The organism is Agromyces kandeliae (genome assembly GCF_009674665.1).
GTDB classification, from domain to species: Bacteria; Actinomycetota; Actinomycetes; order Actinomycetales; family Microbacteriaceae; genus Agromyces; species Agromyces kandeliae.
Map to the genome: position 1 here is coordinate 393985 of NZ_WKJD01000012.1, position 113109 is coordinate 507093.

104 protein-coding genes (1 of these 104 only partly in view) are annotated in these 113109 nt (G+C 72.8%); 69 read left to right on the forward strand and 35 right to left on the reverse strand.

The window, feature by feature from the left end; translation table 11 throughout:
* Positions 1 to 35: 35 nt before the first annotated feature.
* The 8 genes from GJR97_RS08970 (at position 36) to GJR97_RS09005 (ending at position 8696) form a co-directional block, all read left to right on the forward strand.
* The gene (locus GJR97_RS08970; protein WP_154346120.1) at positions 36 to 965 is read left to right on the forward strand and encodes an NAD(P)-dependent oxidoreductase; all 930 of its coding nucleotides are present in this window, start codon (positions 36 to 38) and stop codon (positions 963 to 965) included.
* Positions 966 to 1036: 71 nt separating this feature from the next.
* Positions 1037 to 2044, forward strand: coding sequence for a LacI family DNA-binding transcriptional regulator (locus GJR97_RS08975; RefSeq protein WP_324613314.1), 1008 nt, complete (start codon positions 1037 to 1039; stop codon positions 2042 to 2044).
* A 264-nt stretch (positions 2045 to 2308) separates the two neighbouring features.
* The gene (locus GJR97_RS08980) at positions 2309 to 4069 is read left to right on the forward strand and encodes a glycoside hydrolase family 13 protein (protein WP_407643584.1); all 1761 of its coding nucleotides are present in this window, start codon (positions 2309 to 2311) and stop codon (positions 4067 to 4069) included.
* Between the two features lie 25 nt (positions 4070 to 4094).
* On the forward strand, positions 4095 to 5456 hold the full coding sequence (locus GJR97_RS08985; protein WP_154346121.1) for an extracellular solute-binding protein: 1362 nt from the start codon (positions 4095 to 4097) through the stop codon (positions 5454 to 5456).
* Between the two features lie 108 nt (positions 5457 to 5564).
* The gene (locus GJR97_RS08990; protein WP_154346122.1) at positions 5565 to 6551 is read left to right on the forward strand and encodes a carbohydrate ABC transporter permease; all 987 of its coding nucleotides are present in this window, start codon (positions 5565 to 5567) and stop codon (positions 6549 to 6551) included.
* A gap of 119 nt (positions 6552 to 6670) precedes the next feature.
* A complete protein-coding gene (locus GJR97_RS08995) occupies positions 6671 to 7534 on the forward strand; it encodes a carbohydrate ABC transporter permease (RefSeq protein ID WP_324613355.1) in 864 nt (287 codons plus the stop codon).
* A gap of 95 nt (positions 7535 to 7629) precedes the next feature.
* The gene (locus tag GJR97_RS09000; RefSeq protein WP_154346124.1) at positions 7630 to 8277 is read left to right on the forward strand and encodes a hypothetical protein; all 648 of its coding nucleotides are present in this window, start codon (positions 7630 to 7632) and stop codon (positions 8275 to 8277) included.
* A 53-nt stretch (positions 8278 to 8330) separates the two neighbouring features.
* Positions 8331 to 8696, forward strand: a complete 366-nt coding sequence (locus GJR97_RS09005) for a DUF2834 domain-containing protein (RefSeq protein WP_154346125.1) — start codon at positions 8331 to 8333, stop codon at positions 8694 to 8696.
* 2 nt (positions 8697 to 8698) lie between these two features.
* Here GJR97_RS09005 and GJR97_RS09010 read toward each other — a convergent pair whose 3' ends face one another.
* On the reverse strand, positions 8699 to 9259 hold the full coding sequence (locus GJR97_RS09010; RefSeq protein ID WP_195760647.1) for a TetR/AcrR family transcriptional regulator: 561 nt from the start codon (positions 9257 to 9259) through the stop codon (positions 8699 to 8701).
* 125 nt (positions 9260 to 9384) lie between these two features.
* Between GJR97_RS09010 and GJR97_RS09015 the strand changes: the two genes are divergently transcribed.
* The 3 genes from GJR97_RS09015 to GJR97_RS09025 all read left to right on the forward strand — a co-directional run bounded on the left by GJR97_RS09015 (position 9385) and on the right by GJR97_RS09025 (position 13592).
* Positions 9385 to 10194, forward strand: a complete 810-nt coding sequence (locus tag GJR97_RS09015; protein WP_154346127.1) for an oxidoreductase — start codon at positions 9385 to 9387, stop codon at positions 10192 to 10194.
* Positions 10195 to 10217: 23 nt separating this feature from the next.
* Positions 10218 to 10844 (forward strand): DUF1349 domain-containing protein, encoded by a 627-nt coding sequence (locus GJR97_RS09020; protein WP_154346128.1) that lies wholly within the window; start codon positions 10218 to 10220, stop codon positions 10842 to 10844.
* 75 nt (positions 10845 to 10919) lie between these two features.
* Positions 10920 to 13592: a cation-translocating P-type ATPase gene (locus tag GJR97_RS09025; RefSeq protein WP_154346129.1), complete on the forward strand. Its 2673-nt coding sequence runs from the start codon at positions 10920 to 10922 to the stop codon at positions 13590 to 13592.
* Here the strand turns inward: GJR97_RS09025 and GJR97_RS09030 are convergent.
* Together GJR97_RS09030 and GJR97_RS09035 are read right to left on the reverse strand one after the other, a co-directional pair.
* Positions 13582 to 14898, reverse strand: a complete 1317-nt coding sequence (locus GJR97_RS09030; RefSeq protein WP_195760648.1) for an FAD-binding oxidoreductase — start codon at positions 14896 to 14898, stop codon at positions 13582 to 13584. The two genes, GJR97_RS09025 and GJR97_RS09030, sit on opposite strands and share 11 nt — an antisense overlap.
* Before the next feature lie 192 nt (positions 14899 to 15090).
* Positions 15091 to 17229, reverse strand: a complete 2139-nt coding sequence (locus GJR97_RS09035) for a S9 family peptidase (protein WP_324613316.1) — start codon at positions 17227 to 17229, stop codon at positions 15091 to 15093.
* A gap of 143 nt (positions 17230 to 17372) precedes the next feature.
* On the opposite strand from GJR97_RS09035, the gene efeU reads away from it, so the two are divergent.
* From efeU to efeB, 3 genes are all read left to right on the forward strand, one after another.
* On the forward strand, positions 17373 to 18266 hold the full coding sequence (gene efeU / locus GJR97_RS09040; RefSeq protein WP_324613317.1) for an iron uptake transporter permease EfeU: 894 nt from the start codon (positions 17373 to 17375) through the stop codon (positions 18264 to 18266).
* A gap of 64 nt (positions 18267 to 18330) precedes the next feature.
* Positions 18331 to 19533, forward strand: a complete 1203-nt coding sequence (gene efeO, locus GJR97_RS09045) for an iron uptake system protein EfeO (protein ID WP_154346133.1) — start codon at positions 18331 to 18333, stop codon at positions 19531 to 19533.
* Positions 19533 to 20825: an iron uptake transporter deferrochelatase/peroxidase subunit gene (gene efeB, locus GJR97_RS09050; RefSeq protein ID WP_154346134.1), complete on the forward strand. Its 1293-nt coding sequence runs from the start codon at positions 19533 to 19535 to the stop codon at positions 20823 to 20825. The genes efeO and efeB overlap by 1 nt, the downstream gene beginning before the upstream one ends.
* A gap of 23 nt (positions 20826 to 20848) precedes the next feature.
* On the opposite strand, the gene pdxR is transcribed toward efeB, so the two are convergent.
* On the reverse strand, positions 20849 to 22309 hold the full coding sequence (gene pdxR / locus GJR97_RS09055) for a MocR-like pyridoxine biosynthesis transcription factor PdxR (protein WP_154346135.1): 1461 nt from the start codon (positions 22307 to 22309) through the stop codon (positions 20849 to 20851).
* Positions 22310 to 22386: 77 nt separating this feature from the next.
* On the opposite strand from pdxR, the gene GJR97_RS09060 reads away from it, so the two are divergent.
* The 5 genes from GJR97_RS09060 to GJR97_RS09080 all read left to right on the forward strand — a co-directional run bounded on the left by GJR97_RS09060 (position 22387) and on the right by GJR97_RS09080 (position 28108).
* Positions 22387 to 23106, forward strand: a complete 720-nt coding sequence (locus tag GJR97_RS09060) for a pyridoxamine 5'-phosphate oxidase family protein (protein ID WP_154346136.1) — start codon at positions 22387 to 22389, stop codon at positions 23104 to 23106.
* 411 nt (positions 23107 to 23517) lie between these two features.
* Positions 23518 to 23703: a hypothetical protein gene (locus tag GJR97_RS09065; RefSeq protein ID WP_154346137.1), complete on the forward strand. Its 186-nt coding sequence runs from the start codon at positions 23518 to 23520 to the stop codon at positions 23701 to 23703.
* 125 nt (positions 23704 to 23828) lie between these two features.
* The gene (locus tag GJR97_RS09070; protein ID WP_324613318.1) at positions 23829 to 26792 is read left to right on the forward strand and encodes a helix-turn-helix transcriptional regulator; all 2964 of its coding nucleotides are present in this window, start codon (positions 23829 to 23831) and stop codon (positions 26790 to 26792) included.
* Between the two features lie 93 nt (positions 26793 to 26885).
* Entirely contained in the window at positions 26886 to 27425 is a 540-nt protein-coding gene (locus GJR97_RS09075) for a glutathione peroxidase (RefSeq protein WP_154346138.1), read from the forward strand.
* A gap of 11 nt (positions 27426 to 27436) precedes the next feature.
* Positions 27437 to 28108 (forward strand): DUF2461 domain-containing protein, encoded by a 672-nt coding sequence (locus GJR97_RS09080; RefSeq protein ID WP_154346139.1) that lies wholly within the window; start codon positions 27437 to 27439, stop codon positions 28106 to 28108.
* 32 nt (positions 28109 to 28140) lie between these two features.
* Here the strand turns inward: GJR97_RS09080 and GJR97_RS09085 are convergent, their stop codons facing one another.
* Positions 28141 to 29676: a leucyl aminopeptidase family protein gene (locus tag GJR97_RS09085; RefSeq protein WP_154346140.1), complete on the reverse strand. Its 1536-nt coding sequence runs from the start codon at positions 29674 to 29676 to the stop codon at positions 28141 to 28143.
* Between the two features lie 151 nt (positions 29677 to 29827).
* On the opposite strand from GJR97_RS09085, the gene GJR97_RS09090 reads away from it, so the two are divergent.
* Positions 29828 to 30355 carry a DedA family protein gene (locus GJR97_RS09090; RefSeq protein WP_324613319.1) on the forward strand — a complete coding sequence of 176 codons (528 nt, stop codon included), beginning with the start codon at positions 29828 to 29830 and terminating at the stop codon, positions 30353 to 30355.
* Between the two features lie 3 nt (positions 30356 to 30358).
* Here GJR97_RS09090 and GJR97_RS09095 read toward each other — a convergent pair whose 3' ends face one another.
* The 3 genes from GJR97_RS09095 to GJR97_RS09105 all read right to left on the reverse strand — a co-directional run bounded on the left by GJR97_RS09095 (position 30359) and on the right by GJR97_RS09105 (position 33858).
* Positions 30359 to 30871 carry a hypothetical protein gene (locus tag GJR97_RS09095; protein ID WP_154346141.1) on the reverse strand — a complete coding sequence of 171 codons (513 nt, stop codon included), beginning with the start codon at positions 30869 to 30871 and terminating at the stop codon, positions 30359 to 30361.
* A gap of 88 nt (positions 30872 to 30959) precedes the next feature.
* Positions 30960 to 32702 carry a hypothetical protein gene (locus tag GJR97_RS09100; protein WP_154346142.1) on the reverse strand — a complete coding sequence of 581 codons (1743 nt, stop codon included), beginning with the start codon at positions 32700 to 32702 and terminating at the stop codon, positions 30960 to 30962.
* 232 nt (positions 32703 to 32934) lie between these two features.
* Positions 32935 to 33858, reverse strand: a complete 924-nt coding sequence (locus GJR97_RS09105; RefSeq protein WP_154346143.1) for a carbohydrate kinase family protein — start codon at positions 33856 to 33858, stop codon at positions 32935 to 32937.
* A 142-nt stretch (positions 33859 to 34000) separates the two neighbouring features.
* On the opposite strand from GJR97_RS09105, the gene GJR97_RS09110 reads away from it, so the two are divergent.
* On the forward strand, positions 34001 to 34678 hold the full coding sequence (locus GJR97_RS09110; protein ID WP_195760649.1) for a TetR/AcrR family transcriptional regulator: 678 nt from the start codon (positions 34001 to 34003) through the stop codon (positions 34676 to 34678).
* Positions 34679 to 34760: 82 nt separating this feature from the next.
* Here the strand turns inward: GJR97_RS09110 and GJR97_RS09115 are convergent, their stop codons facing one another.
* The 3 genes from GJR97_RS09115 to nucS form a co-directional block, all read right to left on the reverse strand.
* Positions 34761 to 37532, reverse strand: a complete 2772-nt coding sequence (locus tag GJR97_RS09115) for an immune inhibitor A domain-containing protein (RefSeq protein ID WP_324613320.1) — start codon at positions 37530 to 37532, stop codon at positions 34761 to 34763.
* 381 nt (positions 37533 to 37913) lie between these two features.
* Complete coding sequence (locus GJR97_RS09120) at positions 37914 to 38600, reverse strand: HAD hydrolase-like protein (RefSeq protein WP_324613321.1); 687 nt, start codon at positions 38598 to 38600, stop codon at positions 37914 to 37916.
* Positions 38601 to 38713: 113 nt separating this feature from the next.
* Positions 38714 to 39409 carry an endonuclease NucS gene (gene nucS, locus GJR97_RS09125; protein WP_324613322.1) on the reverse strand — a complete coding sequence of 232 codons (696 nt, stop codon included), beginning with the start codon at positions 39407 to 39409 and terminating at the stop codon, positions 38714 to 38716.
* Positions 39410 to 39475: 66 nt separating this feature from the next.
* On the opposite strand from nucS, the gene GJR97_RS09130 reads away from it, so the two are divergent.
* Positions 39476 to 40042 (forward strand): dihydrofolate reductase family protein, encoded by a 567-nt coding sequence (locus GJR97_RS09130; protein ID WP_154346146.1) that lies wholly within the window; start codon positions 39476 to 39478, stop codon positions 40040 to 40042.
* A gap of 9 nt (positions 40043 to 40051) precedes the next feature.
* On the opposite strand, the gene GJR97_RS09135 is transcribed toward GJR97_RS09130, so the two are convergent.
* Positions 40052 to 41359, reverse strand: a complete 1308-nt coding sequence (locus tag GJR97_RS09135; RefSeq protein WP_229276126.1) for an MFS transporter — start codon at positions 41357 to 41359, stop codon at positions 40052 to 40054.
* Positions 41360 to 41766: 407 nt separating this feature from the next.
* Here GJR97_RS09135 and tdh point away from each other — a divergent pair, with 407 nt between their 5' ends.
* From tdh to GJR97_RS09155, 4 genes are all read left to right on the forward strand, one after another.
* On the forward strand, positions 41767 to 42810 hold the full coding sequence (tdh, locus tag GJR97_RS09140) for an L-threonine 3-dehydrogenase (RefSeq protein ID WP_154346147.1): 1044 nt from the start codon (positions 41767 to 41769) through the stop codon (positions 42808 to 42810).
* A 2-nt stretch (positions 42811 to 42812) separates the two neighbouring features.
* Positions 42813 to 44006, forward strand: coding sequence for a glycine C-acetyltransferase (locus GJR97_RS09145; protein ID WP_154346148.1), 1194 nt, complete (start codon positions 42813 to 42815; stop codon positions 44004 to 44006).
* Positions 44007 to 44200: 194 nt separating this feature from the next.
* Positions 44201 to 44635 (forward strand): SRPBCC domain-containing protein, encoded by a 435-nt coding sequence (locus GJR97_RS09150; RefSeq protein WP_154346149.1) that lies wholly within the window; start codon positions 44201 to 44203, stop codon positions 44633 to 44635.
* A 54-nt stretch (positions 44636 to 44689) separates the two neighbouring features.
* Positions 44690 to 45766 carry a LacI family DNA-binding transcriptional regulator gene (locus GJR97_RS09155; RefSeq protein ID WP_324613323.1) on the forward strand — a complete coding sequence of 359 codons (1077 nt, stop codon included), beginning with the start codon at positions 44690 to 44692 and terminating at the stop codon, positions 45764 to 45766.
* 217 nt (positions 45767 to 45983) lie between these two features.
* On the opposite strand, the gene GJR97_RS09160 is transcribed toward GJR97_RS09155, so the two are convergent.
* From GJR97_RS09160 to GJR97_RS09170, 3 genes are all read right to left on the reverse strand, one after another.
* Entirely contained in the window at positions 45984 to 46745 is a 762-nt protein-coding gene (locus tag GJR97_RS09160; RefSeq protein WP_154346150.1) for a head GIN domain-containing protein, read from the reverse strand.
* A gap of 82 nt (positions 46746 to 46827) precedes the next feature.
* Positions 46828 to 48186: an MATE family efflux transporter gene (locus GJR97_RS09165; protein WP_407643585.1), complete on the reverse strand. Its 1359-nt coding sequence runs from the start codon at positions 48184 to 48186 to the stop codon at positions 46828 to 46830.
* The gene (locus GJR97_RS09170; protein ID WP_129233653.1) at positions 48186 to 48557 is read right to left on the reverse strand and encodes a YccF domain-containing protein; all 372 of its coding nucleotides are present in this window, start codon (positions 48555 to 48557) and stop codon (positions 48186 to 48188) included. The genes GJR97_RS09165 and GJR97_RS09170 overlap by 1 nt, the downstream gene beginning before the upstream one ends.
* Positions 48558 to 48656: 99 nt before the next feature.
* Here GJR97_RS09170 and GJR97_RS09175 point away from each other — a divergent pair, with 99 nt between their 5' ends.
* From GJR97_RS09175 to GJR97_RS09190, 4 genes are all read left to right on the forward strand, one after another.
* Complete coding sequence (locus tag GJR97_RS09175; RefSeq protein WP_324613324.1) at positions 48657 to 50033, forward strand: TrkH family potassium uptake protein; 1377 nt, start codon at positions 48657 to 48659, stop codon at positions 50031 to 50033.
* Positions 50026 to 50730: a potassium channel family protein gene (locus tag GJR97_RS09180; protein ID WP_229276131.1), complete on the forward strand. Its 705-nt coding sequence runs from the start codon at positions 50026 to 50028 to the stop codon at positions 50728 to 50730. Before GJR97_RS09175 ends, GJR97_RS09180 begins: the two co-directional genes overlap by 8 nt.
* Before the next feature lie 64 nt (positions 50731 to 50794).
* The gene (locus GJR97_RS09185; protein ID WP_154346151.1) at positions 50795 to 52801 is read left to right on the forward strand and encodes a M13 family metallopeptidase; all 2007 of its coding nucleotides are present in this window, start codon (positions 50795 to 50797) and stop codon (positions 52799 to 52801) included.
* A 94-nt stretch (positions 52802 to 52895) separates the two neighbouring features.
* Entirely contained in the window at positions 52896 to 53804 is a 909-nt protein-coding gene (locus GJR97_RS09190) for a serine hydrolase (RefSeq protein ID WP_407643586.1), read from the forward strand.
* A gap of 34 nt (positions 53805 to 53838) precedes the next feature.
* Here GJR97_RS09190 and GJR97_RS17870 read toward each other — a convergent pair whose 3' ends face one another.
* The 4 genes from GJR97_RS17870 to GJR97_RS09210 form a co-directional block, all read right to left on the reverse strand.
* A complete protein-coding gene (locus GJR97_RS17870) occupies positions 53839 to 54474 on the reverse strand; it encodes a TetR/AcrR family transcriptional regulator (protein WP_195760650.1) in 636 nt (211 codons plus the stop codon).
* An 18-nt stretch (positions 54475 to 54492) separates the two neighbouring features.
* Positions 54493 to 55794: an ABC transporter permease gene (locus GJR97_RS09200; RefSeq protein ID WP_154346153.1), complete on the reverse strand. Its 1302-nt coding sequence runs from the start codon at positions 55792 to 55794 to the stop codon at positions 54493 to 54495.
* Positions 55791 to 56501 carry an ABC transporter ATP-binding protein gene (locus GJR97_RS09205; protein WP_154346154.1) on the reverse strand — a complete coding sequence of 237 codons (711 nt, stop codon included), beginning with the start codon at positions 56499 to 56501 and terminating at the stop codon, positions 55791 to 55793. Before GJR97_RS09205 ends, GJR97_RS09200 begins: the two co-directional genes overlap by 4 nt.
* A 137-nt stretch (positions 56502 to 56638) precedes the next feature.
* The gene (locus GJR97_RS09210; RefSeq protein ID WP_154346155.1) at positions 56639 to 57949 is read right to left on the reverse strand and encodes a cyanophycinase; all 1311 of its coding nucleotides are present in this window, start codon (positions 57947 to 57949) and stop codon (positions 56639 to 56641) included.
* Positions 57950 to 58165: 216 nt separating this feature from the next.
* Here GJR97_RS09210 and GJR97_RS09215 point away from each other — a divergent pair, with 216 nt between their 5' ends.
* From GJR97_RS09215 to GJR97_RS09240, 6 genes are all read left to right on the forward strand, one after another.
* On the forward strand, positions 58166 to 59125 hold the full coding sequence (locus GJR97_RS09215; protein ID WP_154346156.1) for an ABC transporter substrate-binding protein: 960 nt from the start codon (positions 58166 to 58168) through the stop codon (positions 59123 to 59125).
* A 38-nt stretch (positions 59126 to 59163) separates the two neighbouring features.
* A complete protein-coding gene (locus tag GJR97_RS09220; protein ID WP_154346157.1) occupies positions 59164 to 60156 on the forward strand; it encodes an amino acid ABC transporter permease in 993 nt (330 codons plus the stop codon).
* Positions 60153 to 60959 carry an amino acid ABC transporter ATP-binding protein gene (locus tag GJR97_RS09225; RefSeq protein WP_154346158.1) on the forward strand — a complete coding sequence of 269 codons (807 nt, stop codon included), beginning with the start codon at positions 60153 to 60155 and terminating at the stop codon, positions 60957 to 60959. Before GJR97_RS09220 ends, GJR97_RS09225 begins: the two co-directional genes overlap by 4 nt.
* On the forward strand, positions 60959 to 62200 hold the full coding sequence (locus GJR97_RS09230; protein WP_154346159.1) for a M20/M25/M40 family metallo-hydrolase: 1242 nt from the start codon (positions 60959 to 60961) through the stop codon (positions 62198 to 62200). Before GJR97_RS09225 ends, GJR97_RS09230 begins: the two co-directional genes overlap by 1 nt.
* Before the next feature lie 20 nt (positions 62201 to 62220).
* On the forward strand, positions 62221 to 63096 hold the full coding sequence (locus tag GJR97_RS09235; protein WP_324613326.1) for a MurR/RpiR family transcriptional regulator: 876 nt from the start codon (positions 62221 to 62223) through the stop codon (positions 63094 to 63096).
* Positions 63097 to 63251: 155 nt separating this feature from the next.
* Positions 63252 to 65354 (forward strand): multicopper oxidase family protein, encoded by a 2103-nt coding sequence (locus GJR97_RS09240; RefSeq protein ID WP_229276133.1) that lies wholly within the window; start codon positions 63252 to 63254, stop codon positions 65352 to 65354.
* Here GJR97_RS09240 and GJR97_RS18220 read toward each other — a convergent pair.
* Together GJR97_RS18220 and GJR97_RS09255 are read right to left on the reverse strand one after the other, a co-directional pair.
* Positions 65342 to 66874 carry an alpha/beta hydrolase gene (locus GJR97_RS18220; protein WP_229276134.1) on the reverse strand — a complete coding sequence of 511 codons (1533 nt, stop codon included), beginning with the start codon at positions 66872 to 66874 and terminating at the stop codon, positions 65342 to 65344. The genes GJR97_RS09240 and GJR97_RS18220 overlap by 13 nt on opposite strands.
* Positions 66875 to 66931: 57 nt before the next feature.
* Entirely contained in the window at positions 66932 to 67336 is a 405-nt protein-coding gene (locus tag GJR97_RS09255) for an NUDIX domain-containing protein (protein ID WP_154346160.1), read from the reverse strand.
* 73 nt (positions 67337 to 67409) lie between these two features.
* Between GJR97_RS09255 and GJR97_RS09260 the strand changes: the two genes are divergently transcribed.
* Positions 67410 to 68711 carry an alpha-hydroxy-acid oxidizing protein gene (locus GJR97_RS09260; protein WP_154346161.1) on the forward strand — a complete coding sequence of 434 codons (1302 nt, stop codon included), beginning with the start codon at positions 67410 to 67412 and terminating at the stop codon, positions 68709 to 68711.
* Positions 68712 to 68745: 34 nt separating this feature from the next.
* Here the strand turns inward: GJR97_RS09260 and GJR97_RS09265 are convergent, their stop codons facing one another.
* Positions 68746 to 69522 (reverse strand): polysaccharide deacetylase family protein, encoded by a 777-nt coding sequence (locus GJR97_RS09265; protein WP_154346162.1) that lies wholly within the window; start codon positions 69520 to 69522, stop codon positions 68746 to 68748.
* Positions 69523 to 69718: 196 nt separating this feature from the next.
* Here GJR97_RS09265 and GJR97_RS09270 point away from each other — a divergent pair, with 196 nt between their 5' ends.
* From GJR97_RS09270 to GJR97_RS09295, 6 genes are all read left to right on the forward strand, one after another.
* Positions 69719 to 71104 (forward strand): glycine--tRNA ligase, encoded by a 1386-nt coding sequence (locus GJR97_RS09270; RefSeq protein ID WP_324613327.1) that lies wholly within the window; start codon positions 69719 to 69721, stop codon positions 71102 to 71104.
* 139 nt (positions 71105 to 71243) lie between these two features.
* On the forward strand, positions 71244 to 71759 hold the full coding sequence (locus GJR97_RS09275; protein WP_154346163.1) for a thioredoxin: 516 nt from the start codon (positions 71244 to 71246) through the stop codon (positions 71757 to 71759).
* A 16-nt stretch (positions 71760 to 71775) separates the two neighbouring features.
* Entirely contained in the window at positions 71776 to 72513 is a 738-nt protein-coding gene (locus GJR97_RS09280; protein ID WP_324613328.1) for a cytochrome c biogenesis CcdA family protein, read from the forward strand.
* Positions 72506 to 73285 carry a response regulator transcription factor gene (locus GJR97_RS09285; RefSeq protein WP_324613330.1) on the forward strand — a complete coding sequence of 260 codons (780 nt, stop codon included), beginning with the start codon at positions 72506 to 72508 and terminating at the stop codon, positions 73283 to 73285. Before GJR97_RS09280 ends, GJR97_RS09285 begins: the two co-directional genes overlap by 8 nt.
* A complete protein-coding gene (locus GJR97_RS09290) occupies positions 73282 to 74418 on the forward strand; it encodes a sensor histidine kinase (protein ID WP_154346164.1) in 1137 nt (378 codons plus the stop codon). Before GJR97_RS09285 ends, GJR97_RS09290 begins: the two co-directional genes overlap by 4 nt.
* Before the next feature lie 82 nt (positions 74419 to 74500).
* A complete protein-coding gene (locus GJR97_RS09295) occupies positions 74501 to 75523 on the forward strand; it encodes a hypothetical protein (protein WP_154346165.1) in 1023 nt (340 codons plus the stop codon).
* Here the strand turns inward: GJR97_RS09295 and GJR97_RS09300 are convergent.
* Positions 75520 to 76179, reverse strand: a complete 660-nt coding sequence (locus GJR97_RS09300; RefSeq protein WP_154346166.1) for a GNAT family N-acetyltransferase — start codon at positions 76177 to 76179, stop codon at positions 75520 to 75522. The genes GJR97_RS09295 and GJR97_RS09300 overlap by 4 nt on opposite strands.
* Before the next feature lie 88 nt (positions 76180 to 76267).
* Between GJR97_RS09300 and GJR97_RS09305 the strand changes: the two genes are divergently transcribed.
* Both GJR97_RS09305 and GJR97_RS09310 read left to right on the forward strand, forming a co-directional pair.
* Positions 76268 to 76849 carry a TetR/AcrR family transcriptional regulator gene (locus GJR97_RS09305; RefSeq protein WP_154346167.1) on the forward strand — a complete coding sequence of 194 codons (582 nt, stop codon included), beginning with the start codon at positions 76268 to 76270 and terminating at the stop codon, positions 76847 to 76849.
* 78 nt (positions 76850 to 76927) lie between these two features.
* Complete coding sequence (locus GJR97_RS09310; RefSeq protein WP_154346168.1) at positions 76928 to 77290, forward strand: hypothetical protein; 363 nt, start codon at positions 76928 to 76930, stop codon at positions 77288 to 77290.
* A gap of 128 nt (positions 77291 to 77418) precedes the next feature.
* On the opposite strand, the gene GJR97_RS09315 is transcribed toward GJR97_RS09310, so the two are convergent.
* Complete coding sequence (locus GJR97_RS09315) at positions 77419 to 78831, reverse strand: glutamyl-tRNA reductase (protein WP_324613332.1); 1413 nt, start codon at positions 78829 to 78831, stop codon at positions 77419 to 77421.
* Between the two features lie 55 nt (positions 78832 to 78886).
* The gene (locus GJR97_RS09320) at positions 78887 to 79594 is read right to left on the reverse strand and encodes a hypothetical protein (RefSeq protein WP_154346169.1); all 708 of its coding nucleotides are present in this window, start codon (positions 79592 to 79594) and stop codon (positions 78887 to 78889) included.
* 209 nt (positions 79595 to 79803) lie between these two features.
* Here GJR97_RS09320 and hemE point away from each other — a divergent pair, with 209 nt between their 5' ends.
* Together hemE and hemG are read left to right on the forward strand one after the other, a co-directional pair.
* Positions 79804 to 80964, forward strand: a complete 1161-nt coding sequence (gene hemE, locus GJR97_RS09325) for a uroporphyrinogen decarboxylase (RefSeq protein WP_154346170.1) — start codon at positions 79804 to 79806, stop codon at positions 80962 to 80964.
* A complete protein-coding gene (hemG, locus tag GJR97_RS09330; RefSeq protein WP_154346171.1) occupies positions 80961 to 82514 on the forward strand; it encodes a protoporphyrinogen oxidase in 1554 nt (517 codons plus the stop codon). Before hemE ends, hemG begins: the two co-directional genes overlap by 4 nt.
* A 187-nt stretch (positions 82515 to 82701) precedes the next feature.
* Here the strand turns inward: hemG and GJR97_RS09335 are convergent, their stop codons facing one another.
* The gene (locus tag GJR97_RS09335) at positions 82702 to 83094 is read right to left on the reverse strand and encodes a hypothetical protein (protein WP_154346172.1); all 393 of its coding nucleotides are present in this window, start codon (positions 83092 to 83094) and stop codon (positions 82702 to 82704) included.
* Positions 83095 to 83130: 36 nt separating this feature from the next.
* Here GJR97_RS09335 and GJR97_RS09340 point away from each other — a divergent pair, with 36 nt between their 5' ends.
* The 12 genes from GJR97_RS09340 to GJR97_RS09395 all read left to right on the forward strand — a co-directional run bounded on the left by GJR97_RS09340 (position 83131) and on the right by GJR97_RS09395 (position 93105).
* Positions 83131 to 83535 carry a phage holin family protein gene (locus tag GJR97_RS09340; protein ID WP_129234620.1) on the forward strand — a complete coding sequence of 135 codons (405 nt, stop codon included), beginning with the start codon at positions 83131 to 83133 and terminating at the stop codon, positions 83533 to 83535.
* Positions 83522 to 83815: a DUF3618 domain-containing protein gene (locus GJR97_RS09345; protein ID WP_154346173.1), complete on the forward strand. Its 294-nt coding sequence runs from the start codon at positions 83522 to 83524 to the stop codon at positions 83813 to 83815. Before GJR97_RS09340 ends, GJR97_RS09345 begins: the two co-directional genes overlap by 14 nt.
* Positions 83796 to 84482 (forward strand): GntR family transcriptional regulator, encoded by a 687-nt coding sequence (locus GJR97_RS18740; protein ID WP_154346174.1) that lies wholly within the window; start codon positions 83796 to 83798, stop codon positions 84480 to 84482. Before GJR97_RS09345 ends, GJR97_RS18740 begins: the two co-directional genes overlap by 20 nt.
* A gap of 25 nt (positions 84483 to 84507) precedes the next feature.
* Entirely contained in the window at positions 84508 to 85617 is a 1110-nt protein-coding gene (locus tag GJR97_RS18745) for a class I SAM-dependent methyltransferase (protein WP_324613335.1), read from the forward strand.
* 89 nt (positions 85618 to 85706) lie between these two features.
* Positions 85707 to 86216: an OsmC family protein gene (locus GJR97_RS09360; protein WP_154346175.1), complete on the forward strand. Its 510-nt coding sequence runs from the start codon at positions 85707 to 85709 to the stop codon at positions 86214 to 86216.
* A 58-nt stretch (positions 86217 to 86274) separates the two neighbouring features.
* On the forward strand, positions 86275 to 87009 hold the full coding sequence (hemQ, locus tag GJR97_RS09365) for a hydrogen peroxide-dependent heme synthase (RefSeq protein ID WP_154346176.1): 735 nt from the start codon (positions 86275 to 86277) through the stop codon (positions 87007 to 87009).
* On the forward strand, positions 87009 to 88295 hold the full coding sequence (locus GJR97_RS09370) for a ferrochelatase (protein WP_154346177.1): 1287 nt from the start codon (positions 87009 to 87011) through the stop codon (positions 88293 to 88295). Before hemQ ends, GJR97_RS09370 begins: the two co-directional genes overlap by 1 nt.
* Complete coding sequence (gene hemC, locus GJR97_RS09375) at positions 88292 to 89263, forward strand: hydroxymethylbilane synthase (RefSeq protein ID WP_324613337.1); 972 nt, start codon at positions 88292 to 88294, stop codon at positions 89261 to 89263. The genes GJR97_RS09370 and hemC overlap by 4 nt, the downstream gene beginning before the upstream one ends.
* Before the next feature lie 14 nt (positions 89264 to 89277).
* Positions 89278 to 90075 (forward strand): uroporphyrinogen-III synthase, encoded by a 798-nt coding sequence (locus tag GJR97_RS09380; protein ID WP_154346262.1) that lies wholly within the window; start codon positions 89278 to 89280, stop codon positions 90073 to 90075.
* A gap of 160 nt (positions 90076 to 90235) precedes the next feature.
* A complete protein-coding gene (hemB, locus tag GJR97_RS09385) occupies positions 90236 to 91231 on the forward strand; it encodes a porphobilinogen synthase (RefSeq protein WP_324613338.1) in 996 nt (331 codons plus the stop codon).
* Positions 91228 to 92580 (forward strand): glutamate-1-semialdehyde 2,1-aminomutase, encoded by a 1353-nt coding sequence (gene hemL / locus GJR97_RS09390; RefSeq protein WP_154346178.1) that lies wholly within the window; start codon positions 91228 to 91230, stop codon positions 92578 to 92580. The genes hemB and hemL overlap by 4 nt, the downstream gene beginning before the upstream one ends.
* A gap of 96 nt (positions 92581 to 92676) precedes the next feature.
* The gene (locus GJR97_RS09395; RefSeq protein WP_154346179.1) at positions 92677 to 93105 is read left to right on the forward strand and encodes a hypothetical protein; all 429 of its coding nucleotides are present in this window, start codon (positions 92677 to 92679) and stop codon (positions 93103 to 93105) included.
* Positions 93106 to 93129: 24 nt separating this feature from the next.
* On the opposite strand, the gene GJR97_RS09400 is transcribed toward GJR97_RS09395, so the two are convergent.
* The 5 genes from GJR97_RS09400 to GJR97_RS09420 are packed head-to-tail and all read right to left on the reverse strand — an operon-like array spanning position 93130 to position 97355.
* Positions 93130 to 93519 (reverse strand): DUF1304 domain-containing protein, encoded by a 390-nt coding sequence (locus GJR97_RS09400; protein ID WP_154346180.1) that lies wholly within the window; start codon positions 93517 to 93519, stop codon positions 93130 to 93132.
* Positions 93520 to 93547: 28 nt separating this feature from the next.
* Positions 93548 to 94378 carry an ABC transporter permease gene (locus tag GJR97_RS09405; protein WP_154346181.1) on the reverse strand — a complete coding sequence of 277 codons (831 nt, stop codon included), beginning with the start codon at positions 94376 to 94378 and terminating at the stop codon, positions 93548 to 93550.
* Entirely contained in the window at positions 94378 to 95280 is a 903-nt protein-coding gene (locus GJR97_RS09410; protein ID WP_154346182.1) for an ATP-binding cassette domain-containing protein, read from the reverse strand. Before GJR97_RS09410 ends, GJR97_RS09405 begins: the two co-directional genes overlap by 1 nt.
* A gap of 42 nt (positions 95281 to 95322) precedes the next feature.
* Positions 95323 to 96096, reverse strand: a complete 774-nt coding sequence (locus GJR97_RS09415; RefSeq protein ID WP_154346183.1) for an isocitrate lyase/PEP mutase family protein — start codon at positions 96094 to 96096, stop codon at positions 95323 to 95325.
* 56 nt (positions 96097 to 96152) lie between these two features.
* Positions 96153 to 97355: a cysteine desulfurase-like protein gene (locus GJR97_RS09420; protein WP_154346184.1), complete on the reverse strand. Its 1203-nt coding sequence runs from the start codon at positions 97353 to 97355 to the stop codon at positions 96153 to 96155.
* Between the two features lie 108 nt (positions 97356 to 97463).
* On the opposite strand from GJR97_RS09420, the gene GJR97_RS09425 reads away from it, so the two are divergent.
* The gene (locus GJR97_RS09425) at positions 97464 to 98549 is read left to right on the forward strand and encodes a serine hydrolase domain-containing protein (RefSeq protein ID WP_154346185.1); all 1086 of its coding nucleotides are present in this window, start codon (positions 97464 to 97466) and stop codon (positions 98547 to 98549) included.
* A gap of 51 nt (positions 98550 to 98600) precedes the next feature.
* Here GJR97_RS09425 and GJR97_RS09430 read toward each other — a convergent pair whose 3' ends face one another.
* Both GJR97_RS09430 and GJR97_RS09435 read right to left on the reverse strand, forming a co-directional pair.
* Complete coding sequence (locus GJR97_RS09430) at positions 98601 to 99596, reverse strand: SIS domain-containing protein (protein ID WP_324613340.1); 996 nt, start codon at positions 99594 to 99596, stop codon at positions 98601 to 98603.
* Positions 99560 to 100738: a phosphotransferase gene (locus tag GJR97_RS09435; RefSeq protein ID WP_154346186.1), complete on the reverse strand. Its 1179-nt coding sequence runs from the start codon at positions 100736 to 100738 to the stop codon at positions 99560 to 99562. The genes GJR97_RS09430 and GJR97_RS09435 overlap by 37 nt, the downstream gene beginning before the upstream one ends.
* A 120-nt stretch (positions 100739 to 100858) precedes the next feature.
* On the opposite strand from GJR97_RS09435, the gene GJR97_RS09440 reads away from it, so the two are divergent.
* Genes GJR97_RS09440 through GJR97_RS09455 form a run of 4 tightly spaced genes read left to right on the forward strand, consistent with a single transcriptional unit; the run spans position 100859 to position 104895 of the window.
* Entirely contained in the window at positions 100859 to 101962 is a 1104-nt protein-coding gene (locus tag GJR97_RS09440) for a polyamine ABC transporter substrate-binding protein (RefSeq protein WP_195760651.1), read from the forward strand.
* Positions 101963 to 101973: 11 nt separating this feature from the next.
* Positions 101974 to 102876, forward strand: coding sequence for an ABC transporter permease (locus GJR97_RS09445; protein ID WP_324613341.1), 903 nt, complete (start codon positions 101974 to 101976; stop codon positions 102874 to 102876).
* Complete coding sequence (locus GJR97_RS09450) at positions 102869 to 103732, forward strand: ABC transporter permease (RefSeq protein WP_324613342.1); 864 nt, start codon at positions 102869 to 102871, stop codon at positions 103730 to 103732. The genes GJR97_RS09445 and GJR97_RS09450 overlap by 8 nt, the downstream gene beginning before the upstream one ends.
* Positions 103729 to 104895, forward strand: coding sequence for an ABC transporter ATP-binding protein (locus tag GJR97_RS09455; RefSeq protein ID WP_154346187.1), 1167 nt, complete (start codon positions 103729 to 103731; stop codon positions 104893 to 104895). The genes GJR97_RS09450 and GJR97_RS09455 overlap by 4 nt, the downstream gene beginning before the upstream one ends.
* Here the strand turns inward: GJR97_RS09455 and GJR97_RS09460 are convergent.
* On the reverse strand, positions 104877 to 105485 hold the full coding sequence (locus tag GJR97_RS09460) for a TetR/AcrR family transcriptional regulator (protein ID WP_154346188.1): 609 nt from the start codon (positions 105483 to 105485) through the stop codon (positions 104877 to 104879). The two genes, GJR97_RS09455 and GJR97_RS09460, sit on opposite strands and share 19 nt — an antisense overlap.
* Before the next feature lie 118 nt (positions 105486 to 105603).
* Between GJR97_RS09460 and GJR97_RS09465 the strand changes: the two genes are divergently transcribed.
* The 5 genes from GJR97_RS09465 to GJR97_RS09485 are packed head-to-tail and all read left to right on the forward strand — an operon-like array spanning position 105604 to position 112519.
* Positions 105604 to 106965, forward strand: coding sequence for a glycosyltransferase (locus GJR97_RS09465; protein WP_229276136.1), 1362 nt, complete (start codon positions 105604 to 105606; stop codon positions 106963 to 106965).
* A complete protein-coding gene (locus GJR97_RS09470; protein WP_324613343.1) occupies positions 106962 to 108374 on the forward strand; it encodes an NAD(P)/FAD-dependent oxidoreductase in 1413 nt (470 codons plus the stop codon). Before GJR97_RS09465 ends, GJR97_RS09470 begins: the two co-directional genes overlap by 4 nt.
* A 13-nt stretch (positions 108375 to 108387) precedes the next feature.
* Positions 108388 to 109845, forward strand: a complete 1458-nt coding sequence (locus GJR97_RS09475) for an aminobutyraldehyde dehydrogenase (protein ID WP_154346189.1) — start codon at positions 108388 to 108390, stop codon at positions 109843 to 109845.
* A gap of 54 nt (positions 109846 to 109899) precedes the next feature.
* Complete coding sequence (locus GJR97_RS09480) at positions 109900 to 111393, forward strand: LssY C-terminal domain-containing protein (RefSeq protein ID WP_324613344.1); 1494 nt, start codon at positions 109900 to 109902, stop codon at positions 111391 to 111393.
* A gap of 31 nt (positions 111394 to 111424) precedes the next feature.
* Positions 111425 to 112519, forward strand: a complete 1095-nt coding sequence (locus GJR97_RS09485) for a serine hydrolase domain-containing protein (protein ID WP_154346190.1) — start codon at positions 111425 to 111427, stop codon at positions 112517 to 112519.
* A 34-nt stretch (positions 112520 to 112553) separates the two neighbouring features.
* Here GJR97_RS09485 and trhO read toward each other — a convergent pair whose 3' ends face one another.
* Positions 112554 to 113109: the 3' portion of an oxygen-dependent tRNA uridine(34) hydroxylase TrhO gene (gene trhO / locus GJR97_RS09490; protein ID WP_324613345.1), read on the reverse strand. The gene runs 344 nt beyond the window's last position; only the last 556 of its 900 coding nucleotides appear in the window; the start codon falls outside the window, past its right edge; the stop codon is at positions 112554 to 112556.

Below are 113109 nucleotides of genomic sequence, written 5' to 3' on the forward strand. Positions count from 1 at the left end.
GCAGCGGAGCCGTCCCCGACGTCGAGGAGGACGCGATGGCCGTGATCGGGTGGATCGGGCTCGGGCACATGGGCGGGCCGATGGCCGCCCATCTCGTCGAGGCGGGACACGAGGTCGTCGGCTTCGACGTCGATCCGGGCATGGCCGAGCGCGCGGCGGCCACGGGCGTGCGGGTCGTGACGGATGCCGCGACCGCGGCACGCGACGCCGACGCCGTGTTCACCTCGCTGCCGAGGTCCGAGCACTCGCGCGAGGTGCTCATCGGGGGAGCGGGCGGGCGGGTCGGCGTCTTCGACGTCGTGCGTCCCGACACCCTCGTGCTCGACACGTCGACCGTGGACGTCGCCACGTCGCGCGCGAGCCACGACGCGGCGTTCGTGCGTCGCCTCCGCTTCGTCGACGCGCCCGTGTCGGGCGGGATCGCCGGCGCCCACGCCGGGACGCTCACGTTCATGCTCGGCGGCGAGGAGGCCGGGACGGGCGAGGCCGCTCGGCTCGTCGAGCCCATGGCGGGGCACGTGTTCGTCGTCGGCGGGCCGACGTCGGGCATCGCGGCCAAGCTCGCCAACAACCTGATGCTCTTCATCACGCTGCAGGCCTCGTCGGAGGGCGCCCGGCTGGCGGAGGCGCTCGGGCTCGACCCGACCGTGTTCCACGACATCGCGACCGTGTCGTCGGGCGACTCGTGGCCGCTTCGCACGTGGTACCCGGTGCCCGGCGTCGTGCCGACGAGCCCGGCGAACCGCAACTTCGACGCGACGTTCACGACCCGACTCGCCGAGAAGGACCTGTCGTACGCGCTCGAGGCCGGCGAGGCCGCCGGGCTCGACCTCGCGGCGGGCCGGCTCGCCATGGAGCGGTTCAGCCGCCTCATCGACGAGGGCTACGGCGACCTGGACTGCAGCCTGGTCGTCAAGTACGTCGGCCGAGACGGCCGCACCCCGGGGTTCGATCCGGACGCGTAGGGCCGGCCGGCGCGACATCCGCCAACTCGATCCTGTCGAGTTCTTGCGCTCGTTCGCGTAGCATTGCCGCCGTGTCGAGGAGGCTGGCGGACGTCGCGCGCAAGGTCGGCGTGAGCGAGGCGACGGTCAGTCGCGTCCTGAACGGCAAGCCCGGCGTCTCGGCGTCGACGCGCGACGCGGTGCTCACGGCGCTCGACGTGCTCGGCTACGAGCGGCCGACGAAGCTGCGCGGCGAGCGGGCGAGGCTCGTCGGGCTGATGATGCCCGAGTTGCAGAACCCGATCTTCCCGGCGCTCGCCGAGGTCATCGGCGGCGGCCTCGCCCAGAACGGGTTCACGCCCGTGCTCTGCATCCAGACCGCGGGCGGGGTCTCCGAGTCCGACTACGTCGAGCTGCTGCTGCACCAGCAGGTCTCGGGCGTGATCTTCACGGGCGGCGCGTACACGCAGGCCGAGGCGAACCACGACCACTACGAGCGACTGCGCGAGCTGAAGCTGCCCACGGTGCTCGTGAGCGCCCCCGTCGACGGACTCGGGTTCTCGACGGTGTCGTGCGACGACGTCGTCTCGATGGAGCAGGCGTTCGGCCACTTGCTGCAGCTGGGGCACGAGCGCATCGGCATCCTCCTGGGGCCGCGCGACCACGTGCCGTCCCAGCGCAAGCACGCCGCGGCGATCGCCATGGCCGAGCGCCACGGCGTCGAGCTGCCCGACGAGTTCGTGGTGCACTCGCTCTACTCGCTGGAGTCGGGGCAGACGGCCGCGGCGAAGCTCCTCGCGGCCGGCGTCACGGGCATCGTGTGCGCGAGCGACCCCATGGCGCTCGGCGCGGTGCGGGCGGTTCGCCGCGCGGGCCTGCGCGTGCCCGAGGACGTGTCGGTCATCGGCTACGACGACTCGGCGCTGATGAACTGCACCGAGCCGCCGCTGACGACCGTGCGCCAGCCGATCGAGTCGATGGGCAAGATGATCATCGAGCTGCTGATGCGGCAGATGACGAGCGACGGCGTCACGGGCGACGAGGTGTTCTTCGCGCCCGAGCTCGTGGTGCGCGCCTCGACGGCGCCCGCCAGGCGCTGACCAGACCGGCGACCGGCGACCCGCGACCGGCGCCCCCGAGCCCCACGTGCGGTCGTCGGTGCTCGCCCTGCCGGATCCGGCGTTCGGTCGCGTCGTGCTGCCGACGCGCAAGCGAGCACCGCAATCGCGCGCAAGTCGTCGCAAACTTTTGGTCTGATGTTGAAAAGTTGCATCATCCTGTTGCTCTCATTACGTTGACGGGCATCGACGCCGTGGTCCACCTGACGCGGCGCGCCGACCGCCCACGACAGGAGCACGAACGCCGTGACCACGCCGCTCACCGAGGCCGCCGCCGCCGACGTCACCGTTCCCGCGGCCGCGCCCGCGCCGACCCCCGCGGCGCTCACGGCCGATCCGCTCTGGTGGCGGAGCGCCGTGATCTACCAGGTCTACGTCCGCAGCTTCGCGGACTCCGACGGCGACGGCACCGGCGACCTCCGCGGAGTCCTCGCGCACCTCGACCACCTGCAGGAACTCGGCGTCGACGCGCTCTGGTTCAACCCCTGGTACCCGAGCCCGCTCGCCGACGGCGGCTACGACGTCGCGGACTACCGTGACATCCACCCGGCGTTCGGCACGCTCGGCGATGCCGAGGAGCTCATCGGCGCGGCGCTCGAGCGCGGCATCCGCACCATCATCGACATCGTCCCCAACCACGTCTCCCACGAGCACCCCTGGTTCCGGGCGGCGCTCGCCGCGGAGCCGGGGAGCCCCGAGCGGGAGCGCTTCTGGTTCCACCCCGGGAAGGGTCCGAACGGCGACGAGCCGCCGACCGGCTGGGTGTCGAACTTCCAGGGCGGCACGTGGACGCGCACGACGAACCCCGACGGCACGCCGGGGGAGTGGTACCTGCACCTGTTCGCCCCCGAGCAGCCCGACCTCAACTGGAACCACCCCGACGTCCGCGCCGAGCACGAGGACATCCTCCGATTCTGGTTCGACCGCGGCGTGGCGGGCGTGCGCATCGACTCGGCCGGCCTGCTCATCAAGGACCCGGGGCTTCCCGAGGTGCCCGCCCTCGTCGAGCCCGGCGGACACCCGACCGAGGACCGCGACGAGGTCCACGACGTCTACCGCGCGTGGCGGCGCGTCGCCGACTCGTACGAGGGCACGCGCGTGCTCGTCGGCGAGGTCTGGGTGCCGGATGCCGCCCGCTTCGCGGCCTACCTGCGCCCCGACGAGATGCACACGGCCTTCAACTTCGACTTCATGGCCCGCCCGTGGGATGCCGCGGAGCTACGCGCCTCGATCGACCTCATGCTCGACGCGCACGCCCCGGTCGGTGCACCGAGCACGTGGGTGCTCTCGAACCACGACGTGACCCGTCCGGTCACGCGCTACGGACGCGAGGACTCCGGCTTCGCGTTCGCGCGAAAGCGCTTCGGCACGCCGACCGACCTCGACCTCGGAACCCGGCGCGCCCGCGCCGCGGCCCTCCTCACCGCCGCCCTGCCCGGCTCGCTGTACCTCTACCAGGGCGACGAGCTCGGCCTGCCCGAGGTCGACCTGCCTCGCGACGTCCTCGAGGACCCGATGCACTTCCGCTCGGGCGGAGTCGACCCGGGCCGCGACGGATGCCGCGTGCCGCTGCCGTGGCGCGGCACCGCCTCGCCCTTCGGCTTCAGCCCAGACGGCGCGCGTGCCGCACCGTGGCTCCCGCAGCCCGCCGAGTGGGCGGCGCTCAGCGTGCAGGCGCAGGAGGCCGACGCCGGCTCGATGCTTCGGCTCTACCGCGACGCGCTGCGCATCCGTCGACGCGAGCCCGGCTTCGGCGACGGCCCCATGGCGTGGCTCGACCTCGGGCCAGACGTGCTCGCGTTCTCCCGCGGCGACGACCTCGTCTCGGTCACCAACCTCGGCCGCACGCCGGTCGAGCTCCCCGATCACGAGCGGATCCTGCTCGCGAGCGCCCCGCTCGCGGGCGGCCTGCTCGCATCCGACTCGACGGCCTGGCTCCGCGTGCGGACCGGGACGGAGAGCCCGCGGGCCACCGCGGAACGCACCCACCTCCGCACCACCACCTGAACACAGCACCGAAAGGACCACGACAATGAAGTCATCACGCAGAATCGCGATCGCGGGCGTCACCGCGCTGGCGGTCGCGGGCGCCCTCGCCGGATGCACGTCTGGAAGCGGCTCGGAGGACGGCACGCTCGAGCTCCGCGTCGCGACCTTCCCGCCCGGAGCCGACCAGGCGGCGTACGACGCCTTCACCGAGCAGGAGGCGCAGTTCGAGGAGGCGAACCCCGACATCGACATCGTCGGGGTCGAGTACGAGTGGACGGCGCCGACGTTCGCGGCCCAGCTCGCCGGCGGCAGCCTCCCCGACGTCTTCACGGTCCCGTTCACCGACTCGAAGACGCTGCTCGAGAACGGCCAGCTCGCCGACGTCACCGACGAGGTCGAGGAGCTCGGCTACGCCGACAAGTTCAACCCGATCATCCTCGAGGAGGTCACCGACGCCGACGGACGGGTCTTCGGCTTCCCGCGGCAGGCGTACGCCAACGGCCTCCACTACAACCGCGCCCTCTTCGAGCAGGCCGGACTCGACCCCGACAGCCCGCCGACCACGTGGGACGAGGTCCGCGAGGCTGCGAAGCAGATCTCGGAGGCGACCGGCAAGGCCGGGTACGCGACCATGGCGACCGGCAACACCGGCGGATGGCAGCTCTCGGTGCAGGCCGACTCGCGCGGCGCGTCCCTGCAGACCGCGAACGGCGACGGCACCTATACGTCGACGATCGACGACGACGCCACGCGGGCGACGCTGCAGTTCCTGCACGACCTGCGCTGGGAGGACGACTCGATGGGCGCGACGTTCGACCTCGACTGGGGCACGATCAACCAGGAGTTCGCCGCCGGCAACGTCGGCATGTACACCTCCGGGTCCGACGTCTACACGGCGCTCGTGCGCGACTTCGGCATGGCCCCCGACGACTACGGCCTGACGGTCATCCCCACCGAGGACGGCGGCGGCGTGCTCGGCGGCGGCGACATCGCCGTGATGCCGCCGAACCTCGACGACGCCACGACGGCGGCCGCCGTGAAGTGGATCGACTGGTACTACATGCAGAAGCTGCTCGACGAGGATGCCGCGGTGGCCGATGCGAAGGCCCTCTCCGACGCGGGCCAGGCGGTCGGGACCCCGGTGCTGCCCGTGCTCGACCAGGCCACCTACGAGGAGTCGCTCACCTGGATCGAGCCGTATGTGAACGTGCCGCTCGACCAGATGGCGGGCTTCACCGAGGGCATCTTCGAGCAGACGCCGATCGGCGAGTTCAAGGGGCAGACGCAGCCGATCTACGCGCTCATGGACAACCTCGTGCAGGCCGTGCTCACCGACGAGAACGCCGACATCGACGCGCTCCTCGCGCAGGTCGACGCCGACGCGCAGGCGCTGCTCGACCAGTAGCCCCGCGAGGATGCCGCGGCCGCGACCTCCCCGCGCGGCCGCGGCATCCGCCCCCCACCCTCGCCGCCGCCCCGCGGCATCCGCCCCCCGCCCGAGCCAGGAGCACCGATGACGATGACCCGAGACCCGGAGGTCGCCGACGCGGCCGCCGACCGGCCGCCCCGGCCGCCGTCGGACGTGCCGGCCCACCGGAAGCGGCGTCGCACGCCGATGACCTGGCTCCGCGGCGGCGGACTGTCGAACCTCGCGTTCGTCGCGCCGATGCTCGTCGTCTTCGCCGTCTTCAGCTGGGGGCCGATCGTCCAGGCGGTCGTGATGAGCTTCCAGAAGACGAACCTCGTCTCGCCGCCGGTGTTCGTCGGCATCGACAACTTCGTGCGCGTGCTCTCCGACCCGAACCTCGGCACGGCCGTCGTGAACACGCTGTACTTCGCACTGCTCGCGCTGCTGTTCGGCTTCCCGCTGCCGCTGCTGCTCGCGGTGATGATGAGCGAGGTGCGCCGCGGCAAGGGGCTGTACAGCGCGCTCGCCTACCTGCCGGTCGTCATCCCGCCGGTCGTCGCGGTGCTGCTGTGGAAGGTGTTCTACAACGCCAGCCCCGACGGCGTGTTCAACACGATCCTCGGCTGGGTGGGCATCCCGCCGCAGCCGTGGCTGCAGTCGTCGGCCACCGTCATGCCCTCGCTCGTGCTCGAGGCGACGTGGGCCGCCGCCGGCGGCGCGATCATCATCTACCTCGCCGCGCTCATCGCCGTGCCGCCGGAGCTGTACGACGCCGCCGAGGTCGACGGCGCCGGCATCTGGCGCAAGATCTGGCACGTCACGCTGCCGCAGCTGCGCGGCGTGCTCTTCATCATGCTGATCCTGCAGGTCATCGCGACGAGCCAGGTGTTCCTCGAGCCGTTCCTCTTCACGGGCGGGGGGCCGAACAACGCGACCCTCACCATCCTGCTGCTCATCTACCGGTACGCATTCCAGAACAGCCTCGGCGGGGCGTACGGCGAGGCGACCGCGCTCAGCCTCATGCTCGCGATCTTCCTGGCGCTCCTCAGCTGGGCGTACTTCAAGCTCACCGAACGTTGGAGCACGAATTGACCGGCGCACCCGACCAGCCCCTGCTCGACCGCCCGCACGGCGCGGCCCCGCGTCCGCGCCTCCTCGGCCTCGCACGCCGCGGTCGCGCCGCATCGACCGACGAGCAGGGCGACCGCGGCGTGCTCTCGACCGCCGACCGCCGCCGCGGCAGCGTCCGCGCGTCGATGACGTTCGTGCACGGCTTCCTCTTCGTCGGGCTGGTCGTCGCGGGGCTCGGGCCGCTGCTGTGGCTCGCGAAGGCCGCGGTGACGCCCACGCAGGACACGCTCTCGCAGCCGTTCGCGCTCTGGCCGAACGGCGTCGACTGGGCGAACCTCGAGAGCGCGTGGAACGACATCCACATCGACCAGTACTTCCTCAACACGATCTGGGTCGCGGCGGGCTCCTGGTTCTTCCAGCTGCTCATCGCGACGACCGCGGGCTACGCGCTCTCGGTGCTGCGGCCCAAGTACGCGCCGATCCTCAACGCGCTCGTGCTCGCGACGCTGTTCATCCCCGCGGTGGTGCTGCTCGTGCCCCTCTACCTGACGATCCTGAACCCGCCCGTGATCGGCACGTCGCTGCTGAACACGTACTGGGCGGTGTGGCTCCCGGCGGCGGCGAACGCGTTCAATATCCTGCTCGTCAAGCGCTTCTTCGACGGCCTGCCGCGCGAGGTCTTCGAAGCGGCGAAGACGGATGGCGCGGGGCCCTTCCGGGTGTTCTGGTCGATCGTGCTGCCGATGTCGAAGCCCATCCTCGGCGTGGTGTCGGTGTTCGCGGTCATCGCGGCGTGGAAGGACTTCCTCTGGCCGTTGCTCGTGCTGCCGGACCCCGCCGTGCAGCCGCTGTCGGTGAGGCTGCCCGCGGTGCAGTCGCAGACCGAGCTCGACGTGTTCCTCGCGGCGCTCGCCATCTCGACGCTGATCCCGGTCGTCCTGTTCCTCCTGTTCCAGCGGCTCTTCCTCCGCGGGGCGGGCCTCGGGGGCGCGGTCAAGGGCTGAGGCGGGCCGCCGACCGGGTGCCGACGGCCGCGAGCTCGCGGCATCCGTTCACCTTGACCTCGGTACCCTCGAAGGGGCGACGCGAGGAGGTGCGGATGGGGGGATTCCCGTGGCCGTGGAGTCGACGCGGCCGGGTCAAGATGGCGCCGTTCGACCGCTCGCGGCTGCCCGAGGCGCGCCTCGCCACCTTCGACGAGATGCTCGAGGAGGGCATGCTCATGGCCGAGTCGGCCGGGCGGATGGCATTGAAGAACCGGCTGATCGTCCACGCGCTCCGCACCGACGAGCCGTTCTCAGACGAGCACGCCGCATCCGAGGCGCGAGCAGTGCTGTACGAACTCGTGCAGGAGGCCGATGAGGCCGCCGAGCACGTCGCCGACGAGCGCACCGCCGCGGGCAAGCGCGAGGGCCGCTCGCAGCACCAGCACGACTACCACCGGGACGACCTGCTCAACCTCCGCCGGCGTGAGAAGGTCTACGCCTCGGTCGCGAAGGAGCTCTGGAGCAAGCGGTCGGATGACGCCTACGTCGCGCACTTCGTCGAGCGCGCCCGCGAGGACGCCTGGCAGGAACTCGGCGCCGCGATCGAGCAGGAACTCGATCGCCGCTGGCCGCGCTACGACGAGGAGCCCGACTACGCCGAGCATCGCGCCGAGCGCATGTCCGACGTGGGCGGCGACCTCATGCGCGACCTCGCGCGGCGCGCGGCGCAGCGGGCCGTCGAGGCGATCCCCGAGTACTGACGCGCCCCCGCGGCATCCGTCGGCCGACCGGCCCGGACCGGCACACTGGGCGCATGACCCGTCACTGGACCCCGCTCGCCGTCGTCTACCTCGTGGCCGCCGTCGCGGGCCTCGTCGGCACCTGGACGTACAACGCGATCGCGATCGCCGAGCGGAACGACTTCGTCGGCGACCTGGTCTCGAGCGGCCCGGCGGTGTCGTCGATCACGACCGACCTGCTCGTGGTCGCGGTGGCCGGGAGCATCCTGATCGTCGTCGAGTCGCGCCGACTCGGGATGCGCTTCGCATGGGCGTACATCGTCGGATCGGCGTTGACGGCGTTCGCGTTCACGTTCCCGCTCTGGCTCGCGATGCGCGAGCGGCGGCTCGCGACGCTCCGGGACGCGCAGGCGGCGACGCCCGGGGCGCCGCGACCGTAGCGTCAGCGGCGCTCGAGCGCGGCGACCATGCGGGTCACGTCGCGGCGGACCCGGTCGCGGACGTCGACGCCCGTCAGGGACGGGCGGAGGCCGGCGGGCGCCTGCAGCCAGGCCGCGACCGCTCCCGTCACGCGTACGAGGAGCTCGGCGGGGGAGTCGTCGGCCGGGAGCGCCCCCTCGCGCTGCGCACGTCGGAGGGCATCGAGCTTCTCGCCGTAGAGCTCGAGCTCGCGTGGCGTCGGCTCGTGGGCCTCGAGGTTTCGGCGGGCCTGGAACCGCACGACCTCCGGATGGCTCAGGGCGTAGTCGAAGAGCGCGACGGCGTAGCCGGGGAGGTCGTCGGGCGTGAAGGGGACCTCGACGTGCACGCGCTCGATGACCTCGTCGGCGACCGCGTCGTACAGCCCCTCCTTGCTCCCGAAGTAGGCGTAGATCATGCGCTGGTTCGCCGACGCGGCATCCGCGATGCCGGCGATGCGCGCACCGGCGAAGCCGCCCTCGGCGAACTCGGCGAGGGCGGCATCGAGGATGCGGCGGCGTGTCTGTGCGGCGTCCCTGGCCACGCGGTTCCCCTTCCGTGGGTGCCGCGGACGGTGCGCGCGGCACAAGTAAGTAAGTGCTTGTTGACATTCTAGCCCACCGTGTCGTACCGTTGGTAAGCAAGCAGTTACTTATTCGGAGGATCACCATGGTCAAGACCGCTCTCGTCACCGGCGCCTCATCCGGCATGGGTCGTGAGATCGCGCTGCGACTCGCCGCCGACGGCTACACCGTGTACGGCGCCGCGCGCCGCGTCGAGCGCATGCGCGACCTGGCGGAGTCCGGCGTGCGCGTGATCGGCATGGACGTGACGATCGACGACCAGGTCGTCGCCGCGGTCGACCGCATCATCGCCGAGACCGGGCGCATCGACGTGCTCGTGAACAACGCCGGCTTCGGGCTGTACGGCGCCGTCGAGGACACCACGATGGAGGACGTCCGCTACCAGTTCGACGTCAACTTCTTCGGCGTGGCCCGCCTGACCCAGCTCGTGCTGCCGCACATGCGTGCGCAGAAGTCGGGTCGAATCGTCAACATCTCCTCGGTCGGAGGCGAGATCTACACCCCGCTCGGGGCCTACTACCACGCGACCAAGCACGCACTCGAGGCGTGGTCCGATGCGCTCCGGTTCGAGGTCGCGCAGTTCGGAATCGAGGTGGTGATCGTCCGACCCGGACTGATCGACACCGAGTGGTCGGCGATCATGGCCGCGCCGATACTGGAGCGGAGCGGGGACGGCGCGTACGCGCGCCTCGCCCACGTCGTCGTCTCCCGCAGTGGCGGTGAACTCGGCGGGTCGTCGCCGTCCGTGATCGCCGATGCCGTCTCGAAGGCCGCTTCCGCTCGCCGGCCCCGCACACGATATTCGGTCGGCCGTCTGGCCAAGCCGCTGATCGCGGCGCGACGAGTGCTCACCGACCGAGGGTTCGACCGCCTGCTCGCCGTCGCCGGTCGCTGACGAACGGGACTAGCGTTGGTCGCATGACCGACGCAGCTTCGGAGGGCCCCGCCGCCCCGTGGGATGCGGGACGCTGGACCCGCGATCCCGTCGCGGTCCGCGCGGACGGCGAGGGGATCGTCGTCGAGGCCGCGGAGGGGAGCGACTTCTGGCGGACGACCCAGTACGGCTTCGTGCACGACGACGGCCATGCGCTGCTCGGCCCGTGGCCGGCGGACGCCGCCGTCGAGGTCGCCGTCGACACGTCGACGCTCACCGGCCTGTACGACCAGGCCGGACTCTTCCTCCGCGGCGGCGACGAGCTCTGGATCAAGGCGGGCCTCGAGGTGACCGACGGCGTCCTCCACGTGGGGGCGGTCGTCACGAATCGCGTGTCCGATTGGTCGCTCGCCCCGGTCCCCGAGTGGGCGGGCGAGATCGTGACCGTGCGGGCGAGCCGGTCCGGGGTCGACGGCGACGCGGTGACGCTTCGCGCGCGTGCGGGCGACGGCCCGTGGCGCACCATCCGGGTCGCCCCGTTCGATGCGGATGCCGCGACCGCCGGACCGATGGCCTGCGCGCCGACGCGCGACGGCCTGAAGGTGCGCTTCACGGGGTGGGCGTTCGTGCCGGCCGACGTCGACCTGCACGAGGATCCTCCGGTCGCCTGACCGTCGCCGGGACGCGCGACCGGACGGGACCACGGTCCCGGTCCGCCTGGGCCGTCCCGCCTACGCTGGCCGCGCATGGACGAGCCGCGCGTCACGGAGCCCGCGGCATCGGGGCTGAGCAGCGCGGATGCCGCGGCGCGGCGCGCCCGAGACGGCGCGAACGTGCTGCCCGGCGCGAAGCGTCCGTCGGTGCTGCGCCGGCTCGTCGGAGAGCTCACGCACTTCTTCGCGCTGCTCCTGTGGGGCGCCGCGGTGCTCGCGTTCGTCGCCGGTCTGCCCGAGCTCGGCGTGGCGATCATCGCGGTGATCGTCGTGAACGCGATCTTCGCGATCGTGCAGCAGGCTCGCGCCGACCGCGCCGCCGACCGGCTCCAGGAGATGCTCCCCGCACGCGTCACGGTCCGTCGTGACGGACGTCGCCGGCAGGTCGACGCGGTGGACGTCGTCGAGGGCGACGTGCTCCTCCTCGAGAGCGGCGACCGGATCCCGGCCGACGCGGAGGCGGTCGCGGCGAACCGGCTGCTGGTCGACACGTCCATGCTCACGGGGGAGAGCGTCGCGGCGAGCGTGGAGCCGGGCGCCACGCTCTTCGCGGGCACGTTCGTGGTCGAGGGCGAGGCCCGGGCCCGCGTGACGGCGACCGGCGCACGGACCCGCCTGGCCGGCATCGCCCGCATGACGACCACGGCGACGCCGGACACGCCGCTCACGCGGGGCCTGCGCGGGGTCGTCCGCCTGACCGCCTCCATCGCGATCGGTGCGGGGCTGCTGTTCCTCGTGATCTCGATGCTCGTCGGCAACCCGCTGCAGGACGCCTTCGTCTTCGCGATCGGCGTCACCGTGGCGCTCGTCCCGGAGGCGCTGCTGCCGACCGTCACGCTCTCGCTCGCCCTCGGTTCCGAGCGGATGGCGCGACGCTCCATCCTCGTGCGCAACCTCGAGGCGGTCGAGACCCTCGGGTCGACGACCTTCATCTGCACCGACAAGACGGGCACGCTCACGCGCAACGAGATGACCGTCGTGCACGCGTGGACGCCGTCCGGTGAGCTCGCCGTGGAGGGAGGCGGGTACGGGCCGGAGGCCGTGCTCTCGTGGGTCCCGCCCGGCGCGGCCCCGCCTGTCCGGGAACTCGCCGTGGCCGCGATGCGCTGTTCGACGGGCTACGCCGAGGAGATCGCAGGCGGGTGGCGTCCGCACGGCGACCCGATGGAAGCCGCGTTCGACGCGCTCGCCCGACGGCTCGGCGTCGACACCGATGCCGACCGGCGCGCGACGCCCCCGGAGCTCCGGTTCCCCTTCGACCCGCAGCTCCGGCGCATGGCGGTCGTCCTGGCCGACGAGGTGATCGTGAAGGGAGCGCCGGATGCGGTGCTGCCGCGGTGCTCGGACGCCGATGGGACCGCCGGCGCGGCGCCCGCCGACGTCGCGGCCGTCGTCGACGACCTCACGGGTCGCGGGCTGCGCGTCATCGCCGTGGCGGCGGCCCCGCGCGCAGGCCGCACGCCGACGACGCAGCTCGAGGCGGAGGAGGGCCTGCGGCTGCTCGGCCTGCTCGCGTTGCAGGATCCGCCGCGCGACGGCATCGCGGACTCGCTGCGCGCGTGCCGTCAGGCGGGAGTCCGCGTCGCGATGATCACGGGCGACCACCCCGCCACCGCGCGGGCGATCGCCGACGAGGTGGGGTTGCGCTCGCACGACGCGCCCGTGCTCACGGGCGCCGACCTGCCCGCCGACGACCAGCACCTGGGTGCCGTGCTCGACCACGACGGCGTGGTGGTCGCACGCGTGTCACCCGAGGACAAGCTGCGCATCGCGCGCGCCCTCCGCGCGAGGGGTCACGTCGTGGCGATGACCGGCGACGGCGTGAACGACGCCCCGGCGCTGCACGAGGCGGACATCGGGGTGGCCATGGGGAAGGGTGGCACGGACGTCGCCCGAGAGGCGGCCGACCTCGTGCTCCTCGACGACTCGTTCGCCGGGATCGTGGCGGGCATCGAGCAGGGGCGCGCGACCTACGTGAACATCCGCCGGTTCCTCACGTATCACCTCACCGACAACGTCGCCGAGCTCACCCCATTCGTCGTCTGGGCGCTCTCCGGCGGACAGTTCCCGCTCGCGCTCGGGGTGCTCCAGATCATCGCCCTCGACCTCGGCACCGACACGCTATCTGCTGTGGCCCTCGGCGCCGAGAAGCCCGCGAAGCACCTGCTCGAGGGCCCGCCCGTGGGTGGACGACTCATGAACGCCACCGTGCTCCGCCGCGCATTCGGCGTGCTCGGCCCGCTCGAGGCGCTGCTCACGATGACGGCGTTCGTGGTGTCCCTCGTCGCGCTCGGATGGCGTCCGGGCGAGTCCTTCCCGTCCGGACCCGACCTGATGGCGGCCTCGGGTGCGGCGTTCATGACCGTGGTCCTCGCGCAGACCGCGAACGCGTTCGCGTGCCGCTCCTCGACGAGGTGGCCCGGGGCACTCGGATGGCTCACCAACCGGCTGCTCGTCGTCGGCGTGCTCGTGGAGCTCGCGTTCTCGCTCGTGGTGCTGTTCCAGCCCACGGTCGCCGGGATCCTCGGACAGGCGAATCCGCCGTTCGCGGGGTGGGCGGTCGCGCTCGCGTCGGTGCCGATCCTGATCGCGGTGGACGCGGCGGACAAGCACCTCCGTGCCCGGCACGTGCATCCGCACGCGGCATCGGCGGCGAGCGGCCCGCCGACCGCGCCCGAGCTCGGCGCGCCCTCGTCTACGGCGTGATGTGATGGCTCGCGCGGAACACGTCGCGGGGGTCGACCTCGCGCTTGACCGCGCGCAGGCGCTCCAGCGTCTCGGGCGGGAAGATCTCGGTCACGATGTCGGCGCCGAACTCGGGCGTGAAGTTCGAGTAGCGACCGTTCGTGAAGGCCATCGCGGCGTCGATGCCCTCGTGCGCCGCGGCGACCGCCTCGGGGGCCGCGTCGGCCGGTACCAGCCGGTTCACCGCGACGAGCGCCTGCCCGTCGCGTTGGGCGACGGCCGTGGCATCCGCCGGCACGCGCGAGAAGGCCCCACCGAGCGCCCTGAGCAGCAGCATCGTGTGGATCTCGTGGTCGAGCGTCGCGGCGAACGCATCGAGCGCGGCGTCGGAGAGGTCGGGCACGAAGCCGTTGCCGCCGACGAGCTCGAACGGCGGCTCGCCGGGCGGGGCGTCCTCGAGGAGGTCGCCGTAGCCCACCGGTGCCAGCGAGACGTGCGTGACGGACGGCAACGAGAGCAGGGGGCGAAGCAGGTGCCGGAGTTCCTCCTCGGAGCCCTGCAGCGCGACCACGAGCTGCGGACCGGCAGGCATCTCGGGCATGAGCGGCGGCATGACCATGAGCGTCGAGTTGAGCTCGTCGGGGCCGTCGCGCATGACGTCGCGCCAGGCTCCCAGCACCGCGCGCGCGTCGGACTGGTCGAACATCACCCGACCGCCGACGAGGCCCTCGACGTGCGCCGCCTGGTAGGTGAACCGCGTCGCGACGCCGAAGTTGCCGCCGCCGCCGCGCACCGCCCAGAAGAGGTCGGGGTGCGACTCGGCGTCGACCTCGAGCACCTCGCCCGCGGCGGTCACGAACTCGACCCGGCGGAGGATGTCGATCGTCAGGCCGTGCGTGCGGACCAGCCAGCCGATGCCGCCGCCGAGCGTGAGACCGCCGACGCCGACGTCGCGCGTGTCGCCGGAGGTCACGCCGAGGCCGTGAGGAGCGAGCGTCGCCGCGACGTCGCCCCAGTGGGCGCCGGCGCCCACGTGGACGAGCCCGTCGCCCGCGACCTCGATCGAGGAGAGCGCGGACAGGTCGATCATGACGCCGCCCGCTGCGGCAGGCGGGGAGCCGTGCCCGCCCGAGCGGACGGTCAGGGGCACGTCCGCCGCCACGGCGGAGCGGACGGCTTCGGCGACCTCGGTCGCGGAGGTCGGGCGCACGACCGCGTCGGGCGTGCCCTGGCCGGCGAAGACGTGGGCGCCGGCCTCGTACTCGGGGGTGCCGGGCGCGTGCACGCGCTGGGGCATCCGCTCACTCAGTTCGGTGACGAACGACATGACGGTCAGTCTGGGCCGGGCCGCCGACATCCGCGACCCCTGTTCAGGCGCCGCGCGTCGAGATCCTGCCGATCTCGGCGCGGTCCGTCCGGCTGGAGTGCGGTTTCTGGGGTGGAGGCCAGTCTCACACCGCACTCCACCCCAGAAAACGCACTCCAGCCGGACGGCGGCCGGCGTGAGCGGATGCCCCGGCTACTCCCCGCTCGGGTGTGCCCCCGCCGCATCGATGATCCAGGCGTTCGCGAACGCGCGCTCGCGCCAGGCCGCGTAGCGGCCCGAGACGCCGCCGTGGCCGGCCGCCATCTCGATCTTGAGCAGCGGATCGGCGCCCACCTCTCGGAGCCGCGCGACCCACTTCGCCGGTTCGACGTAGAGCACGCGCGTGTCGTTCAGGCTCGTGATCGCGAGGATGTCCGGGTACGTCACCTCGTGCACGTTCTCGACCGGCGCGTACGACTTCATGTACGCGTACACCTCCGGGTCGTCGAGCGGGTTGCCCCACTCATCCCACTCGATGACGGTCAGCGGCAGCGACGGGTCGAGGATCGAGGTCAGCGGGTCCACGAACGGCACCTCGGCGACGATCCCCGCGAAGAGGCGAGGGGCGAGGTTCGCGACGGCGCCCATGAGCAGCCCGCCCGCGGAGCCGCCCTGCGCGACGAGGTGGTCGGGCGTCGTCACGTCGCGGTCGATCAGGTGCTCGGCCGCGGCGATGAAGTCGGTGAACGTGTGCTTCTTGTGCAGCTTCTTGCCGTGCTCGTACCAGAGCCGGCCCATCTCGCCGCCGCCGCGCACGTGCGCGATCGCGAACACCATGCCGCGGTCGAGGAGCGACAGCCGCGGGATGCCGAAGCCCGGGTCGATCGCGTGCTCGTACGAGCCGTAGCCGTAGAGGAGCGTCGGCGCCGGCTCTCCGAGCGTGACGAGGTCGTGCCGGTAGACGAGCGAGATCGGCACCCTCGTGCCATCCGGCGCCGTCGCCCATTCGCGCTTCTGCGAATACCGCTCGGGGTGGTAGTCGCCGAGCACCGGCTGCTGCTTCCGCACCGTGCGGGTGCCGGATGCCACGTCGACGTCGATCACCATCGACGGCGTGACGAAGCTCCCGTAGCCGATCCGCAGCGACGGCTGCGTCCAGTCGGGGTTCGCGCCGACGCCGGCAGAGAAGAGCTCCTCGTCGAAGGCGAGCTCGTGCAGGGTGTCGTCGACCGTCACGTCGGCGGGGATGCCCTGCGGCGGCACCTTCGCGATCGCGACGCGGGGAAGCCCGTCGCGGCGGTACTCGAGCGCGACGAAGTCGCGGAAGCCGTGCGCGGCCTCGATGCGCATGCGCGGATCGTGGGGGAGGAGCATCCGCCGTTCGCCCTGCGGGTCGTCGGCCGCCACGCTCACGAGCTCGAAGTTCACCGCGTCGCCCTCGTTGTGGATGACGAGCAGGCGGTCCTTCCCCCCAGCGACGACGTGCTCGACGTCGTACTCGACGCCGTCGCGGCGCGGCCACACCACGCGGAACTCGCCCGTCGGGTCGTCGGCGTCGAGCAGCCACGACTCGCTCGTGACGTGCGAGCCGGCCTCGAGCACGAGGTAGCGGCGGCTGCGGGTGAGGCCGACGCCGAGCCAGAAGCGCTCGTCGGGCTCGTGGAAGACCTTCACGTCGGCGGAGGCGGGCGTGCCGACCTCGTGCCGCCAGACCGTGTCGGGCCGCCAGGCGTCGTCGACGGTCGTGTAGAAGACGTACCGCCCGCTCTGGTCGAAGAGGGCGCCCGCGGCCGTGCCGGGGATCTCGTCGTCGAACTCGCGGCCCGAGCCGGTGAGGTCGCGCAGGCGGATCGTGTACCGCTCGTCGCCCTCGACGTCGACGCCGAAGAGCAGCGTGGTGCCGTCGGCGGTCACGTCGAAGCTGCCGAGTGAGAAGAACTCGTGGCCCTCGGCCTCGACGTTGTCGTCGAGGAGCACCTGCTCGCCGGGGAGCGGCGAGCCGTCCTCGGGGACGGCGGGCGGCTCCCAGTCGTCGGCCGCGCGCGCGGCGACGCGGCAGTGGATGCCGTACTGCAGGCCCTCGACGGTGCGCGAGTAGTACCACCAGTCGCCCTCGCGCGTCGGCACGCTGAGGTCGGTCTCCTTGGTGCGGTCCTTGATCTCCTCGAACACCTGCTCCTGGAGGAGGGACAGGTGCCTGGTCTTCGCCTTCGTGTAGGCGTTCTCCTCCTCGAGGTGGGCGATGACCGCCGGGTCGTCCTTGTCGCGGAGCCATTCGTAGTGGTCGATCACCACGTCGCCGTGGTGGGTGCGTTCGGTCGGTCGCTTCTCGGTCACCGGAGGAGTCAGCACGGGGTCAACCGTACGCCGACCGGTCGCGCCGCGGCATCCGTCTTCGGTCGCGGGGGTTGCGGAGCATGACGTCCGTGTTGGCATCGGGGCGAAGTAAGGTTAGCCTAATCTCACTTCCACCGACCACGAACCAGAGGACCACCGTGCTCGCCACCTACCTGATCGGACTCCGCGAAGGCCTCGAGGCCGGGCTCATCGTCGGCATCCTCGTCGCGTACCTCGGCAAGCTCGGCCGGCGCGACCTGCTCGGCCGCATGTGGGTGGGCGTCGGCGTCGCGGTCGCCGTGGCGCTCGCGGTCGGCGCGGTGCTCACCTGGGGCCCGTACGCGCTCACCTTCGAGGCGCAGGAGATCCTCGGCGGCGCACTCTCGATCGTCGCGGTCGCGATGGTGACCTGGATGATCTTCTGGATGGCCACGCACGGCGCGGGCCTGTCGAAGGAGCTCCGCGGCCAGGTCGACGCGGCCATGGACCGGTCGTGGTTCGCGTTCGTGCTGATCGGTGCGCTCGCAGTCGGTCGCGAGGGCGTCGAGACGGCGCTGTTCGTGTGGGCGAACGTCGCCGGCGGCAGCGACCCCCTGCTCGGCACGCTCGGCGCCGTGCTCGGCATCCTGACCGCGGTGGGCATCTCCTGGGGCATCGCGCGCGGGCTCGTGCGCATCAACCTCTCGCGGTTCTTCACCTGGACCGGCGTCTTCCTCGTGATCGTCGCCGCTGGCGTGCTCGCCTACGGCATCGGCGACCTGCAGGAGGCCGGAGTGATCGCGGGTGGCGCCCCTGCATACGACCTCGTCGGGCTCGTGCCTCCGGGCTCCTGGTACGGCGCGCTGCTCACCGGCATCTTCAACTTCTCGCCCGAGCCGACCTGGGCGCAGGTGGTCGGATGGGTGCTGTACGTCGGCATCGTGCTCCCGCTGTACCTGCGCGTCATGCGGCACCGCCAGACGCCGAAGCCGGTCGGGGCGACGGATGGCGCGGCGCCCGCGCCGAACGCCGTGCGACCCTCCGCGTCCGCACGGGCCGTCCCCGCGTCCTGACCCGTCCGGGCCGTCACCGCGGCCGGACCGCGAACCACCACCATCACCACGACCAGGAGGTCGAATGACTCCCCGCGCCCTTGCGGCATCCGCCATCACCGTCGTCGCCGCACTCGCCCTGACGGGCTGCGTCGCCAAGGCCGACCTCGCCGCGGCGATCCCGGTGGCGATCACCGACGACGCGTGCGGCGTCGAGGTCGCGACCGCCGAGGCCGGCGCCCTCACCTTCCGCCTGACGAACAGCGGTTCGGAGGTGAACGAGTTCGAGGTGCTGGCTGACGACAAGCTGCGCATCGTCGGCGAGAAGGAGAACGTGGCGCCGGGGCAGACCGTCGACTTCACCGCCCACCTCGAGCCCGGCACCTACTACACGGCGTGCAAGTTCCAGCAGGTCGGCGCCCCCGTCGGCCTCGCCGAGTTCACGGTCACCGGCGAGGCGGGCGCGCTCTCCGAGGACCGCCAGGTGCTCGCGGACCAGGCCGTGACCGAGTACCTCGCCTACGTGCGTTCGCAGGCGGCCGAGCTGCTGCCCGCCGTCGAGGAGTTCGCGGCCGCCTACGCCGCGGGCGACGACGAGGCGGCACGTTCGCTCTACGCGACGACCCGCATCCCGTACGAGCGCATCGAGCCGACCGCCGAGGCGTTCGGCGACCTCGACCCCCAGATCGACTTCCGTGAGGTCGACGCCGTGGCCGACGGGCTCGAGTGGACCGGCTTCCACCGCATCGAGAAGGACCTGTGGCCGCCGGCCGCCGGCGACCTGAACTCCGACGGCCGGGACGCGTCGGCCGACTGGGCGCCGTCGACGCCCGAGGAGCGCCGGGCGTTCGCCGACCAGCTCGTCGCGGATGTCGCGGAGCTGCACGACCTCGTCACCGCCGAGGACTTCTCCGTGTCGCTCGACGCCATCTCGAACGGCGCCATCGCGCTCCTCGACGAGGTCGCCGCGGGCAAGATCACGGGCGAGGAGGACTGGTGGTCGGGCACCGACCTGTCGGACTTCGCGGCGAACGTGCAGGGGGCCGGCGTCGCGTTCGGCGCCGTGCGGGCGCTCGCCGAGACGACCGACGCGGGCGCCGAGCTCGCGGCCGGGATCGACGCGCGCTTCGACGACCTCGAGGCGGCGCTCGCCACGTACGGCTCGCTCGACGACGGGTTCGTCGACTACGCCACGCTGACCGACGCGCAGAAGAAGGGGCTCAGCGACGCCGTGAACGCGCTCGCAGAGCCGCTCTCGCAGCTGACCGCGACGGTCCTGGGGGCCTGATGGCCGAGCAGGCGCCCGCGCCCGGGTCCCGCGACGGGATCAGCCGCCGCGGCATCCTCGGCCTGTTCGGCGCCGGCGCGGCGGGCGCGGTCGTCGGGGCCGCGGGCGGAGCCGGGACCGCGGTGGCGGTCACGGGCGCGTTCGGCGGGCCCGAGGCATCCGCCGCCTACGACTTCCACGGAACTCACCAGGCGGGCATCACGACGCCGGCGCAGGACCGCCTGCACTTCGCCGCGTTCGACGTGAGCGACTCGCTCGACCGCGCAGGCCTCGTCGGACTGCTCGCCGACTGGACCGACGCGGCCGCCCGGCTCACGCAGGGACTCGAGGTCGAGGAGGGCGGCGCCGTCGGCGGGAGCGACCATGCGCCCCCGGCCGACACGGGCGAGGCGCTCGGGCTGCCTGCCGCGGGCCTCACGATCACCTTCGGGTTCGGCCCGACGCTGTTCGAGGACGCCGCGGGCGTCGACCGCTTCGGCATCGCCGCGCGCAGACCGCCCGCGCTTCAAGCGCTCCCGCGGTTCCAGGGCGACGCGCTGAAGGCGGAGTGGACCGGCGGCGACCTCTGCATCCAGGCGTGCGCCGACGACCCGCAGGTCGCCGTGCACGCGATCCGCAACCTCAGCCGCATCGCCTTCGGGCGCGCGAGCCTGCGCTGGTCGCAGCTCGGGTTCGGCCGCACGTCGTCGACGTCGACCTCGCAGTCGACGCCCCGCAACCTGTTCGGCTTCAAGGACGGCACCGCCAACGTGAAGGCCGAGGATGGCGAGGCGCTCGCCGAGCACGTCTGGGTCGACGCGGCCGACGAGCCCGCGTGGCTCGCGGGCGGGTCGTACCTCGTGGCGCGCAAGATCCGCATGGTCATCGAGAACTGGGACCGCGTGCAGCTCGGCGAGCAGGAGCAGCTCGTGGGCCGTTCGAAGGGCGAGGGCGCGCCGCTGTCGGGCGGGACCGAGTTCGCGGAGCCCGACTTCGAGGCGACCGGCGCCACCGGCGCGCCGCTCATGGCCGCGACCTCGCACGTGCGCCTCGCCCACGCGGCGTCGAACGGCGGCGTGAGGATGCTGCGCCGCGGCTACAACTTCGTCGACGGCAACGACCAGCTCGGCCGCCTCGATGCGGGGCTGTTCTTCCTGTCGTTCCAGCGCTCGCCCGAGCAGTTCGTCACGGTGCAGCGGAGCCTCGCCTCGGACGGGCTGAACGAGTACCTGAAGCACGTCGGTTCGGCGATCTTCGCGGTGCCGGGTGGCATCCGGCCAGGTGAGCACGTGGGGCAGCCGCTCTTCGCCTGACCCGCCGACGCCCGGCGCGGGCGTCAGACGGGTGCCTCGAGGGCGGCGCGCACGCGCGCGAGCGCGTCGGCGAGCCGCGAGTCGGGCGGCGAGGCGTAGCCGAGCACGATCCCCGACGGGCCGGCGCCCGGCACGGCCGAGTACTCGGAGAGCGGTGCCACGAGGACCCCGTCGTCGGCGAGCCGGGTGACGACCCGCGCGGCGACCTCGGGCGACGGCAACCCGACGACGGCGTGCAGCCCGCCGTCGAGGCCGGAGAGCGGGGCGCCGTCGATGCCGCCGAGGGCCTCGACCACGAGCGTGCGGCGGTGCGCGTAGTCGCGCTTCGCCGCCGCGATGTGCCGTCGCACGGCGCCGGTCGCGAGCAGCTCGGTCATCGCCGCCTGCGCGATGCCGGGCACGGGGCACGTCTCGTCGTCGCGGGCGGCGGCGACGGCGTCGCGCAGGCCGGGGTTCGCGGGCAGCACGAGGTAGCCGAGCCGCAGCCACGGCGTGAGCACCTTCGAGAAGCTGCCGATGAGCACCGCATGCCCCGAGCGGTCGAGCGAGGCGAGCGCGGGGAGCGGCGGCCCGACGTGGCGGAACTCGCTGTCGTAGTCGTCCTCGAGGACCAGTGCGTCGGATGCCTCGGCCCACTCGAGCAGCGCGAGCCGCGACGCGACCGGCAGCCGTCCGCCGAGCGGGTACTGGTGGCTCGGCGTCACGAGCACGGCATGGGGTGCGGGGCGGATGCCGCGGAGCGCGTCGACCTCGATGCCGTCGCGGTCGACCGGCACCGCGACCGTCTCGAGCGCGCCGCGGCGGACGAGCACGCGCCGCGCCGAGGGGTAGCCGGGATGCTCGACGGCGACGCGCGGGGTCCCCTCGACGAGGATCCGCAGCGCGGTCGCGAGGAGCGCCACGGCGTCGCTGGTGCCTGCGGTGACGACGATGTCGTCGGGCGAGCAGGTCACGCCTCGGGCGTGCCGCAGGTGCTCGGCGATCTCGGCGCGGAGGCGCGGTGCGCCGAAGTCGGGTTCGGTGTCGTCGGGCACGGCGTCGCGCGCGGCGGCGCGCCATGCCGCGCGCCACGCGCGCTCGTCGAGCCTCGCCGTCGACGGCCGGCCGGGCCGGAGGTCGAGCGCCGCACCGCGCTCGGTGATGGTGGTCCCCGCGGGTCCGGCGGCCTCCCGGACCGCAGCGACCGTCGACACGGGGGCCTCGACCGCGGGGGTGGGCGCCGCCGTCGGGGGTGTCGCGAGCGGTGCGACGCGGGTCGGCGCGCCCTGGCGCACCTCGAGGTAGCCCTCGCCGGCGAGCTGGTCGTAGGCGGCGACGACCGAGCTGCGGGCGACGCCGAGCTCGGCTGCGAGCGACCTCGTGGAGGGCAGCGGGTCGCCGGTCCGCAGCAGCCCGGTGAGGATGCCGCGGCGGAGCCCGTCGACGAGCTGCACGCCGAGCGGACGCGCGTCGTCGCGGTCGATGGTGAGCAGCGGTCCGTCCATCGCATCCTCCACTGGACTGCTCGAATGAACGAGAACTGGTCTGCTCACCATACCAGCTTCGCGCGCACACTGGTCGCATGACCAGCACCCCGAACCCCTCCGCCGGCCCCGCAGCTCCGGTCCGCCGCATCCGCCGCCTGCCCGACCGCGAGACCGTCGACCGGTTCGCACTCCACGAGCTCCTCGACGCCGAACTCGTCGGACACCTCGCGGTCGTCGCGGGGGGAGTGCCGGTCGTGGTCCCGATGGGCTACGCGCGCGTCGGCGAGCACGTCGTGCTGCACGGCTCGACCGGGGGAGGGTTCGCGCTCCGCGCGGCATCCACCCGCACGCCGGTCGCCTTCGCCGTGACCTCCCTCGACGGCCTCGTCTACGCGCGATCGCTGTTCGACAGCTCGATGAACTACCGCAGTGCGACCGTGCAGGGCGTGCTCGAGCCGGTGCCTGACGACGAGGCGGATGCCGCGCTGCTCGCGCTGTCCGAGCGGCTCATGCCGGGGCGCGCGGCGGAGGTGCGCGGCATGCGGCGCAAGGAGGTCGCCGCGACGCGCGTGCTCCGGCTCGCGCTCGACGACGTCGTCATGAAGCAGCGCTCGGGCGGGCCCTCCGAGGAGCCCGACGACGGCGAGGACCATGCGGCCTGGGCCGGCGTCGTGCCGCTCGTACGCCGATGGGCCGCGCCGATCGCCTCAGGGCTCACGCCTCCGGGCACGCCCGTGCCCGAATCGGTGCGCGCGCTGACGACGGCGCAATCGCCTCCGGCCACGCTCGACGAGGCGTCGGAGCCGGCCGCCTGAGGGCACCGGGCCGGAACCTCGGCCCCGAATACGCAGAACTGCCGATGGGCGAGGGATGGCTCAGGGAGCACCATCGTCGCATCGGATGGGTGCGGCCCGGACACCAGGACCACATCGAGACCCCAAGGAAGACACGGAAGGAGGTGCGTGATGTTCGCAGCGATGCTCATGCTCGGGCTCGTCACGGCATGGGCCGTGACCGCGTCGGTGATCCAGTTCCGCAAGGACGGATACCACCGCATGCCCACCCTGTCGCACTGAGGTCGGATCGACCCGGACATCCGCATCCGACCGAGCGGGGCCCTGAGGCCACCTCAGCGGCCCCGCACCACGGAAATAGGGACATCTCCCGATGAACCCGGGCCACCTCAGGGAGGAGTCTCGGACCATCACCCAGACCAGGAGGAGACCATGGACTACTCAGCGGGATTCGTCGCACAGCAGGTGCACGAGGTGAACCTGCTCGGCGCCGAGCAGCGGATCGCGCACGCGCGGGCCGCGGCCGAGCGCGAGGCCGAGTCGCCCGTCGTGGGTCGCAGCGCCCGCCGCGTCCGTGCGCCGCACCGCCGCTTCCACCTGCCGCAGTTCGCGCGGTGATCCCGATCACCCAGCGCGGCGCGGCGGAGCGATCGGCGGGCGCCGCCGGATCCGCGGACACCACGTCACGGCGTCGGCCCGACGGGGCCGGCGCCGTTGTCGTGGGTGCGTGGGACGATATGAGTGTGACCAGCTCTTCGTCGAGCCCCACGATGATCGCCCGCGACGCCGAGCTCGAGTGGCTCAACAGTCTCCTCGATGCCGTGCGCGTCGGCACGCCCGCGACGGCGGTGATCGGCGGCGAGGCCGGCATCGGCAAGTCCCGTCTCGTGTCCGAGTTCATGGCGGGGCTCGGGCCCGATGTCCGACTCGTGCTCGGGCAGTGCGTCGACCTCGGCGACGTCGCAGCGCCCTATGCGCCGGTGAAGGGTGCACTCCGGCAGCTCGTCGCCCAGGTCGGCGCGGAGGGCGCGCTCGACGCCGTCGGCCCGGGTCGTGCGGCGCTCATCGCGCTGCTGCCCGAGCTCGCGGCATCCGACGCCGTGACGTCGGGCGAGATCGTGATCACGCCCGGCGGTGCCGGGAGCGGCCAGCTCCACGAGGCCGTCGCGGTGCTGCTCGAGACCCTGTCGCGCGACCTCCCGATCGTCCTCGTCATCGAGGACCTGCACTGGGCGGATGCCGCGACGCTGGCGCTGCTGCGCTTCCTGCTCCGCTCGCTGGGCTCGGGTCGCCTGCTCATGCTGCTGACCTATCGCACCGACGACGTCACCCGGGGGCATCCGCTCCGCCTGTTCCTCTCCGAGGCCGAGCGCGACCGGTGGGTCGAGCGGCGGGAACTCGAGCGACTGAACGAGAGCGAGGTCCGTGCACTGGTCGCCACGCTCATCGACGACGAGGCGCCGAGCGACCGCGTGCTCGAGACCGTGTTCCGCCGCAGCGACGGCGTGCCGTTCTTCGTCGAGGAACTCGTGGGCATCGACGGGTGCCGCGACGAGGGCTTCGTGCCCGGGACGCTCCGCGACCTGCTGCTCGCCCGCTACGAGCGGCTCTCCGACGACGCGCAGGAACTGCTGCGGCTGCTCTCGACCGGCGGCGTGCGCGTGCCGCACGCCCTGCTCGCCGCGGTGTACCGGGGCGGCGACGAGGAGCTCGAGGCGGCCGCCCGTGAGGCCGTCACCTACGGCGTCCTCGTCATCGACGGCGACGACTACGCGTTCCGCCACGCGCTCGTCCGCGAGGCGATCCTCGCCGACCTCCTCCCGGGCGAGCGCGCCCGGTTCCACGCACGCTATGCCGAGGCGTACGAGGCGCAGGCCGCGGCCGCCGCGGGCGGGCGCCGCCTCGCCGCCGAGATCTCGTACCACTGGCTGGGCGCGCGCGACCCGGTCCGGGCCTTCCCCGCGACGATCCAGGCCATGCGCGAGGCGCGGGCCGCGGTCGCCTACGCGACGTCCGCGCAGCTCGGCGAGCGCGCCCTCGAGCTGTGGGAGACGGTCCCCGACGCCGAGCGGATCGCGGGGATGACCAAGCTCGAGCTGATGGGCCGAACCGCGTCGCAGCTCCGCCACGCCGGCGAGGGCGAACGCAGCCTCGCCCTGGTGAAGCTGGCGCTCGCCGAGTGCCCGCGAAGCGACCCGCAGTACCCGAGGCTGCTGCGCGACAAGGCGCTCTACCAGGCGAACATGGGCCGCGGCGGCTCCATCGCCATGCTCGAGGAGGCGCTCGCCGCGATCCCCGACGAGGGCGCCGACGAGGTCCGTGCGACGGTGATGACCGGGCTCGCCGGGCGGCTCATGATCGAGGCGCGCATCGACGAGTCCGTCGAGATGGCCGACGCCGCGTACGAGCTCGCCAGCGCCATCGGGTCGGCACGCTACGCCTCCGTCGCCATGAACATCAGCGCGGTCAGCCGCGCCTCGCGCGGCGAGGTCGACCGGGCGCTCGTCGACATCGAGCGGGCGCGAGAGCTCGCCGACGGAGACGGTGCCGCGCTGCTCCGGTACTGGGTCAACGCGTCCGACCTCCGCTACCTCGTCGGCGACTTCCCCGAGGCCGTCCGGCTCGCCGAGGAGGGGCTCGCGCGTGCCCGCGCGCAGGGCGTCGAGCGCAGTTCGGGCGTGATCCTCGCCTCGAACGCGGTCGACCCGCTGTTCGCGCTCGGCGAGTGGGAGCGCGCCGACGCCCTCATCGAGCGCGCGCTCGCGCTCGACCCGCCCGGGCCGGTCCGCACCTACCTCGAGCGTGCGAAGCTCTGGGCGCTGGTCTGGCGCGGCGATGCGGAGCACGCTGCCGAGGCCTTCCGCCGGCTCCGCCCCGCGATGGGGCCCGTGATGCAGGTCGAGATGCAGACCCGGCTGGCGGTCGGTCGCGTGGCCGTCGAGATCGGGCTCGCGGTCGGCGACCTGTCGCAGGCCTGGCGCGACGGGCGCGGCGTGCTGCACGAGGAGGTGCTGCCGCTCGCCGGCTACGCCGAGCCTCTGCTGTGGGCGCTCGCGCGGGTGATCGCCGCGGTGCGCGCCGACCCGGCACTGGTCTCCGAGGCCGAGGCCGCCGAGATCGTCGGCGCCGAGTCCGACGTGCGAGCGCTCATGGCGCGGCTGTCGTTCTGGCCGACGCATCCGATCTGGAAGGCCTTCGTCGACGCCGAGCTGACCCCGACCGAAGCGGCGTGGCGGGAGGCCGCGGAGCGCGCCACGGCCGAGACCGCCCCCAGGTTCCTCAGGCCGTACGCCCTGCTCCGCCTGGGCGAGGCGCTCCTCGATGCGGGCGATCGCCAGGCCGCGCGCGACATGCTCAAGGAGGCGTTCGACGGTGCGGTCGACGGCGGCGTCACGGCCGTGCAGACGCGCACCGCCCGCGTCGCGATGCAGGCGGGCCTCGCGCTCGACGGAGCGACGCACCGCGACACCCGGCAGGGTGCGGCGGGCGTCGCCGGAGCGGACGAACCGGCCGACGCGGTCGCCGAGCTGACCGCGCGCGAACGCCAGGTGCTCGACCTCATCGCCGAGGGCCTCAGCAACCGGCAGATCGGCGAACGGCTCTACATCAGCGGGAAGACGGCGAGCGTGCACGTCTCGGCGATCCTGCGCAAGCTCGGCGCGTCGAGTCGCACCGAGGCGGTCTACCTGGCGCGCGCGACCCGCTGACGCGGCGTCGGCTCGCCGGGCGGGTCGCGACTACGAGGCGGTTCCCAGCGCCCGGCGATAGCGTGGAGGCACCGAACCGAGGAGCAGCGACGCATGACCGAGCTCGAGACGATCCCGTTCCGCACGATGTCCGGCGAGACCCGCACGCTGGGCGACTGGGCCGGCCAGGTCAGGCTCGTCGTGAACGTCGCCTCGCGCTGCGGGCTCGCCCCGCAGTACGAGCAGCTCGAGGAGCTCCAGCGCACCTACGCCGACCGCGGCTTCACGGTGCTCGGCTTCCCGAGCAACCAGTTCCTGCAGGAGCTCTCCTCCAACGACGCGATCAGCGAGTACTGCCGGTCCACGTGGGGCATCACCTTCCCGATCCTCGACCGGGTGAGGGTCAACGGCCGCAGCGAGCACCCGCTCTACACCGAGCTGAAGCAGACGGCGGATGCCTCCGGCAGGGCCGGCCGCGTCGTGTGGAACTTCGAGAAGTTCCTCGTGCTCCCCGACGGCGAGGTCCGTCGGTTCCGTCCGACCACGGTGCCCGACGACCCGGCGATCATCGCCGCGATCGAGGCCGCCCTTCCCGACGGCGCGAGCCGCGGCCGCGGGCCGAACGCCGAGGCCGGCCGGACCGCGGCCGACTGACCGGGCGCATCATGACCGCCGATCGTCCGGCGCCAGGATCCGCCGCTCCCGGTGACCCGTTCGCGCCCGACGAGCGACTGTTCGGGCCCCAGGCGTTCGCGTTCTACGCCGAGCTCGAAGCGCACAACTCGCGCGACTGGTGGCAGGCGCATCGCTCCGACTACGAGCGTCACGTCCGGCTGCCGCTCGAACGGCTCGCCGCGATCGCGGGAGAACGCTACGGTCCGGCGAAGGTGTTCCGGCCGAACCGCGACGTCCGCTTCAGCGCCGACAAGTCCCCATACAAGCTGAACGGCGCGATGACCGCGGGCCGGGTCGGCGGCGTCTACGTGTCCATCTCCGCGGAGGGGTTGCACGCCGGGGGCGGGCTCTACGAACCGTCCCGCGCCCAGTTGCAGCGCGCACGCGAGGCGATCGCCGCCGACGGTCCGGCCGCGGTCGAGCTCGACGCGATCGTCCGGTCGCTCGGGGAGCGCGGGCTCGAGCTCGCCGGCCCGTTCCTCAAGACCGCGCCGCGCGGGTTCGATCGCGAGCACCCGCGCATCGAGCTGCTGCGGATGACGCACTTCGCCGGTCTCGGCACCCTCCCGCCCGAGGCGGTCATGGGCGACGTCGATCGCATCTGGCACGCGGTCGAGCCGCTGCTCGACTGGGTCGGGACGCACGCCGAGCCCGCGGTCTGAGGCCGACGGGGCGGTCGTCTCCGTGGCATCCGTCAGTCGACCGGAGTGAACCCCTTCGCGACGTCGATGATCAGGCGCGCGCCGTAGCCCGTCGCGCCCTTCGAGCGCCAGGCGTCGTCGCTCTCGGCGCTCATGGTCCCGGCGATGTCGAGGTGCGCCCACGGAGTGTCGCCGACGAACTCGGCGAGGAACAGCGCGGCCGTGGTGGCTCCGGCGTTCGTGCCGCCGATGTTCGCGATGTCGGCGACGTCGGAGTCCATGAGCTTGCGGTACTTGCGCACGAGGGGGAACTGCCACGTGGCCTCCGCGGTCGCGTCGCCCGCCTCGACCAGGCGGTCGACCAGCGGCTGGCTCGTGCCGAGCACGACCGAGTGCGTCTCACCGAGCGCGCGGAGCGCGCTGCCCGTGAGGGTCGCGATGTCGACGATCGCGTCGACGCCCTCCTCGGTCGCGAGGACGAGGCCGTCCATCATGACGAGCCGACCCTCGGCGTCGGTGTTCTTCACCTCGACGGTCGTCCCGCCCCTGGCGGTGAGGACGTCGCCGAGCTTGTAGGCGGACCCCGACGGCATGTTGTCGGTGCACATCAGCCAGCCCGTCACGCGCGCGGTGGCGCCGAGGTCGCGGAGCGCCGTGAAGGCGCCCAGCACCGCCGCGGCGCCGCCCATGTCCATCTTCATGAGCAGGTGCATCGGGTCGCTCGGCTTGAGGCTGATGCCGCCCGAGTCGTACATGATGCCCTTGCCCACGAGTCCGAGGTGCCCCGTCGCGTTCCCCTCGGGCAGGAAGTTCAGGACGATCATGCGCGGCTCCTCCGCGCTCGCCGCGTTGACGCCGAGGATGCCGCCGCAGCCGAGTTCGATGAGCTGCTCGCGGTCGAACACCTCGACGTCGAACCCGAAGCGTCCGCCCAGCAGCTCGGCGACCTCGCCGAGGTCGGTGGCCGTGAGGTGGCTGGGCGGCGTATTGGCCAGGTCGCGTGCGATCGCCGTCGCGCGGGCCGTGACGACGCCCTCGGCGATGCCGGCGGATGCCGCCTCCGCGTCCACGCCGTCCAGACGGAGCTCCAGGCGCTCGAGTGCGGGCTCGCGCGCCTCGGCCTTGAGCGCGTCGTAGCGGTACCGGCCGAGCAGCACGCCCTCGGTGAGCGCGCGCGCCGCGGCCGCGGCATCCGTCGACCCGATCGAGGGCACGCGCAGCCCGACCGTCGTCGCCTTCTTGACGGCCCGGACGAAGGCCGCGCCTGCGTCGCGGAGCACGGCATCCGTCGCCTCGGGCTCGGGGCCGCCGCCGACGACGATGATCAGGCTGTGGCCGGGCTGCGGAAGCATCAGGGTCTGCCCGGCCTTCGCCTCGAACCCGGCCCGGCCGAGCGCGTCGCGGTCGAGGCCGATGCCCTCGGGCAGATCGCCCTCGTCGAAGACGAGGACGCCGATCACGTCGAGTTCGGCGCCGCCCGTGCCGCCGCCGAACTCGTCGACCGCCGACACCCGCACGGCGTCGTAGGCCTCCAGCGACGGGACGGGCGAGAAGCCCTCGGAGATGAGCTTGACCGGGTTCCGCGTCATGATGATCCCTCCACAGGTTCGGGACCGACAGTATCGGCGGCGGGCCCGGCTCGGAAGGGATCGCGACGATAGACTCGGGGCGTACCCACGACCGCGACGTCCGGGCGGCGGTCGCCGCCCCCGGCGGTCGACGACGGCGACAGGCGGTGCGGTGGAGATCTTCGAGGGCTGGCCCCTTCCGGCGGCGATCGCCGTGCTGTTCCTGATCGTGCTGCTGCGCGCGGGCGGCACCTACGCCCTCGGTCGGGGCTCGCGCGCGGGGGTCAAGCGCCTGATCGAACGGCGCGGGCGGATGGCGCCGCAGCTCGCTCGCGCCGAGGCCGTGATCGAGCGGTTCGGGGCCCCGGTCGTGGCCCTGTCGTTCCTCACCGTCGGCTTCCAGACCGCGGTGAACCTCGCCGCCGGCGTGCTGCGGATGCCGCTCGTCAAGTACCTCCCCGCGCTCGTCGTCGGCGGGGCGATGTGGGCGACGCTCTACGGGGTCCTCGGGCTCGCGACGGTCAACGCGATCATCCAGGCCGCGCAGCGCGACCCGGTCGCAGCGCTCCTCAGCGTGTTCGCGGTCGCCGCGCTCCTCGTCCTGATCGAGCTCGCGACGCGGAAGGCGCGCGCCATCTCCGCTCGGCACGCCGACGCGGTCGAGCCGATCCTGCCCGACGACGCCGGCCGGGCGGAGTAGCGGTCAGCCCGCCGAGCACTGGTTGTAGTTCTGGCTGTTCCCGTCGCGGCGCTTCGTGACGAAACCGACGTTGTCGCCGTCGACGATAACCCCGGTGATGGCGGTGACGGTGGCGGTCACCGTGCCCGTCTGGTCCTTGCCGAGGCTGAAGGTGATCGTGAACTGCCCCGTGAACGTCGCCCCTGTGCCCGTGACGAGGTACGTCGTGCCGTTCTGGCTGGTCGGTACGAAGTTCGGGCTCGCCGTGAAGCCGCCCTGCCCCGAGTGGGAGAGCACGATCTGCACCTGCGACCCGGCCGGAAGGTCCGGCAGGGTGACGTCGATCCTGCCGGTCGCGCCGCTTCCGGCACAGCTGCCCACCACCGAGGCCAGTGTCGTTCCGCCGCTCGCGGCATAGGCCGGAGCCGGTGCCGCGATGAGGATGGCGGGCACGCTCCAGGCGGCCGCCTTCGTCACGGTTCGGCGGCTGATGCCGGGCGCACCGCCGGTCGTCGTCTGGGTGTCCAGGTCTTCCACGTTCGTCCCCCACTCGTCGTGACACGCGAAGTGGGAGTCTAGCCTCCGGAAGGGACCTCGGGGGAAGGGGTTGCACTGCCCGGCTTGCTCAGTCCTGCGTTCCGGCACCTCGTCCCGGGCCGGAGACGCCGGACGACTTCGCGCTCGTGCCGCCGGTCGATCCGGATCCGCCCGCCGTCACCGAGGTCGAGCTGTATCCGATCGTCAGGCCGTTGACAGAGCCGCGTACGGCGAAGTTCGCGGTGCCCGTGCCGTCCAGGACGCCCTGGATCAGGACGCTCCCGTCATCGAAGATGGTGAATTCCGCACCCGCTGGGCCGGTGACGGTGAGCGGCCGCCAGCCGGCGTCTCCAGGCTCGCCGACCGTGAACGACAGTCCGGCGGAGGGCTTGGCGGGGTCGGCGATCGGGGTGCTCACGCCGTCCCCGGGCGGCGGCGCCGGCGGGCTCCCCGGTTCCGGCTGGGGCGGGGTTGATGGGTCCCCGCCGGTCGTCGGGTCGTCGACGCTCGGGGCCGCCGCGCCGTCCGGCGACGAGGAACCGTCGGGCGCCGCGGCGTCCGGTGAGGCGTCGGTCGGCGGGGTCGTCGCTCCGCCGCCGTCCGGCGTCGGGCGCGGTTCGGCAGGGAGGTCCGTCGAGACGATCTCGGGGGGAGCCACGCCGGGCGGTGCCGCCGAGATGTCGGCCGCACCGCCATCGGCGCCGACGGCGGAGTCGAGCGAGCCGAGACCCGGCGTCCCACCGGAGATCGCGGCGACCACCACGACCGCCGCAGCTGCCGCCGCCAGCGTCGCCGACGTGGCGAGGAGGGCGCTGCGCGGCACGCGCGCGACGGAACGGGCGAGCTGTGCGACGCCGGTCCCGAATCCGCTCGACGCGGCACTCGCGGGTGATGCGCCGGACGTCGCGGCGGCCGTGGTTCCGGCGATCGCCCCCGCGGTCATCGCGGCGAGAACGGTGCGGCGGTCCTCGAGCGCCGGGATCGGCGCCACCACGGCCGCCGACGAGCCCGCGCGCGTCGCCTCGAGGAACGCGACGCCCGAGGCGCCGCCGAGCACGAGGAGCGGGACGAGCCCGACCAGCCGGTGGGCGAGCTCCGCCGCGGGCAGCGCCGCGGCGCGGCATCCGTCGCAGGTCCCGACGTGCGCCCGGACCCGACCCGGAATCCGCCGACCCGGAGCACCCGGGGCGCCGAGTTCCGCGAGCGCGCCGTCGCAGTCGCCGCCGGCGGGGACTGCGGCAGCGCGCTGTCGGATCCAGGCGTCGCGGATGCCCGCGTGGGTGGTGGCGACGAGCGCCTCCGTCTCGGCGGGCGTCAGCGCGAGTTCGGCGGCGAGTTCGACCGGCGGGAGCCCGTCGATCTCGGTGAGCCACAGCGCCTCCTGCGCAGCCGTGCCGAGCGACGTGAAGGCGACCGCGACGGCCTCGCCGTCGTCGAGGCCGGCCGGGAGGTCTGCCGCGTACCACTCCGCCGGAGCCACCAGCGCGGGCACGTGATCGAGGGTCGTCCCGCCCCGGCCGTCGGCGGCGGCGGCGGCCTCGCGCACCGCCGCGAGGACGTGCGGTCGCATCGCGCCGACGGGCGCGGCGGGGGCCAGGATCCAGGCGGAGAAGCGCGCCGCCGCGGCCTCGACGACGAACTCGACGTCGGCCGAACCCGGCGTCGCGCCGGCGGCGGCCGCCGCCGCAGGCTCGTGCCGATGCCAGAGCCGCGTCACCGCGAAGCCGTCGCCCGCTCTCGCCGACGCGATCAACCGGTCGTCGGTGGGGGTGGCGACGACGGGAAGCGCGAGTGGCGAGGTGGCCGGATGACCGCCGGCGGCATCGGGCACTGCCACTCCTCTCGTCGCACCGTTCGCGCGGGTCGGCGCGCGGCGTCCGACGCGGGTCTCGTGGTGCGCGCCGGGGGACTCGGCTCGCTTCCGGCGTGGCATGGTGCCGAGATCGGAGTTCTCTGGGGCGGAGCGCCGATCGGGGGTGCGCACCGTGCCGATGTCGCCATCAGCGGTTGGGGCGAGTCTACGACCCCGCCCCGGCACGCACGCAAGACCCCAGTTCGGCCGGTCAGCTCCCGAGCTCAGGAGACGGCGACCCGGTGCGGAGCAGCGCGCCCTCGTGGCGGACGGTTGCGGCGGCGATCGTCATCGCCTCGTCGAGTGCCGCCTGCCAGGCCTCCCGATCGGCCGGCATCCCGTCTCGGGCGACGTGGTGGACGATCGCCGCGAGCGTCGCATCCCCTGCACCCATCGTGTCGACGACCCGACCCGGAAGGTCCACGATGTCGACGTGGACGTCGATGTCGTCGTGGTGGACGTCGGCTCCCCGTCGACCGGCCGTGGCGAGCACCGCCGGTCGTCCGGGTCCTCCCGAGCGGAGCCGTTGCACGAATGCCTCGAGGGACTCGCGTGCGAGCAGCTCCGCGTCCTCGTCGCCGGCCTTGACGAGCAGCGACCGCGAGGCGACGTGCTCGAAGGCGGCGAGGAACGCCTCGCGGTCGTGGAGCATGCCCGCGCGCGGGTTGCCGTCGACGACGAGCCGCTGCTCGGGATCGTGCACTGCGTCGAGCAGCGCGTCGACCTGCTCGGCGTCGTCGAACGGATAGCAGCTCACGACGACGAGGTCGGCGTCGCCGAGCGCCTCGCGCGTCGCGGCGTCGAACGAGAGTCGACGGTGCTGCGCGGCATCGTTGAACACGTAGCGCGGTTCGCCGCCCTCGCTGCGGTCGGAGACCGCGCGGGACGTGCCGAGCGCCGAGGGGCTCTCGACGAGGCGCACTCCGAAGTCGGCCAGGAAGGCCCGGATCCGCGAGGCGGGTTCGTCGTCGCCGAGCATCGCCACGAGCGTGACCTGCTCGCCCAGGAGTGCGAGACCGACCGCGACGTTGAGGGCGGCGCCGCCGACGAACTCGCGCGAACCAGAGGGATCCCGCAGCTCGTCGATCAGGGCGTCGCCGACGACCGTGATCCGTGCGGCGTCCGGCTGCGTCATGCGCTCGACCTCCCCGTCCTGCGCCGAGGCACGCGTCGCCCGGCCGCTCGTCTCCAGCGTGGCACGCGTTCGCGTTCGCGTCCACGCGGCGAGGGTCGGTCGCAACACTGTACGGTGTGTCGAGTCCCCTACGGAAGGCCCCATGAGACCCGGACCCAGACGCAGCCTCACGCACGCGGAGATCCTCGACGCCGCATTCGAGCTGCTCGAGACGAAGGGCTTCGACGCGGTCTCGGTCCGCGGCGTCGCCGGCGTGCTCGGGCTCACGCCGACGGCGATGTACACGTACTACCCGAACAAGGGGGCGCTGCTCGCGGGCATGGTCGAGCAACTGCTCGGCAGGCTCGACACGAGCCAGGCGGATGTCCCGGCCGCGCCGCCCGCCCGCGCCCGCGTCGTCGCGCTGGCCGAGGGGCTGCGCTCGGTCCTCGTCGAACGGCCCGGCGCGGTGGGACTGCTCCTCGCGACCCCGCTCGACGGGCCCAACGCGCGGCGCCTCGACGAGCGCCTGCTCGCGACGTTCGCCGATGCCGGACTCGACCCCGTCGAGGCGGGCCGCGCGACGCACGCCGTGCGCGTGCACGTGCTCGGCGCGGTGGCGTTCGACGCCGCCGACGTGGCTGGCGCGGGCGAGGCGTCCGCGCCCGTCGTCACGACGCCGGCGACCGCGGCATCCGCGACGCTCTGGGACGACGCCGAGGCGTTCCCGCTCGGCGATCGGACGCGCGCGCTCGCGGACGACCCCGCCTCGCGGTTCGCCTGGGGCATCGAGCGCCTGCTCGACGGGCTGCTCGCGACCACGGCACCCGGTCGCGGCTGAGCCCGGCGCCGATTCACCCCGACACGCGACGAGGCGCCGACCCCTCGTGGGGCCGGCGCCTCGCCGGTTCAGGCTGTCTCGATCAGCCCGCCGACGGCGGGGTGACCTCGATCAGCGCTGCGGTGTTGCCGGTCAGGGCCTTCTTCACCGTGATGACGGTGCCGAAGCCCACGCCGTCGTCGGCCGGGTTGCCCGTGCCGAACGGACCGATCCCGATGTCGAGGCCGAAGTACTCCGTCGCCGGCGTGCCGTCGAAGTGGTACAGCGGCACCGAGTACGGCGCGCTGCCCACCGACGGGACGACCACCGAGGCGTCGCGGTCGCGGTAGTACAGCGAACCGGTCGGGCTCACGGCGAAGCCGGGGACCCAGCCCTGGTCGTCGGTGAAGGTGCTCACCGCGGGGAGGGCGGGGATCTCGGTGCAGTACTCCGTCTCGGGGTCGGCCAGCGTGAAGCACTCAGTGAAGGGGTGCGTCTCGGTCAGGCCGAACGCCGCGTTCGACGACTGCGCACGCGAGGGCATCACGTTCAGCGTCGTCGGGTCGGCGTCGGCCGCCGCGCCGGTGCGCTGCAGCGGGTCGAAGTGGCTGTCCACGATGAGCAGACCGCCCTTCGCACCGTAGCTCGGCAGGGCCGCCTCGTTCGAGATGATCTGGTTCGAGTTGCCGTACGTCGTGTCGCGGTACCAGACGAGGGCACCGGGCGCGTTGTAGGCGACCTTCTCGACCTTCCAGGCGCCGTCGCTGTAGACGGTGTTGTAGCCGTACTTCAGGCCCTCGTCGAAGCCGTCGAAGTTGCGCCACTCGACGAGGTAGTACTGCGCCTTGACCGAGGTGCCGGTGTCGATGCGCCAGCCGGGGCCGGTCGAGTCGACGAAGGTCGAGACCTCGTTCGTCCAGCCGTTGTCACCGGACTCGACGTCGTCGCTCCAGACCGTGGCGCCGTCGGCGACCAGCTCGAAGTCGTCGGCGAACCAGCCGCGGTCGAGGTAGGCCGCGTCCGTGGCCTGGCGGAGCCGCAGTTGCACCGAGGTGCCGGCGAACGGCGTGAGGTCCACGTAGTGGTGCTCCCAGCCGTCGGTGTGACCGGTGAGGCCGTACTTCTTGCCGCCGTAGTCGCCGAGGCGTCCCTCGGGGTCGCCGTAGGCGTCTCCGGTGCTGACCTCGGAGCCATCCTCGGCGTAGACCTTCTGCTCGTCCCAGGTGGCGCCGCCGTCGGTCGAGACCTCGATGAAGCCGAAGTCCCAGTCCTCCTCGATGACGTAGTCGTTCCACATCCAGAACTTCGCGTCGCCCGCGGCCGGAACGTCGACCGTGCGGGACAGGCGGATGTCGGCCCAGTCCTGGTCCGCGCCGGTGTACCACATGTTCTCGCCGCTGTGCGGGTCGGCGAGCGTGATCACCTTGTCGGGCAGGTTGACCTTGATGCCGTCCTGGGTGCCCTTCTTCGGGTTCGACGTCTGGCCGACCTTGATGGTCTGCATGTCGTCACCGGGGTTCACGACCTTGGGGTCCGCCCAGCCGAGCACCCACTTGTCCCAGAGGCCCATGTGGGTCGGCATCGACTGGAAGATCGGGCCCGAGTGCGAGCCCGACGACATCAGGTCCCAGAAGTCCACGTCGGAGCTGCCGGCGCCCGAGACGTCGTACAGGTCCGGCAGGCCGAGGTCGTGGCCGTACTCGTGCGCGAACACGCCGACGCCCGAGTCCTCGGGCTGCACGATGTAGTTCGAGAGCTTGAGGTCGGTGCCGGGGATGTCGGCGCCGCCGGGGACGGCCGACGAGTGCGCCCAGATGGCATAGGTGCCCTCTGCGCCGCCGCCGCCCGACTTGTCCTCGCCCGCGTGGACGAGCACGACGTGGTCGATCACGCCGTCCGGCTCGTTGTAGTTCCCGTCGCCGTCGCGGTCGCCCTGGTCCTCGACGTCGTAGTCGGCCCACGGGAAGTCGGGCTGCGCCGCGGCGAGGGCCGCGACCGCGTCGATCGGCAGCGCGTTCGCGCCGAGCGGGTTGTCGGGGTGGCCCTGCATGCCCTGGTAGGCCCCGGCCTCGTATTCGCCGTCGTCGTTCAGGAAGCAGCGGGTGGCGCCGTACCAGCCCTCGGAGTGCGGCATCGTGACCCACGGCGTCGCCTCACCGGTCACGGTGTAGGCGCCGCGCGACATCTCCTCGTACATCGACTTCATCGTGTAGCCCGAGATGTCGATGCCCGGCTCGCCGTCGGGGCCGGTCAGGTCGGGGCGCACGCGCTCCGTGATGCCCTCATCGGTGAAGAGCATCTTGTCGAAGTGCTCGGGGGAGAAGTCCTCGACCCACATCGAGTTGTTGTCCTCGAGCGGGTAGTCGGCAGGGTTCGGGATGTTGTTGTGCAGCGGGCCGTTGACGACCTCGCCGGGCTTGCACGTCGACGCGCCCCAGTACTCGGGCACCCAGCTGTCGGTGAAGTCGTCGTTCGCCTCGTCGTTGAACTCGATGAGGATCGTCAGGAGCTTGGCCTCCTGCGTCGACTTCGCCTGCTTGAGCGCCTTCGGGCTCTTGCCGGTCTTGATCGACTTGGCCTCGAGCTTCGCCAGGCCGCGCGCGGCGACCGGGTTGCCCTGGGCGTACTTCTTGTCGATCGCCGCGGACTGCTCGGCCACGGACCCGCTGATGGCGCCGCCCTTGGCGGCCGTGCCGTCGATGGCGACGTCGGTCGCCTCGTCGGTCTGGAACGCGGCCTCCGCCCGTGGTGCGGCGTAGTTCATGTAGTACTCGTCGGCACCGATGACGGGTGCCGGTGCGGCGGTCGCCGTGCTCGTTCCAACGGTCGCCAAACCGGCGGCCGCGAGTGCGAGCACGGGGATCGTCGCAACCACGCGACGACGCGCGCGGCTGGTCTTCCCTTGCATGTTTCTCCCTCCGAGTGCCCGTGGACGGTGACCACGGGACACGAAACGTCGTCCGCCGGTGGGCGGACGTACCCGGCATCCTGCCCCCCGCACGGGGGCGGAGGGAAGGGTCCGGAAGGGAGCAACCCCGAATCGTTGCTATCGAGGTTTTCTCGTGTTGGAGGGGTCGGTGCGACGGATGCTTCGACGCGCGAGGCGTGCGTCGAAGCATCCGTGACGGAAGTCGACCGCATGGGAATCCCGTCGACGGGCGCGGTCACGCACCCGCGCACGCGGTGTCCATGCGGTCCGGCCGGCCGGGGAGGGTCGTCGGCGAGCGGATGCCGCGCGGGCCGGAGCCCGGGGGGATCAGCCGATGAGCATGCTCCGCAGCTGGTCGGCCGAGTGCACGACCGCCAGGGCGTCCGCCGCCTCGGCGGGGGAGCCGTACCCCCACTCGACGAGGATCGTCGGCACCTGGTGCGCGGCTGCGCCGAGTGCGTCGTAGCCGCGGTCGCCGACCATCACGGGGTCGGACGTGTCGAGCCCGAGGTCGGCCAGTCGGCGCAGCGCCTCGGCGACGACATCGGCCTTCGTGCTGCGCTCCTCGTCGTCGCTGGCGCCGGCGACGACCGTGAAGTATCGGTCGAGGCCGGTGTGCGCGAGGACCGCGCGGGCCATCGACTCGGGCTTGCTCGTGGCGAGCGCGATCGGGAGGCCTGCGGCCTGGATCGCCTGGAGCACGCCCTCGACGCCGGGGAACACCGGGGAGTGCAGGAGGTGGTCGTCGTAGTGGTCGCGGTAGACGTTGAGCGCCTCCCACGCGTCGACGTCGCTGAAGCCCGCGGTCATGCGGAGGCTGTCGAGCAGGGGTGGGCCGACGTAGGAGCGCAGCGTCTCCTGGTCGGGCACGGGCGCGCCCATCTCGGTGAACATGTGCGCGAGGGAGTCCATGATCTCGCTCGCGGAGTCGATGATCGTGCCGTCGAGGTCGAACAGCACGGCGGACCATTCGCGCGGGGGCGCGACGGTGGCGGCGGGGAGGAGGGAAGTCACCGCGTCATACTAGGCGCACGAAATCCGAGGAACACTCGGGAATGCTGTGTGCCGGCTGAACGCGGGATCGGAGACGGCGCGGCGAGCCTCCCGCGGGGTCGACCGCGAGCGGGTCAGAACAGCCGCGCGTGGCCGCTCTCGACGCCCCGCATCGCGTCGTAGTCGAGCACCACGCAGCGGATGCCGCGGTCCTCCGCCAGCGTTCGCGCCTGGGGCTTGATCTCCTGGGCCGCGAAGACGCCCGTCACGGGCGCGAGCAGCGGGTCGCGGTTCATGAGCTCGAGGTAGCGGGTGAGCTGCTCGACCCCGTCGATGTCGCCGCGGCGCTTCAGCTCGACGGCGACCGAGCCGCCCGTGGCATCGGTCGCCAGGATGTCGACCGGGCCGATCGCCGTCATGTACTCGCGTCGCACCAGCCGGTAGCCGTCGCCGAGCAGCTCGATCTGCTCGGCCAGCAGCCGCTGCAGGTGCGACTCGACGCCGTCCTTCACCAGCCCCGGATCGACGCCGAGGTCGTGGGCCGAGTCGTGCAGCACCTCGTGGATCGACACGATGAGCTGGTCGGCGGTCTTCGCGTGCGTGACCTTCCACACCTCGGTCACGCCGGCCGCGCGCTGGTCGTCATCGGGCTCGGCGGCGGCGAGCGTGCACGGCGGGCTCATCCAGTTCAGGGGCTTGTAGCTGCCGCCGTCGGAGTGCACGAGCAGGCTCCCGTCGCCCTTCACCATGAGCAGGCGCGTCGCGAGCGGCAGGTGCGCCGAGAGCCGGCCGGCGTAGTCGACGGAGCAGCGGGCGATGACGAGACGCACCCGACGAGTCTACGTTGGACGTGAGGCGGGTCGCCGCGGGCGCGGCCCACGACGGACGGGGGCGCCATGGGGCGCGTGGTCTACGGCAACCAGATGTCGCTCGACGGGTACGTCGCCGACCGGGAGGGCCGCTTCGACTGGGCCGTGCCCGGCGAGGACGTGCACGCGGCGGTGAACGACGACCTGCGGAACGTCGGCACGTTCGTGCTCGGCCGCCGCGTCTGGGAGGTGCTCCGGGCGTGGGACGTGATGGACCTCGCCGACCAGGGCGACGCCGTGCGCGACTTCGCCGGGATCTGGGCCGCAGCCGACAAGGTCGTGTGCTCGCGCACGCTCGCGGAGGAGGATCTCGCCGACGCGCCGCGCACCCGGCTCTCGCGGGCCTTCGATCCCGACGAGGTGCGGGCGCTCGCCGCGGCGTCCGACCGCGACGTCGCCGTCGGCGGCCCCGAGCTCGCGTCGCAGGCGCTCGCCTCCGGCCTCGTCGACGACGTGTCGCTGCACGTGCACCCGGTCGTCGTCGGGGGCGGGACCCCGGCGTTCCCGACGCCCGTGCTGCTCGGACTCGAGCTCGTCGAGCAGCGCGGCTACGACGGCGGGGTCGTCGGCCTGCGCTACCGACCCCGCGCCTGAGCGCCGGCGTCAGCCGACCCGGCGGCTCCGCTCGCGCGCCGCGGGCGCGGCGATCCCGGCCATCGCCATCAGGCCGAGGAGGACGAGCATGCCGTTGAGGATCCCGAACCGTTCGCCGAGGAACCCGATGAGCGGCGGGCCGACGAGGAACGCGCAGTAGCCGATCATCGCGACCGCCGAGACGCGGGCCGCGGCATCCGCTCGGTCGGGGACGTCGGCGGCGGCCGACATGCCGACCGGGAACGCGAGCGAGCAGCCGACGCCCCAGAGCAGCGTGCCGACGAGGAGCATCCAGGGCTCGGTGCCGAAGATGAAGAGCGAGAGCCCGACCACGCCGATGCCCGCCATGACCTGGAGCACGATCACGCGGCCGAAGCGGTCGATGAACGGTCCGCCGAGCACGCGCGCCGTCGTGATGGCGATCGTGAAGACCGTGAAGACGGCGGCACCCGTCGTCGCGTCGAGCCCGTGGCCGTCGACCACGGCGAGCGCGATCCAGTCGTTCGCGCTGCCCTCGGCGAACGACATGCCGAGCATCACCACGCCGATCAGGAGGAGGCGCACGTCGGTCCAGACCGAGAGGCTGCGCCGGATGCGGACGCCGAGCGGCTCGCGCGGCGCGCCCGTGTGCGCATCGTCGCCGAGCTCCTCGCGGACCGGCACGTACCGGACCGCGACGACGACGCCGACGGCGATGAGCGCGGCGATCGCACCGAGGTGGATCGCGGTGGCGATGCCCAGGGCGGATGCCGCGGCCGCGAGTCCGGCGCCGGCGACCGTGCCGAAGCTGAAGAACGCGTGCATGAGCGGCATGACCGTCTTGCCGAGCTCGCGTTCGGCCTCGGCGCCCTCGACGTTCATCATCACGTCGACCGCGCCGTTGCCGAAGCCGAACAGCGCGAGGCCGAGCACGATCAGCGCGACGCTCGGCACCGCCGAGCCGCCGAGGCCGACCGAGACGAGGCCGAGCGCCGCCGTGGCCAGCACGCCGATCATGCCGAGGCGCGCGCCGAAGCGCGCCATCAGCCACGGGGCCGCGACGAGGCCGAAGATGGAGGCGATCGAGCCCATGAGGATGACGAGGCCGACGCCCTGCGTGCTGAGGTCGACCGCGTCGCGGATCGCGGGGATCCGCGCGACCCAGCTGGCCAGGCCGAAGCCCGAGAGGAAGAAGATCGCGAAGATCGCGTTGCGCCACGCGACCAGTTCGCCGCGGGGTCGGCCGGATGCCGCGGCGCTCGCTTCGGCGTCGTCGGTTCCGGGTGCGTGCTGGTCCTGCTCGCTCATGGTGTCCGCGTGGTCTCGGTGCTGCGACATTACTGCCTCGTCGTCGGGGTGGCTGCTCGCCGGGATCGATGTTCCGGGATCGAATCGATTCGATTCGAATCGATTCGATGATAGACCCGACCCCGCCCGCCGTGCAACCGCGACGCCGCGCTCGCGACCGTCGACACGCCGCCGAGGGTGAAACGGGGGCTACCGGATCGGCGCATCGCCGTGTGATGATGACCGCAATCGAGGACGGACGCCACCCGAATGGGGCGCCGTCCTCGTCCACGTTTCCGGCGACGGTCCCCCGTCGCCCCGTCGCCGCCCCGCGTCATCCGCTCGCCCCGATCGTTACGATGATCGGGTCACCTCGACGCGCGCCGTGACCCTCGGCGGGCGAGCCCGGCACCCGCACACCCCGCGTGGCGCCCGTACGAAGTCAGGACACGACGCCGATGAAGGCACTCTTCAAGTCCGCGCCCGGCGCGGGACTCGAACTCGTCGACCGACCGGAACCCGAGACGGGACCGGCCGACGTCAAGATCCGCGTGCTCCGCACCGGGATCTGCGGCACCGACCTCCACATCGAGAGGTGGGACGACTGGGCCGCCTCCGAGATCCGCACTCCGCTGATCCCCGGCCACGAGTTCTACGGCGAGGTCGTCGAGGTCGGCGAACTCGTGCACGACATCGCCGTCGGCGACCGGGTCTCCGGCGAAGGGCACATCGTGTGCGGCATGTGCCGCAACTGCCGCGCCGGCCGCCGCCAGATGTGCATCCGGACCAAGGGCGTCGGCCTCCACCGCGACGGCGCGTTCGCCGAGTTCGTGGTCATGCCGGGCGAGAACGTCTGGGTGCACCACGACGACGTCGACCCCGAGGTCGGCGCGATCTTCGACCCCTTCGGCAATGCCGTGCACACCGCGCTCGCGTTCTCGCTCGTCGGCGAGGACGTGCTCGTCACCGGTTGCGGACCCATCGGCCTCATGTCGATCGCGGTCGCGCGCCACGTCGGCGCCCGGTTCATCGTCGCGAGCGACGTCTCGCCGGCCCGCCTCGAGCTGGCCATGACGATGGGGGCGGATGCCACGGTCGACGTGTCGCGCGAGCGCGTGCGCGACCTCCAGCCGCGACTGGGGATGCGGGAGGGCTTCGACGTGGGCTTCGAGATGTCGGGCTCGTCCAAGGCGCTGCCCGAGATGATCGACAACATGAACCACGGTGGCCGAATCGCGTTGCTGGGGCTGCCGAGCGAGCCGTTCGCCGTCGATTGGGGCAAGGTCGTCACCCACATGCTCACGCTCAAGGGCATCTACGGTCGCGAGATGTTCGAGACCTGGAACTCGATGAGCGCGATGCTGCAGACCAGCCCCGTGCTGCGCGAACGCGTGGCATCCATCATCAGCGACCGCTACCCGGCGCGCGAGTGGCGCGCGGGCTTCGACGCCGCCGCCTCCGGCGGGGTCGGCAAGGTCATCCTCGACTGGACGGAGGTCTGAACATGTACGGATCCGTGAAGGACCAGCTGCGCGCCGAGCTCGACGAGATCGAGGCCGCGGGCCTGACCAAGCGCGAGCGGGGCATCCACGGGCCGCAGTCCTCGGAGATCGAGGTCGCGGGGCGCACGGTGCTCAACTTCTGCGCGAACAACTACCTCGGGCTCGCCGACGACCCGCGCATCGTGGCCGCTGCGCATCGCGGCCTCGACGAGTGGGGCTACGGACTCGCGAGCGTCCGCTTCATCTGCGGCACGCAGGAGCTCCACCTCGAACTCGAGCGCGCGGTCTCCGACTTCCTCGGCTACGACGACACGATCCTCTTCTCCTCGTGCTTCGACGCCAACGGCGGCGTCTTCGAGGTGCTCTTCGGGCCCGACGACGCGATCATCTCCGACGAGCTGAACCACGCGTCGATCATCGACGGCATCCGGCTGTCGAAGGCGCAGCGCTTCCGGTACCGCAACCGCGACCTGGCCGACCTCGAGGCGAAGCTGCAGGAGGCGTCGGGCGCGCGCCGCCGCGTGATCGTCACCGACGGGGTCTTCTCGATGGACGGCTACATCGCGCCGCTGCAGGAGATTTGCGACCTCGCCGAGCGCTACGACGCGCTGGTCTTCGTCGACGACTCCCACGCCGTCGGCTTCGTCGGCGAGCACGGCCGCGGGACGCCGGAGTACTGCGGCGTCGAGGGGCGGGTCGACATCACGACCGGCACCTTCGGCAAGGCGCTCGGCGGAGCCTCCGGCGGCTACGTCGCGGCCCGGCAGGAGATCGTCGACCTGCTGCGCCAGCGCGCGCGCCCGTACCTCTTCTCGAACACGCTCGCGCCGGCGATCGTCGCCGGCACGATCGAGGCGCTCCGGCTCGTCAGCGAGTCGGGCGAGCTGCGGCAGCGGCTGACGGCGAACGCGGCGCTGTTCCGCGAGCTCATGGCGGATGCCGGGTTCGACCTGCTGCCCGGAGAGCACCCGATCGTCCCCGTCATGTTCGGCGACGCGGCGCTCACCGCGCGCATCGCCGACGCGCTGCAGGAACGCGGGGTCTACGTGACGGCGTTCTCGTACCCGGTCGTGCCGAAGGGGAAGGCGCGAATCCGCGTGCAGCTCTCGGCGGCCCATTCCGAGGACGAGGTCCGGCGGTGCGTCGCGGCGTTCGCGGCCGCGCGCGACGCGGTGCTCGCCGTCGCACCCGCCTGACCGATCGGCTCGGCGGGCGCAAGGGGGCTGTGGACTCGCTGCGGGCGGCGTAGCGTCGGTGGTGCGCCGACGCGCGATCCGCGTTCGGCGCACGGTGCCTGCGCCGTCCCACGGCCCCGCGGCCGTCGACGGCGAGGACGCGGCCGTCGACCCGACGCCGCGCGACGGGCGCCCGAGACGACAGGAGGCACGCGATGCTCGAGGACCTGGTCGTGACCTCGGCGGTCGAGGTCGATGCGACCCCCGAACGCGTCTGGGCGGTGATCACCGACCCCGCGGCGGCGCGCGAGTACATGTTCGGTACCCGGCTCGACGCCGACTGGATGGTCGGCGGCGCGCTGCGCTGGAGCGGCGAATGGGAGGGCCGTCCGTACGAGGACCACGGAACCGTGCTGGAGTTCGACCCGCCGCACCGGCTCGTGCACACGCACTTCAGCCCTCGGCGCACGAGCGGACTGGAGCCGGACGACCACCACACGCTCACGTGGACGATCGACGGCGGGGCAGATGCGCCGACGGTGCTGACGCTCTCGCAGGACAACAACGCCACGCCCGAGTCGGCGGCGCACGCGAAGCGGGTGTGGGACGGGCTCGTCGCGAAGGTCAAGGAGATCGCCGAGCGCCCCTGAGCGCCGGGTCGACCGCTTGGCCCGCTCGAATCGATTCGACCGTACAATCGAAGGGTGAGCCCCGAACCCGCAGCCACCACCGGTGCCGTCCCGCGCGTGACCCTCGCCGACGTCGCCGCGCTCGCCGGCGTGTCCGCGTCCACCGCATCGCTGGCGTTCAGCGGCTCCGGTCCGGTGTCGGATGCCACGAAGGAGCGCGTGCTCGCCGCGGCATCCGAGCTCGGCTACGCCGGCCCCGACCCGCGCGCCAGGTCGCTCCGCCGCGGCCGCTCGGGGATCGTCGGCGTCGTCCTCGAGGAGCGCGTGCGCGCCGCCTTCCTCGATCCCGTGAAGATCCAGACGCTCGACGGGCTCGCCGAGGGCATCGCGGCCCTCGGAGCCGGCCTCCTCCTCTTCACCGACTCGGGCGACCCCGACGCGCCCGTCAGCCTCGACACCGCGCCCGTCGACGCGGTCGTGCTCATCGGCTGCAGCCCCAAGTTCTTCCGCCAGGTCGAGGCGCTCCAGCGCCGCGGCATCCCGCTCGTCGCAATCGAGGGCGCCCCGGGCGGCGACATCCCCGAGATCACCATCGACAACCGCGAGGCGACGCGCCTCGGCGCCGAGCACGTGCGCTCGCTCGGCCACACGGACGTCGCGACGGTCACCCTCCCGTTCGAGCCCACGCGCACGCGCGGCGAGCTCACCCCCGAGATGGAGGCCGGGGCGACCGTCGACACCGCCGTCGAGCGACTGCGCGGCGCGCGCGACGTGTTCCCCGGCATCCGGGTCGGCGTCGCCGGCGCGAGTTCCATCGAGGAGGGACTCGAGGCGACGCGCCTGCTGCTCGCGGATGCCGCGACGCGGCCGACCGCGATCATCGCGCAGTCCGACCTCCTCGCGGCCGGTGCGATCCAGGCGGCCGAGGAGCTCGGCCTCCAGGTGCCGCGCGACCTCAGCGTGGTCGGCTTCGACGGCATCCGCGTCGACGGGCTCCAGCACGACCTGACCACGCTCGTGCAGCCGTCGGTCGCGAAGGGGCGCGCGGCGGGGGAGGCGATCGTGCGGATGCTCGCGGGCGAGGCGGCATCCGGCACCGACTTCACGAGCACGCTGCACGTCGGCGACACGACGGCGCCGCCGCGCGGCTGAGCCGGGGTGGCGCTCCCGTCGGGCGCTCGCGGGGCCCGGCCCGCCCGGCGCATGTCGGCCGGCCGCCCGAACGGGAGGAACTTCCGGACGACACGCCGCAGCCGCATCCGCCCCCGTCGACGTGTCTCGATCTCCTCCTCCCGAAGCGCACGAAGACCACGCTCCGCTGCCCATGCCGAACAGGCCGGGCGCGGCGCGTGCCGGCTCGCGGGCGCGCTCAGGACGGAGTGATCTCGCCCGATCCCGATACGGTGCTGCGGATCTCCGGACGCCCCGAATAGCGCACCGTGCCGCTGCCCGAGAGCACGACCTCGAGCGAGTCCGACGCGTCGACCGAGATCTCGCCCGAGCCCGACAGCACGACGCGAGCGCTGTCGGCGCGCAGCTGCGAGGCGTCGACGTCGCCCGACCCGTCGACCTGGATCTGGAGCTCGTCGGTCGTGCCGCTCGGGACGATCGACCCCGAGCCGCTGATCGAGGCGCGCACCGACGTCGCGTCGAGCTCGTCGGTCTCGATCCGGCCCGAGCCGCGGATCTCGAGCGCCACCTCGTCGGCATCGCCGAACTCCGCCGTCACGTCGCCCGACCCCGAGATGAGGACCGAGTCGAGCGAGGTCAGCGTGATGTCGAACACCAGGTCGCGCGCTCCGACGACGATCGGCCCGCGCTGGACGTCGATGACGAGGCGGTCGCCCTCGACGTCGGTCGTGAGGCGGTCGAGCACGTTCTCGCCGCCCGTCACGGTGAGGGACGGCGCATCGCCCAGCCGGATCGTCATGTCGCCCGCACCGCGGAGGACGACGCCCGAGGCGTCGCCGATCTCGCGCGTCTCGGTGCGGGTGTCGCCGGCCGTCACGAACGGCACGCAGGCCGTGAGCGCGACGAGCACTCCGGCCGCGAGGACGGCGGCCGCGGTGCGGGCGACCGCCCGGGTCGGAGCGTGGGCGGTGGGACCGGGCAGGACGCGACGCGCGGACATGTCTGCCTCCTTCGAACGGCGGTGCCTCGAACCTATGGGGTGCGCGTGCGACCGACCGGGCCATTGGTCACGCGGGCGCCGCTCACGCGGGGGCGCCCGTGACCATCCACGCCCGGCCGCGCGCCCGCAGCGAGAGCGTCACGGCACGCGCGGCGAGGTAGCCCAGGGCGAACGAGGCGGTCAGCGCCGCGAGCGCGGCCGCGCCGGAGACGTCGGCGCCGGAGGCATCCGCCCACCACACCACGGCGAACGCCATCGGGACGAACGCGGCCAGGTTGACCAGCCCCGTCCAGGCCAGGTAGCGGGCGTCGCCCGCACCGATCAGCACGCCGTCGAGCACGAACACGAGGCCGCCGAGGGGTGCGGACAGGCCGAGCACCACGAGCGACGGCGGCAGGAGCGCCGCGACCCCGGCCGACGAGGTGAAGACCGCGGGCAGCACCCACGCGGTCGCGATCACGAGGCCGCCGATCACCGCGCCGGCACCCACGCCCCACTCGACGCAGCGCCGGAGCACGGCGCGCACCACGTCGACGTCGCCCGCGCCGAGCCCCTTGCCGATGAGCGCCTGCGCGGCGATCGCGAGCGCGTCGAGCGCGAACCCGAGCGTGAAGTAGATCGTGATCGCCACCTGGTAGGCCGCGAGCTCGTCGCGGCCGAGCGAGGTCGCCGCCCACGTCGCGAGCAGCAGCGCCGCGCGCAGGCTCGCCGTCCGCAGGAACAGCCAACCGCCGTCGCGCGCGCCGCGCAGCACGCCCGCATGGTGCGGCCACGGGCTCGCGCCGACGCGCGCGCCATGCCGCGCGACGACGACCAGGTAGACGAGCACCATGCCCCACTGCGCGACCACGGTGCCGATCGCCGACCCCGCGATGCCCCAGCCGAAGCCGTAGATGAAGAGCGCGTTCAGCGCGATGTTCGCCGCGAACCCGATGCCGGCGACCCACAGGGGCGTGCGGGTGTCCTGCAGGCCGCGCAGCAGGCCGGTCGCCGCGAAGACGACCAGCATCGCGGGCAGGCCCGCCATCGAGATCGAGAGGTAGACGGATGCCTCGGCGGCGACCTCCGCCGACGCTCCGAAGACGCCCACGAGCCACGGGGCCGCGAACCAGCCCGCGAGGGCGAGCAGCGTGCCGAGTCCGAGCGCGAGCCAGAGGCCGTCGACGCCCGCCGCGACGGCGCCGCGTTCGTCGTTCGCGCCGAGCCGCCGCGCGACCGACGGCGTGGTCGCGTACGCGAGGAACACCATGAGGCCGACGATCGTCTGCAGCACGGCGCTCGCGAGGCCGAGGCCCGCGAGCGGCGCCGCGCCGAGGTGGCCGACCATCGCCGTGTCGGCGAGCAGGAACAGCGGCTCGGCGATGAGCGCGCCGAGCGCGGGGACGGCGAGGCGCAGGATGTCGCGGTCGACCGCCCGACGCGCGGTGATCGGGCTCGCCACTATGCGTCGACGATCTCCTTGCCCAGCGGCGCGAGCGAGACCGGGATCAGCTTGAAGTTCGCGATGCCGAGCGGGATGCCGATGATCGTGAGGCACATGACGATGCCCGTGACGAGGTGCTCGAGCGCGAGCCACCAGCCGGCGAGGAGCACCCAGATGACGTTCCCGATGAACGACCAGGCGCCCGAGGTCGGCTTCGAGACGACCTGGCGGCCGAACGGCCAGAGCGAGTAGTTCGCGATGCGGAACGACGCGACGCCCCAGGGGATCGTCACGATGAGGATGCACATGAGCAGGCCCGCGAGCATGTACCCGATCCACAGCCAGATGCCCGCGAGGATCAGCCAGACGACGTTCAGGATCGTGTTCAGCATGGCTCGATCATCGCACCGGGGCGGCGCCGGCGCGATCCGGCGGACCCTCGGAACGCCGGGGGCGCGCCGGGTCGCCGACGGGCGTATGATTCCGCGGTGACCTTCCGCGCGTCGGTCCGCGAACCGCGGCCGCACCGCTTCCGACGGGGCATCCGGCTCCACCCGGCGCAGGCCGTGGTGGTGGGGTTCGGCGCCGCCGTGATGGGCGGCACCCTGCTCCTCTGGCTCCCGCCGATGACCGTCGATCCCGGCGGGACCTCCTTCACCGACGCGCTGTTCACCGCCACCAGCGCGGTCTGCGTGACCGGACTCACGGTCGTCGACACCGAGCTGCACTGGAGCCCGCTCGGGCACTCGGTGATCCTGCTGCTGATCCAGCTCGGCGGGCTCGGCATCATGATCTTCGCCTCGCTCATCGGCCTCGTGCTCGCGCGGAAGATGAGCGTGCGCTCGCGGCTGAACACGGCGGCCGAGGCGAAGGCGGTGGGCTACGACGACGTGCGCGGCCTCGTGCGGGGCATCGTCCTCATCTCGTTCGGCATCGAGGCCGTGACGTGGCTGTTCCTGTTCCCGCGGTTCCTGTTCGGCTACGACTACCAACCGGCGGACGCCGCGTGGTACGCGCTCTTCCACTCGGTCTCGTCGTTCAACAACGCGGGCTTCGCGCTGTACACGAACAACATGATGGACTTCGTCGCAGACCCGCTCATCTGCCTGCCAATGTGCGCCGCGATCATCCTCGGCGGCCTCGGCTTCCCGGTCATCATGCAGTTGCGCAAGGAGTTCGGGCACCCGAGGTCCTGGTCGATGAACACGAAGCTCGTGCTGTGGGGCACGGTCGTGCTGCTCGTCGGCGGGTTCGCGTACCTCGCGATCGCGGAGTGGAGCAACGAGGGCACCCTCGGGCCGCTTCCCCCGGGCGCCAAGCTCCTCGCCGCGTTCTTCATGTCGACGCAGGCCCGCACGGCGGGCTTCAACAGCATCGACGTGGGCATGATGCACGACGAGAGCTGGGTCGTGATGGACGTGCTCATGTTCATCGGCGGCGGCCCGGCGGGCACCGCGGGCGGCATCAAGGTGACCACGTTCGCGGTGCTCTTCTTCATCCTGCTGACCGAGTTCCGCGGCGAGGGCGCGGTCAACATCTTCGGCAAGCGGCTCAGCCGGGCCGTGCACCGCCAGGCGATCACGGTCGCACTGGTCGCGGTCGGCGCGGTGATGACCGCGATCATCCTCCTCATGCACCTCACGAAGCTCGACCTCGACCTCGTGGCGTTCGAGGCGGTCTCGGCGTTCGCGACCGTCGGCCTCTCGACGGGCATCACGGGCGACCTGCCGCCCAGCGCCGAGGTCATCCTCGTGCTGCTCATGTTCCTGGGCCGCATCGGCCCGCTCACCCTGGGGTCGGCGATCGCCCTCCGCGATCGCCGCATCCTCTACGAACTCCCGAAGGAGAGGCCCGCCATTGGCTAGGTTCACCCTGTTCGGCGGCGCGAGCGACACGTCGCGCCGCATCGCCGAGGCGGATTCGGTCGCGGTGATCGGACTCGGCCGGTTCGGCAGCTCGCTCGCGCTCGAACTCATGGCCGGCGGCACCGAGGTCCTCGGCATCGACGCCGACGAGGAGATCGTGCAGGCACTGAACGGCCGGCTCACGCAGGTCGTCCGCGCCGACTCGACGAAGTCCGAGGTGCTGAAGCAGCTCGCCGTCGACGAGTTCGACCGGGTCGTCGTCGCGATCGGCAGCGACATCACCGCGTCGATCCTGACCAGCTCCGTCCTCCTCGGCATGAAGATCCCCGTGATCTGGGCGAAGGCCGTGACCGAGCAGCACGCCGTGATCCTCGAGCAGCTCGGCGTGCACCACGTCATCCGGCCCGAGGCCGAGATGGGGCGCCGCGTCGCCCACCTCGTGCGCGGTGCCGCGCTCGACTACATCGAGATCGAGAAGGGCTACGCGATCGTGAAGACCGCGCCGCCCTCGCGGCTGCACGGCGTCCCGCTCGGCCGGACCGCGCTCCGCAAGGAGCTCGGCGTCACGGTCGCCGCGTTCAAGCGACCCGGCGAGGAATGGCGCAACGCCGACGCCGAGACCGTGCTCGGTCCCGACGACACCGTGCTCGTCGTCGGACCGACGCGCAAGGCGGAGGGGTTCGCGCAGCTGCGCTGACGTGCGGCAGCGGTTCGCGGCGTCCGCTCAGCACCGTCGGCCGGGTGCCGCCTAGAGTGTGGGGATGAGCGATGCGACGAAGCCCAGCGGCATCATCCTCGACGAACTCGACGCCGACGTGCGTCCGCAGGACGACCTCTTCCGCCACGTCAACGGCAAGTGGATCGACCGCACCGAGATCCCCGACGACAAGGCGCGCTACGGCAGCTTCATCGTGCTCTACGAGGAGGCCGAGCAGGCGGTCCGCGAGATCGTCGAGGAAGCGCAGGCCGCCGAGCCGGGGACCGAGGCGCGCAAGGTCGGCGACCTGTACGCGTCGTTCATGAACGAGGAGCGTGCGGAGATGCTCGGCGCGACGCCGATCGCCGGACAGCTCGTCGACGCGTCGCTGCCCGGCACCGTCGCGCAGCTGCTCGAGGCGATCGGTCGCCTCGAGCGGCAGGGCGTCGGCGGCTTCGTCCAGCTCTTCGTCGACAACGACCCCGGCGACCCCGAGCGCTACCTCGTCTTCGTCGAACAGGGCGGCATCGGCCTGCCCGACGAGAGCTACTACCGCGAGGAGCGCTTCGCGCCGATCCGCGACAAGTACCTCGCCCACCTCGAGCGGATGTTCGGGCTCGCCGCACTCGACGACGGCGCCGCGCGCGCGAAGCGCGTGTTCGACCTCGAGACCGAGATCGCGAAGGCGCACTGGACCAACGTCGACTCTCGCGACAGCCAGAAGACGTACAACCTGATGCCGTGGTCGGAGGTCGCCACCGCGTCATCCGTCGACCTCGACCTCTGGCGCGACGCGATGGGCGTGCCCGACGGGGCGTTCGCCGAACTCGTCGTGCGGCAGCCCAGCTTCGTCGAGGGCGTCGGCGCGCTGATGACCGCCGACCGCCTGCCCGCGTGGCGCGACTGGCTCGCATGGCAGGTCGTCCACGGCGCTGCGCCGTACCTCGGCAAGGCCTTCGTCGAGGAGAACTTCGACTTCTACGGCCGCACGCTCACCGGTACCCCGCAGCTGCGCGAGCGCTGGAAGCGGGCGGTCTCGTTCGTCGAGGGCGCCATGGGCGAGGCCGTCGGCCGCATCTACGTGGAGCGGCACTTCCCGCCCGCGGCGAAGGAGGCCATGGACGAGCTCGTCGCGAACCTGGTCGAGGCGTACCGCGACTCGATCACCGGGCTCGACTGGATGGGCGAGGAGACCCGCGCGAAGGCGCTCGAGAAGCTCGAGAAGTTCACGCCGAAGATCGGCTACCCGGTGAAGTGGCGCGACTACTCGACGCTCGAGGTCTCCGCGGCCGACCTCGTCGCCAATGTGCGCGCGGCGGCCGAGTTCGAGTTCCAGCGCCAGCTCGGCAAGATCGGCAAGCCCCTCGACCGCGACGAGTGGTTCATGACGCCGCAGACGATCAACGCGTACTACAACCCGGGGTTCAACGAGATCGTGTTCCCCGCCGCCATCCTCCAGTTCCCGTTCTTCGACGAGAACCGCGATGCGGCGGCGAACTACGGCGCGATCGGCGCGGTCATCGGGCACGAGATCGGACACGGCTTCGACGACCAGGGCTCGCGCTTCGACGGCGACGGCCGACTGGTCGACTGGTGGACCGAGGCCGACCGCGCCGCGTTCGAGGAGCGCACGAAGACGCTCATCGAGCAGTACGACGTGCTGGTTCCGGTGCAGCTCGCCGACGGCGCCGACGCCGACGAGGGCGAGGCGGATGCCTCTGGCGCACCCGCGCACGTCAACGGCGCGCTCACGATCGGCGAGAACATCGGCGACCTCGGCGGTCTGGCGATCGCCTGGAAGGCGTACCTGCTCTCGCTTGGCAAGAAGAAGGCGCCCGTCATCGACGGGCTCACCGGCGCGCAGCGGTTCTTCCTGTCGTGGGCGCAGGCCTGGCAGATGAAGGGGCGCGACGCCGAGGTCGAGCGGCTCCTCGCCATCGATCCGCACTCGCCGAACGAATTCCGGTGCAACCAGATCGTGCGCAACATCGACGAGTTCTACACTGGCTTCGAGGTCACGCCCGATGACGAGCTCTGGCTCGACCCGGCCGATCGCGTCCGCATCTGGTAGCACCTCACCCCAGACCCCCGTCCGATCCCGTCGAGCGCACCGCGATGCCGCGGTGGGGGAGCGCGAGACCCGAACGAAAGCCGCTGTTCCTGTCGTGGTGACCTCGTCCCAGGGTTCCGAGCGCCGTGCTCGGCACGCATCCTTCCGACGAGGCCGCCACCGCGGCGACGAGCTCGCCGAGGACTTCTCGCGCGGCTTCGACTCCCTCGGCGAGCTCGCGCTCGGCGGAGTGCAGGTCTCGGCCCGGGCGACCGACCTCGCGACCGGGCGCGTGCTGTTCTCGGTCGACGACCACGTGGTGATGCCGACCGCGTCGATCGGCAAGGTCCTGCTGCTCGTCGAGGTCGCCTCGCGCCTCGGCCATGCGAGCGCCGAGGCGTTCACGGTGCTCGACCGGGCACCGCGCGACGCCGTCGGCGACTCGGGCATCTGGCAGCACCTGCAGACGCCGTCGCTGCCGATGTCCGACCTCGCGGCGCTCGTCGGCGCGACGAGCGACAACCTCGCGACGAACGTCCTGATCCGCCACGTCGGCCTCGAGTCGGTGCGCTCGCGCACCGAGGCGCTCGGGCTCACGCGGACCGCGCTGCTCGACCTCGTGCGCGACCACCGCGGGCCCGACGACGCGCCGCAGCTGTCGATCGGCTCGGCGAAGGAGCTCACGTGGCTGTTCGCGTCGCTCGCGCGCGGCGAGATCGTGAGCCCCGAGGTGTCGCAGCGCGTCGTCGGCTGGCTCTCGCTCAATGCCGACCTCTCGATGGTCGCGTCGGCGTTCGGCCTCGACCCGTTGGCGCACCGGACGCCCGACCACGGCCTGCTCCTGATGAACAAGACGGGTACCGACGGCGGCGTCCGCAGCGAGGTCGGCGTGCTCCGCGGGCCTCGCGCCGGCGTGGCCTATGCGGTGTCGATGTACTTCGCCGACACGCAGCTCGCGTCGCGCCTCGCGGTGCTCGACGGCATGCGACGGGTGGGCGCCGACCTCCTCGAGTACGTGCACTGACCCGTCGCGCGCGATACGGCGCGCCCGGGTCGCGTCACCCGAGCTTGCCGATGACGCGCCCGAGCCGCGCGGTCAGGTGCGCGGTGTCGATCGGCGGTGATGCACCGTCGGCGGCCCGTCGCGCCCAGCTGAGCCCGACGTACCGCATGAGTCCGGCGAGCAGGTGGGTGATGATCTCGGCCTGCTCGGGGAGGTCGGCGAGATCGGCCTCGTCGGCCCCGTCGCGGAGCGCGTCCTGGCGGAGGCGGAGTTCGAGGATCTGGCGGAGCTCGTCCTCGATGGCCGCGAGCCGTTCCATCTGGCGGGCGAGCAGCACCGGATTCTGCGAGACGGCGTTGATGCGGCGCACGATGAGCGCCGGGTCGGCCGGGAGCCGGTCGGGTTCGATGCGCACGAGCCCGGCGGCCTCGGCGAGCAGCGGCCCGTCGGAGACGATGAACTCGCGGGCGGCCTGCTGGTCGATGGCGGGTTCGTCGGTGCCGAGCAGGGCGGCATCCTTCGTCTTGAAGTGGTTGAAGAAGGTCCGCTGGCTGATGCCGGCGGCCTGGCAGATCATGTCGACCGTGACCTGGTCGTAGCCGTGCTCGGCGACGAGGTCGATCGCGGCGCGTTCGATCGCGGCGGTCGTCTCGGCGACGCCGCGGCGCCGCGATCCGGGTTCGGTCGACATGATCCGCCTCCTGGTCGATTACTCGTACCGTAGCGAGTCGATCGGGTCCTGGCGTGCCGCCCGGCGGGCGGGAAGCACGCCGGAGAGGAACGCGACGAGCATGATCACGACGATCACGAGGAGCACGTTGACGGGATCGAACAGCAGGATCGTCAGGCCCGGGAGGTCGGCGAGCGGCCCGGCGGCGAGTGCGGAGGAGATGACCGTGCCGAGCCCGATGGCGACTGCGGCGCCGATCGCCGACCCGAGGAATCCGATGACGACCGCTTCGAGGCTGAACAGGGAGAAGACGCGGCCGTCCGACATGCCCATCGCCTTCATCAGCCCGATCTCGCGGGTGCGCTCCTGCACGCTCATGAGCAGCGTGTTGACGATGCCGAAGGATGCCGCGAGCAGGGCGATCACGGAGAACGCGCTCAGCACGCCGATGATCCCGTTGATGACGGTCTGGATGACCCCGAGCTGGTCCTCGACGGTCTGCCCGGTGAGATCGGCGTCGGCGAGCAGCGCCTTGACGTCATCGACGTCCTGGTCGGTGACCGCGCCGTCGGGTCCCGTCCCGTCGAGGTGCGCCACCGCGAGCACGTACGCCTCGGGCTGCCCGGGGATGGCCTGCGCCTCGGTGACGGCGTCGGTCAGGCTCTCGTTGGTCCCGGCCCCGGCCGCGAACAGGCTCGTGCGGGCGATGCCGGCGACCTCCGCCTCGATCGTCTGCTCGGCCTGCGCCGCATCGGTGTAGCCGAGCTCGACGGTCTCGCCGATCGCCGATTCGGCGTCGTCGAAGCCGAGGGCCGCGACGTAGTCCTCCTGGAGGACGACCTGCGCGGCGTCCGTCCCGTTGTCGAGCTGGTCGCCGGCGACGAGGTCGCTGCGCCCGAGCGATGAGCTCGGGTTGATGTCGAGTTCGAAGCGGGCGTCCTCGTCGGCGCCGTCTGCGGCGACCCAGTCGAGGGTGATCATGCGGACGGGCTCGACCAGGTCGACGCCGTCGAGTCCGCGCATCGTCTCGAGGTCCGCGGCGTTCAGCAGCGTTCCGGAGCCGAGCGGATTGGGTTGCGTGGCCTGCTGCCGGCCGTCGGCCTCGAACGGCGTGGGCCCCTCGGTCGTCTCCGATGCGACGGCGGGGGCGACGAGGAGCGCGTCGCCGGTGCTGACGGTCGCGACCTGCGTGGCGACGTACTCGTTCACCCCGGCGCCGAGCGCGGTCGTGAGCGTGAGCGTGAACGCGCCGACGAAGAGGCTCAGCACGGTGAGCGTGGTGCGCAGCCTGCTGCGGAATGCGTTCCGGGCGGCGTTGCCGATGACGTCTGCGGTCCTCATCGTCCCGCTCCGTCCGTGATCAGGCCGTCGGCGATGGTGACGCGCCGGTCGCACCGCTCGGCGAGGTCCTCGTCGTGGGTGACGACCACGAGGGTGATCCCGCGCTCGCGCTGGAGGCCGAACAGGATGTCCTCGACCTGGGTGCCCGTGGCGGTGTCGAGGTTGCCGGTCGGTTCGTCCGCGAAGATCACGTCGGGCTCGTTCACGAGCGCGCGGGCGATGACGACGCGCTGCTTCTGGCCGCCGGAGAGGTCGTTGGCCCGGTTCCTCGCCTTGTCGGCGAGTCCCAGCGAGTCGAGCGCGGCCATGCCTCGCCGGGCCCGCTCGCGCGGGGGGACGCCGGCGACGAGGAGGGGCAGCGTGACGTTCTCGAGCACGCTCTGCTGGGCCGTGAGGAAGAACTGCTGGAACACGAAGCCGAAGCGGTCGTTGCGCAGGTGGTTGATCCGCTTCGCGGGGGCCGATGCGGCATCCTCGCCGTCGATCTCGACCGCACCGGTGGTCGGCCGGTCGAGCAGGGCGAGCAGGTGCATCAGGGTCGACTTGCCCGAACCCGACTTTCCGACGATCGCGAGGGACTCACCTCGGTGGACGTCGATCGAGACGCCCTTCAGGGCGTCGAACCGGGATTGGCCGGTCCCGTAGGTCTTGGTCAACGCCTGCGCGCTGAGTACCGGCGGGGCGCCGGGTGCGGGGGCGGAGGTCATCTCGGTTCCCTTTCACTGGTTGCAGAATCGAGTGCAGTGACTGCAACAGTGACTGAGCGAGCTGGGAAACCGCCCCGAACGCCCGCGGGCGGCGGGCGGCACGAGGTGCCATCCGCCGCCCGCGGCCCGGTCGTGCGTCAGTCGCCGGGTGCGACGACCTCGATCCGCATGACGAGGCCCGCGAAGGACACGGAGCCGGCGGGCGTGGTCCATGCCCGGGTGCCCGGCTCGCGGATCAGGGTCGTCCGGAACTGCGGCGACTCCTCGTGGCTGGTCCCGCTCCCGGCCCGCGCGCCGGACGCGACGACCTCGCGAGCGAGGTCGCGGAGCGTGTAGACGCCGCCGGCGCCCTCGAGCGAGTCCCAGACGTCGGTGCGCTCGGCGACCGGGCCGGCGGTCGGCCGGACCGCCGAGGAGCCGTCGGCCGCCATCGCGAGGCCGCGCCGGAGGTTGACCGAGTCGCCGGCGGTCGCGTAGCTCCAGCGCACGCCGGTCACGCCGCCGTCGGCTTCGCGTGCGCCGTTCAGGTCGAGCAGCGACGCTCCGTGCTCGCCGATCACGCGCCCGACGCCGGTCGCGCGGTCGAGGACGACCGCCGTCGTCTCGTCGACGCCGAGCACCAGGTCGTGGCCGGTCTCGAGGCCGAGCTCGACCGCGCGGCCCTGGCGGCCCCATGTGGTGAAGTGGCTGTCGATCTGGACGCCCTCGACGAAGCCGAAGCCGCCGGAGGGCAGGTACCCGAGCTCGGTCGGGTCGTCGAGGTATCCGGCCGTCGCGCCGTCGCGCCATGCTTCGTACGATTCGCCGCCGGTCACCATGTCGGAGCCCTGCTGGATCGCGAGGCCGGCGCTGACGCCCGCGACGACGCCGCGGTCGGCGGCCGCACGGAGCGCGGTGAGGACCGCGGTGTCGGTGCACGACTCGAACGCCTCGAGCGGTGCCGGCTCGCAGTCCTGGAGGGTCCGGACGTAGCGCATCTGGTCACCGCCGCCGAAGAAGACGCCCGTGGCATCCGCGATCTCCGCGACGACGGCGGGGTCGTCCGCGCGATCGGGACGGTACTCGTCGCCGGGGTAGTCGACGGCGGTGTCGACGGGGACGGCGTACGTCTCGGCGCCGTACCGCTGGAACAGCTCGGAGTAGTACAGGCCGTTCGCCGCCGCGTTGTTGAGCGAGGAGTCGGCCGCCTGCTCCGGCGTGCGCGCCGAGCGCGCGGCAGCGGTCACGATCGCGATGCGCGCCTTCTCGGGGCCCGCGCCGTCCGGATCGGCCAGGTCGACCACCGCCCGGAGGATCTCGGCGTTCTCGTCGAGGTTGCCCCCGATGAGGACGGCGTGCGGGGTCGATGCCGGGTCGGCGGAACCCGGTGCCGCCGACGCCGGCGGAGCGATGGTCAGTGCGAGCGCGGCGGTGGTGCAGGCCGCGATCGACAGGGGAATGCGTCGCATGGTGCCTCCTTGGAATTTCCATTACAGAATCGTTCTGGTAGTGCCGGATGCTAACGCACGATACGGGCCGGTGGAAGGGGTGCGCGCCGTTCGTCCGCCGAGCTCGTTGTGCATCCGTGATCGTTACAGCAAGAAAAATCTCTGGCATTTCTGGAACATCTGTTACATACTCGGACGCACCCCGTTCCCGCCGCAGTGACCTAGAAGGGCTCGCACATGTTCGTTCCCACTCCCAGCAAGGCCGCGCTCCTCGTCGCCGCCCTCGCCGGCGCCACGCTCCTCGCCGGCTGCAGCGCCACCGCATCGTCGGCGGACCCCGTCGCGGAGGACGATGCGGTCGAGGTCGCCGGCATCGAGATCACCGTCGACGAGGCCGCCGCCGATCTCCTCCCCGCCGAGATCGCGGAGGCCGGCGCCGTCAAGGTGGCCACCGACGCGCCGTACGCGCCGTTCGAGATGTTCATCGAGGAGGGCTCCGACGAGCTCACGGGCGTCGACGTCGACCTCGGGCACGCCATCGGCGCGAAGCTCGGCATCGACTTCGCCTTCGAGCAGCAGGCGTTCGACGGCATCATCCCCGCCCTCCAGGCCGGCAACTTCGACGTCACCATCACGGCGATGACGTCGAGCGTCGAGCGCATGGAGGTGCTCACCTTCGTCGACTACTCGGCCTCCGGCACCGGCATCCTCACCACCGCAGGCAACCCCGAGGGCATCCGGAGCTTCCTCGACCTCTGCGGCGAGAGCGTCGCCGTGCAGGGTGCGACCAGCCAGGTCGACCTCGTGAAGGAGGTCTGGCAGGGCGAGTGCGAGGCCGAGGGCCAGGGCCCGATCGAGCTCAGCGAGTTCCCGTCCGACGCCGACGCGCAGCTCGCGATCACGAGCGGCAAGGCGATCGCCTCGCTCCTCACCAAGCCCAGCGCCGGCTACGTGGCCAAGACGACGAACGACGGCGCCACGTTCGAGGTCGTCGAGGACCCGGACGCCCCGAACGGCTACGACGCGACGCTCAACGGCATCGGCGTCCTGAAGGGCGACGAGGGCCTCGCCGAGGCGATCCGGGCCGCGCTGCAGTCCCTCATCGACGACGGCACCTACGACGCCATCCTCGACCAGTACGGCGTGACCGGTATCGGCATCGACGAGGCCACGATCAACGGCGCCGCCGCCGAGTGACGCCCTCGGGCACGCTCCCAACAGAAAGCACCGACCTCATGACCGCAACGCAGCCGTCATCCACGGCGGCGCCCGAGGGACCCAGGACCCCCTCGGGCGCCCGCCCGGGCCCGATCGAAGCCGTGCCCGTCCGCCACCCGGGCCGTTGGATCGCCGCCGTCCTCGTCCTCGTCCTCGGCATCGGCGCGATCGCCTCGATCCTGCAGAACCCGAACCTCGACCTGCCCACGGTCGCGGAGTACCTGTTCAAGCCGTTGACCATCGACGGCGTGCTCATCACCATCTGGCTCACCGTGGCCTCGATGATCATGGGCGTGTTCGGCGGCATCGTGGTCGCCGTCATGCGACTCTCGGCCAACCCGGTCCTCTCCGTCGCCGCGATGCTCTTCATCTGGGTCTTCCGCGGCACCCCGCTGCTGCTCCAGCTCATCTTCTGGGGCTTCATCGGCGCCTTCATCCCGAAGATCGTCATCGGGATCCCGTTCACCTCGGTCGAGTTCTGGTCGTTCACGACGAGCGACCTCATCCCGGCGACCGTCGCCGCGCTCCTCGCCCTGGGCCTGAACGAGATGGCCTACGCCGCCGAGATCGTGCGCGCGGGCATCCAGTCCGTCGACCACGGGCAGAGCGAGGCCGCGCACTCGCTCGGCATGTCGCCCGCGAAGACCCTCCGCCGCGTCGTGCTGCCCCAGGCGATGCGCGTCATCATCCCGCCGATGGGCAACGAGACCATCACCATGCTGAAGAGCACCTCGCTCGTCGCCATCGTCGCGGGCGACGACCTCATGTCGAACATCCGCGAGGCCTACACGCAGAACTACAAGATCATCCCGCTGCTCATCGTCGCGGCGATCTGGTACCTCGCGCTCACGTCGATCCTCTCGATCCCGCAGATGTGGCTCGAGCGCCGTTACGGCCGGGGCTTCACCGGCGCCCGACCCACCATCGGGTCCCGCGTCGCCACGATCACGCAGGGCATCGCGCTGCCGACGCGACCGTCGCGCGCGTCGAAGAAGGGAGCGGAGTCATGACCGCCACGATCCCGCAGGTCGCTCCCGCGGCATCCGTCGCCGACCGCCCGATGGTCGAGGCCGTCGAGGTGCACAAGCGCTTCGGCAACCTCGAAGTCCTGAAGGGCATCACCATGTCGGTCGAGCGCGGCCAGGTGGTCTGCCTCCTCGGCCCCTCGGGTTCGGGCAAGTCCACCTTCCTCCGGTGCATCAACCACCTCGAGCAGATCGACGCAGGCATGATCCGGGTCGCCGGTGAGACCGTCGGCTACCGCGAGAAGAACGGCAGGCTCCACGAGCTCCGCGAGAGGGAGGTCGCAGCGCAGCGCCGCAAGGTCGGCATGGTCTTCCAGAGGTTCAACCTCTTCCCCCACATGACCGCGCTCGAGAACGTCATCGAGGCGCCCACCCAGGTCGCCGGGCGGTCGAAGGCGGATGCCAAGGCGCAGGCCCGGCGACTGCTCGCCCAGGTCGGACTCGCCGACAAGGCCGACACGTACCCGGCGCAGCTCTCGGGAGGTCAGCAGCAGCGCGTCGCGATCGCACGCGCCCTCGCGATGGAGCCCGAGGTCATGCTCTTCGACGAGCCCACGTCCGCGCTCGACCCGGAGCTCGTGGGCGACGTGCTCGACGTCATGCGCGGCCTCGCCGAGAGCGGCATGACGATGATCGTCGTGACCCACGAGATCGGCTTCGCCCGCGAGGTCGGCGACGTGGCGGTGTTCATGGACGGCGGGGTGGTCGTCGAGGCCGGCGACCCGACGCAGGTCCTCGTCGACCCCCGGGAGGAGCGCACCCGCGCGTTCCTCTCCAAGGTGCTCTGATGGCGCGGCTCATCACGCCGACCGACGCGGAGGCGCCGGCCGGCCGGCCGCAGGTCGCCCACCCGCCGACGTCCGCGGAACTCGTCGACGCGGCGAACGGACTCGACCGGCGCTTCCGCGACGACCTCGCCCGGATCGTCGGCATCGACTCGGGCTCCCACGATCCCGTCGGCGTGACGCGCGTCGCCGACTGGGCTGCCGGGGCCCTGCGCGGCGACGGGTTCGATGTCGAGGCGATCCCGACGCCCGACGTGGACGGCCGGCGGTACGGCCCGGTCGTCGTCGGTCGCCGGAGGGGCGCGGGCTCGGCGCGTGTGGTCCTGTTCGCCCACCTCGACACGGTCTTCCCGGCGGGCACCGCCGCCGAGCGGCCGTTCCGCGTCGTCGACGGCATCGCGAACGGCCCGGGGGTCTGCGACGATGCGGCGGGCGTCGCGGCGGCCCTCGCCGCGGCCCGCGTGCTCGACCGGCTCGCCTACGACGGATTCGGCGAGCTCCTCATCGTGTTCACCCCGGACGAGGAGGTCGGGTCGCCCGCGAGCCGCGAGATCCTCGCCGAGCTCGTCACGGGGGCGGATGCCGCGCTGTGCCTCGAGTGCGCGCGAGAGAACGGCGACCTCGTCGGCGCCCGCAAGGGCGTCGCCGACGTGCTCGTCACCGTGCGCGGCCGGGCGGCGCACTCCGGCGTCGAGCCCGAGCGCGGGGTGAACGCCGCCGTCGAGGCGGCCCGTCTCGTGCTCGACCTGCAGGCGCTGTCCGGGTCAGTGCCGGGCCTGACCCTGAACGTCGGCCGCGTCGCAGCGGGCAGCCGGGCGAACATCGTCCCCGACATCGCCGAGCTGCACCTCGAGGTCCGCTCGGTCGGTCTCGGGGAACTCGTGGCGACGCTGGACGCGATCGACGAGCGGGCACGGCGTCCGTTCGTCGACGGCGCACGCATCGAGGTCGAGCGGCTCGACGTCTGCCCACCGCTCGAGCGGGTCGCCACCGACGCGCTCGCCGAGCTCGCGCGGCGGGTCGGCGCCGACCTCGCGCTCGAGTTCGAGGTGGCCGCGACCGGCGGTGCCTCCGACGCGAACTTCGTCGCCGCGCTCGGCGTGCCGACCCTCGACGGGCTCGGCCCGGTCGGCGGCGGGGACCACGGCATCGACGAGTGGCTCGACGTCGAAGGAGCGCCTGAGCGGATCGCGCTCCTCGCCGGGCTCGTCGTCGCGATCGCCGAGGGCGGCCCGATACGGTGAGCACGGTGAAGGAGGTGGCCGTGGCAGCTGGCGAGGCACCGGTCCCGATGGCCGAGGCGATCCGCCGCGGCATGGCCGACTGCAGTCCCGCGGAGCGGAAGGTGGCGCGGGTGCTCCTGTCGTCGTACCCGTCCGCCGGATTCGAGACCGTCGCGAAGCTCGCCGCACGCGCGGGCGTGAGCGGCCCGACCGTCCTCCGGTTCGCGAATCGCCTCGGGTACCGCGGGTTCCCCGACTTCCAGCAGGCGCTCCGCGACGACCTCGACGAGCGCTCGGCGTCGCCGATCGACCTCTACGATCGACACCGCTCCGACCAGGGCGCGGACGCGGTCTCAGGACTCGAACGCGCCGCCTCGATCACCCGGGACACCCTGGACCGCACGTTCGATGCGCTCGTCCCGGGCGAGTTCGACCGGGCGGTCGACCTCCTGTGCGCACCGAGGACCCGCGTGCTCGTCGCCGGCGGTCGATTCAGCGGCCTGCTCGCGAAGGTCCTCGCCCAGCACCTCCAGCTCATCCGCACGGGGGTCGCCGCGCTGCCCGAGCACGACGCCGGGCGCATCGAGGCGGTCGCCGGGCTCCGCCGAGGCGATGTCGTGGTCCTCTTCGACTATCGGCGGTACGAGGAGCCGACGCGACGCCTCGCGGCGGCGGCGCGCGAGCGCAAGGCGTCCGTCGTGCTGTTCACGGATGCCTGGCTCTCGCCGATCGCGAGCGAGGCCGACGTCGTGCTCCCGAGCGAGACCGATTCGCCGTCACCGGCCTTCGATGCGATGACCCCCGTGCTCGCGATCGTGGAAGCCGTGATCGCCGAGTGCTCGGAGCGGCTCGGGACCGCGGCATCCGCCCGCATGCGCGAGGTCGAGGACGCCGGTCGCGAGCTCGGCCTCTACTGATCGAGCGCCCGCCCCGCCCGTCGGGAGAACCGGCCGACGGGACCTGAGTCCCTTCGCGGCATCGGAAGCGCCGATAGAACTGATGGCGACCCGACTCATACCGCCGCCGCCACCCTGCGCCCCCGCTCCGGCTCGATACCGAGGGGAACAGCAGGATGTCAGAGGCGACGCCGACAGGGCGACCCATCAGTCGACGCACGTTCATCGCGGCCGCAGGGGCGGCCGGCGCGGGGTTCATGCTCTACGCGATGCTGCCGGGCGGCGAACGCGTGGCGCTCGCGCAGATCCCCGGCGGCACGCTGCCGCCGGGCGACGTGCCGAAGTTCATCACGCCGCTGCTCGTTCCGCCCGTCATGCCGCGGGCCGGGACGATCAACCGCAAGGGCGGCAAGCCGGCGGACTACTACGAGATCTCGGTGCGGCAGTTCCCGCAGCAGATCCTGCCGGTGGGCCTGCCGGCGACGACCGTCTGGGGCTACGGCGCAGTCTTGAGCGAGAGCAAGAAGGGGCTGCTCATCCACAACGCCCCGTCGCTCACGATCGAGTCGAAGTGGGGCCGCCCGGTCCGGGTGAAGTGGATCAACGAACTCGTCGACGTCGACGGCAACGCCCTCCCGCACCTGCTGCCCGTCGACCCCACGCTGCACTGGGCGAACCCGCCGGGCGGGGACGCCGGTCGCGACACGAGGCCGGTGTTCACCGGCGACACGCCCGGCCCGTACACCGGGCCCGTCCCGCTCGTCACGCACCTGCACGGTGCGGTCGGCGTCGGCGACGAGAGCGACGGCTACGCCGAGGCGTGGTTCCTGCCCGCCGCCGCCGACATCCCGGCGGGGTATGCGACCGAGGGGACCTGGTACGACTTCTTCGCCGGCAAGGCTGCGGCCGCGTTCGGCGCGACCTGGGGCCCGGGCTTCGCGGAGTTCGAGTACCCGAACGACCAGCGGGAGTCCACGCTCTGGTACCACGACCACGCGCTCGGGATGACGCGCCTCAACGTCTACGCGGGGCCGGCCGGGTTCTTCATCGTCCGCGGGGGCCCGGACGGCGAGAAGGCCGTGCTCGACGCGCGGAACGGGGCGACCGCGGTGCTGCCGTCGCCCGCGCCGATGGAGGGCGACAAGTTCCCGCCGAACAAGACGTACTTCGAGATCCCGATCGTCGTCCAGGATCGCTCGTTCAACTCCGACGGGTCGCTCTTCTACCCCGACACCCGGGAGTTCTTCGACGACATCGTCGGGCCGTACATCCCCGACGGCGAGTTCTCGCCGATCTGGCAGCCCGAGTTCTTCGGCAACATGCTCATGGTCAACGGCAACACGTGGCCCTTCCACCAGGTGGAGCAACGCCGCTACCGCCTGCGGTTCCTCAACGGATGCCAGTCCCGGTTCCTGATCCTCGACTTCACCGCGATCCCGGGCGTCGAGGTCTGGCAGATCGGCAACGAGGGCGGGTTCCTCGCGTCGCCCGTGAACCTCACCGCGGACCACGGCAACCGGATGCTGCTGGGGCTCGCCGAGCGCGCCGACGTCATCGTCGACTTCACCAACGTGCCGGTCGGCGCCTACGTCCTGCAGAACGTCGGTCCGGACGAGCCGTTCGGCGGGGGCGAGCCGGACCTCGACTTCCCGAAGGCGGACCCGGACTCGACCGGCCAGGTCATGTCGTTCGTCGTCGGGCCCGCCCTGGCCGCCGACACGACCACCCCGCCGCAGTACCTCGTCCTCCCGCCGATCGCGCCCCTCCCGGCGGAGTCGGTGGTCCGGCCGCTCGCGCTCATCGAGAAGATGGCGGAGGGCCACAACGAGGAGGGCGACGTCTACGAGGGGCCCGCGGAGGCCCTGCTCGGCGACATCCAGTCGGGGGTCTGGATCGACCGGGTCTGGGCGGATCCGGTGACCGAGAACCCGGCGATCGGTGCGACCGAGGTCTGGGAGTTCGTCAACACGACGGGCGACGCGCATCCGATGCACGTGCACGAGGTCGTGTTCGAGGTCGTGAACCGCGAGGGCCTCGTCCTCGACGGCGGCGAGGTCGCCCAGCCGGTGCAGCCCGACGGCAACGTGCGGCCGCCCGAGCCGTGGGAGACCGGGTTCAAGGACACGGTCATCGCGTACCCCGGCGAGGTCACGCGCGTGCGCGCGACCTTCGTCAACCCCGGCCAGTACGTCTGGCACTGCCACATCGTCGAGCACGAGGACAACGAGATGATGCGTCCGTACCGGATCGGTCCGGAGCAGCCGGGTCAGCCCGCCTGATCGCGGAGGTGGCCGACGCCCTCGAGCACCGCGCGGTGCGTCTCGACGGCGCCGAGGATCCGGAAGTGCCCGGCGACGGGCACGCGGATGTTCGTCGCGCCGTCGAGCATGCTCCCGTCGGGGATGTGCGGGTCGTACCGTCCGAACACGGAGACGATGCGGGCGTTGACGGATGCCGCGCGCCCGAGCATCACGATGGTCTCGTCGCTCGGGAGCAGCGCCCGCACGCTCGGGTCGAGGATGAGCCGGGCCATGCGCGATCCCGCGAACGGCGTCGCGACGGCGACGAGCCCGAGCACGCCGAGCACGCCGTTCGCGCCGTTCGCGGCCGGGGTCGCCCCATCCGGATCGCCTGCGGCATCCGCCCCGGAGACCAGCAGCTGCTTGGCCACGAGGCCGCCCTTGCTGTGCGCGACGATCACCCGGCCGGCATCGGGCGCCCGGCGGCGCTCGATCGCGCGACCGAGTCGGCGGGCGGTGTCGGCGATGCCGCGCCGGTTCGTGCCCATCCCGTGCACGACGCGCACGCGGTAGCCGGCGCCGTTCAGCGCGTCGCCGAGCGGGCGCAGGAACGACCAGTGCTCGTAGATGCCGGGCAGGAGCAGCACCTCGGGCAGGTCCCCGCGACCGGACCGCCAGCGCGCTGGCGGCATCCAGCCCTCGACCACGATCGCGAGCTGGCGGACGCCGGCGTACACGTAGTCGCGCGCCCACCACCATCCGCGCGCGAGCGCGGAGAGCTCCTGCGGCTCGGACACGCGGGCGACCTCGTGGCCGACGTGCTCGCCGCGCGCGTGCCGCCTGACGAGGTCGGCCACGCGCTCGCCCGCCGTCACCATCGTCTCGTGGCCGCGATCGGCGACCTCGACGTACCGCCCGTGCGGCACCATGCGCGCCACCTGCTCGGCCCACGCGCGCGGCGCGAGCCGGTCGTGCTCCCCGCGGACCACGAGCGTCGGCGCCACGACGTCCGGGAGCACGAGCTCGATGCGGTGGTCGAGCATGCGGCGGAGCTTGCGGAAGTACCAGCGCGGCCCGGCCTGCAGGTACGAGCGGATGCCGAGCGCGACCACCTTGGGGCGCGTGAGCGACGGGTCCTCGAGGAGGCGCAGACCCTGCATGAGCGCGGAGCGCTCGCGCGGGTTCACGGTCGGTGCGATGAGCACGACGGATGCCACGAGCTCGGGCCGTTGCGCGGCGGCCTCGGCCACGATCTGCGTGCCCATCGAATGCCCGACCAGCACGACCGGCTCACCGCCCCACTCGGCCTCGACGAGCGCGGCGAGGTGCGACCCGGACTGGGTGATCGTCTGCGTCGTGGCCGGCTCGGGCGCGTCCCCGAAGCCGGGCAGGTCGAGGGCGAGCACGCGCCCCTCACGGGCGAGCTCGTCGGCGAGGTCGGACCAGTAGCGGTGGCCCATGCCGATGCCGTGCACGAGCACGTACGTCGGTCGCCCCGCGCCCGACTCGGTGATCACGGTCACCTCGTCGCCACGGCGGAACTCGCGCGTCCGCGACATCCGCACCCCCTCCCGCCGACCCCAGGTTCGATCATGCCGGAATCCGCAGCGCGCCCGTCAGTCGATGAGGCCGGATGCCGCGAGCCGGCGGAGCACCTCGACGCCCGCCGGCGGGCACCGGTCCGCGTCGGCGGTGCCCACCCAGTGCACCTCGCCGACCTCGCCCGAGGGGACGGGCGCGGCATCCGTCTCGGCGAGGAAGACGTGCATGCGCACGTGCCGGCCCTCGGCCTGCCCGTGCGCCAGCTCGCGGACGGTGAACGCCTCGACGAGGTGCGCCGGGTCGAGCACGAGCCCGACCTCCTCGAGGGCCTCGCGCGCGGCGGCCTCGGCGGGCGTCTCGCCCGCGTCGAGCTTCCCGCCCGGCATGTAGTGCACGTCGCGGCCGCGCGCGGTGACCATGAGCACGCGACGATCGCGCACGAGCGCGATCGCGGCGACGTGCAGGTCGGGTAGCGGCATCCGTTCAGCCTAGGCGGCCCGCCGCGCGGCGACCGCTACGCTCGTCGGAGTCCCGACGCGAAGGAGCGATGCGATGGCCGAGCCGACCCGAGGGTTCGCGCGAGCGGTTCAGTCCGAGGTCTACCGCGCGGGGCTCTCCGGCACGCGACCCGCGGTGCCCGTCGACCCGGACGCGCTCGAGCGCGCCGCCCGGAAGGCCCTCCCCGCCGAGGCGTTCGCCTACCTCGCCGGCGGCGCGGGCTCCGAGCGCACGATCGCCGCGAACCGCGCCGCGTTCGGGCGCTGGGGCATCTGGCCGCGCGTGCTGTCCGACGTCGCCGAGCGCGACCTCGCGATCGAGCTCTTCGGGCGGCGCCGGCCGACCCCGTTCGTGCTCTCGCCGATCGGGGTGATCGAGCTCGCGCACCGCGACGCCGACCTCGCGGTCGGTCGCGCCGCGGCCTCGCTCGGCGTCCCGTACGTGCTCTCGAACCAGGCGTCGCGGCCGATGGAGGACGTCGCCGACGCGATGGGCGACGGCGCCCGCTGGTTCCAGCTCTACTGGAGCGCGTCCGACGAGCTGAACGCCTCGTTCCTCCGTCGCGCCGAGGCGTCCGGCTGCGAGGCCGTCGTCGTGACCCTCGACACCCACCTGCTCGGGTGGCGCACGCGCGACCTCGACCTCGGCTTCCTGCCGTTCACGCGCGGGCAGGGCATCGCGCAGTACACGTCCGACCCGGTGTTCGCCGAGCTCGTGCGCGAACGGGTCGCCCGCGGCGCAGGCGGCGGGCCGCGGCCGAAGGTCACGCCGACACTGCTCAGGTCGGCGCTCGGGATCGCGCGGGCGGGCGCGCGGACGCCGCTCGTCGACGGCGGCGTGCGCGAGGCGCTGCGATCGCCGCTCCCGCGCGCGGCGATCGAGACGTTCCTCGACGTCTTCGCGCAGCCGGCGCTCACCTGGGGCGACCTCGCGCGCCTCCGGGACTGGACGAGCCTGCCGGTGGTCCTCAAGGGCATCCTCCACCCGGATGACGCGGAACGCGCGATCGACCACGGCGTCGACGGCATCGTGGTCTCCAACCACGGCGGGCGTCAGGTCGACGCCTCCGTCGCGTCGCTCGCCGCGCTGCCTGCGGTCGCCGCCCGCGTCGCGGACCGGGTGCCGATCATCCTCGACAGCGGCGTGCGCGGCGGGGCCGACGCCGTGACCGCGCTCGCGCTGGGTGCGACGGCCGTCGGCCTCGGGCGCCCGTACGCCTACGGCCTCGCGGTCGCCGGGGAGGCCGGCGTCCGCGAGGTGATCCGCAACCACGTCGCCGAATTCGACCTGACGATGGCGCTCGCGGGGCACCGCTCGGTCGGCGAGATCGGACCCGAGACGATCCGCTCGGCGTGAGCCGTGGCATCCGCCGTCGCCCGCCGCGGCGGGATCACGGGTGCTGCGCCGACGTGAAGACGTCGTTGAGCGTGACCGTGGCGAGGCCGCGCTCCTCGAGGATCTGCTGCAGTCGCGGCAGCACGTGCACGACGGGGTCGTGGTTCAGGTGCCCGATCACGATGCGCCCGGCGGTGAACCACTCGTCGGCGAGGTCGACGATCTGCTGCTGCGAGAGCTCGCCCGAGTCGCCGAGCGAGCCGTACCAGAGCGTGGGCACCGTGTAGCCGATCGCGGCGGCCGCGGCGTCCACGCGCGCGTCGTGGACCCCGTACGGCGGGCGGAAGTACGGCCGGGCATCGATGCCGTAGACCGACTGCAGGTAGTCGTGGTTGTGCTGCAGCTGCCACTGGATCTCGGCATCGCTCAGCGTCGTCAGGTCGGGGTGCGACCAGGTGTGGTTCGCGAGCTGGATCTGCCCGCGCTCGACGAGGGGGCGGATGGCATCGGCGTTGTCGTCCCACGACGGGTAGACGCCGTTCACGAAGTAGGTGAGGCGGATGCCGCTCGCCGCCGCGAACGCGGTGTAGGCGCCGACCACCGACGAGTCGGTCCCGTCGTCCACCGTCCAGGCGAGGACCTGCCCCGCGTCCGCGGGGAGCTCGGTGAGCGCGCCGGACGGGACGGAGACCCGAGCGAGCCGGGGAGCCGGGTGCTCCTCGACCGCGGCCTCCTGCTCCTCGACCTCCTGCCGGTCGGCCATGACCCTGCCGACCGCGAGCACGCCGACGACCGCGACGCCGGTCAGGAACACGCGTCGGGTGAAGCCCATGCGGCCGCCCCCTCCCGCCGTGGCGGCCCGGGCCGACCGCCTCACGAGCCGTTGTACACCGATCCGCGGCCGGCGGGCGGGCGCGCGCTCCGTGCGGCGCGAAGCCGCGGCATCCGTCGCCCTTCACATTTCGTAGGATGGACAGCGACTTCGCGGGCGACTCGCCCGATTCCCTTCCTGGACCATTGGAGCCACCGTGGCCGCACCCACCCGTCTCGATTCCGTCATCACGCTCGCCCAGCACCGGGGCTTCGTCTTCCAGGCGGGTGAGATCTACGGCGGATCCCGGTCCGCGTGGGACTACGGGCCCCTCGGCGTCGAGCTGAAGGAGAACATCAAGCGGCAGTGGTGGCGGTCGATGGTGCAGGGTCGCGACGACGTCGTCGGCCTCGACTCGAGCGTCATCCTGCCCAAGCAGGTGTGGGAGGCCTCCGGCCACGTCGAGGTCTTCAGCGACCCGCTCGTCGAGTGCCAGCACTGCCACAAGCGCTTCCGCGAGGACCACCTCGTCGAGGCGTTCGAGCACAAGAAGGGCCGCGCGCCCGAGAACGGCATGGCCGACATCGTCTGCCCGAACTGCGGCACGCGCGGCCAGTGGACCGAGCCCCGCGAGTTCTCGGGCCTGCTGAAGACCTTCCTCGGCCCGGTCGACGACGCGGCCGGCCTGCACTACCTCCGCCCCGAGACCGCCCAGGGCATCTTCGTCAACTTCGGCAACGTGCTGCAGGCGGCCCGCACCAAGCCGCCGTTCGGCATCGGCCAGATCGGCAAGTCGTTCCGCAACGAGATCACGCCGGGCAACTTCATCTTCCGCACGCGCGAGTTCGAGCAGATGGAGATGGAGTTCTTCGTCGAGCCCGGCACCGATGAGGAATGGCACCAGTACTGGATCGACACGCGTTTCCAGTGGTACGTCGACCTCGGCATCGACCCCGAGAACCTGCGCCTGTTCGAGCACCCGAAGGACAAGCTCAGCCACTACTCGAAGCGCACGGTCGACATCGAGTACCGCTTCGGCTTCGCCGGCGGCGACTGGGGCGAGCTCGAGGGCGTCGCGAACCGCACCGACTTCGACCTCTCGACGCACGCGAAGCACTCCGGCAAGGAGCTGTCGTACTTCGACCAGCAGAAGAACGAGCGCTGGACGCCGTACGTCATCGAGCCCGCGGCGGGCCTCACCCGATCGCTGATGGCGTTCCTCGTCGACGCGTACCACGTCGAAGAGGTGCCGAACGCGAAGGGCGGCGTCGACACCCGCACGGTCCTGAAGCTCGACCCGCGCCTCGCCCCCGTCAAGGCGGCCGTGCTCCCGCTCTCGCGCAACGAGAAGCTCTCGCCGCTCGCGCGCGAGGTCGCGGCGACGCTCCGCAAGCACTGGAACGTCGACTTCGACGACGCCGGTGCGATCGGTCGCCGCTACCGCCGCCAGGACGAGATCGGCACCCCGTTCTGCGTGACCGTCGACTTCGACTCGCTCGACGACGACGCCGTGACGGTGCGCGACCGCGACAGCATGGGCCAGGAGCGCGTGCCGCTCGCCGAGCTCGAGGGGTACCTGGCCGCGCGCCTCGTCGGCGCCTGAGCAGGCCCGGCTCGTCCGGGCCGGGCCCGGCCGGGCCCGGCCGTCAGGGTTCCGTAATCCCGCGGCCCGGCAGGCGTACGGCCCACGACGTACCGTGGAGGGAGCGGGCGGAGGTCGCCCGCGGAACGAGGAAGCCGTCATGCCCGAACGCCCCGCCCGCCCTCTCGCCGCGTCGGTGGTACTCATCGCCGCGCTCGCGCTGACCGGCTGCGCCACGCAGGCGACGGATGCCTCCGGCGCGAGCACCGACCCCGCACCCGCGGCGGAGCAGGCGCCCGAGCCCACGACCGACACGACCGACGCGAGCGATGAGGCGGCCGCATCCGAGGACACCGCGGCCGCGCCCGCCGAGGGCGCCTACCTCGACTACACCGACGGCGCGATCGAGGCGACCGCCGGGCCGAAGGCCCTGTTCTTCCACGCGAGCTGGTGCCCGAAGTGCCGTGCGCTCGACGAGGACCTCCGCGCCGAGGGCGCGCCCGACGGGCTCACGGTGTTCAAGGTCGACTACGACTCGCGCACCGACCTGCGCCAGCAGTACGGCGTGACCATCCAGACGACGATCGTGTTCGTCGACGACGCGGGCGAGAAGATCTCGAGCGTCGTCCTCTACGAGGACCCCTCGGTCGAATCGCTCGTCGCCGCGATGCCGTGAGGCGGCTGGCCACCCCGTGACCGCGTCCCTCACCCTCGCCCTCGCCGCCGGCGTGCTGACCGTGGCTGCGCCGTGCGTGCTGCCGCTGCTGCCCGTGATCGTCGGCGGATCGATCGTCCAGGGCGGCGACGAGCGCCGTGCGCGCTACCGCCCGTACGTGATCGCCGCGTCGCTCGCGGCATCCGTCGTCGTGTTCACGCTGCTGCTGAAGGCGACCACGGCGCTGCTCGGCATCCCGCCGCAGGTGTGGCAGGTGATCGCGGGCGGCATCGTGATCCTGCTCGGCGTCGACATGCTGTTCCCGCGGCTGTGGGAGCGGGTGTCGACCGCGCTCGGCTGGGGTGCGAGGAGCGGCGAGATGCTCGACCGCTCCGTCCGGCGGCAGAGCGTCGGCGGCGACATCCTCACCGGCGCGGCGCTCGGCCCCGTGTTCTCGAGCTGCAGCCCGACCTACGCGCTGATCGTCGCCGCGGTCCTGCCGGTGTCGTTCGGCGAGGGCGTGGTGTACGTCGTCGCGTACGCGGTGGGTCTCGCGGCGATGCTGCTGCTCATCGCCCTGCTCGGTCGGAGCCTCGTGCGCCGGCTCGGATGGCTCGCGAACCCCGACGGATGGTTCCGGCGCACGATCGGCGTGATCTTCATCGTCGTGGGCATCGTGGTCGTGACCGGCTTCGACAAGACCCTGCAGACGTGGATCCTCGACGCCGGGCTGTACGATCCGATCGCACGCCTCGAGGAGGTGATCGGTGGCTGACCAGGTCGACCTGCTGCTCGACGGGCGGCTCGTGCTGCTCGTCGACGACGACCCGACCGTGCTCGAGGTGTGCCGCGCCTACCTCGAGTCGGCGGGGTTCCGCGTGCAGGACGCCGCGGATGCGTTCGTCGCGCTCGACCGCATCGCCGCCGAACGGCCCGACCTCGTCGTGCTCGACCGGATGCTGCCCGGCGTCGACGGCATCGAGGTCTGTCGACGCATCCGCGCCCACTCGCAGGTGCCGGTCATCATGCTCACCGCGCTCGGCGGCGAGGACGACCGCATCGCGGGCCTCGAGGCCGGAGTCGACGACTACCTCGCGAAGCCGTTCTCGCCGCGCGAGCTGACGCTGCGCGTGCAGTCGGTGCTGCGGCGCGCGCTCGCCGTCGAAGCCGCGGGTGCGGCCGTGGCCGGTTCGGAGGCCGCCGTGGTCTCGCGCGGGCCGCTGCGCATCGACACGGCAGCGCACACGGTCGACCTCGACGGCCGACGGCTCGCGCTGACGCAGCGCGAGTTCGAGCTGCTCGCCTTCCTCGCCCGCCGGCCGGGCACGGTGTTCTCGCGCGAGGACCTGCTGCAGGGCGTCTGGGGCTGGAGCCACGGCGACCTCTCGACCGTCACCGTGCACGTGCGCCGGCTGCGGGAGAAGATCGAGGCGGATGCGGCGAATCCGCGCATGCTCGTGACGGTCTGGGGGTACGGCTACCGGTTCGACGACCCGGGCGCGAACGGCGCGCCAGGCGCCGGGCCGAGCGGGGAGGCGGGCCCGTGAGCGGCACCGACCTGCTCCTCGTCGTCGCGGTCTCGGCCGCGATCGCCGCCGGCGTCGGCTTCGTCGCCTGGCTGCTGCTGCGCCGCTTCGCGTGGGCGCCCATCGTCGTGCACCTCGTCACGGTGGTCGTCGCGGCCGTGGCGTCCGTCGTCGGCGGCGTGCTCGTGGCGACCCAGGCGATGTACCTCTCCGACCACGATGCGCAGATCGCCCTCGCGATCGCCGTCACGAGTGGGGTCGTCGCGATCCTGACGGCGTCGATCCTCGGGACCGAGATCGCCCGCGCCGCGCGCGTGCTGCGCTCGGCGGCGGAGGACCTGGGCCGCGGCATCCCCGTCGAATCGCGCCCCCTGCCGATCGGCGAGTTCCGGGCCGTGCTCGACGAGCTCGCGGCATCCGACGCGCGCATCCGCGCCGCGCGCGAGGAGGTCGAGCGCCAGGAGCAGGCCCGCCGCGAGCTGGTCACGCGCGTCGCGCACGACCTGCGCGTCCCGCTCGCCGGCATCCGTGCGCAGGCCGAGGCCCTGCAGGACGGCCTCGCGCCCGACCCCGACCGCTACCTCGCCCGCATCGCATCGCAGGTCGACCGGCTCGACGCCCTTGTGGCCGACCTCTTCGCGGTCTCGCAGATCGACGCGGGCACCCTGCACCTGCGCACCGAGCGGCTGTCGCTGGCGGATGTCGCGAGCGACGCCGTCTCCGAGCTGCGCGGGCTCGCCGACGGCGCGGGCGTGCGCCTCGACCTCGTCGTCGCCCCCGGCACGTCGCCCACGGTCGAGGGCGACGCGCTGCAGCTCGGCCGCGCCGTCGCGAACCTGCTCGCGAATGCGCTCCAGCACACGCCGGCCGGCGGCCGCGTCGCGGTCACGGTCGACGGCGAGGGCGACGACGTGCGCCTCGCGGTCGCCGACAGCGGCCCGGGGTTCGCCGCGGCGGATCTCGCGCACGCGTTCGAGGCCGGATGGCGCGGGTCGTCCGCGCGCTCGCCGCATCGACTCGACGTGACGGGGGGCGCGGGGCTCGGGCTCGCGATCGTGCGCGGCATCGCCCGAGCGCACGGCGGAGACGCGACGGCGTCGAACGCGCCGGAGGGCGGCGCCGTGCTCGCGGTCACGCTCCCTCGGGTCGACTGACGCGCGCCCGGGTCGTTGCCGACCCTCCGTCGGGCTGCCATCATGGCGCGGGAGTGCACGTCCGAGCATCCACGGGGGAATGATGACGAACGCATCCGGACCGAACCCGCCCGACGACGGCCGCACCGAAGTGCTCGACGCGCCGGGTCCGGAGCCGGAGGGGCGGCCCGCGACGCGCAACGGCCTCGGAATCGCGGCGCTCGTCGTCGGCCTCGTGGCCGTGGTGGTCGCCGTGCTGGCCCTGGCGTGGTCGTGGGCGTGGATCGCGGGCGCCGTGCTCGCGGCGATCGGCCTCGTACTGGGCATCGTGGGCCTCACGAAGTCGGACCGCCCGAAGGGCGTCGCGACCGCGGGCACGGTCGTCTCGGGTGCCGCCCTGGTGCTCGCCGTCATCTTCGGCGTGCTCTACGGCACCGGCGCCCTGGGCACGACCGCACAGCCGACCGCCTCGCCGACGCCGTCCGCCTCGCCGTCGGCGTCCCCGACCGAGACGCCGACGGCCAGCCCGACCGAGACGCCGACCGCGACCGTGCAGGAATGGGCCGACCAGACCTGGGGCGCCTTCACGGAGGTCGACGCGAGCGGCACGGGCGACGACGTGGTGGCGATCCCGGACGGGATCTCCGGCGGGATCGTGACGGCCACGTTCGACGGGGACGACGGGGCCGCGTTCACGCTCACGCTGCTCGACGCCTCGAACACCCCTGCGGGCGACCCGCTCGTCGACACGACCGACGACTACCAGGGCACGACGGCGTGGGGCGTGGCGGATGCCTCGTCGGCGCGCAGCGTCCAGGTGACGGCGAGCGGCTCGTGGACGCTCTCGATCGAGCAGATGTCCGCGGCATCCGAACTGCCGAACGCCGCGAACGGCGAGGACGACACGGTCTACCTCTACGGCGGCGGCGCGGCGACGCTCGCCGCGACCCACACCGGAGACGACGCCGAGGACCCGTTCGTCGTCGCCCAGCAGGCGCAGCAGGCGTTCGGCGGCGCAGCGCTCATCGACGTGACCGGTGCGTACGACGGCAGCGTGCCGCTCGGGGCCGGCCCGTCGGTGGTGACCGTCCGCTCGACGGAGGACTGGACGCTCTCGGTCGGCTAGGCCGGGTTCCTGGTCGCGACGCCCGCGCGCAGCGCGCGCCACTCGCGCCGCAGCATGCCGTACGAGGCCGTGTCCTGCCACTCGCCGTCGTTGTACTCCTCCTCGACGAGCGTCGCCTCGCGTCGCATGCCGAGGCGTTCGCACAGGCCGGCGGATGCCGCGTTGCGGGCGTCGAGGTGCGCGACGACGCGGTGCGCGGCGAGCCGTCCGAAGGCGAGGTCGAGCAGCACGTCGGCACCCTCGGTCGCGAGGCCGCGCCCGTGGAAGTCGGGATGCACGACCCAGCCGATCTCGAGCCGCGCGTGCTGGGCGCTCGAGATCCGGACCATCAGGTCGCCGATGACGCGTCCGTCGAGCACCATCGCGAGGAAGATCGCGTCCCCGTCGGCGACGAGGCGGCGCATGCCGGCCCGCGCCTCGGTGTGCTCGCGCGCCTCGTCGTGTTCGCGCTCGGGCCAGGGGATGTAGCGGAGCACCTCGGGGAGGCGCTGGTACTCCCAGACGTCGTCTGCGTCGTACGCCGCGAGCGGCCGCAGCGTCATCCGCGCGGTCGTGAACGGCCGGTGCTCGACCTCGGCGACGTCGAACGGCAGTCGGAGCGCCGGCGGGCCGGCGTCGGCCGCCTCATCGGGCAGCGCGTGGAGGATTGTGGACATCGAACGGCAGCGTACCGCGCCGTGCTGCGCGCAGCAGCCGCCGTCGCGCCGGGCGACGGTCGCCGGTGCATGGGCGGATAATCGGGGGATGCCGAAGATCAGCGCACCGACCGTCGCGGAGCACCGCGCCGCGCAGCGGACGGCCCTGCTGCTCGCGACGCGCGAACTGCTCGAGTCCGAGGGCGTGGCGGCCGCGACGCCCGCCGCGGTGACGCGGCGTGCGGGGCTCTCCCGCTCCTCGTTCTACGAGTACTTCGCGTCACGCGACGACCTGCTCGTCGCCGTCGCCCTGCAGGTCTTCGACGAGTGGAACTCGGAGCTCGAGGACGCGCTCGAGGCCGCGGAGCCCGGAATGGGGCGGTTGCGCGCCTACGTCGTCACGGCGCTCGCGATGACGGCCGACGGGCACCATCGCATCGCGACCGTGCTCCGCGAGGCGGACCTGTCGCCGACGAGCCGGGACGACATGATGGCCGTGCACGACCGCCTCACCTCGCCGCTCGTCCGCGTGCTCGACGAGCTCGGCGTCGCGGACGCGCGGACGACCGGGGCCTTCGTGCAGGGGGCCCTCGCGTCGGCGATGCAGCTCGTCTCGCACGGCGTGGCGGTCGACTCGACCGCCGCCGGGCTGATCGCGATGCTCGAGCACGGCATCGTGCGCAGCGCCTGATTCGGGGGGACGACCCTTTCCTGACATACTGTCGGTATGTTGCCGACGGTGCGTCGGCATCCCCCGAAACGGAGCTCCATGGAAATCCTCAAGAACGTCATCCTCGCGGTGCACGTCATCGGCGTCGCGAGCCTGCTGGGAGGAGTGCTCGTGCAGCTCGGCGCGCAGCGCTCCGGCACCGCGCGGATCATCCCCGCGATCGTCCACGGTGCGTGGACCATGCTCGCCACGGGCGTCATCCTCGTCGGCCTGCAGTACCCGCTCGGCCGCGAACCCGACAACCTGAAGATCACGGTGAAGCTGGTGATCCTGGTCGCGATCCTCGTGATCGCGCTCGTGAACCGCAAGCGCGAGACCCTCGCGCGATGGGTCCTGCCGACGCTCGCCGTACTGTCGATCACCAACGTCGTCATCGCGACGGTGTGGCGGCAGTACGCGTAGGAGGGCGTCCGCACGACGTGACGACGGGCTCGGCCGCTGCGGCCGGGCCCGTTCCGCGTCCGCACGGCATGCCGCGATGTCGCCGACCGTCGGCACGCGTCGGGACGGGGCGCGTCGGGATCGGGGGGTCAGCCGGCGTCGGCCGCGGGGCGGGCGTCGTCGTCGCCGCGCTCGCCCTCGGCGAGGCCGGATGCCGCGGTCGCGGCCTCGGGCCGGATGCCGAAGATCGCCTCGAGTCCGTCGAGCCAGGCCTGCTGGTCGCCGGCGCGCGCGTACTCGCGCGAGCGCACCATGGGCGTGTGCAGCAGGACGCCCGCCATGTGCCGCAGCGCGGCCTCGGTGCGTCCGTCGTCGTCGCCGCGCGACCGGGCGCGCTCGATCTCGGCGTCGAGCACGTCGAACACGTGACGGCGCAGCGCCACGACCGCGGGGGCCAGGTCGAGCTCCTCGGCGACACGGCCGAAGTTCCGGGCGGCGCGGTCCACGATCTCGCGCGCCGCGTCGGTCGATCCGAACTCCTCGAGCGGCGCGTGGATCTTGATGGTCTCGAGGTCGAGCAGCTCGACGCCCGCGACATCGACGACGTCGGCCGCGACGTTGCGCGGCAGCCCGAGGTCGATCACGAGCTGGCGCGGCGCGTCGCCGGCCGAGCCATCGGCCGTTCCCGCGGCAGCCGCCGGCGACTCGCGACCCGGCAGCAGCGCGACGGGCGGCCGACCGGCGGCGACGGCGAGCTCGGTGCGACCGAGCTCGAGCAGGTCGCGGTCGACGACGTGATGCTCCACCGTCGTGCAGGTGACGATGAGGTCGGCGCCCGCGGCGGCCATCGCGTAGTCGGCGTTCGACACCGCCTCGATGCCGTGGTTCGCGGCGAAGCGGCTCGCCCTCCCGGAGACCGAGTGCACGGCGACGTCGACGACGCCGCGGTCGCGCAGTGCCGCGAGCGACGCGCCCGCGTACCGGCCGGTGCCGACGAGGAGCACGCGCACGGCCGACCAGTCGGTCACGCGGCTCTCGGCGAGGTCGAGCGCGAGGCGGACGAGCGACCGGCCCTCGTGGCCGATGCCGGTGCGGTTCTTCACCTTGCGCGAGGTCTGCGAGGCGCGCTGGAAGAGGCGCTCGAGCTCGGGCGTGGTGGTGCCCTCGGCACGCGCGTGCTCGAGCGAGCGGCGCACCTGGCCGGCGATCTCGCCCTCGCCGACGACGACCGACTCCAGGCCGGCGGCGACCGAGAAGAGATGCCCGGCCACGGCGTTGCCGTGGACGAAGTCGAAGGTGCTGCGGAGTTCGTCCGTCGAGAGGCCGGCGATGTCGCCGACCGCGAAGATCGCGTCGTGGACGGCCTCGACGGGGGAGTCGCCGTGCGGGATGTCGAGGTCGAGGTAGGCCTCGTACCGGTTGCACGTGGCGACGACCACCGCGCCGCGGACGGCGTCGTGCCCGCCGGTCAACCGCGGCCCGGCGTGCTCGGAGGACGCCGAGAGACGTTCGAGCATGTCGAAGCCGGCGTTCTTGTGGCTCGCGGTGAGACAGATGAGCACCGGACGATTCTACCTGCCGTCGAAAGCGGCTCCGACCGGCCACGTCACACGCGGGTCAGGCGGCGGGGCGGGCCTGCCGGATGATCGGGATCGCGCCGGTGATGGGCGGCAGCTCGAGGCCCGCGGCCGCGAGCGCCGCGCGATGCCGGGCCTTCCAGGCGCGCACGGTCGCGAAGAACGGCGCGTCGGTCAGTGCGTACCGGCCGGGCCGTGGATCGCTCAGCATCATCGGCAGCTCGATGCTCGAGCCGTCGCGGCGGATCCGCACGACCGCGACGGGGACGCTCGTGCTGCCCGCCACGGTCGAGTCGGCGCGGATGTTCCGCACCTCGCGCCACGGGAATGCGGCGATGCGGCGCGGCCGACGGCCGCCGCCCCAGAACGAGATGCCGTGGTCGTCGGCGACGACGGCGAACCGCCGGGGGAGCCGGTGGGCGCGGCTGCCCAGCTCGTCGAGGCGGGAGACGAGGTCGCGGTTCCTGATGCCGCAGCTCACCGCACCGGCGTGGACCGAGTCGAGCGCGCGGTGGCGGGCGCGGCCGCGCGCGGAGGCCGAGCCCCGGACGATCGCGGACACGAGGACGATGAGGCCGGCGATGGCGGCGAGGCCGAGCGCGACGGGCGTGCCGGGGACGTCGGGCAGGGCCTGGACGACCCGGTCCACCTGGCGCCCGCCGAGGAGGAGGGCGGCGACGACGGCGGCGGCGGCGAGGGCGACGAGCACGATGAGTCCGGTGCGATGCCGCGTTGCGATGCTGGACACAGTGATGTTCTCCGTGGGTGGCGGAGGCGCGCGTCGCGTGGGTGGTGCGCTGCGCGTCGTCGTGTCGGGGACGCACGACGCGACCGACCCTAGCGTTGTGGGAGCGCGGCCACCAGACCCCAGTTCTCCGATCGGCCAACACGCACCGGGGCCGCCGAACCCGTCCGGGTCGCTCGCGGCCCGTCGGCATCAGGGCCCCCTCAGCCCGGATGGGGGAGGATGTCACGGTGAACCTCTCCCCGCAGCATCCGCTCGCCGCCGGCCTCACGCATGACTCGCGCCTCGTCCGGGCCTATCGGGGCCTGCGCAGCGACACGCTGCCGGTGTGGTTCATGCGCCAGGCGGGCCGGTCGCTGCCCGAGTACCGCGAGCTGCGCGTCGGCACGCGCATGCTCGACGCGTGCCTCGACCCCGCGATGGCGGCCGAGATCACCCTCCAGCCGGTCCGTCGCCACGGCGTGGACGCCGGCATCTTCTTCAGCGACATCGTCGTGCCGCTGAAGCTCGTCGGCGTCGACGTCGAGATCCAGCCCGGCCGGGGCCCGGTCTTCGGCCGTGCGTTCGCGGATGCCGCCGCGGTCGCCGAGCTCACCGCGGTCGACCCGGCACGGCTCGACGACGCCGCCGGCCCGATCACGGAGGCCGTGCGGCGCACCGTCGCCGAGCTCGCGTCCCTCACCGCGCCGGACGCGCCGACCTCCACGCCGCTCATCGGCTTCGCCGGCGCCCCGTTCACGCTCGCGGCCTACCTCGCCGAGGGCGGCCCCTCGAAGGACCACCTCGCGGCCCGCACGCTCATGCACGCCGACCCCGGCGCGTGGCGCGCCCTGATGGACTGGACCGCCGAGCTCACCGGCCGATTCCTCCGCACCCAGGTGCTCGCGGGCGCGTCGGCCGCGCAGCTGTTCGACTCCTGGGCGGGCGCCCTCTCGCTCGCCGACTACGAGGCGCACGTCGCCCCCGCATCGGCGGCGGCGCTCGCGCACGTCCACGACCTGACCTACGAGACGACGGATGCCGCCGGCACGACCGGCACCCACGCGGTCCCGGTCGTGCACTTCGGCGTCGGCACGGGCGAGCTGCTCGGCGCGATGAAGTCGGTGGGCGTCGACGTCGTCGGCGTCGACTACCGCGTGCCGCTCGATGTCGCGGCGCTCCGCGTCGGCGAGGGCGTGCCGCTGCAGGGCAACCTCGACCCCGCCCTCCTCGCGGCGCCGTGGCCGGTGCTCGAGGCCGCGGTGCGCGACGTCGTCGCCCGTGGTCGCACGGCGCCGTCGCACGTCTTCAACCTCGGGCACGGCGTGCCTCCGGAGACGGACCCAGCGGTGCTCACGCGCGTCGTCGAGCTGGTGCACGAGGCGGGACGATGACCGACCCCGCAGCGAACGACGACCCTCGCGGATCGTCCGCGCCGGTCGACCGCGCGTCGACCGACGTGATCGTGATCGGCGGCGGCGTCGCCGGGCTGGTCGCCGCGCTCGAGTGCGCGCGCCTCGGCCTCGGAGTCATCGTGCTCGAGCAGTCCGATCGCCCGGGCGGCTGCGTCGGCCGCATCGAGGTCGACGGCCTCGCGCTCGACGCGGGCGCCGAGTCCTTCGCGACCCGCAACGACTCGGTGTCGAAGCTCGTCGAACGGCTCGGGCTCGCCGACGCCGTCGAGTCGCCGAACCCGGCCGGCGCGTGGCTGGTCTGGGGCGACCGCACCGGCCGCAACGCGGCTCGCCTGCCGCGTACGGGTGTGCTCGGCATCCCCGCGAACCCGCTCGGCGAGGACGTCCGCGCGATCATCGGCTGGGGCGGCGCGTGGCGCGCGTGGCGCGACCGCATCACCCCGATCCTCAAGATCGGACGCGCCGAGCGGCTCGGCCCGCTCGTTCGCCAGCGCATGGGCGACGCGGTCCTCGACCGGCTCGTCACGCCGATCTCGGCGGGCGTCTACTCCACCGACCCAGACGACCTCGACGTCGACGTCGTCGCCCCCGGCCTCAACGAGGCCATGACCCGCGCCGGATCGCTCTCGGGCGGCGTGGGCCAGCTCATCGAGGCGCGGCGCGCCGGCAGCGCGGTCCTCGGGCTCCGCGGCGGCATGCACACGCTCGTCGACGCGCTCACCGCCGAGCTCGCACGCTTCGGCGCCGAGGTGCGGACGGGCGTCCGCGCGACCGCCCTGGAGCGACGACACGCCGGTGGCGCCCCCGAGACCGCTGCCGCATCCGGCTGGCGCGCGGTCGGCGAGCCCGTGCCCGAGGTGGCCGATCCCTCCGGCGACGTCGACGCCGCGGCATCCGTCGTCGTCGACGCGCGCTTCGCGATCGTCGCCACGCCCGCCCACGTCTCGCGCGCACTGCTCGCGGGCATCGCGCCCCCTGAGGCACTCGCCGAGGACTGGCCGGCCGCGGCATCCGTCGAACTCGTGACGCTCGTGCTCGACGCGCCCGAACTCGACGCCGCGCCGCGCGGAACCGGCGTGCTCGTCGCCGCCGGCACGCCGGGCGTCACGGCCAAGGCGCTCACGCATTCGAGCGCCAAGTGGACGTGGCTCGCCGACTCCGCGGGGGGCCGGCACGTCGTCAGGCTCTCCTACGGGCGCGCCGGCGCCGCGAGTCCGCTCGACGGCCTGGGCGACGAGGCGGTCGCCGAACTCGCCCTGCGCGACGCATCCGCCCTGCTCGGCGTCGACCTCGGTGCACGCAGCCTGCGCGCGCATGGGCGGTCCGCGTGGCGCGACGCGCTCTCGCAGGCCGCGGTCGGCCAGCGCGATCGCGTACGAGCCCTCGAGGGCGCGGTCGAGCACGAGGAGGGACTCGCGCTCGCCGGTTCGTGGGTCGCCGGCACCGGGCTCGCCTCGGTCGTGCCGCACGCCATCGAGGCCGCCGAGCGCATCCGGCGGCGGTCGCTCCGGATCGCGGAGGATGCATAGCCGGATCGGCATACGATCGCCCGGATCGCCCGACAACCCCCTTGCGTCGCACCTGCCTGGGTCTACGCTGGAGTGACGCTGTCTGAAGAACCGCAGCGGGGGATGGGGTGCACATGAAGGGCAAGATCCTCTTCGTCGTCGGTCTCGGCGTGGGCTACGTGCTCGGCACGAGGGCGGGGCGGGAACGCTACGAACAGATCCAGAAGGCCGCCGAGAACGTCTGGAACCAGCCGGCCGTGCAGGACGGCGTCCAGACCGTGAAGGACTTCGCGATGGCGCGAGTCGGCGACGTGAGCGACGCCGTGCTCGACAACGCCAAGAAGCTCGTCCGCCAGATCTCCGAGGGGTCCTCGACGACGGACACGGGTGCGAAGTCCTCGGCCGCATCGAAGTCGACCGCCTCCGAGTCGGCGGGCGCGAAATCGGCGGGCGCGAAATCGACGGCCTCGAAGTCGACGGCCTCGAAGTCGACGGCCTCGAAGTCGACCGGCTCGAAGTCGTCCGGCTCGTCCACCCGCTCGAGCTCGGCGAAGTCCGGCGCATCGGGTTCCAAGGCCTCGGGCTCGTCCGGCTCGTCCACGTCCTCGTCCTGACCGACCACCGGAGGTGACACCCGATGGCTGCACCACTCAACGACGACCGGTCGCTGTTCACCCTGGTCGGTGAACTGCCCGACCAGATCCAGGCGCTCGTCAAAGCCGAGATCGACCAGATCAAGGCCGAGCTGAGCTACAAGGCCAAGCACTTCGGCATCGGCGCGGGACTCGTGATCGCCGCGGCGTTCGTCGGCATCTTCCTGCTCGGCACCCTCATCGCGACCGGCATCCTGGCGCTCTCGCTCGTGATGCCGGGCTGGGCGGCGGCCCTCACCGTCTCCGGCATCCTGCTGCTCATCATCGCGATCCTCGTGGGCGTCGCGCTCGCGAGCTTCCGACGCGGCAGCGAGCCGCTCGAGACCATCGAGAGCGTCAGACAGGACATCGACGCGATCACCGGAAGGGGCGACTATGGCGGCCACTGACGTCGTCCGACTCGACAAGAAGCAGCAGCGCAACTTCACGCGGCTGCAGGCGCACGACAACGCGCGCGCCGCGCGCGACCAGCTCGCCGGAACCCTCGGCGCGCTCGAGGAGAAGCTCAACGTGCCCAAGCGCGCCGCGCGCGCGACGGCACGGGCGAAACGCCGCATGCAGCGCTTCGCCGACGAACAACCCGGTGCGGCGATCGCCGTGGCCGTCGGGATCGCGGCCGCCGTCGGCGTCGGGGTCTGGCTCGTGGTGCGTGCCAACCTCGACCGCTGACCCCGGCCGCGTCGACGCCGCTCCGGCGTCGACGGCCGTCGAGCGCGTCACCTCGGTGCTGCGCGACGAGATCCTGAACGGCGAGCTCGCCCCGGGGACCCCGCTCCGCGAGGAGTCGGCGGCTACGCGCCACGGGGTCTCCCGGCACACCGTGCGCGCCGCGTTCCAGCGGCTCGTCGCCGAGCGTCTGGCCGTCGCCGAGCCCTACCGCGGCGTCCGCGTGACGAGCTTCGACGCGCGCGAGATCATCGCGCTGCAGCAATTGCGCGCGGCGCTCGAGGTCGAGGCGCTGCGCATCGCCTTCGCCCGTTTCGGCGGCACGCTGCCCGACCACGTGCTCGCACCCGCCCGTGCCGCGGTCGACGCGATGGAGCGGGCCGCCGACGGCGGCCCCGGCGGGGCGACGGATGCCGCGTGGCGGCGCATCGAGCGGTTCCACGCCGACTACCACGCCGCCCTGGTCGCGGCATCCGACAGCCCCCGCATCATCGAAGCCCACGCGGCGATCGGCAGCGAGCTGCTGCTGTTCGTCGCGCACATCAGGCGACACGCGAGCGTCGCCGATCTCGTCGAGGACCATCGGCGCCTGCTGGTCGAACTCCTCGAGCGCGGGCCCGAGGCCATGCGCGCCCATCTCGAGCACTCCACCCGGCTGCTCACCGACTGAGCGGCCCACCTCGCAAGGAGGCGACGTGTCCGTCACCGACCCCACCCCTCCCGCACCCGGCGCTGCCGACCCCGTCGACGCGTTCGCCGACCGTATCTTCACGTCCGCGCTCGGCGCCTTCGAGACGCTCTCGGTCCATCTCGGCGACCGGCTCGACTGGTACCGGATCCTCGCCGAACGCGGCTCGCTCACCTCGTCCGAGCTCGCCGAGGCCGCCGAGACCGGCGAGCGGTACACGCGCGAATGGCTCGAGCACCAGGCCGTGAGCGGCATCCTCGCGGTCGACGACGCGGACGCCGCGGCATCCGACCGCCGGTACTCGCTGCCGCCCGCGCACGCCGAGGTGCTCACCGACGACGAGTCGCTCGCCTACCTCGCACCGATCGCGCGCATCGTCGCCAGCGCCGCGGCGCAGCTGCCCGGGCTGCTCGACGCGGCGCGCACCGGCGGCGGCGTGCCGTGGGCGTCGTTCGGGAAGGACATGCGCGACGCGCAGGGCGACATCAACCGCCCCTGGTTCGACCGCGAGCTCGCCGGTGCGCTGGCGTCGGTCCCCGAGCTCGATGCGGTGCTGAGCCGACCGGGCGCACGGATCCTCGACGTCGGCTGCGGGCACGGCTGGTCCTCGCTCGCGCTCGCCCGGGCGTACCCCGAGGCGGTCGTCGACGGCGTCGACATCGACGGGCCCTCGATCGAGTCGGCCCGCGCCCACGCAGACGAGGCCGAGCTGGCGGACCGCGTGACCTTCCACCTCGGCGGCGGCGAGGCGCTCGCCGAGGAGGACGCGTACGACGCGGCCTTCGTCTTCGAGGCACTGCACGACATGCCGAACCCGGTCGAGGTCCTCGCCGCGCTCCGCCGCGTCGTGCGCGACGACGGCGCCGTCGTGATCATGGACGAGGCCGTGGCCGAGCGGTTCGCGCCCGACGGCGACGACGTCGAGCGCGTCATGTACGGGTACAGCCTGCTCGTCTGCCTGCCGGACAGCCTCTCGACGCCGGGCTCGGTCGCCACCGGGACGGTCATGCGACCGTCGACGCTCGAGGGGTACGCGCGCAGCGCGGGGTTCGACTCCGCCGAGGCGCTGCCCATCGAGGGCTTCGCGGCGTTCCGGTTCACCCGACTGCACCCCTGACCGCTCGCGGGCTGCGCGCAAGGCGCTCTCCGGCGCGGGCCGGCGTCACGCGTTTTGTGCCGGCGCCGCAACGCGGCCAAGATGACGCAATGGACCAGGCCGAGCTCCGCGCGCTCCAGGCGCCGCTGAAGGACCGCTACCGCACCGACCCCGACTCCGCGATCGCGCCCGTCTCCGCACGCGCGGCCTTCGTCGAGCCGGGCATCACCGCGACCGTCGAAGGGTGGGCGGGGCCGGTGCGCACGGGGCTGCACCCCACGACCGGTGGCGACGGCTCCGACGCCTGCTCGGGAGACCTCCTGCTGCAGGCGCTCGTCGGCTGCGCGGGCGTCACGCTCCGGTCGGTGGCGACCGCGATGGGGCTCGAGATCCGCTCGGCGGAGGTCCGTGCCGAGGGCGTGTTCGACGCGCGGGGCACGCTCGGCATGAGCCGGGACGTCCCCGTCGGGCTCCTCGACGTCGTCGTGACCGCGGTCGTCGACACCGACGCCGACGACGGGACCCTCGAGCGCCTCCGCACCGGGACCGAGCGCTTCTGCGTCGTCGCCCGATCGCTCGCCGAGACCCCGGAGTTCGTGATCGAGCGCGCGAGGCGCTGAGCGGGGCGATGGTCGTCGCCTTTTTTGAGCTTTCAGCTTGCGGGGGGAGGATAGTGCCATGTCTTCCCCCGCTGCCGAAGGGGCAGCCGCGAGCGCACCCGAGTCCGACCCGACCCCCTCGCCCGAGGGCTATACGCTCTTCGCCGTGTTCCGCAAGGATCCGGCTCGGCCCGACGACCTCGACGGGCACGACGTGCCCCGGTTCGTCGGCGAACTCGACGGCGTGATCCGCCTCGTCGAGGACGAGGGCGTCGTGCTCCGCGGAATCTACGACGTGTCGGGGCTCCGCGCCGATGCCGACGTGATGCTGTGGCTGCACGGTCCGACCGCCGAGGGCCTGCAGTGGGCGCTCCGCGAGCTGCGACGTGCGCGGCTGCTGCGCGCACTCCTGCCCACGTGGAACGCGATGGGGGTGCACCGCGACGCCGAGTTCAACAAGGCGCACGTGCCGGGCTTCCTCCGCGGCGTCGAGCCCAAGTCGTGGCTGACGATCTACCCGTTCGTCCGCAGCTACGAGTGGTACCTGCTCCCGCCCGAGGAGCGGGGGCGCATGCTCGCCGAGCACGGGCGGAAGGGAGCCGCGTTCCGCGGCGTCGTCGCGAACACGGTGTCGGCGTTCTCGCTCGGCGACTACGAGTGGCTGCTGCCGATGGAGGCCGACGAGCTCACCGACCTCGTCGACATGATGCGCGACCTGCGTGCGACCGATGCCCGGCGCCACGTGCGCGACGAGCTGCCGTTCTACACCGGGCGTCGCATCACGACCGCCGAGCTCGTGGAGGTGCTGCAGTAATGGCCGCGACCAACCTCGGCGGCGTGGGCGCCGACTCGGCCGAGCGCGCACGGGCGGCCGCAGCGGGGCACCCGCTTCGCGGCGTGAAGCCCGCGGCCGCGACATCCGCCCCGCTCGCCCCCGGCGCGGTCGTGCCCGGCGCGACCGAGCCGGCGCAGGACGGCCCCGCGCACGTGGAGGCGCCCGTCGCCTACGACGCCATCCTGCTCGCCGGATTCGGCGGGCCCGAGGGCCAGGACGACGTGATCCCGTTCCTGCGGAACGTGACGCGCGGCCGCGGCATCCCCGACGAGCGGCTCGAGGAGGTCGCGCACCACTACCGCCACTTCGGCGGCGTGAGCCCGATCAACGAGCACAACCGCGAACTCAAGGCCGCGCTCGAGGCCGAGCTGGCGGGGCGCGGCATCGACCTTCCGGTCATCTGGGGCAACCGCAACTGGGACCCGTACATGAACGATGCGCTGCGCGAGGCAGGCGAGCGGGGCTTCACGAAGCTCATCGCGGTCGCCACGAGCGCCTACTCGTCGTACTCGAGCTGCCGCCAGTACCGCGAGGACTTCGCGGACGCGCTGGAGGACACCGGCCTGGGTGGTGTCATCCGGATCGACAAGGTCCGGCAGTTCTTCGACCACCCCGGCTTCGTCGCCCCGTTCGTCGAGGGCGTGCGCGACGCGATCGCGAAGCTCGCGGCCGACCACGAGTCGTTCGACCCCACGACCGACGTCGAGGTGCTGTTCGCGACCCACTCGATCCCGACGACGGACGCCGAGAGGTCCGGCCCCGCGGAGCGCGGGTTCGGCGAAGGCGGCGCCTACGCCGCCCAGCACACGGCGGTCGCCGAGGTCGTGATGCGCGATGCGGGCGCCGGCGACGTGCCGTGGCAGCTCGTCTACCAGTCGCGCTCCGGCCCCCCGACGCAGCCGTGGCTCGAGCCCGACGTCAACGACGCGATCGCCGAACTGCCCGCCGCGGGCCGGAAGGCCGTCGTGATCGTGCCGCTCGGCTTCGTCAGCGACCACATGGAGGTCATGTGGGACCTCGACGAGGAGGCCATGGAGACGGCCGAGGAGCACGGCCTCGCCGCGGTCCGCGTGCCCACGCCCGGCATCCACCCGGCGTACGTCGCAGGCCTCGTCGACCTCGTGCTCGAGCGCGTGAACGGAACGCCGGCCGCGGAGCGACCGCACGCGACCGACCTCGGCCCCTGGTACGACGTCTGTCGGCCGGGCTGCTGCGAGAACGTGCGCCTCGGGTTCAAGCCGGCCCTCGCGGGGATCGCACCGTGACCGCCGCGGCGGCGCAGCGCGACGTGATCCGCGTCGGGACGCGGGGCAGCGCGCTCGCGCTCGCCCAGACGAACCAGATCGCCGAGCGCCTCGGCAAGGCGGCGAACGCCGACATCGAGATCGTGACCGTCACCACGCAGGGCGACACGTCGCGGGCGTCGCTGCAGTCGATCGGCGGCACGGGCGTGTTCGCGGCCGCGCTGCGCGAGGCCCTCGTCGCGGGGGAGTGCGACGTCGTCGTGCACTCGCTGAAGGACCTGCCCACCGCCGACCACCCGCGGCTGCGCCTCGGCGCGGTGCCCAAGCGCGCCGACGCGCGCGACGCGCTGTGCGCCCGCGACGGGCTCACGCTCGCCGAGCTGCCCGAGGGGGCCCGCATCGGGACGGGCTCGCCGCGACGCATCGCGCAGTTGGCCGCGGCCCGGCCCGACGTGGTCGCCGTCGACGTGCGCGGCAACATCGACACGCGGCTCGGGTTCGTCGAGCAGGGCGAACTCGACGCGGTCATGCTCGCGGCGGCCGGCCTCGGCCGACTGGGGCGGGCGGATGCCGCGACCGAGCGCTTCTCGCTGAGCGACTGGCCGACCGCTCCCGGGCAGGGGGCACTGGCCCTGGAGGTCCGCGACGAGCGCGCCTCGCGCCACCTGCAGCGCGCGCTCGACGCCGTCGACCACGCCACGACGAGGGCCACGGTGCTCGCCGAGCGCCTCGTGCTCGCCGGCCTCGAAGCGGGGTGCGCTGCCCCCGTGGGGGCCACCGCGTTCGTGGACGACGAACTTCTGTTCCTCACGGCGACGGTGTACAGTGCCGACGGGACGCGGCAGTTGACCAGCTCGCACGCCGCCACCCCCGACAGCCGCTCGGCCGCCGACCTGGCGGACGCGGCACGCGACGTCGCATCCCGCGTCGTCGCGGACCTCCTCGGCAACGGCGCCGCCGATCTCGCACCTGCCCAGGAGTCGCCGTGACCGAATTCGAACCGATGACCGGCGCGATCAACCTGCCCGGAGCCGACGGCTCCAAGCCGCTGGCAGGATGGCGCGTGCTCGTGCCCCGCGGGGGGCCGTGGGGGGACTCGGTCGCGGCATCGCTCCGCGCTCGCGGGGCGTCGCCGGTCATCGCGCCGATGATCAACTTCGCACCGACCGACGACCAGTCCGCACTCGAGGCGGCCCTCGCGAAGCTGGCAGCGGGCGGCTTCGACTGGGTCACGGTCACGAGTGCGACGACGGTCGACGTGCTGTCCTCGTACGGCGCGGTCATCCCGGAGTCGACGAAGGTCGCCGCGGTGGGCGAGACCACCGCGGCCGCCCTCGTCGCAGCCGGCTACCGCGCCGATATCGTCCCCAGCGAGGAGAACTCCGCACGCGGGCTCCTCGAGGAGTGGGAGGCCGCGACCGACGGCGTCGTGCCGCTGCGCGTGCTCGCCCTGCGCTCGGCGATCGCCAAGCAGGTGCTCTCCGTCGGCTTGGAGCGCATCGGCCACCACGTCGAGGCCGTCGTCGCGTACCGCACGGTCGGCGTCCCGGTCGCGCAGAAGGTCGTCGACGACGTGCGCGCGGGCAAGGTCGACGCGATCCTCGTCACGTCGGGCAGCGTCGCCGAGCAGGTCCAGGCGCAGCTCGGCCCCGTGCCCGAGAAGACGCTCGTGGCCGCAATCGGCCCGCAGACGCAGAAGGATGCCTCGGCCTTCGGCCTCCGGGTCGACGTGATCGCCGCCGAGCGCTCGGCCGAGTCCCTCATCGACGCCGTCGTGAACTCGGCGCTCGCGAGCGCCTGACCTGCGCGCGGCATCCGCTCGCTCGCATCTGAGTCCCGTTTCCGGGCTGGAGCGCGGTTCCATCCGGGCCTCCACCCCCGAAATCGCACTCCAGCGCGGCACGGATCGCCGACGTGCCGCGCCCACCGACCGCCCAGCCGCGCGCGCGTAGGCTTGGCGGGTGACTTCCGCACCCTCCCCTCGCGTGCGGCCCCGGCGCCTGCGTGAGACGCCGGCCCTGCGCCGCCTCGTGTCCGAGACCCGCCTCGACCCCGCCGAGCTGGTCCTGCCGATCTTCGTCCGCGAGGGCGTGACCGAGCCCATGCCGATCGCCTCGATGCCGGGCGTCGTGCAGCACTCGCTCGACTCGGTGAAGCAGGCGGTGGCGGATGCCGCGGCCGCGGGCGTCGGCGGCGTGATGCTGTTCGGCGTGCCCGAGACCCGTGACGCCACGGGCTCGTGCGGCACCGACCCGAACGGCATCCTCAACGTCGCGACCCGCCTGGTCGCCGACGAGGTGGGCGACGCGCTCGTCGTGCAGACCGACCTGTGCCTCGACGAGTTCACCGACCACGGGCACTGCGGCGTGCTCGACGCGCTCGGCCGGGTCGACAACGACGCGACGCTCGAGCGGTACCGCGAGATGGCACTCGTGCAGGCGGCATCCGGCTCGCAGCTGCTCGGCCTGTCGGGGATGATGGACGGCCAGGTCGCCGCGGTGCGCGACGCGCTCGACGGCGCCGGCTTCACGCACACCGCGATCCTCGCCTACTCGGCGAAGTACGCCTCGGCCTTCTACGGCCCCTTCCGCGACGCGGTCGAGTCGACCCTCGAGGGCGATCGCCGCACGTACCAGCTCGACCCGGGCAACCGGCGTGAGGGCCTGCGCGAGGCGATGATCGACATCGACGAGGGCGCCGACGTCGTCATGGTCAAGCCGGCCGGCTCGTACCTCGACGTGCTGGCGGATGTCGCGGCCGCGAGCGACGTGCCCGTCTGGGCGTATCAGGTCTCGGGCGAGTACGCGATGATCGAGGCCGCGGCCATGCACGGCTGGATCGACCGCCGCCGCGCCGTCGTCGAGTCGGTCCGGGGCATCCGCCGCGCGGGCGCCGACGCCGTGCTGACGTACTGGGCGACCGAGCTCGCCGGATGGCTCCGGGAGGGGACCGAATGACCACCGCCGACGCGAACACCGCGACCACGGCCACCAACGCCGAGCTCTTCGCCCGCGCGCAGGCCGCGATCCCGGGCGGCGTGAACTCGCCCGTGCGCGCCTTCCGCTCGGTCGGCGGCACCCCGCGCTTCCTCGTCTCGGCCCGCGGACCGTACGTGACCGACGCCGAGGGGCGCGAGTACGTCGACCTCGTCGCCGGCTGGGGCCCCGCGATCCTCGGCCACGCGAACCCCGAGGTGATCGCCGCGGTGCAGGATGCCGCGTCGCGCGGCCTCTCGTTCGGGGCCTCCACTCCGGTCGAGACCGAGCTCGCCGAGCTCATCGAGCAGCGCGTCGCGCCCGTCGAGAAGCTGCGGCTCGTCTCCACCGGCACCGAGGCGACCATGAGCGCCATCCGCCTCGCCCGCGGCTTCACCGGCCGCGACCTGCTCGTGAAGTTCGCCGGGCACTACCACGGCCACTCCGACGGCCTGCTCGCCGAGGCTGGCTCGGGCCTTGCGACGTTCGCCCTTCCGGGCTCCGCGGGCGTGCCGGCCGACGTCGCCGCGCTCACGCTCGTGGTGCCGTACAACGACCTCGACGCGCTCCGCGCGGTGTTCGCCGAGCACGGCGACCGCATCGCGGCCGTCATCACCGAGGCGGCCGCCGCGAACATGGGCGTCGTGCCGCCGCTGCCGGGCTTCAACCGCGACCTGGTCGACCTCGCGCACGCGCACGGCGCGCTCGTCATCAGCGACGAGGTGCTCACGGGCTTCCGCGTCTCGAAGGCGGGCTGGTGGGGCATCGAGGCCGGAACGGATGCCGCGTACACGCCCGACCTCGTCACCTTCGGCAAGGTCGTCGGCGGCGGCATGCCCGTCGCCGCGCTCGGCGGGCGCGCCGAGATCATGGAGCGGCTCGCGCCGCTCGGCCCGGTGTACCAGGCGGGCACGCTCTCGGGGAACCCGGTGGCGGTGGCCGCGGGCGTCACGACGCTGCGGCTCGCCGACGACGCGGTCTACGCGAAGCTCGACGAGGTGAGTGGGCTGCTGCAGCGCGAGGTCTCGGCTGCGCTCTCCGCCGAGGGCGTCGCGCACGGCGTGCAGGTCGCGGGCAACCTCTTCAGCTTCCTCTTCGGCGAGGCCGTCGCGGACGGCGCGCATGACTACGCGGGTGTGCTCGCGCAGGAGTCGTGGCGCTACGCACCGTTCTTCCACGCGATGCTCGACGCCGGCGTCTCGCTGCCGCCGAGCGTGTTCGAGGCGTGGTTCGTGACCGCCGCGCACGACGAGGACGCGGTCTCGCGCATCGTCGACGCCCTCCCGGCGGCGGCGCGCGCCGCGGCATCCGCCCGCCCGCCGGCGGCCTGAACCGGCCGGGAGTGGGAGGTTCCGGCAACGGAACCGATCACACCGTTGTGGAGCGTCGACCACGCCCCTGACGGCGGGCTCGGGCAGGATGGAGGTATGGCCAACCTGCGCGTCCACAACGACCGGCTCGAGGTCCACCTCACGCCGGCCGAGAAGTCGCTCGCGCTGCGCGGTGCCGACGTGATCGTCCAGCGCGACGACATCCGCTCCGCCATCATCACCGACGACCCGTGGATCTGGGTGCGGGGCATCCGTCGGCGCGGCACCGAGATGCCGCTCGTCATCGCGGTCGGGGTGTGGAAGACGCACAGCGGCAGCGACTTCGTGCTCGTGAAGGGCAAGCGGCAGGCCGTGGTGCTCGAGTTGTCCGACGGCGAGTTCGGGCGCCTCGTGCTGAGCACGAGCCGCGCGGCCGAGCTCATCGACCGGCTGAAGGTGGGTGGGCCGTCCGACGACGACGCCGAGGCCGACGACGCGGAGCCCGACGCCGACGACTTCGCGCAGGAGGAGACCAGCGGCGACTGAGCCGTCGGCCGCGCCCGCCGGCGGTCAGGCCAGGAGCAGCAGCACGAATCCGATGAGCGGCAGCGTGCCCTGGATCAGCGCCGGCCGCACGTAGCCCGGCCCGGTGGTGGTCAGCACCACCGCGGCCGCCGCCATGCACGCCGTGCTGAACAGCGCGAGCGCGAGCCCGGCCCTCGGCAGGTCGGTCCAGTGGAGCCAGACGCCGGCGAGCGCGCCGATCGCGAGGAACAGGTTGTAGAAGCCCTGGTTGTACGCCATCGGGCGGAGCGTCTCGGCCTGGGCGCGATCGCGGACGCCGAACACGCGCCAGGTCGACGGCTGCATCCAGCGGACGCTCTCGAGCACGAAGATGTAGACGTGCAGCAGCGCCGCGAGCACCACCACGATGCTGCCGACGATCGCGAGGACGCTCATGGACGGATGCTACGCCCGCGGCGGCCCGTCACGATACGTCGCGCCGCCAGGTCGTCGCCCCGCCGACGACCGTCGTCACGACCGCGATGCCGAGCAGCACCAGGCCGCCCTGCCACCACTCGAGCGAGTCGGACGCGCCGAGGGACGCCACGCTGTAGAACGAGGCGCCCACGAGTGCGTCGCTCGCCGCTCCCGGCAGGAACCGGCCGATCGACGCGGTGACGTCGTTCAGCGACGACACGAGCCGCAGCACCGGTTCGAAGAACTGCGTGAACGCGATGACGATGACGATCGCCGCGACCTGGTTGGGCACGAGCGCGCCGAGTCCCACGCCGATCGCGCCCCAGAGGGCCATGGCGAGGATCCCGCGCCCGACGAGCGCCCACGTGTCGCTCGAGTCGAGCCCCGTGTCGAGGTCGAACGCGGCCAGCGCAGCGGCGCCCGCGGCGACGGAGGTGGCGAAGCCCATGACGCCGAAGAGCGCGCCGACCACGAGCTGCGAGGCGAACTTGCCGGTCAGCACGGTCGTGCGGTGCGGTTCCGCGAGGAACGTCGTGGTGAGCGTGCGGTGGCGGAACTCCGTCGTCACCGCGAGGGCGCCGAGGAGCACCGGGAAGACGTACCCGATGGACGAGGCGAAGCTGTAGAGCAGCGGCGCCAGTTCGACCCCGGGCGGGATCGCCGTGTTGCCGCCCGCCGAGGCCGCGGCATCCGGGTTCTGCGCCGCCCAGCCGAGGAACGCGCCGAACCCGCCCGACATCAGCGCGACGTACCCGACCAGCACGATCGCGAGCAGCCACCACATGCGGGTCGTCAGGACCTTCTGGAACTCCGCTCCGACGGATCGCAGCATCGACATCACGCCTCACCCTCGCCCTCGCCGACGAGCGCGAGGAACGACTCCTCGAGTCCCGACTTCAACCGGTGCAGCGAACTCAGTTCCACGTCGCCGACGAACGCGGCGTGCCCGACGATGCCGGGGTCGGGCTCGGCGACGATGAACCCGCCGCGACCCTCCGTGTACTCGAGGCCGGCCTGGTCGAGCGCGGCGGCGAGCCGCGCGCGGTCGGGTGCGTCGACGACGGTCCGGGGCGAGGCGTCGAGCTCCAGGCTGGACAACGTCCCGGTGCGCACGAGCCGTCCGCGCGAGATGATGACGACCTCGTCGACCGACTGCTGCACCTCGCTGAGCAGGTGGGAGCTCACGAGCACCGTGCGGCCGTCGCGCGCGAGGGATTGCAGGAATCCCCGGATCCACCTGATGCCCTCCGGGTCGAGCCCGTTGATCGGCTCGTCGAGCACGAGCACGCGCGGGTCGCCGAGCAGGGTCGTCGCGAGCGCGAGGCGCTGCCGCATGCCGAGCGAGAAGCCGCCAACGCGGCGACCCGCGAACTCCGACATCCCGACCTGCTCGAGCACCTCGTCGACGCGCGACGAGCGGATGCCTGCGGCGGTCGCCGTCACGCGGAGGTGGTTGCGGGCGGAGCGTCCCGGATGGAACGCCGCATCGAGCGCGGCCCCGACGGTCTCGAACGGCCGTTCGAGGTCGCGGTACACGGTGCCGCCGAAGGTCGCGGTCCCGGCCGTCGGGCGTTCGAGGCCGAGCAGTGTCCGGAGCGTGGTCGTCTTGCCCGCGCCGTTCGGTCCGAGGAACCCGGTCACCCGACCGGGTTCGACCGTGAAGGTCAGGTCCTCGACCGCCGTGACGGCGCCGAAGCGCTTCGTGAGTCCGGTGATCTCGATGGTGGTGCCATCGCCCATGCGCGATCCTCTCGGTATGCGATCCGGCCGGTGCCGGCCGGTCTAGTTCAGTGGGCGGATGCCGCGGGGAGGCACGCCGCCGCCGTAGAGCATGACCGCGAGGTCCTGCAGGGCGCCGAGCGCCACGCGCTGCGTCAGCGGCCCGTAGGAGACGCGTGCGACGCCGAGTTCCGCGAGGCGTTCGGGTCGCGGGAGGTCGGGGAGCCCGATCACGCTGACGCGCCGCCATCCGATGCCGTCGACGAGCTCTGCCACGACGTCGTCGCCGAAGTTCCCGGGGACGAACACGCACGTGGCTCCCGCATCGAGGTACGCGCGTCCACGCGCGACCGCGTCGGCCGTCCGCTCCACGCGCGGCCGGTCCCCGCCGTGGAGCCAGGCGTCGGTGCGCGCGTTGAGCGCGAACGGGACGCCCTCGGCGTCCGCCGCGGCGACGGCCGCCTCGACGGCGGCCACCGAGTCGGCGAGCGGCTCCATTCGGTCCTCGAGGTTCGCGCCGACGATCCCCTCGCCGATCGCGCGTCTGATCGTCTCGCGCGGGTTCCCGTACCCCGCCTCGAGATCGGCGCTGACGGGCATGTCGACGGCGCGCGCGATGCGCCCGACCATGTCGAGCATCAGGTCGGCGGGGATGTGCTCGCCGTCGGGGTACCCGAACAGCGCGGCGATCGAGTGGCTCGCGGTCGCGAGCGCGCGAGTCTCGGGGAGCGCGGCGACGGTGGTCGCGCTCACGACGTCCCACACGTTGACGACCTGCAGCAGCTCGTCGTCGACGTGCAGTCGACGCAGCTCGGCGCCGTACTCGGCGGGGGTCATGCAACCAGACTAGGGCCCGAGCGGGCCTCAGCGGAGGGAACACCCCGCTTCGCGGGTCAGCGGACGATGCGTCCCAGCGCGGCGATCAGGCGCTCGACGTCCTCGTCGTCGGTGTAGGGGGCGAGCCCGATCCGGAGTCCGCCGGCGTCGCCGAGGCCCAGGTGCCGGGACGCCTCCAGCGCGTAGAAGTTCCCGCTCGGTGCGAGCACGCGGTCGGCGGCGAGTGCGTCAGAGACGGCGGATGCCTCGTGGCCCGTGAAGGTCGCGAGCAGCGTCGGCGTGCGCCGCGAGGCGCGCGAGTGCAGGGTCGTGCCTGGCAGGTCGGCGAGCGCCGACTCGAGGCGCGCCAGGAGGCGGGACTCGTGCTCGTGCAGGGCGGCGTACGACGCCTCGAGACGGATGCGGCGAGAGCCGGATTCGGCACCGGCGAGGGAGGCCAGCACGTCGACGGCGGCGGTCACTCCGGCGAGCAGCTCGTAGGGCAGCGTGCCGAACTCGAAGCGCTCGGGCACGACGTCGGTCGCGGGCAGCAGCTTGTCGGGGGCGATCGTCTCGAGGAGCGCGGGGTCGGCGACCAGCAGTCCGCAGTGCGGGCCGAGGAACTTGTAGGGCGAGCAGGTGAGGAAGTCGGCGCCGAGCGCGCCGACGTCGGGCAGCTCGTGGGCGGCGTGGTGGACGCCGTCGACGAAGAGCAGGGCGCCCGCGTCGTGGACCGCGGCGGCGATCGACGGGAGGTCGGGCATCGTGCCGATGAGGTTCGACGCGGCCGTCACGGCGACGAGCCGGGTGCGCTCGCTCAGGGCGGCCGTCACCGCCTCGACGGGCAGCTCGCCCGTCGCCGCATCGAAGGCGACCCACCGCACCTCCGCGCCGGCGCTCTCGGCGGCCTGCACCCACGGCCGCACGTTCGAGTCGTGGTCGAGGCGGGTGACCACGACCTCGTCGCCGGGAGCCCAGCCCCGGGAGAGGTGGCGCGAGAAGTCGTAGACGAGCTGCGTCGCGCTGCGGCCGTGCACGACGCCGCGCGGGTCGGCGCCGGTGAGGTCGGCGACCGCGTCGCGGAACGCCGCGACCGCGTCATCCGCCCGCTGCGCCGACTCGCCGAGCCGCCCGCGGTTCGAGAGCGGGCCCGTCAGGGTCGACGCGATCGCGGCGCCCACCTGGCGCGGTGCCTGGGTGCCGCCGGGCCCGTCGAAGAGCGCCCAGCCGTGCTCGAGTGCGGGGAACCAGGCGCGGATGCCGGCGACGTCGTAGGCCATGGGCGCGAGCCTAACCGCCGCCGCGAGGGCAGGGGAGTCCGGTCGGCGGCGGCGGGGCCGCGCAGCCCGCTGGGCGGGTTGGCAGGGAGCGCGAGTAGCATCCGCCGCATGGTCGCGCATCGCACGGCGCACCGGCGACCGCACCGGCGCATCGTCGCCGCCGCACTCGCGGCGGTCGCGGCGACGACGCTGGGCGGATGCGTCTCCGGCCCGCCGTACGACCAGCTCCTCACCGGCGACGAGGAACTGCTCGCCATCGCGCGCGAGCACTACACCGACGCGCGCGACCGCGTCGCGATCGCCCTGCTCGACGGTGACGAGGTGCGAACCGCCTTCGTCTCGGCGGACCCCGGCACGAGGTTCGGCCTCGGCGGCGCGACGAGCGCACTCACCGGGCTGCTGCTGGCCGACGCGATCGAGCGCGGCGAGGTCTCGATCGACGATCCGGTGTCGGCGCACCTCGACCTCGGCGACGCGCCCGCCGCCGGACTGACGCTCGGCGCGCTCGCGACGCACCGTTCGAACCTCCCGCAGGACCCGCTCGGGCCGGAGGCCTTCCAGGCCGGAGCCGCCGACGGCGAGGCGGTGCCGGACCGCGGCGGCCTCGACGCGCTGCTCGCCCGGGTGGCCACGCTCGCCCTCGTGCCCGAGCTCGAGTACAACCCGAGCGACTTCGACGCCGCGCTCGTCGGGCAGGCGATCGCCGCGGCGTCGGGCACTCGCTTCCCGGACCTCCTCGCCGAACGCGTCCTCGAGCCCGCCGGGATGACGGGCGCGGTCGTGGTGGAGTCCGGCGACCTCCTCCCCGACGACCTCGCGCAGGGTCACGAGTGGCGCGGCGAGCGCGTGGCGCCGCGAGGCAGTGGGGCGTACGCGCCCGCGACCGGGGTCGCGGCGACGATCGACGACGGCGTGGCCCTCGCCCGATCGGTCCTCGACGGGCCGTTCGCCGGGAGCGCCGCGCTCGAGCCGGTCGCCGACACCCGGTGGCCGCAGATCCGCGTCGGCTACTTCTGGGAGTGGATCGACGCCGGCGACGACGGGGTCGACTACGTCATCGGCTCCGCCGAGGGCTTCACCGCCGCCGTCCTGGTCGATCCGAGCGCGGGGCGCGCGGTCGTGCTGCTCTCGAACTCCGAGGAGGCGTGGCCGTGGGTGCGCCTGCGTCCCCTCCTGAGCCTGCTCGTCGAGTGAGCCGGGTCCCGGGGCGGCGCACGCGGGGTGCGGACGGCCGGCTCCGACCCGTCAGCCGATCGGCTGCGCGTGCGGTGGCCGCGCGGTCAGGCGGCGGTCGGCGACGAGCTCGCCCAGGAGCGTGTCGGCGAGGGCGGCGACCGTGGGGTCGTCGTCGCCGGGGTAGCGCACCGCGAGCTCGGCGCCGTCGAGCGGGCCGCCGACCGCGGCGAACCGCGAGCCGCGCCGGTGCATCCAGTCGAGCGCCTGCGCGTCCCAGGCGGAGCCCGCGTACACGAGTGCGCGGTAGTCCTGCGTCTTGGTGAGGTAGACGTCGACGTGCGACCAGTCGCCGGTCTCCGAGGCGAAGGCGCCGAGGCGCGGCACCTCGCGCAGCATGAGCGCCGACTGCTGCGCACTCGACAGGCGCTCCGCAGGGGCCAGCGTCCACGTGCCGTCGGGTCCGGTGAGCAGGTCCGCGAGCGGGTCGAGCCAGTCGACGGATGCCTCGAGCAGCGCCGCGTTCGCCTCGGCGCCGCGTCGCAGCGCCGCCGCGTCGAACCGCTCGGCCGGCGCGGTGCCGAGGAGCTCGCCGAGCACCTCGTCGAGCACGGCGAACGTGGCCCGGAACGTACGGCAGGCGACGCCCGAGGCCTCGACGCCGGCATGCAGCGGCACGACCGCGTCGGCGGCCTCGGCGAGGGGCGAGTCGGCCCGGTTGGTGATCGCGACGAGCCGGCCGTCGCCTCGGTAGCGCTCGACCGCGCGGAGCACCTCGACGCTGCTGCCGGTGGCCGAGACCGCCACGACGACGAGATCGGGCGCCGCGGGCGGCAGCAGGTCGACGCTCGCGAGCTCGACGAGCACGTTCGCGCCGACCGCGCGGAATCGCCGGGCGACGACGTCGGCCGCGTACCGGCTCGAGCCCATGCCGACGACGAGCACGCGCGCGGCACCGAGCAGCGCGAGGCGGTCGAGGCCCGCGAGGCCCGCGTCGAGCGCGTCGGCGAGTCGGCCGAGCGACTCGGGGATCAGGTCGAGGTCGGCTCGAAAGGCGGCGGTGTCCACGGGTCCTCCGGAAGCTCGTCGGTCGAGGGGTGGCGGTGCGTGATCGCCGCGTCCGGCGCGTAGCGCCAGCGCGGCAGGAACCGGTCGGCGTACGTGAGTTCGGCGGCGAGCTGCTCGGCCTCGAGGCCGGGCAGGAGCGCGGGGTCCAACAGCTCGCTCCGCACGAGCGTCCCACGGTACGCCGCGAGCAGCGAGTCGCGCGCGCGGTCGGCCCAGGCGAACGCCGCGGGGTCGGCGCGACCGAGGCGCTTCTGCGCGACGGCCGCGACGAGGTCGAGCGACACGAGCAGGTGCGCGACGTCGCGCGCCGCGGCATCCGTTCGCCCGCGTTCGGATGCGTCGAGCTGCGGGTCGCCGTCGAAGTCGATCACGGTGTATCGCGGCGGCGTGCCGGGGGAGCGCAGCACCTGCCCGACGTGCAGGTCGCCGTGCAGGTCGAACGCGAGGCCGGGCAGGGTGGCGCCGAGCGAGCGGATGTCGCGCCGCAACCGACCGGCGCGGTTGGCCAGCCGCGCGGCGGTGGGGCCGCCCGAACGGCCCGTCGCCTCGAGTGCGGCGTCGAGCGCGACCAGCGCGCGCCGCTCGCGCAGGGCGGGAGCGTCGTCGGGCGCCGGGACGGCGTGCGCGCCGAGCGCGTCGTGCAGGCGCGCGACCGTCGCGCCGAGCACCGCGGGGAACCCGGGCTCGGGGCCGGTGCCGGCGAGCAGGGCCGCCACGTCGTCGACTGCCCAGTCCCAGCCGTCCTGCGCGCCCGGGAGGTATTCGGTGACGATCGCGAGCGCCGAGGTGCCGAGCGTCGGATGCCGCCAGTCCACCCGGCCGGCGTAGCCGGCGACCTCCGTCGACCCCGCCCCGGCGAGGCGTTCGAGCAGGTGCGCCGCCCGGTCGGCCGCGGCCCAACGGCCCACGACCTTGACGACGAGGCGCTCGTCGACGATGACCGAGGTGTTCGTCTGGTCGACCGCGATCGCCCGCTCCGCGGCGTCCGTCGGCACGCTCGGATCGACGAGGCGCGCGAGCTCGCGCGCGACGCCGTCGCCGGCCGCGGGGCGGGCGTCGTCGAAGGCCACGGTGTCGTCGGGCGCGACGGAGAGCGCGCGGCCGGCGATCTCGGGCCGCTCGCCGCTGAGCAACGAGTTCATTGAATCCGGATTGTAACAACTGTGCAAAACACGCTCTAGAGCGTCCGGAAAACCATTGCGGTTTCTTGATGCCCGGTGCAACAATTCCTCAACCTTTCCGACGTCCCCAGGAGGTATCCCATGCCCACCATGCGTCGCATCTCCATCGCAGCGGCCGGCACCGCTGCACTCGCGCTCGCCCTCACGTCCTGCGCCGGCGGCGACAGCGGCGACGGGTCCGACATCGACCGAACCGCCGACATCTCGGAGCAGACGCTCACCGTCTCGATCTGGGCCGACTACTACCCCGAGGACCTCGCCGAGCAGTTCGAGGAGGCCACGGGCGTGAAGACCACGATCGTGAACCACGCCACCAACGAGGACGTCGTCGCGAAGCTCACGGCGAGCTCCGACCCCGGCATCGACGTCGCGTTCGTCTCGGGCCAGTACGCGCAGGCGCTCGCCGAGCAGGGGCTCCTCCAGGAGCTCGACAAGGAGCTCATCCCCAACGAGTCGAACCTCTACCCCGAGGCGATGGAACTCGCCTACGACGAGGGCAACGTGTACTCCGAGCCCTACGCCTGGGGCACCACGGGCCTCTGCTACCGGCCCGACCTGACGGGCTTCGACCCGACGTCGTGGAACGACCTGCTGAACCCGGTCGACGAGCTCGTCGGCAAGACCACGATGCTCTCGACCGACCGCTGGCTCGCCCTGCCCGCGCTGAAGGCGGCCGGGTACTCGGTGAACACGACCGACGACGCCGAGCTCGACGACGCCAAGGCGCAGCTCCTCGAGACCAAGCCGACCCTCCTCGCCTACGACGACACGACGTTCTACTCGAAGCTCGTCTCCGGCGAGGCCGCGCTGGTCGAGGCGTGGGACGGCTGGTGCAACTACGGCATCGCCGAGAACCCCGACATCACCTTCGTGGTGCCGGAGGAGGGCGCCGACCTCTGGGTCGACACCATGACGGTGCTGAAGAGCTCGGAGAGCAAGGAGGCCGCCATGGCCTTCATCAACTACATCCTCGACCCCGAGGTGCAGGCCTGGGTCGCCGAGAACATCCTCTACAAGGTGCCGAACCAGGTCGCCATGGAGGACCTCGACCCGACGCTGATCGAGGCGTACCCGACGCTCGGCATCACGGTCGACGAGCTCTTCGAGCAGGAGGTGATCGTCGACCTCGGCGAGGACTCGCTGAAGTACGTCGACCTCAACGCGGAAGTCCTCGCGACCAACTGACCCGGAGCGCCGTGACCACGACGACCCCCCAGGCGACCCCCGCCGTGCGCGCCCACCGCGCCCGGCGGGGGCTCGCCGCGGCGCCGTTCCTCGCGCCGGGCATGCTCTTCCTGATCGTCTTCATGGCGATCCCGGTCGGGCTCCTTGCGTTCTACACGTTCTTCAAGCGCGGCCGGTTCGGCGGCCTGGTCTTCGAGTTCACGCTCGACAACTGGGCGAAGCTCGCCGAACCGCTCTACGTCGGCGTCATCCTGCAGTCGATCGGGCTCGCGCTCGTCGTGACGCTGCTGGCGCTGCTCCTCGGCTACCCGATGGCGTACGCGATCGCCGGGCTCTCGCCGAAGTGGCGCACCGTGGCCCTCGTCGCCGTCGTGCTGCCGTTCTGGACCAACTTCCTGATCCGCACGTACGCCTGGATCCTCCTGCTCAACAACGCCGGGTTCGTGAACCAGTGGCTGCAGGCGATCGGGCTGACCGACGAGCCGATCTCGATGCTCTACACGCCGCAGGCGATCGTCGTCGGGCTCCTCTACATGTACCTGCCGCTCATGGTGCTGCCGCTCTACGCGTCGCTGCAGCAGCTCGACCCGTCGCTCCGCGAGGCCGCGACGAACCTCGGCGCGTCACCGTGGCGCGCGTTCCGCACGGTCACGCTGCCGCTGTCGCTGCCCGGTGCGCTCACGGGGTGCATCTTCGTCTTCGTCCCGGCGATGTCGAACTTCGTGATCCCCGAGCTCATCGGCGGCGGCAAGACGGTCATGGTCGGCAACCTCGTGCGCGACCAGTTCTACGAGGCCCGCGACTGGCCGTTCGGCGCGACGCTCGCGCTCGTGCTCACGATGCTGCTGGTCGTCGTGATCGTGATCCAGGCGGCGGTCTCGCGCCGCATCACGGAAGGACCGCGCCGTGGCTGAGACGACCGCCGCCGTGACCGAGCGCGCCGACGCGACGGCGATGACGGATGGCGCGCCCGCGCCGAGCACGCCCGTCGCGCGTCGTCGGCGACCCCGCGGCATCCTCGTGCCGCTCTGGCTCGGGTACGTCTTCCTGTACCTGCCGATCCTCGTGGTCGTCGTGATGAGCTTCAACGAGTCGCGGAACCTCTTCGTCTGGACCGGGTTCTCGCTCCGCTGGTATCCCGAGCTCTTCGCCGACGGCGCGATGATGCAGGGCCTCGTGAACACGCTCATCGTCGCGACCGGGGCCACGCTCATCGCGACCGTGCTCGGGACCCTGCTCGCCTACGGCATCCACCACTACACGCGCGGCGGGCTCATCCGCGCGTTCGCGATCGCTCCGGCGATCCTGCCCGACCTGCTGCTCGGCATCGGGCTGCTGACGTTCTTCTCGCTGCTGAGCTTCACGCTCGGGCTGCACTCGGTGATCCTCGCGCACGGGGTGTTCGCGACGGCGTTCGTGACCGCGATCGTGCTGGCCCGGATGGCGAACCTCGACCCCAGCCTCGAGGAGGCGTCGCGCGACCTCGGCATGGGTCCCGCGAAGACGTTCCTGCGGATCACGCTCCCGCAGCTCGCGCCGGGCATCGTGGCGGGCGCACTGCTGGCGTTCACCCTCTCGCTCGACGAGTTCGTGATCGCGTTCTTCACGACCGCCCCGACCCAGCCGACGCTGCCGATCGTCATCTACTCCATGGTGCGCTTCGGCGTCACGCCCGAGGTGAACGCCCTCGCCACCCTCCTGCTGCTCGTGAGCATCGTCGCGGTGATCTCGGCGCAGCGCCTCACCCGACTGACAGGAACCTCCCGATGACCGCCGAACCACTGCTCCGCGTCGACGGCGTCCGCGCCGTGTACGGCGACACCGTCGCCCTGCACGACATCTCGCTCGACATCGCCCACAACGAGTTCTTCGCGCTGCTCGGTCCGTCGGGCTGCGGCAAGACCACCCTGCTGCGCTCGATCGCGGGCTTCGAGACGCCCGCGGCCGGCCGCATCATCGTCGACGGCATCGACCTGCTGCCCCTGCCAGCGCACAAGCGGCCGGTGAACATGATGTTCCAGAGCTACGCGCTCTTCCCGCACCTGTCGGTGGAGAGGAACATCGCCTACGGGCTCGAGGCCGAGGGCGTCGGCCGGGCCGAGATCCGCACGCGCGTCGGCGAGGTCATGGAGGTCGTCCGGCTCGGGCACCTCGCCAAGCGCCGGCCCTCGCAGCTCTCGGGCGGGCAGCGGCAGCGCGTCGCGCTCGCTCGCGCGATCGTGAAGCGCCCGAAGCTGCTGCTGCTGGACGAACCGCTGTCGGCGCTCGACCGGCAGGTGCGCGCGTCGATGCAGCTCGAGCTCAAGCGGCTGCAGCACGAGGTCGGCCTCACCTTCGTGGTCGTGACGCACGACCAGGAGGAGGCCATGTCGATGGCCGACCGTATCGCGGTGCTCAACGAGGGCCGGCTCGAGCAGCTCGCGACTCCGCAGGAGCTCTACGCCGACCCCGGGTCGCGGTTCGTCGCGGCATTCATCGGCACCGCCAACCTGCTCGACGGCGATGCGACGGCGGAGGGGGTCGCCGTGCCCGGCATGGGGCTCGTCCCGGCTGCCCACAGCCTCGATGTCGGCTCGCCCGCGACCGCGGTCGTCCGGCCGGAGGACGTCACGGTCGGCACGGAGGTGTCCGGCGGGCTGCGCGGCACGGTCGTCGACACGTACTTCCTCGGCGGCGCATCGACGATCTCGGTCGAGGTGCCGGGTCTCCCGGCTCCGCTCCTCGCGAGCGTGCACGGCGCGACGCGCCTGGCTCGCGGCGCCGAGGTCGGCGTGACGTTCGGCAGGGCGACGGCCGTGCCGCGCGATCCGTCCCAGCCGCCGTCGTTCGGCACCACGGTCCCGACCACCGCCATCACGGTGACGGATGGCGCGGACGCGCCCGATGCGGCCGAGGCATCCGCCCCGACCAGGTCTCAGGACGTCAGCGCGTGACCCGTCGCCAGTCGCGCGTACTCGCGCAGCAGCTCGGCCGCCGCGGCGCGATCGAGCGTGGGGTGCTTGGCGACGATGCGGTAGCCGTACGCGTCCTCGAGCGCGACGAGGTTGCGCGCGATCACGAGCGTCGGCTGCGCGAGCGCGAACAGCCCGCGCGCGGCGCCCTGCTCGAGCACGACCTGGTACATGCCGACCTGCCGGTCGTAGAGCGTGGTGAGCAGCGAGGCCATGAGGGGGTTGCGGCCCGCCGATCCGCCGAGCTCGCAGAGCAGGCGCACCTCGGTGTCGTCGGAACCGCTCGGCAGGCCCGAGTCGATGAGTGCGACGAGGCGTGCGACGGGGTCGTCGGGCAGGCTCTCGAGCATGCGCACGCGGCCCTCGTAGAAGCGCTCCATGCCGGCCCGGTTCGCCTCGAACATCAGCTCGTCGATGTCGGGGTAGTAGTACAGCACCGCGCCGGAGGTGAGCCCGGCCTCCTCGGCCACGCGGTTGAGGCGCGCGCCGTCGGGCCCGTGCGCCGCGATCGCGCGCTGCGCCGCGGCCACCAGCTGGCTCCGACGTTCCTCCTGTCGCTTGGGCCTCGCCATGGTGCTCCCTCCCGAGCGGACAGATTATCTGCACTGCCACGCAATGTTAGCCCGGAATCTCCTAGAAAAACAGGGTTTCCGGCGTGCTGAATTCTCTATAACCTGCTGCAAAGAATCGATGAACGGAGTCGAAATGTCCGACGCTCGCCGCACCTTCCTCTTCATGCCCGAGAGCGCCTACGGCCCGACCAACAACTGCATCGGCATCGCCAACGAGCTGCTGAAGCAGGGACACCGGGTGGTCTTCGCCGCCGAGCGATCGTGGCAGGGCAAGCTCACGGCCCTCGGGTTCGAGGAGGACCTCGTCGACCTCGCCCCGGTCGAGGAACCGGCCGAGGGCGCCGAGGAGGCCGAGCAGGACGCCGGCCAGTTCTGGAAGGACTACATCAAGGAGGTCGCGCCGGAGTTCCGGAAGACGACCGCCGAGCAGCTCGAGACCGTGACGCTGCCGATCTGGGAGGAACTCGTCAACGGCGCCAAGTACTGCGAGCCGCAGCTGCGGGCGATCATCGGTCGCGTGCAGCCCGACGTGATCATCGAGGACAACGTGCTCACCTTCCCCGCACTCGTGACTGCGGGCGTCCCGTTCGTGCGCATCGTCAGCTGCAACCCGCTCGAGGTCCCGGGCGACGGCATCGCGCCGGTGTTCTCGGGCCTCGGCAAGGACGACCGCGAGGGCTGGGCGGCGTTCCGCGCCGAATACGAGCGCACCCACCGCCCGCTGTGGGAGTCCTTCGACGCCTGGGTGCAGGAGCAGGGCGCGCCGCCGCTGCCCGACCTCGAGTTCATCCACACGGGCGACGCGAACCTCTACGTCTTCCCCGAGGAGCTCGACTACACCGACGAGCGACCGCTCGACGAGAGCTGGCACCGCCTCGACTCCTCGGTCCGCGAGACCGAGCAGGCGCCGGCCGACCTGCCGGCATCGTTCACCGACGACAGCCGCCCGCTCGTCTACTTCAGCCTCGGCTCGCTCGGCTCGGCCGACGTCGATCTCATGAAGCGGGTCATCGCCGCGCTCGCCGAGCTGCCGGTCGACGTGATCGTCTCGAAGGGGCCGCTGCACGACGAGTTCGAGCTCGCCGAGAACATGTGGGGCGCGGAGTTCCTCCCGCAGACCAAGCTCCTGCCGCTCGCCGACCTGGTCATCACGCACGGCGGCAACAACACCACGACCGAGGCCATGCACTTCGGCAAGCCGATGATCCTGCTCCCGCTCTTCTGGGACCAGTACGACAACGCCCAGCGCGTCGACGAGCAGGGCTACGGGCGCCGACTCGACACCTACGGCTTCACGCCCGACGAGCTCCGCGCAGCCGTCAGGGGGATCCTCGCCGACGATGCGCTCCGTGCGCGTTCCGAGGCGGCCGGTGCCGCGATCCGTTCGCGGCACGGCGTCGCGAAGGCCGCCGAGATCATCGCGGGCGTCGGGCTCCCGGTCGGCGCCGGCATCGGCGCCGCCTCCGCGGGGGCCGAGTGAGCCCGTCGACGACGGATGCCGCGGTCGCGGCGATCGCGGACGCCGAACCGAAGCCGTACTGGACCGACCGTCCCGAGGCGCCGGCCCAGCGGCCGGCCCTGGCCGGCCGGCACGAGGCCGACCTCGTCGTCGTCGGCGCCGGGTTCACCGGGCTGTGGGCGGCGTGGCGGGCGCTCGAACGCGGCGACGCGGCATCCGTCGTCGTGCTCGAGGCCGAGCGCGTCGGCTACGGGGCCAGCGGTCGCAACGGCGGGTTCGTCGCATCGTCGCTGACGCACGGCCTCGCGCACGGCACCATGGTCTGGCCCGACCAGGTCGGGGCGCTGCACGACGAGGGGGAGCGCAACCTCGCCGACCTCGTCGCGACCATCGACGCGGCGGGCATCGACTGCGACCTGCGGCGCGTCGGCAAGACGACCCTCGCGGTCGAGCAGTGGCAGGTCGCCGGCCTCCGCGAGGCGGCCGAGCTCGGCGCCCGCCACGGTGTCGCCCTCGAGCTGCAGTCGCGCGACGAGGTGCAGGCCGACGTGCACTCGCCGACCTACCTCGCGGGACTGCGCGACCGCCTCGGCACCGTGCTCGTCGATCCCGCGCGCCTCGCGTGGGGCATGGCGGCCGAACTCGAGCGACGAGGAGTCCGCATCCACGACGGGTCGCGCGTGCTCGGCCTCGAGCGCGACGGCGCGGGCGTGGTCGCGCGGACGGATCGCGGAGAGGTGGTCGCGCGCGGGGCGATCGTCGCGACGGCCGCGTACCCGGGGCCACTGCGGCGCCTCGGGTCGTACATCATGCCGCTCTACGACCACGTGCTGATGACCGAGCCGCTCACCGCCACCCGACGCGAATCGATCGGGTGGAGCGAGGGGCAGGGGCTCACCGACGCGGGCAACCAGTTCCACTACTACCGACCCACCGCCGACGGGCGAATCCTGTTCGGCGGCTGGGACGCGGTCTACCACCGCGGCGGACGCGTCGACGCGTCCTACGAGCAGCAGGGCGGCTCGCACGCGCTGCTCGCGCGGCACTTCGCCCAGACGTTCCCGCAGCTCGACGGCGTGAGGTTCACGCACCGCTGGGCGGGGCCGATCGACTCGACGACCCGGTTCACCGCCGCCTACGGCACCGCACGCGCCGGCCGGGTCGCCTACGCGGTCGGGCACACCGGCCTCGGCGTCGGCGCCTCCCGGTTCAGCGCCGACGTCGCCCTCGACCTCCTCGCGGGACGGCCGACCTCGCGGCTCCGGTACGACATCGTGCGCCGCCGGCCGTTCCCCGTCCCGCCCGAGCCGTTCCGGAACCCGATCATCCAGTACACCCGGCGCAGCATCCTCGCCGCCGACGCGCACGAGGGGCGCCGCAACCTGTGGCTGCGCACGCTCGACCGCTTCGGCCTCGGCTTCAACTCCTGAAAGGCACCACCCCATGACCACCACCGGCACCTTCATCGGCGAGTACCGCGCCGGCACCGGCGGCGACGCCGTCATCGTGAACCCCGCGAGCGAGGAGGAGGTCGCCGCGTACCGCGAGTCCGGCCTCGCCGACGTCGGCGAGGCGGCGGCCGCGGCCCGCGCCGCGCAGCCGGACTGGGCGGCGAAGACGCCGGGGGAGCGCTCGCTCGCGCTGCTCCGCTTCGCCGATGCGATCGAGGCCGACGGAGAGCGGCTCGCGACGCTCGAGGTCGAGGACTCCGGCAAGCCCTGGACGACCGCGTTCGACGGCGAACTGCCCTTCGCCGTCGACAACCTGAGGTTCTTCGCGGGCGCGGCGCGGTCGCTCGACGGTACCGGGGCGGGCTCACTGTCGAACGGCTACACGTCGATCCTCACGCGCCGGCCGGTCGGCGTCGTCGCGGGCATCACGCCGTGGAACTTCCCGCTCATCATGGCGATCTGGAAGGCGGGGCCGGCGCTCGCCGCGGGCAACGCCGTGATCGTGAAGCCCGCGCCCGCGACGCCGCGCACCACGCTGCGCCTCGCCGAGCTCGCGGTCGAGTCGGGCCTCCCGGCGGGCCTCTTCAACGTCGTCACGGGCGACGCCGAGGTCGGCCAGGCACTCGTCGCGCACTCCGAGGTCGACATGGTGAGCGTCACCGGATCGACGCAGACCGGCAAGGCGGTCATGCGCGGCGCCGTCGAGGGCGTCAAGCGCGTGCACCTCGAACTCGGCGGCAAGGCGCCCGTGATCGTGTTCGCCGACGCCGACCTCGGCGCGATGGCCCAGGCGGTCGCGCTCGGCGCGACGTACAACACCGGCCAGGACTGCACCGCGGCCACCCGCGTCTACCTGGAGCGCTCGGTGTTCGATGGCGGCGTCGCCGCGCTCCGGCAGGCGCTCGGCGCCATCGTCGCGGGCGATCCCATGGACGCCGACACCCACATCGGTCCGCTGATCTCGCGCGGCCACCGCGACCGCGTCGACGGGTTCGTCCGCCGTGCCGTCGCCGAGGGCGCCGAGGCGCTCGTCGGCGGCCACGCGATCGACCGCACCGGTTCGTACTACGCGCCGACCCTCCTCGTGGGCGCCGCCCAGTCGTCGGAGATCGTGCAGGGCGAGGTCTTCGGGCCCGTGCTCGTCGCCCTGCCGTTCGACGGCGAGGCCGACGGCATCCGCTTGGCGAACGACAGCGCCTACGGCCTGGCCTCGTCGGTCTGGACGTCGGACGTCGCCCGCGCGATGCGCGTCAGCCAGTCGCTCGACGTCGGCGTGACCTGGGTGAACGACCACCTGCCGATCGCGTCGGAGGCCCCGCACGGCGGGGTCAAGGGCTCGGGGTTCGGCAAGGACATGTCGATCGAGCCGCTGCTCGACTACTCGGTCACGCGGCACCTCATGATCCGGCACGCCCCGCCGCCCGAGACGTCCGGGTTCCGGCCGGCCTGAGCGACTCCCGGCCCGCGCCACCATGCCGGCTCGGGTCCGGGCTAGCATGCAGGCATGCGGGAGCGCGGCTCGACCGACGCACGGCGCCGAGCGCGTCGGGGCGGCGGCGAGCCGGTCGCGGCGCCGACGGACGACCGACCGCCGCCCCCGATGCCGGAGCGGCTGTCGTTCACGCGCATGCTCGATGGCTTCTTCTTCGTGTACGCCGGCCTCGCCGCGGTCTGGCTGGCCTGGCTGCTGCTCAACCAGTCCTTCAGCCTCGGATGGGTCGGGATCGGCTTCTTCCTCGTCTTCTGGCTCGTGCTCGCCTACCTGGTGCTGCCGCGCCTGCATCGCATCCTCACCACGATCTACGTGCCCGACTACTTCATCGGCCGCACGCGGACGAGCGACGGCCTCCTCGGCGACCCGGTGAACCTCGCCTTCGACGGACCGGAGCAGGCGCTGCACGACGCCATGCGGGCGGCCGGATGGACCCGCGCCGACGACGTCACGCTCGCGTCGAGCTGGCGCATCATCGCCTCGACGATCACGCGCCGCAGCTACGACGAGGCGCCCGTGAGCCCGCTCCTCCTCTTCGGCCGGAAGCAGGACTTCGCGTACCAGCAGGAGGTCGCGGGCAACCCGGCGAAGCGCCACCACGTGCGGTTCTGGCGGACGCCCGACGGATGGCTCCTCCCGGGCGGCCGTCGGGTCGACTGGCTCGCGGCGGGCACGTTCGACCGCGCGGTCGGGTTCTCGCTGTTCACGCTGCAGGTCACGCACAAGATCGACGCCGACATCGACGTGGAGCGCGACCACATCGTCGCGACGGTCCGCGACGCCGTGCCCGACGCCCGGCTCGAGGTGCTCCGCGACTTCTCCACCGGATACCACTCGCGCAACGGCGGCGGCGACACCATCCGGACCGACGGCGACCTCCCCGTCGTCGTGGTGGGGCGGCCCGATCCCGGGCCGCGCGACGACCGGACGGCGGACGCGTCGGGTGCCGCCGCGTCGGCCGTTGCGGGACCGGCCCCGACGCGCACGGTCGAGAAGCGCATCGCATTCGAACCGCCGCTCCGGCTCGCCGAGGCGCAGCCCGTCCCGGCCCGGATGCCGCGACCCGGCGCCACGGCGTTCGGTGCGGGCGTGGTCGTGCTCCGGGTGCTCGCGGGCGTCGTGTGGCTCGTCGCGGTCGCGTTCCAGTGGGACCAGGTGCTCCAGGAGGACTTCGGGGTCGACGCCGACGCGACGGCGCAGACCGAGCAGGCGGCCCAGCTCGCGCTCACGGTCCTGCTCGTGGTGATGGGCGTCCTCCTCGCCGTGCAGGTGGTGTTCGCCGTCCGGATCTGGTTCGGCGGCAACCTCTCGCGGATCCTCGTGATGCTCTTCTCCACGATCAACATCACCGTGGCCGCGACCGAGTCCTTCACGGGCAGCGTCGAGGTCACGGTGCGCACGACGCTCGTGACCGTCGCGCTCGACATCATCGTGCTGCTCGCGCTCTCGAGCCGCCCCGCGCGCGCGTTCGCCCGGCAGCGCAGCTCGCGACGACCGGCCCGGTGACGACGGCCCGCAGCAGGCGTAGCCTGCGAGCATGGGCGTGCGGCTCGCCGTTCGGCTACGGCGCACCGCCCTCGCCGCGGTGCTCGCCATGGGCGCCGTCGCGCTCACGGGCTGCATCGAGTTCTACGAGGACGAGCTCGACCCCGGCCTGATCCGCCGGCTCGAGGAGCACTTCGGCGGCGATCACGATCGAGCCGCCGCCGCGATCGTCGATGGGGACGGCCTGCACACGGGGTACGTGGCCGCCGACGAGGAGACGGTGTTCGAGGTCGGCTCGATCACGAAGCTGCTCACCGGCCTGCTGCTGCCGATCGCGGTCGACCGAGGCGAGGTGGCGCTCGACGACCCGGTCGGGCGGTACCTGCCCCTCGGCGACGCGCCGGTGGCCGGACGCACGCTCGAGGAACTCGCCACCCACCGTGCCGGCCTGCCGCCGATCACGAGCGACGAGGACCTGCTGATCGCGATCAGCGAGACGGTCGCGACGGGCAGGTCGCTCCCACCCCTCACCGTCGACGAGCTCCTCGCGCTCGCCGCCCGCGAGTCGGCGGAACCCACCGGTCGCGCGGTCTACAGCTCCCTCGGCGCGGCGCTGCTGGGGCACGGGCTCGCCGCCGCCGCCGGCACCGACTACCCGACGCTCGTGCGGGACCGGCTGCTCGGCCCCCTCGGCATGGACGGGGCCGACGTGCCCGTCGACCCGGCCGACGTCTCACCCGCGTACGCGGGCGGGTACACCGCGCGGGGCGACCCGGCGCAGGCGTGGACGGGCGCCGGCTGGGGACCCACGTTCGGCCTGCACGCCACGCTGCCGGACCTCATCGCCCTGGCGCGCGCGGTCCTCGACGGCCCGCTCGCCGGCAGCGCGGCGCTCGAGCCGGCGGCCGACGGCCCGAACTCGCAGCAGCGCATGGGCTACCTCTGGTTCCTCGCCCGCGACGGCGACCGCACGCTGACCGGCACGAGGGCCATCACGAGCGGCTTCGCCGCCGCCCTGTTCGTCGATCGCGCGGCGGGGCAGGCCGTGGTCGTGCTGTCGAACGAGGCGGAGCACGTCGACCGCTTCGCCGTGTCGCTCCTCGACGGCGTATCGGGCGCGGGCGGCTGGCGGGCGGGCGATCCCTGATCCGCGACTGCGCCCGCGGTGCGGGCCCGCCGGGTCAGGCGACGGATGCCGCGTGCTCGGCGCACTGCGCCGTCGTGCACGCCTCGCAGCGCACGAGCTGCGCCCGGCACGAGGCATCCGTGCAGTTCACGATGCGGTTCGTCGCCGCACCGCAGCCCTCGCAGACGCCCACGACCGCGGCGTGGTCGCTGAAGTCCACCGAGCCGCGCCCGTCGAACACGTAGAGCGAGCCCTCCCACAGCCCGTCGTCGCCGAAGCGCTCGCCGTAGCGGACGATGCCGCCCTCGAGCTGGTACACCTCGCCGAACCCGCGGTTCGCCATGAGGCTCGAGAGCACCTCGCACCGGATGCCGCCGGTGCAGTAGGTCACGACCGGCCGCCCCTTCAGGTGGTCGTACGCGCCCGAGTCGAGCAGCCCGACGAAGTCGCGCGTGGTCTCGGTCGGCGGCACGATCGCGTCGCGGAACCGGCCGATCGCGGCCTCGACCGCGTTGCGGCCGTCGAAGAAGACGACCTCGTCGCCACGCTCGGCGACGAGGTCGTGCAGGGCGTCGGGGGACAGCCGCGCGCCGCCGCCGACCACGCCCGAC

Excerpts from the sequence above, each read along its gene's own strand:
- GJR97_RS08970 (WP_154346120.1), top strand. The coding sequence starts at position 36 with ATGGCCGTGATCGGGTGGATCGGGCTCGGGCACATGGGCGGGCCGATG.
- GJR97_RS08985 (WP_154346121.1), top strand. The coding sequence starts at position 4,095 with ATGAAGTCATCACGCAGAATCGCGATCGCGGGCGTCACCGCGCTGGCG.
- GJR97_RS08990 (WP_154346122.1), top strand. The coding sequence starts at position 5,565 with ATGACGATGACCCGAGACCCGGAGGTCGCCGACGCGGCCGCCGACCGG.
- GJR97_RS09000 (WP_154346124.1), top strand. The coding sequence starts at position 7,630 with ATGGGGGGATTCCCGTGGCCGTGGAGTCGACGCGGCCGGGTCAAGATG.
- GJR97_RS09005 (WP_154346125.1), top strand. The coding sequence starts at position 8,331 with ATGACCCGTCACTGGACCCCGCTCGCCGTCGTCTACCTCGTGGCCGCC.
- GJR97_RS09015 (WP_154346127.1), top strand. The coding sequence starts at position 9,385 with ATGGTCAAGACCGCTCTCGTCACCGGCGCCTCATCCGGCATGGGTCGT.
- GJR97_RS09020 (WP_154346128.1), top strand. The coding sequence starts at position 10,218 with ATGACCGACGCAGCTTCGGAGGGCCCCGCCGCCCCGTGGGATGCGGGA.
- GJR97_RS09025 (WP_154346129.1), top strand. The coding sequence starts at position 10,920 with ATGGACGAGCCGCGCGTCACGGAGCCCGCGGCATCGGGGCTGAGCAGC.
- GJR97_RS09030 (WP_195760648.1), bottom strand. The coding sequence starts at position 14,898 with ATGTCGTTCGTCACCGAACTGAGTGAGCGGATGCCCCAGCGCGTGCAC.
- efeO (WP_154346133.1), top strand. The coding sequence starts at position 18,331 with ATGACTCCCCGCGCCCTTGCGGCATCCGCCATCACCGTCGTCGCCGCA.
- efeB (WP_154346134.1), top strand. The coding sequence starts at position 19,533 with ATGGCCGAGCAGGCGCCCGCGCCCGGGTCCCGCGACGGGATCAGCCGC.
- pdxR (WP_154346135.1), bottom strand. The coding sequence starts at position 22,309 with ATGGACGGACCGCTGCTCACCATCGACCGCGACGACGCGCGTCCGCTC.
- GJR97_RS09060 (WP_154346136.1), top strand. The coding sequence starts at position 22,387 with ATGACCAGCACCCCGAACCCCTCCGCCGGCCCCGCAGCTCCGGTCCGC.
- GJR97_RS09065 (WP_154346137.1), top strand. The coding sequence starts at position 23,518 with ATGGACTACTCAGCGGGATTCGTCGCACAGCAGGTGCACGAGGTGAAC.
- GJR97_RS09075 (WP_154346138.1), top strand. The coding sequence starts at position 26,886 with ATGACCGAGCTCGAGACGATCCCGTTCCGCACGATGTCCGGCGAGACC.
- GJR97_RS09080 (WP_154346139.1), top strand. The coding sequence starts at position 27,437 with ATGACCGCCGATCGTCCGGCGCCAGGATCCGCCGCTCCCGGTGACCCG.
- GJR97_RS09085 (WP_154346140.1), bottom strand. The coding sequence starts at position 29,676 with ATGACGCGGAACCCGGTCAAGCTCATCTCCGAGGGCTTCTCGCCCGTC.
- GJR97_RS09105 (WP_154346143.1), bottom strand. The coding sequence starts at position 33,858 with ATGACGCAGCCGGACGCCGCACGGATCACGGTCGTCGGCGACGCCCTG.
- GJR97_RS09110 (WP_195760649.1), top strand. The coding sequence starts at position 34,001 with ATGAGACCCGGACCCAGACGCAGCCTCACGCACGCGGAGATCCTCGAC.
- GJR97_RS09130 (WP_154346146.1), top strand. The coding sequence starts at position 39,476 with ATGGGGCGCGTGGTCTACGGCAACCAGATGTCGCTCGACGGGTACGTC.
- GJR97_RS09135 (WP_229276126.1), bottom strand. The coding sequence starts at position 41,359 with ATGTCGCAGCACCGAGACCACGCGGACACCATGAGCGAGCAGGACCAG.
- tdh (WP_154346147.1), top strand. The coding sequence starts at position 41,767 with ATGAAGGCACTCTTCAAGTCCGCGCCCGGCGCGGGACTCGAACTCGTC.
- GJR97_RS09145 (WP_154346148.1), top strand. The coding sequence starts at position 42,813 with ATGTACGGATCCGTGAAGGACCAGCTGCGCGCCGAGCTCGACGAGATC.
- GJR97_RS09150 (WP_154346149.1), top strand. The coding sequence starts at position 44,201 with ATGCTCGAGGACCTGGTCGTGACCTCGGCGGTCGAGGTCGATGCGACC.
- GJR97_RS09160 (WP_154346150.1), bottom strand. The coding sequence starts at position 46,745 with ATGTCCGCGCGTCGCGTCCTGCCCGGTCCCACCGCCCACGCTCCGACC.
- GJR97_RS09185 (WP_154346151.1), top strand. The coding sequence starts at position 50,795 with ATGAGCGATGCGACGAAGCCCAGCGGCATCATCCTCGACGAACTCGAC.
- GJR97_RS17870 (WP_195760650.1), bottom strand. The coding sequence starts at position 54,474 with ATGTCGACCGAACCCGGATCGCGGCGCCGCGGCGTCGCCGAGACGACC.
- GJR97_RS09200 (WP_154346153.1), bottom strand. The coding sequence starts at position 55,794 with ATGAGGACCGCAGACGTCATCGGCAACGCCGCCCGGAACGCATTCCGC.
- GJR97_RS09205 (WP_154346154.1), bottom strand. The coding sequence starts at position 56,501 with ATGACCTCCGCCCCCGCACCCGGCGCCCCGCCGGTACTCAGCGCGCAG.
- GJR97_RS09210 (WP_154346155.1), bottom strand. The coding sequence starts at position 57,949 with ATGCGACGCATTCCCCTGTCGATCGCGGCCTGCACCACCGCCGCGCTC.
- GJR97_RS09215 (WP_154346156.1), top strand. The coding sequence starts at position 58,166 with ATGTTCGTTCCCACTCCCAGCAAGGCCGCGCTCCTCGTCGCCGCCCTC.
- GJR97_RS09220 (WP_154346157.1), top strand. The coding sequence starts at position 59,164 with ATGACCGCAACGCAGCCGTCATCCACGGCGGCGCCCGAGGGACCCAGG.
- GJR97_RS09225 (WP_154346158.1), top strand. The coding sequence starts at position 60,153 with ATGACCGCCACGATCCCGCAGGTCGCTCCCGCGGCATCCGTCGCCGAC.
- GJR97_RS09230 (WP_154346159.1), top strand. The coding sequence starts at position 60,959 with ATGGCGCGGCTCATCACGCCGACCGACGCGGAGGCGCCGGCCGGCCGG.
- GJR97_RS09240 (WP_229276133.1), top strand. The coding sequence starts at position 63,252 with ATGTCAGAGGCGACGCCGACAGGGCGACCCATCAGTCGACGCACGTTC.
- GJR97_RS18220 (WP_229276134.1), bottom strand. The coding sequence starts at position 66,874 with ATGTCGCGGACGCGCGAGTTCCGCCGTGGCGACGAGGTGACCGTGATC.
- GJR97_RS09255 (WP_154346160.1), bottom strand. The coding sequence starts at position 67,336 with ATGCCGCTACCCGACCTGCACGTCGCCGCGATCGCGCTCGTGCGCGAT.
- GJR97_RS09260 (WP_154346161.1), top strand. The coding sequence starts at position 67,410 with ATGGCCGAGCCGACCCGAGGGTTCGCGCGAGCGGTTCAGTCCGAGGTC.
- GJR97_RS09265 (WP_154346162.1), bottom strand. The coding sequence starts at position 69,522 with ATGGGCTTCACCCGACGCGTGTTCCTGACCGGCGTCGCGGTCGTCGGC.
- GJR97_RS09275 (WP_154346163.1), top strand. The coding sequence starts at position 71,244 with ATGCCCGAACGCCCCGCCCGCCCTCTCGCCGCGTCGGTGGTACTCATC.
- GJR97_RS09295 (WP_154346165.1), top strand. The coding sequence starts at position 74,501 with ATGACGAACGCATCCGGACCGAACCCGCCCGACGACGGCCGCACCGAA.
- GJR97_RS09300 (WP_154346166.1), bottom strand. The coding sequence starts at position 76,179 with ATGTCCACAATCCTCCACGCGCTGCCCGATGAGGCGGCCGACGCCGGC.
- GJR97_RS09305 (WP_154346167.1), top strand. The coding sequence starts at position 76,268 with ATGCCGAAGATCAGCGCACCGACCGTCGCGGAGCACCGCGCCGCGCAG.
- GJR97_RS09310 (WP_154346168.1), top strand. The coding sequence starts at position 76,928 with ATGGAAATCCTCAAGAACGTCATCCTCGCGGTGCACGTCATCGGCGTC.
- hemE (WP_154346170.1), top strand. The coding sequence starts at position 79,804 with ATGGGGGAGGATGTCACGGTGAACCTCTCCCCGCAGCATCCGCTCGCC.
- hemG (WP_154346171.1), top strand. The coding sequence starts at position 80,961 with ATGACCGACCCCGCAGCGAACGACGACCCTCGCGGATCGTCCGCGCCG.
- GJR97_RS09340 (WP_129234620.1), top strand. The coding sequence starts at position 83,131 with ATGGCTGCACCACTCAACGACGACCGGTCGCTGTTCACCCTGGTCGGT.
- GJR97_RS09345 (WP_154346173.1), top strand. The coding sequence starts at position 83,522 with ATGGCGGCCACTGACGTCGTCCGACTCGACAAGAAGCAGCAGCGCAAC.
- GJR97_RS09360 (WP_154346175.1), top strand. The coding sequence starts at position 85,707 with ATGGACCAGGCCGAGCTCCGCGCGCTCCAGGCGCCGCTGAAGGACCGC.
- hemQ (WP_154346176.1), top strand. The coding sequence starts at position 86,275 with ATGTCTTCCCCCGCTGCCGAAGGGGCAGCCGCGAGCGCACCCGAGTCC.
- GJR97_RS09370 (WP_154346177.1), top strand. The coding sequence starts at position 87,009 with ATGGCCGCGACCAACCTCGGCGGCGTGGGCGCCGACTCGGCCGAGCGC.
- GJR97_RS09380 (WP_154346262.1), top strand. The coding sequence starts at position 89,278 with ATGACCGGCGCGATCAACCTGCCCGGAGCCGACGGCTCCAAGCCGCTG.
- hemL (WP_154346178.1), top strand. The coding sequence starts at position 91,228 with ATGACCACCGCCGACGCGAACACCGCGACCACGGCCACCAACGCCGAG.
- GJR97_RS09395 (WP_154346179.1), top strand. The coding sequence starts at position 92,677 with ATGGCCAACCTGCGCGTCCACAACGACCGGCTCGAGGTCCACCTCACG.
- GJR97_RS09400 (WP_154346180.1), bottom strand. The coding sequence starts at position 93,519 with ATGAGCGTCCTCGCGATCGTCGGCAGCATCGTGGTGGTGCTCGCGGCG.
- GJR97_RS09405 (WP_154346181.1), bottom strand. The coding sequence starts at position 94,378 with ATGTCGATGCTGCGATCCGTCGGAGCGGAGTTCCAGAAGGTCCTGACG.
- GJR97_RS09410 (WP_154346182.1), bottom strand. The coding sequence starts at position 95,280 with ATGGGCGATGGCACCACCATCGAGATCACCGGACTCACGAAGCGCTTC.
- GJR97_RS09415 (WP_154346183.1), bottom strand. The coding sequence starts at position 96,096 with ATGACCCCCGCCGAGTACGGCGCCGAGCTGCGTCGACTGCACGTCGAC.
- GJR97_RS09420 (WP_154346184.1), bottom strand. The coding sequence starts at position 97,355 with ATGGCCTACGACGTCGCCGGCATCCGCGCCTGGTTCCCCGCACTCGAG.
- GJR97_RS09425 (WP_154346185.1), top strand. The coding sequence starts at position 97,464 with ATGGTCGCGCATCGCACGGCGCACCGGCGACCGCACCGGCGCATCGTC.
- GJR97_RS09435 (WP_154346186.1), bottom strand. The coding sequence starts at position 100,738 with ATGAACTCGTTGCTCAGCGGCGAGCGGCCCGAGATCGCCGGCCGCGCG.
- GJR97_RS09440 (WP_195760651.1), top strand. The coding sequence starts at position 100,859 with ATGCCCACCATGCGTCGCATCTCCATCGCAGCGGCCGGCACCGCTGCA.
- GJR97_RS09455 (WP_154346187.1), top strand. The coding sequence starts at position 103,729 with ATGACCGCCGAACCACTGCTCCGCGTCGACGGCGTCCGCGCCGTGTAC.
- GJR97_RS09460 (WP_154346188.1), bottom strand. The coding sequence starts at position 105,485 with ATGGCGAGGCCCAAGCGACAGGAGGAACGTCGGAGCCAGCTGGTGGCC.
- GJR97_RS09465 (WP_229276136.1), top strand. The coding sequence starts at position 105,604 with ATGAACGGAGTCGAAATGTCCGACGCTCGCCGCACCTTCCTCTTCATG.
- GJR97_RS09475 (WP_154346189.1), top strand. The coding sequence starts at position 108,388 with ATGACCACCACCGGCACCTTCATCGGCGAGTACCGCGCCGGCACCGGC.
- GJR97_RS09480 (WP_324613344.1), top strand. The coding sequence starts at position 109,900 with ATGCGGGAGCGCGGCTCGACCGACGCACGGCGCCGAGCGCGTCGGGGC.
- GJR97_RS09485 (WP_154346190.1), top strand. The coding sequence starts at position 111,425 with ATGGGCGTGCGGCTCGCCGTTCGGCTACGGCGCACCGCCCTCGCCGCG.